Genomic DNA, 114404 nt, shown 5'->3' with positions numbered 1-114404 from the left:
CGTAATCGGTGTCCTCGTCGCGGAAGACCTCGGCGGAGCCGGCGTCGATGTAGGTGGTCGGCAGGCCCGCGAGGTCGTCGGCCAGGGCGGGGGAGACGAATGCGGGTATCTCTTCGTCGGTGAGGTCGCCGAGGAGGCAGCGCCATCCGAATCCGTTCATCTCGCGGGTCCAGACGCCGGGCTCGTTCGCGTACTGGAGGCTGGAGGTGGTGGTGTTGCGGTGGTCGAGCATGGGGCCGATCAGGACTTGGCCGGCGATCGCCGGGGTGCCGAGATCGCGGGCCAGCAGGGTGACGCCGGCGGCGAGGCCGCCGCCCGCGCTGGCGCCCGCGACGATGATCCGGGTCGGGTCGATGCCCAGTTCGGCGGCGTGGTCGGCGATCCAGAGCAGTCCCTGGTAGCAGTCCTCGACCGGGACGGTGCCGGTGGACTCGGGCGCGAGCCGGTAGTCGACGGAGACCACGACGGCGCCGAACTCGTCGAGCCACTCCAGCGGGATGTCGATCTGTGCGAAGCGGTCGCCCATGACCATCCCGCCGCCGTGCATCCAGTAGACGCAGGGTGCGGCGGCGGTGCGATCGCTGTGCGCGGGGCTGAAGACGGACAAGGGGATCGGGGTGCCGTCCGGACCCGCGACGGTGACCTCGCGCCGGGCGATGGCGCGGCCTTCGAGGAGGGGTTCGACGGGCATCGAGGAGAAGGGGCGTACCTGCGCCAGCACTTCCGGGCTGAGCCGGGACATCAGCGGCATGTCGGCCAGGAGGTCCTGCAGTTCGGGGTCGTGGGAGGGGCGTGCTGTGGTCATGGTCGTTGCCTCTCGTGGGCGGTGGCGGGACGGTCGGGCGTCAGAGGGCGGATCTGCCGCGGACCGGGACGAAGTCGGTGTACTCGGAGTCCTTGGCGAGCAGCGGGTCGATCTGCGCCACGATGGCCTGGGCGGCCTTGCCGGCGAAGACGCGGTGGTGGTCCTCCTCGCTGGTCCAGCCTTCGGCGACGTGGATGACGTCGGGGTCGGACGCGGAGCGGGAGACGAGGTAGACGAGGCAGTGTTCGCTCGCGCCGGGGCTGCCCTCGTTCAGCCCGGTCAGCAGCAGGTCGACGAGTTGGTCGCCCCTACCGGGCCTGGCGGTCAGGGTGGCGCCGAAGCCGTAGCCAGCAATCATGGATTCCTACTCCTTCTCTTCGGTGGTGGAGTGCGGTGATTCCATTCAAGCGTGCTGACCTGGGGAAACGTTAGACCGATACTCGTCCGCCCTTGCACGATCCTCGCGGCCTTGGGAACCGATGCGCGGAGTGGTGCTGCAATGGACGCATGTACCTCGGAGAGCTCCGCAGCCTGCTGGCCCGCCATGCGCGGCCCGACTGGACCACGGCCGTCGACGGCGTCCTCATCTCGAAGGTCGACCGCCCTGATCCGCCGGCGCCTTCGATGTCCGGCACGGTCCTGGCGGTCATCGCGCAGGGCGCCAAACGCCTCGCCCTGGGGGAGAGGGTGTTCGCGTACGGCCCCGGGCAGTACCTGGTCGCATCCGTCGATCTGCCGGTCACGGGGCAGTTCACCCAGGCCGACCCCGAGCAGCCGGCGCTGGGGTTCGGCCTCGTCCTGGAACCGTCCGCCGTGGCCGAGCTGCTGTTCGAGGCCGGGCCCGGAGGCGCCCCCCGGAGCGGCGGGGGCGCGCCGTCGGGGATCGCCGTCTGTGACGCTCCGGCCGCGCTGCTGGACGCGGTGGTCCGGCTGTTGCGCCTGCTCGACGAGCCCCGCGACCGGGCCGTACTGGCCCCGCTGGTCAAGCGCGAGATCCTGTGGCGTCTGATCACCGGCGAGCAGGGTGCGACGGTTCGCCAGCTCGGCCTGGCCGACAGCAGCCTCAGCCACATCTCGCGAGCCGTGCGCTGGATCCGCGAGCACTACGCGCAGCCCTTCCGGGTCGAGGACGTGGCGCGGCAGTCCGGCATGGGCGTCTCCGCCTTCTACCGCAACTTCCAAGCGGTGACCGCGATGAGCCCCATCCAGTTCCAGAAGCAGATCAGGCTCCAGGAGGCCCGGCTGCTGCTCGCCACCCACCCCGGAGACGTCACCGGAGTCGGCCGGCGCGTCGGCTACGACAACCCGTCGCAGTTCAGCCGAGAGTACCGCCGCCAGTTCGGCGCGCCCCCCAGCCAGGACGCCGCCCGCCTGCGTCAGACCGTGCGCGCACCGGCAGGCCTCCTGCCCTGAGCGAGGTGGCCTTGCTGGAGGATCGTGCAAGGAGCAGCGAGGATAGTTCTACCATCTCCGCAGGTCAGAGCGATTCAATGGGATTACCGGTTCTTCCGTGGAGCAGGAAAATGCCTGCCCACCCGGATGGATCCCACCACATCGCGAAGGGGCACGACATGAAGACGGTTCTGATCACTGGTACCTCGTCCGGCTACGGGCGGGAGACCGCCCTCCACTTCCACTCCCAGGGGTGGAACGTCATCGCCACGATGCGGGCGCCGCGTCCGGGCGTCCTTCCCGAGTCGGACCGGCTCCGCGTCGTCGAGCTCGACGTGACCAGGCCCGAGAGCATCACCGCCGCGTTCGAGGCCGTGGGCCCCGTCGACGTCCTGGTCAACAACGCGGGCGTGCCCTCGATCAGTGTGTTCGAGGGCACCCCCATGGCCCGAGTGCGGGAGGTCTTCGAGACCAACACGTTCGGCGTGATGGCGATGACGCAGGCGGTACTGCCCCAGTTCCGCGAGCGTGGCTCCGGCGTGGTGGTCAACGTGACCTCCAGCGTCGTGCTGGGGCACATGCCGCTCTCGGCCGTCTACAAGGCGAGCAAGATGGCCGTCGAGGGGTTCACCGCATCCCTCGCGCTCGAGCTCGCGCCGTTCGGTGTGCGGGTGAAGACGGTCCAGCCGGGCGCCTGCCTGACGACGAACTTCGCGGCCAACGCGACCAAGGGCGCCTCGCTGGACGAGCTGGTCCCGGCGCCCTACGCACCCTGGGCGAAGAAGGCCATGGGTGACTTCACGGGCCAGGACCTGTTCACCAGGGAGAGCGACGTCGCCGAGACGGTGTGGCGAGCCGTGCACGACACGACCGGCCAGCTGCGATTCCCCGCCGGCGCCGACGCCGTCTCGCTCTCCCAGGCGAAGTGACACGCCGACTCCGTGCCGGACGGCGCCCCGCCGTACTCGGCAGCCCGCGCGTCCGTCGGCAACCCGACCGGCACCGACGGACCTCCGCGCAGTCGGTCATCAACACGACTGCTGAAAGCTCTGACCTCGAAGAAGTCCAGGTCGCAGCGAGGGCCGGATCCGCGGGTTCAGCGGGTTGCCGCCGTCAGGGACGCGCGGGTCAGGCCCAGCTCGTGGGCCAGGGCCTCGTCGGCCCATTCCTGGGCCCGGGCGCGCGAGACGGTGCCGCCGTAGGCCGTCAGCTGGACGGCCAGGCCGTCCAGGAGAGCGGTGAGGCGCAGGGCCGTCGCCGGGGGGTCCGGGCAGCGGAACTCCTCGGCCGCCACACCCGCTTCGATCACCTCGGTGAGGGCGGCCTTCCACCGGGTGTCCAGTTCGCGGGTGACCTCGCGCAGGGCGGGATCGCGCACGGCGGCGGCCCAGCCCTCGATCCACAGCCGCCAGCCCTTGGCCTGGCCGGTGGGCGCGTACCAGCGGACGGCCGCACGGAGCCGGCGCAGCGCCGTGGTGCGCCGGCCAAGCAGCTTGCGGAGATGGGCGAGGTCGTCCTCGGCGGCGTACCGGAAGGCCTCGGCAACCAGTCTTTCCTTGGTGGAGAAGTGGTACAGCACCAGGGCGTTGCTCACCCCGAGGACGGCGGCCACGTCGGCGATCCGCACCGCCGCGACGCCCCGCTCCTCGATCTGCCCGACGGTGGCCCGGAGCAGCTCCGCACGCCGCTCGGCCACACTCAACCGCACCCTGCCCACACGGCAACCCTACCCAGGCCCGCGGACGGCCGCGGCCCCGCTCAGCGGTGCCGACCGAATCTCTCCGTGATGGCCGGTACCCGGTCGGCGGCGATGGCGTGGGCCGCGGCGCGGGGGGTCGTGCCGTCGGCCCCGGCCCGGGTGAGCATGAGGTCGACCAGGGCGCGCATGGAGCGGCGGACGTGGGCGAACGCCTCGTCCGCGGTGGGTCCGACGTCGCCGAAGAGGGTCCACCACCACCAGGCGTTCGTCCCGGAGTTGACCACGACGTCGGGCAGGACGGTGACCCCCCGGCGGGCGAGCGCATCCTCGGCCGCCGGCAGGACGGGCATGTTGGCCGCCTCGACGATGAGCCGGGCGGTCACCCGGTGCTCGTTGACGGCGTCGATCGCGTAGGAGACGGCCGCGGGGACCAGGACGTCGGCCTCCGCGGCGAGCCAGGCGTCGGCCGGCGCCTCCCGGTCCTCGGGCCGCAGCGCCGAGCGGTCGACCGTGCCGTACGGGTCGCGGGCCGCGAGCAGTGCCTCGACGTCCAGGCCCGCCGGGTTCGTGAGGGTGCCCTTGATGTCGGCCACGGCGACGACCGTGAGCCCGGCGCGGGCGAGGAAGCGGGCGGTGGCCCCGCCCATGGTGCCCAGGCCCTGTACGGCCACGCGCGTCCCGGCGTACGGCGCGGCGGCCCTGTCCAGGGCCGTGAGCACGGACTCGGCGACACCGCACCCGCCGACCAGCTCGTCGAGGCCGATGCCGTCCACCTGGACCGCGAACGCGTCCGCGAGGCGCCGCCGGGCGGCGCTCTCGTCGTCGAGGAGGGGGTACACCGCCTGGATCGTCGACACGAGACCCGCCTCGGCCGCCGCGCGGTCCATGAGGTCCTGGGTGAGCCCGAGATCCTCGCCGGTGGTCCAGAAGTGCTCGATGTACGGGCGCATCGCCCGCAGGTAGCGGACCAGGACGCCGTACGCCCCAGGGTCCCGGGGGTCGAAGTCGATGCCGCCCTTCGCGCCGCCCAGCGGGACGTAGCGGCTCGCGGGGTCGTAGTGCAACGCCTCTTTCATGGTCATGCCGCGGGCGAGCCCGGCGACCTCGTCGAGGGTGCAGCCCGGCCGCATCCGCAGACCTCCGCTGGAGACCCCGCGCACCAGCCGGTCCACCACGAGGAAGCCCTGTCGGCCCGTGACGTGGTCGGTCCAGGTCAGGGACACGAACGGGGGCGTGGTCATGGGACTCCTCGGGTCGGCCCGGCGGGGCGGAGGAACGTGGGCGGAGAATGCGGGCGGCGGGAACAAATCGAGCTACTGAATAGTTGGTCAGTATTGCACCGCGCGGGGTCGGGTCGGACCCGGCGTCGTCACCGAGGCGCCCCATAATGGGATGCCTGAGCGAATTCACCAGGAGGTGCCGTGTCCGGTTCCGGATCCCGTTCTCTCAGCTCGGGGCTGCGCGCAGCGCGGCCCGCCGCCTTCGGCGCGGACCCGAGCGGTGCCCGGATGGAGCGGATCCGCAGATCCCCGCACTTCGCGAACGGGGTCTTCGTGAATCCCGAGGGCGCCCAGATCCGTCCCTCCGGCGGCGCCGCCGCGGAGATGGCGAAAAGCTGGTTCCGCAAGGACGAGCGGGTGCGGCGGGCCCCCGCGGGGCTCATCCCCGTGCACGCCACGACCCTCGCCGACCTGGCCTCGCCCCCGGCGAGCGGGCTGCGGATCACGTGGATGGGCCATTCGAGCGTACTCGCCGAGATCGACGGGCACCGGGTGCTCTTCGACCCCGTCTGGGGCGAGCGCTGCTCCCCGTTCGCCTTCGCCGGCCCCCGGCGGCTGCACCCCGTGCCGGTGCCGCTGGCCGCGCTCGGCCCGGTCGACGTGGTGGTCATCTCGCACGACCACTACGACCACCTGGACATGCCCTCGATCAAGGAGCTGGCGGGCACGGACACCGTCTTCGCCGTACCCCTCGGTGTCGGCGCCCATCTGGAGCACTGGGGCGTCGGCGCGGACCGGATCCGCGAGCTGGACTGGCAGGAGGCGACGAAGGTAGGCGGCCTCACCCTGACGGCCACCCCCGCCCGGCACTTCTGCGGCCGGGGCCTGCGCAACACCCAGCACACGCTGTGGGCCTCCTGGGTCGTCGCCGGTGACGAGCACCGGATCTACCACAGCGGCGACACCGGGTACTTCGGCGGCTTCGCGGACATCGGCGCCGAGCACGGCCCGTTCGACCTCACGATGATCCAGGTCGGGGCCTACTCCGAGTTCTGGCCCGACATCCACATGACTCCCGAAGAGGGGCTGCGGACCCATCTCGACCTGCAGGGCGGTGAGCCCGGCGGCGTGATGATGCCGATCCACTGGGCGACGTTCAACCTGGCGATGCACGCCTGGGCCGAGCCGGGCGAGCGGATGATGTGGGCCACGCACGACGCGGGGGTCACGATGGCCGCCCCGCGCCCGGGGGCGCCGTTCGAGCCGCGGAGCACCCCGCCGGTGGATCCGTGGTGGCGTGCCGTGGCCCGGCAGCCGGCCGGCGGCTGGGCGGCCTGGCCGCCCGTGGGGGACCGGCTGGACCTGGTGGCCGAAAGCTGAGAAATCCGCTCGGGAATTCTCCCGACAGGGTGATTTTTCGATCGACGTCGAGGGCCGGGGAGCAATGCGCTCCCCGGCCCTCGACGTCTTTCGGTGACCTGTTCTGAACGACTCTGATCGGAATTCAAACGCAAAAGGAAAATGAGAGGAACGCCCGTCCGAAAAATAATCGGACTGTCGCACGAGCCCTCATACCAGAGCGGGACGCATTGTGAAGGTCTTTGTCAACTGCGCACCGCACATGACGCATCGGCGACTACTGTGAGTTGCCGTCGGGCAACGCTGGGCTGAATTCTTCGACTCTCGCGACCGACACGCGAGGGCGCATGCCCACGTCGCCCGGACGCGGCAATCCCCCCACGCTCCAGACGGACCAGTACGAGGACGCTGATGTCTCACCTTCGCGCACCGGCCGCCCGCGCAGACCGCCGTGAGGGCGGGCGGCACGGACGATCGGCCCCCCGCGCCGTCCCCTCGCTGCCCGAGATCCACATACGGTCACAGCTGATGCGCCTCGCGGTCCTGCCCCCCACCGCGGTCGCCCTCAGCGCCTGTGCCGCCGTCCTCTTCACCTTCCGTGCCGGCGGCGCCCGCCCCAGCCTCACCCTGTGGGCGGTCCTCGCCGGAACCGCCGCGGTGGCCCTCACCGGTATCGCGATCGGCGCCGTGGCCGCCGGCCGCACCGCTCGCTCCGTCCGCGACCGCCTCGGCGCCCTGCGGCAGGTCAGCGGCCGGAGCGAGGACGACCTGCGCGCCCTCGTCGAAGCGCTCCGGCGCGGCGACCAGCCGCCCGCGCGCGGCCCGCACGCCAAGCCCGCCCCGGACGCCGACGACTTCGACCTGCTCGCCGCCGACCTGACCCGGGCCCACGACAGCGCCGTCACCGCCGTCGTCCAGGCCTCCCAGCTCTCCAGCCACGCGGGCAGCGAACAGAAGCTCGAAGTCTTCGTGAACCTGGCACGCCGGCTGCAGTCCCTCGTCCAGCGCGAGATCACCATCCTGGACGACCTGGAGAACGAGATCGAGGACCCCGACCTCCTCAAGGGCCTCTTCCACGTCGACCACCTCGCCACCCGCATCCGCCGCCACGCCGAGAACCTCGCCGTCCTCGGCGGCGCCGTCTCCCGCCGCCAGTGGAGCAACCCCGTCTCCATGACCGAGGTGCTGCGCTCCGCCATCGCCGAGGTCGAGCAGTACTCCCGGGTCAAGCTGGTGCCCCCGGTCGACGGCACCCTGCGCGGGCACGCGGTGGCCGACGTCATCCACCTCCTCGCCGAACTCGTCGAGAACGCCACCGTGTTCTCCGCCCCGCACACCCAGGTCCTGCTCCGCGCCAACCTCGTCACCTCCGGACTGGCCGTCGAGGTCGAGGACCGGGGGCTCGGCATGCCCGTCGGCGAGCAGGACAGGATGAACGCCCTGCTCGCCGACCCCGACCAGGTCAACGTCGCCAGCCTTCTCCAGGACGGCCGCATCGGCCTGTTCGTGGTCTCCCAGCTGGCCCGCCGCCACGGCATCCAGGTCCGGCTGCAGAGCAACATCTACGGCGGTGTCCAGGCCGCGTTCGTCGTCCCGCAGAGCCTCCTCGGCAACGAGCCCGGCGACCTGCCGCAGACCCGGCCCCAGACCCACGCGCAGCCCCAGCCACCCACCGGGCGGAGCACCCCCGTACGCCACCCCGACACGCCCCGCCACGTGCAGGCCGCCCCTGCCCAGCGGTACTCCGGCTCCGGCCCGGCCGACGGTCCGGCCGCCGACCGCCCGGCGGCCGATCAGCCGGACCGCACCGCCACCGGCCGGCCCTCGCCCGCACAACCCGCCCGTCCGGCCGGCACGCGCCCCGAGCCCGGCCACCGCCCCGCCCCGGGCCCGGCGCGCGCCTCCGTGCCCCGGCAGCAGGGGCCGGGACGGTCCGGCGGCCAGCAGACGCCCGGCCGGGGCGGCGGCGGGCACGTCCCGCTGCCCGTGCGGGGTGCCCGGGGCGAGCGGCCCAACCCCGCCGAGGCGGTCCCCGGCATCCGCCCCGACGACCGGCGGGCCGTCGACGAGAACGCCGGGGCACCCCCCACTCCCCGCGCCGGCGGTGCCGTACGCGGGACCATGGGCAAGCCCCAGCTGCCCCGCCGCCGCGCCCAGCAGCACATCGTGCCGCAGCTCCGCGGCGGCCCCGCGCCCACGCCCTCGCGGGACCCCGATCACTACGTGGGCCACGACCCGGGGCTGATGGCCGCCTTCCAGCGCGGCATCGGGCTCGCCGAGGCACGTCGGACGGAGAGCTCCGACTGGGACACCTCCACGCTGGACACGACCGCCGCGGACCTCGCACCCCCCGCCCCCGACGCCGCCTCCCGCATCGACATGGGACAGCCGACGGCCGGCCGGCCGGCCCCGGGGCACCCGAACACGGGCCCCGCCGCCGGCTCCCCGGCCCCGCCGGCGCACGCCCGGCCCCAGGGAGGACACCCGCTCGGCGGACACCCCGCGGGCGCCGCCCCCATAGCCGTACCGCCGTCGGCCCTCGACGCGGCACACGACCGCACGTCCCGGCAGGACGGGAGCGCACCGGCCGGATGACCAGCCCCCTCACCACCCCCACCACGGTCCGCACCCCCTGCGCTCTCGCAGACCAACGCACCTCAAGGAGTCGATCCACCATGGCGAGCGATGCGCCGACCGGCCAGGCATCCGATCTCGACTGGCTGATGAGCGGTCTCGTCCAGCGCGTGCCGCACACCAGGAGCGCGGTGCTGCTCTCCTGCGACGGGCTCGTGAAGTCGGTCCACGGCCTCGATCCGGACAGCGCCGACCACATGGCGGCCCTGGCCTCCGGCCTGTACTCCCTCGGACGCAGCGCGGGTGTCCGCTTCGGCGACGGCGGTGACGTCCGCCAGGTCGTCGTCGAACTGGACTCGACCCTGCTCTTCGTCTCCACCGCGGGCTCCGGCACCTGCCTCGCCGTGCTCGCCGGACGCGAGACCGACGCCGCCGTCCTCGGCTACGAGATGGCGATGCTCGTCAAGAGCGTCCGCCCGTACCTGGTCACCCATCCGCGTCAGGCCGTCCAGCCCACCGCGATGAGGCCTTGAACGTGTCCGAGTCCGGCGACGGACCCCTGTACGACGACGCCGCCGGGCGTCTGGTACGCCCGTTCACCGTCATCAACGGCCGGACCCGGCCGACCACAGCGCTCGATCTCCTCTCCCAGGTGATGGCCACCGGGGCGACCCCCCTCGGCTATCTGGGTCCCGAGCACGCGACCGCACTCGACCTGTGCCGGGCACCCGTCTCGGTCGCCGAGGTCGCGGCTCACCTCAAGCTGCCGGCGGCGGTCACCAAGGTGCTGCTGTCCGACCTCGTCGACTGCGGGGCCCTCACCACCAAGCCCCCGGTTTTCCACCACAACCCGACAGACCGGTCTCTTCTGGAGGCAGTGCTCGATGGACTACGACGACAGCTCTGACCCCTTTCCCACCGCACTGAAGATCTTGGTGGCGGGAGGGTTCGGGGTCGGCAAGACCACCTTCGTCGGCGCGGTGAGCGAGATCGCGCCGCTGAGTACGGAGGAACTGCTCACCACGGTGAGCGCCGCAACCGACAATCTCGACGGCATCGAGAACAAGGTCGAGACGACCGTCGCGATGGACTTCGGCCGCATCACCCTCGATCCGCGGCATGTGCTGTATCTCTTCGGCACCCCCGGTCAGCAGCGGTTCTGGTTCATGTGGGACGAGCTCTCCGAGGGCGCCCTCGGCGCGGTCATCCTCGCCGACACCCGCCGTCTGGAGGACTGCTTCGCCGCCGTCGACTTCTTCGAGCAGCGCGGTCTCGGTTTCATCGTCGCCATCAACGAGTTCGACGGCTCCTACCGCTACGACGCCGAGGAGGTGCGCGCCGCCCTCGACCTCGACCCGGAGATCCCCGTCGTCTGCTGCGACGCGCGCATCTCCAGCTCGGGCGTCCAGACCCTGCTCACCCTCGTCCGGCACCTCCTCGCCCACACACCGACGCAGCTCCCGAGCCACGGAGCCCACACGTGACGTACGACCCGCCGCGTCCGGTCGGCCGGCTGCTGCTCACCCCCGAGGACCCCGACGCTCCCGAGCGGGTGCGCAGGCTGCGGAACCTGGGGCTCGGCGCGTACGCCGAACCGGCCTTCGACGCCTTCGCGGACCGGCTCGCCGAGGTCGCCGCGGTGCCCTACGCGATGGTCAACTTCATCGACGAGGACCGGCAGTTCTTCGCCGGTCTGCATGTGTCGGCGCGGCCCACGGCGGACACCTCCCTGTTCGGGGTGGACCGGCGTCCGGCCCGCGACCACGGCTTCTGCCCCTACGTGGTGGTCCGCCGCAAGGGGCTCGTCCTCGAGGACGTGACGGAGTACCCGAGGTTCGCCGGGAACCCCGTCGTCGACGACCACGGCGTCCGCTCCTATCTCGGCGCCCCGCTGCTGGACCGCTCGGGCATCGCCCTCGGCACGGTCTGCGTCCTCGACGTCCAGCCGCGGCCGTGGGGCAGGGCCGGTCTGGAGACCATCAAGTCGATGGCCGCGGAACTGGCCGCCCGGATCGAGGGGCGGGAGGCGTACCCGTGACCGGGAAAAGGGGCGGCACTTCATGGCGGATCGCCGAGGAGGCTACTCGTCGGCGATCCAGGTCCGGGGCGCTCCCGGCTCGTAGTGCCTGCCCGAGTGGCCGAGCGGCAGGGTGCAGAAACTGCCACCCTGCAGCAGCAGGGTCCAGCTGTCCGGTCCGGGTTCCCCGCACCGAGGCAGGGCGTCCGGCTCCGGACCCATGTCGATATCTGGCTCATTGGTCATGAGCACACCCTTTCAGTTCGCGGCACCGGGCGAGGTGCGGGTGTGAAGGAAAGCTGCGGCGGTGGTTAAGAAAACCTCGATGGACCCGGGGCACCGCGGTACGGCAGATTGATCGGCGATCCCACCCCTCTCCCCGGTACGGGCCTGTTCGTCATGCCCGGCGCCGGGGCGCACCCCCAGGAGCCGTGACGTGAAGGCGCTGGTCAAGGAGAAGGCGGAGCCCGGTCTGTGGCTCGTCGACGTCCCCGAGCCCGAGATCGGCCCCGGCGACGTACTGATCAAGGTCCTGCGGACCGGTATCTGCGGCACCGACCTGCACATCCGGGCCTGGGACGGCTGGGCCCGGCGGACCATCCGGACACCGCTCGTGGCCGGCCACGAGTTCGTCGGCGAGGTCGTGGACACCGGCCGTGCCGTCACCGAGGTCCAGGTCGGCGACCGGGTCAGCGGCGAGGGCCATCTGGTGTGCGGCAAGTGCCGCAACTGTCTCGCCGGCCGCCGTCATCTGTGCCGCGCCACCGTCGGTCTCGGGGTGGGCCGCGACGGCGCCTTCGCCGAGTACGTCGCGCTGCCCGCGACCAACGTCTGGGTGCACCGCGTCCCCGTCGACCTGGACGTCGCGGCCGTCTTCGACCCCTTCGGCAACGCCGTGCACACCGCCCTGTCCTTCCCGCTGGTCGGCGAGGACGTCCTGATCACCGGCGCCGGGCCGATCGGTCTGATGGCGGCGGCGGTGGCCCGGCACGCGGGAGCCCGCAACGTCGTGATCACCGACGTCAGCGAGGAACGTCTCGAACTGGCCCGCAAGATGGGCGTCAGCCTGGCGCTGGACGTGTCGCGGGCGGAGATCGCCGACGGACAGCGGGAGCTGGGGCTGCGCGAGGGCTTCGACGTCGGCCTGGAGATGTCGGGGCGCCCCGAGGCCATGCGCGACATGATCGCCAACATGACGCACGGCGGAAAGATCGCCGTACTGGGTCTGCCGACCGAGGAGTTCGCGGTCGACTGGGCCCGGATCGTCACCTCGATGATCACGATCAAGGGCATCTACGGCCGCGAGATGTTCGAGACCTGGTACGCGATGTCGGTCCTCCTGGAGGGCGGACTCGACCTCGCTCCCGTGATCACCGGCCGCTACGGCCACCGCGACTTCGAGGCGGCCTTCGCCGACGCGGCGAGCGGCCGGGGCGGCAAGGTCATCCTCGACTGGACTGTTTGAATTCCGGCTCGGTTCGCCTCCGGGGCGCGCCCCTTCGGCTCACTCGCTCTTCATCGCACCCTAGGAGCCTTCTGATGTTCGACTCCGTGCGCGACGACCTGCGCACCACCCTCGACGAGATCCGTGCCGCCGGGCTGCACAAGCCCGAGCGGGTCATCGGCACCCCGCAGTCGGCGACCGTCGCCGTCACCGCCGGCGGCCGGCCCGGCGAGGTGCTCAACTTCTGCGCGAACAACTACCTCGGTCTCGCCGACCACCCCGAGGTGATCGCCGCCGCCCACGAGGCCCTCGACCGCTGGGGCTACGGCATGGCCTCCGTCCGCTTCATCTGCGGCACCCAGGAGGTGCACAAGGAGCTGGAGGCACGGCTGTCGGCGTTCCTCGGCCAGGAGGACACGATCCTCTACTCCTCCTGCTTCGACGCCAACGGCGGCGTCTTCGAGACCCTGCTCGGCCCCGAGGACGCGGTGATCTCCGACGCCCTCAACCACGCCTCGATCATCGACGGCATCCGCCTCTCCAAGGCCCGCCGCTTCCGCTACGCCAACCGTGATCTCGCCGACCTGGAACGGCAGTTGAAGGAGGCCACGGAGGGCGGCGCCCGCCGGAAGCTGATCGTCACCGACGGCGTGTTCTCCATGGACGGCTACGTGGCCCCGCTCCGCGAGATCTGCGACCTCGCCGACCGCCACGACGCCATGGTCATGGTCGACGACTCGCACGCCGTCGGCTTCACCGGCCCCGGCGGCCGCGGCACCCCCGAGCTGCACGGCGTCATGGACCGCGTCGACATCATCACCGGCACCCTCGGCAAGGCCCTCGGCGGCGCCTCCGGCGGTTACGTCGCCGCCCGCGCCGAGATCGTCGCCCTGCTGCGCCAGCGCTCCCGCCCGTACCTCTTCTCGAACACGCTCGCCCCGGTGATCGCGGCGGCCTCCCTGAAGGTCCTCGACCTCCTGGAGTCGGCCGACGACCTGCGCGTCCGCCTCGCCGAGAACACCGCGCTGTTCCGGAGCCGGATGACCGAGGAGGGCTTCGACATCCTGCCCGGCGACCACCCCATCGCCCCCGTCATGATCGGGGACGCCTCCAAGGCGGGCCGCCTGGCCGAGCTGCTCCTGGACCGCGGCGTCTACGTGATCGGCTTCTCCTACCCGGTCGTCCCGCAGGGCCAGGCCCGCATCCGCGTCCAGCTCTCCGCCGCGCACTCGACGGCGGACGTCCACCGCGCGGTCGACGCGTTCGTGGCGGCGCGGGCCGAGCTGGAGGGCTGAGCCGGAGACCGGGACGGCGGGCCTCGCCGGGCCGGGCCGGGCCGGGCCGGGATCGGTGGTCCGGGCGGACCGGTTCAGGGGGAAAGCGCGCATTTGAGAGAATCGGTCTCATGATCGAAGCGCGGCGGCTCCACATCCTTCGTGCGGTGGCGGACCACCGCACGGTGACAGCGGCTGCCGCCGCGCTCTACCTCACCCCGTCCGCCGTCTCCCAGCAGCTGACGGCGCTGGAGCAGGAGACGGGACACCGGCTGGTCGAGCGCGGCGCGAAGGGCGTCCGGCTCACCCCGGCCGGCGAGATCCTGCTCGGCCACACCCACGCGGTCCTCGCCCGGCTGGAACAGGCGGCGGCGGAACTGGCCGCGTACAGCTCGGGCGCGGCCGGCACCGTCACGGTCGCCGCCTTCGCCACCGGGATCGCCCAGGTCGTCGCACCCGCGCTGGCCCGCCTCGCGCTGACCGCCCCCGGCATCCGGCTGCGCGTCCAGGACGCCGAGGGCGACGCGAGCCTGCCGATGGTCCTGGACCGGCAGGTCGACATCGCGGTCGCCGTCGAGTACCGGGGCGCCCCGGCCGCCGACGACCCCCGCCTCACCCACGTCCCGCTGTACGCCGAGCCCTTCGACGCGGTCGTGCCGCTCGGCCACCGTCTCGCCGACACGGCCGAGGTGCCGCTCGCCGAACTGGCCAAGGATCCGTGGATCGGCCCCTACCCGGGCAACCCCTGCCATGACGTCGTCGTCCTGGCCTGCGAGAACGCCGGCTTCCAGCCCCGCCTCGAACACTCCTCCGACGACTTCCGTGCCGTCGTCGCGCTCGCCTCCGCCGACGCGGGCGTCGCCCTCGTGCCGCGCTCGGCGCTGCGCGGCACGGACCTCACGGGCGTGGTCGTCCGCCCGGTCGACGGGGTCGCCCCCACACGCCGTGTCTTCGCCGCCGTACGCCGTGGCGCGGAGGGCCACCCGCTGATCCGGCCGGTGCTGGAGGCGCTCGGGGAGGCGGCAGAGTGAGACGGGCGCGCCTGTCAGTGGGGACCGCTACGGTGCGACTCATGCCGGATGCCGAAGACGTACGACGTGCCGCCCTCTCCCTGCCCGACACCACGGAGAAGGTCGCCTGGAACATGCCCACCTTCCGGGTGGCGGGAAAGATGTTCGCGACACTGCCGGAGGACGAGACGTCCATGGCCGTGCGCTGCCCGAAGGAGGAGCGGGACGAGCTGGTTCTCGCCGAGCCCGGCAAGTTCTGGATCGCCGACCACGAGGCGGGCTTCGCCTGGGTCAGGGTGCGGCTCTCCGCCCTGGAGGACGAGCCGGAGCTGCGCGACATCCTCGCCGACTCCTGGCGTCAGGCGGCCCCGGCCGGACTGCTCGACGCCCACCCCGAGTTGGGCCTCCCGGCAGCCGACTGACACGGCCCGACGCCTCCGCCGAGGGCCGGAGCCGGCGCCGCCCGGGCCAGGCCCGCCCGCCGGTCCGGGGGCGTGGGAGCGTCGCGCCGCGACAAAACGGGTGCGCGACCACCGGGCCGAGTGCGGTATTGTTTGCGTGCGCGTTCGGCCAGGGGAAACCCCAGGTCAGGCGGGCAACGGGACGTGGCGCAGCTTGGTAGCGCACTTGACTGGGGGTCAAGGGGTCGCAGGTTCAAATCCTGTCGTCCCGACTCGAAGGAGTCGCAGATCAGGGTCGTTTCGGAGCAATCCGGAGCGGCCTTTTTCGTGTGCCCGCCGACCAAGACGCCGGGCGCACGGGGGTGATCCGGGGAGTGTCGGGGGTGCCCGGTGGACTGCGGGCAGTGCCGGTCGCTTGGATGGGGGGCGCGGGATGATCCGTGCCGTCACGGGTCGAGGACCGCGAGCCGACGACACCCGACACGCGCCGGAGTTGAACAGCCATGGTGACCGACCGGTACGGCAACCGCCTGCATGAGAGCACCGCCGAGGCGGCGGAACACCTGGACCGGGCCGTGGAGGGGCTGCTGTTCTTCCGGCCCGATTTCCCGGACGCCGTCAAGGCCGCGGTGGTCGCCTGTCCGGCCTCGCCGCTCGCCCAGGCGTTCGCCGCCTACCTCGGGGTGCTGGGCACCGAGCCCGGTGACGCCGCCCGGGCCCGAGGCCGGTTCGCCGCCTTCGGCGCCGGACTGGACCGCACCTCCCTGCCCCCGCGGGAACGCATGCACATGGAGGCGGCGGAGGCCTGGCTCGGGGGCGATCTGTTGTGGGCCTCGCAGATCCTGGAGGACCTGGTCGTGGAGTGCCCCCGGGATCCGCTCGCCCTGGCGGTGGGGCACCAGCTCGACTTCTTCACCGGTGACGCCACCCGTCTGCGGGACCGGATCGGCGGGGCACTGCCCGCGTGGGACGAGCACGACCCCCACCGCGGGCCGCTGCTGGGCATGTACGCGTTCGGCCTGGAGGAGTCGGGGCACTACGGCCGCGCCCAGGAGGCGGGCCTCGCCGCCGTCGAGCAGAACGCCCACGACATCTGGGCCATGCACGCCGTCGCCCATGTGCACGAGATGCAGGGGCGGTTCGCCGAGGGCATCGGTTTCCTGGACGCCCGTCTCGACCACTGGGCGAGCGGCAGTCTGCTGACGGTGCACAGCTGGTGGCACTACGCCCTGTACGCGCTGGAGGCGGGCGACACGGCGACGGCCCTGCGGATCTACGACGCCGTACTGCACCACGAGAACTCGACCGGGTTCGTCATGGAACTCCTCGACGCCGCCTCGCTGTTGTGGCGGCTGTTCCTGGACGGCTCGGACCAGGACGCCCGCTGGCAGGCGCTGGCCGACGCGTGGGCCGCCCGCGAGGACCCGCCGTTCTACGCCTTCAACGACGTGCACGCCGTCATGGCCTTCGTGGGAGCGGGGCGGCTGGAGACGGCGGACGCGTTCGTCGCCGACCGTACGCGCTGGCTGCGGGGGCGGCGCGACGGGGGGAGCGGCCCCACCAACCGCGTGATGACCGGTGGTATCGGCCTGCCCGTGTGCCAGGCGCTGGTGGCCTTCGCCCGCGAGGACTACCCGGCGGTGGTGGAACTGCTCTGGCCCGTCCGTCGCCGGCTGCACGCCTTCGGCGGCAGCCACGCCCAGCGGGACGCGATCCAGCGGACCCTTCTGGAGGCGACGCTGCGCGCCCGCCGGGACGACCTGGCGCGGCTGCTGCTCGGCGAACGCGCGGGCCTGAGCCCCCACAGCCCGTACAACTGGCTCGGCCGGGCCCGGCTCGCCGACGCCCTCGGCGAGGCGGGCCGGGCCGCCGTCGCCCGCGACACGGCCGCCGGGCTGGCGGCCCCCGCCGCGCGGATGCTGAGCGGCAACCCGCACCAGGCGTACCTCGGGGGCAGGCCCTGAGTGCCCGCCGCGCCTAGGACAGGCAGCCCACGTGCGCCAGGGCCTGCTTCAGCAGGACTCCCTGGCCACCGGGCATCTCGTTCTGTACCGAGGGTGACGCGGCCTCCTGGGGGCTGAACCACACCAGGTCGAGGGCGTCCTGCCGGGGCCGGCAGTCGCCGGAGACCGGGACGATGTAGGCGAGGGACACCGCGTGCTGACGCGGGTCGTGGAACGGGGTGATGCCCTGCGTCGGGAAGTACTCGGCGACGGTGAAGGGCTGCAGCGCGGACGGGACACGCGGCAGCGCGACCGGTCCGAGATCCTTCTCCAGGTGTCGCAGGAGCGCGTCGCGCACCCGCTCGTGGTGCATCACGCGGCCGGAGACCAGATTGCGGCTGACCGTCCCGTCCGGGCCGATGCGCAGCAGCAGCCCGATACTGGTGACTTCGCCGCTGTCGTCGACGCGCACGGGCACGGCCTCGACGTACAGGATCGGCATCCGGGCGCGTGCCGATTCGAGCTCGTCGGACGGCAGCCAGCCCGGCGTGGTTTCGGTCATGTCAGACATTGGCCGATCATACTTTCAACGTCAGTCGGTGCGCGCGTCGCTCCGATCACACCTGTCACTGATGCCCGGGTCCCTCCCTTGCCATGCGCGCCGAGGCCGATCAGTCGTGGGCGGCCCACATTCCGCGCACATGTCCGAGGTGGCGGGTCATCACGGCGTGCACGGCGGCCTCGTCACGGTCGAGGAGGGCGTCGAGGAGCTCCAGGTGTTCCTGCGCGGAGGAGAGCAGCCGGCCGGACTCGGCGAGCGCGGTCAGACCGTAGAGGCGGGCGCGTTTGCGCAGGTCACCGACCACCTCGACGAGGTGCGCGTTGCCCGCGAGGGCGAGCAGACCGAGGTGGAAGCGGGTGTCGGCCTCGACGTAGGCGATGAGGTCCCCGGCGGCCGCGGCGGCGACGATCTCCCGGGCGGCGGGCCGCAGCGCCTCCAGGGAGACCGGGTCGGCGGTCCGGGCCAGGCCGACGGTGGTCGGGATCTCGACGAGCGAGCGGACGTGGGTGTACTCGTCGAGCTGTCTCTCGGTGACGGCGGTGACCCGGAACCCCTTGTTGGGCACGGTGTCGACCAGGCCCTCCTTGGCCAGATCCAGCATGGCCTCCCGCACCGGCGTCGCCGAGACACCGAAGCGCGCGGCGAGCGCGGGCGCGGAGTACACCTCGCCCGGCCGCAGCTCACCGGCGATCAGCGCGGCCCGCAGTGCGTCGGCGACCCGCTCGCGGTAGCTGCTCTTCTTGCCGCCGAGCACCGGCAGGGCCGGGCCCGGGGGAGCGGCGGCAGCGGCGGACGGGGCGCCGGTGCGCTGCGAGGCCATGGGGGGCATGCGGTCTCTCCTGGAGTCCTGAAGTCCCGGAATCCTAGAGGACGAATCCGGAGGGGAACGGGTCGGACGGATCGAGCAGGTACTGGGCGGTGCCGGTGACCCAGGCGCGGCCGGTGAAGCTGGGCAGCACGGCCGGGACGCCCGCCACCTCGGTCTCGCCGAGCAGCCGCCCCGTGAACCGGGTGCCGATGAAGGACTCGTTCACGAACTCGGTGTGCAGGGGCAGTTCGCCGCGCGCGTGCAGCTGTGCCATGCGCGCGCTGGTGCCCGTGCCGCAGGGGGAGCGGTCGAACCAGCCGGGGTGGATCGCCATCGCGTGGCGCGAGTGCCGGGCGGTGGCCCCGGGGGCGTACAGGTGGACGTGGTGGAGACCGCGGATCGACGGGTCCTCCGGGTGGACGGGCTCCTCCTCGGCGTTGACGGCGTCCATCAGCGCGAGCCCGGCGCGCAGGATGTCGTCCTTGCGGGCGCGGTCGAAGGGCAGGCCGAACCGCTCCAGCGGCAGGATGGCGTAGAAGTTGCCGCCGTACGCGAGGTCGTAGGTCACCGTCCGACCGTCGGCGAGCCTGATCTCGCGGTCGAGGCCGGCGGCGAACGACGGCACGTTCCGCAGGGTGACCGCCTTCGCCGCGCCGTCCTCCACCGCCACCTCCGCGACGACGAGGCCCGCCGGGGTGTCCAGCCGGATGGTCGTGACCGGCTCGACGACCTCGACCATGCCGGTCTCCACGAGCACGGTCGCCACGCCGATGGTGCCGTGGCCGCACATGGGCAGATAGCCGGAGACCTCGATGTAGACGACGCCGTAGTCGCAGTCGGGCCGGGTCGGCGGCTGCAGGATCGCCCCGCTCATCGCCGCGTGGCCGCGCGGTTCGTTCATCAGCAACTGCTTCACGTCGTCGCGGTGTTCACGGAACCACAGCCGTCGTTCGTTCATGGTGGCGCCGGGAATCGTACCGATCCCGCCGGTGATCACCCGGGTGGGCATCCCCTCGGTGTGCGAGTCGACGGCGTGCAGGACGATCTTGCTACGCATGTCCGGATCCTCCTTTCCGTCGTGGTTACGCGAGGCCGGCGGCGACGGCCTTCTCGGTGGCGGCCCGGATCACGGCCTCCTGCTCCGGCAGCAGTTCCACCCGGGGCGGGCGGCAGCGTCCCCCGGGCCGGCCCACGATGTCCATCGACAACTTGATGGCCTGGACGAACTCGACCTTGGAGTCCCAGCGCAGCAGCGGGTGCAGCTGCTCGTACAGTCCCTTGGCCGTCGCGAGGTCGCCGTCCACCGCCGCGTGGTACAGCTCCACCGTCGCGGCCGGCAGGGCGTTCGGGTATCCCGCGACCCAGCCCTTGGCGCCCGCGAGCGCCAGCTCCAGCAGCACGTCGTCCGCGCCGATCAACAGGTCCAGGTCCGGGGCCAGTTCGGCGAGCTGGTACGCCCGCCGGACATCGCCGGAGAACTCCTTGACGGCCCGGATGTACCCCTCGCCGTGCAGCTTGGCGAGCAGTTCGGGGACGAGGTCGACCTTGGTGTCGATCGGGTTGTTGTACGCCACGACCGGCAGGCCCGCCTTCGCGACCTCCGCGTAGTGCGCGAGCACCGACCGCTCGTCGGCGCGGTACGCGTTCGGCGGCAGCAGCATCACCGACGCGCAGCCCGCGTCCCGTGCCCGCTCGGCCCAGCGCCGGGACTCGGCGGAGCCGTACGCGGCGACCCCCGGCATCACGCGCGCGCCGCCGATCGCGGCCACGGCCGTCTCGACGACCTTGATCCGCTCCTCGGGCGTCAGCACCTGGTACTCGCCGAGCGAACCGTTCGGCACGACGCCGTCACAGCCGTTCTCGACCAGCCACGCGCAGTGTTCCGCGTAGGCGTCGAGGTCGACGGAGAGATCGTCGCGCAGGGGGAGCGCGGTGGCGACGAGGACACCGCGCCAGGGACGGTTCTCGGTGGTGGTCATGGGGATTCCCTCTCCGTGGAGTGTGACATGGTACTGAGGGACGGTCGGTGTGACCGCCGTGGCAGGGTGCCGGTGGACCAGGGGGATCAGGGGGATCCGTCGTGGTCCTCCTCGGGGGTGCGCCCCGCGCGGGCCAGCACGCCCAGCGGGACAGGCCGCGCGAGCGGCAGCCGGGTCGCGGTCTGCGGGCAGCCGGCGATCCCGGCCACCGCGGGCCCGCACATCCGGCCCTGGCACCAGCCCATCCCGGCACGGGTCAGCAGTTTGACCGTCCGTAGATCCCCCGCGCCCAGCTCCCCGACGGCCTCACGGACCGCCCCGGCGGTGACCTCCTCGCAGCGGCAGACGACCGTGGCGTCGGTGACCCGCTCGGCCCAGCGCGCCGGTGGGACGTACACCGTGTCGAGAACCTCGAAGAACTTCCGCAGCCGGTCACGGGACCCGGCGGCCTCCGCCCACTCGCCGGGGTCCGGCACCCGGCCCAGGAGACGGGCGGCGGCGGACCGTCCGGCGATATGGCCCTCGGCCAGGGAGAGGGCCGCGCCACCGATCCCGGTGGTCTCGCCCGCCGCCCAGACCCCCGGCACGTCGGTGCGCTGCTCGTCGTCGGCCCGGACGCGCGTTCCGTCGGGCTCGACGCGGCAGCCCAGCGTCCCGGCGAGGTCGGTGTGCGGCAGCATGCCGTACCCGACGGCCAGGGTGTCGCAGGGGATGCGCCGCTCGGTGCCGGGCCGGACCCGCCCCTCGGCATCGAGCGCGGCGACGGTCACCGCCTCCAGCCGGTCTGCGCCGTGCGCCTCGACGACCGTGTGCCGCACGAGGGTCCGCACCCGGCGGCGCAGCAACTCCACCGCGTACCCGGCCCCTTCGACGAGCTTGTCCGCCCGGCCCGCCAGCGCTCCGCTCCGCCGTGCCAGGGCCCTCGGGTCCGCCGACTCCACCAGCGCGGCCACCGTGACGCCCGCCGCCGCGAGCCCGGTCGCCACCGGCAGCAGCAGCGGCCCGGTCCCCGCGACGACCGCCGTACGGCCGGGCACCACGAGGGAGCCCTTGAGCATGGCCTGCGCGCCCCCGGCGGTGACCACACCGGGCAGCGTCCAGCCGGGGAAGGGCAGCACCTTCTCGTAGCCGCCGGTCGCGAGGAGGACGGCGTCCGCGCGCACCTCGACGGGCCGCTCCTGGGCGGGGCCGAGCAGGGCGTGGACGGTGAAGGGCCGAGAGCCGTCGGGGTGCCGCTCCACGCACCACACATGGTGGTCCGGGAGATGGGTGACCCGCCCGGCGGCGATCTGCCGGTCGAGGCCCTCGCTCAGCCGCCGCCAGGTGCGCCACTGGTGGTGCAGCGCCCGCGGACGCCGGGCGCCGAGCCCGGCCGCGGGCTGCCGGTAGAACTGTCCGCCGGGTGCCTCGGCGGCGTCGAGCACCGTCACCCGTACGCCCGTTCCGGCCGCTGCCAGAGCCGCGGCGAGGCCCGCGGGACCGGCGCCGACGACCGCCAGCCGGGGGGATGCCGGCTCAGTGCTCATGGCCCGTCCCGTCCTGCGTGCCGATCGTGTCGCCCGGCCGGACCGGGACCAGGCAGGCCCGTTGATTGGGGCGGCCGTTGACGGTCACCAGGCAGTCGAAGCACACGCCGATGCCGCAGAAGACGCCCCGGGGGCGGCCCGCGCCCCGGGTGGTCCGCCAGGACGTGACCCCGGCGGCCCAGAGCGCCGCCCCGACCGTCTGCCCCGGCAGGGCCTCCACGGCACGTCCGTCGAGCGTGACGGTGAAGGCGGGGCCGGGCGCGGCCCCCGCCAGTTCCAGCGGGTTCATGCCGCTTCCCCCTCGTACGCCTCGAACCGGTCCGGGCGGAACGGTCCGAGGTCCAGCTCGGGCGGTCCGCCGCCGAGTACCTGGGCGATCAGCCGTCCGGTCCCGGTGGCCAGCCCGATCCCGGCGCCCTCGTGGCCGCACGCGTGGAACAGGCCAGGGGCCCGGGGGTCCGGCCCGATCGCGGGCAGATGGTCCGGCATGTAGGGCCGGAAGCCCGTGTACGTCCGCATCGCGCGCACCTCTTCCAGGAACGGGAACAACCGGGTCGCGCCCGCCGCGAGCGCGCGGACCGCGGGCAGGGAGAACGACCGGTCGAAGCCGACCCGTTCGCGGCTCGCGCCGATCAGCACGGGGCCCGCGGCCGTGCCCTCGACGACCGGGGAGGTCTGCAGTGCCGCCGAGTCGCTGGCCACGTCGGCCACGTAGTCGGCGGCGTACACCTTGTGCCGCACCCTCGGTGGCAGGGGTTCGGTGACGATCACGAAGCCGCGGCGGGGCAGGACGGGGAGGGTGACCCCGGCGAGCGCTGCCAGTTCCCCGCCCCAGGTCCCGGCCGCGTTGACGACCGCCGGGGAGTGGACGTCGCCCCGGTCGGTCCGCACGCCGCGCACGGCACCGTCCGGCGCGCGCAGTACCTCGGTCACGGTCCGGCCGGTGAGCAGCCGGGCGCCGGAGGCCCGCAGGAGACGGGCGGCGGCCAGGGTGGGCATGACCTGGGCGTCCTGCGGATAGTGCACACCGCCCGCGAGACCGGGCGCCAGGTGCGGTTCCAGGTCGGGGAGCCGGTCCGCGGGGACGGACACCGCCTCCACTCCCGAGGCCCGCTGCCCGGCGGCGAACCGCTCCAGCGCGGCGAGTCCCGCCGTGGCGGAGGCGACGACGAGTCCGCCCTTCGCCTCGTACTCGAACGTCTTTCCCAGCTCCGGCTCGGCGGCCAGTTCCGCCCACAGGCGGTGGGACAGCAGGGCGAGTTCGAGTTCCGGGCCGGGCTCCTTGTCGGAGACCAGGATGTTGCCCTCACCGGCGCCGGTCGTGCCGCCGCCCACCGGGCCGCGGTCCACCACGACGACGTCCAGGCCCGCCCGGGCCGCGTACAGGGCGCAGGCCGCGCCCACCATTCCCGCTCCGACAACCACGACGTCGCAGGTCAGTCGCTCGGTCACATCAGTACTATGTCACATGGTGCTGAGTCCTGGAAGGCCGCCGCAGCCCTGGAAGACCGCCGCCGATCGCCCGACGCGAGGCGTGCGCCCCCGGCCGGAAGCAGCGTCAGAGTCCGAGCCCCTGCACCATCTCGTCCACGACGATCCGGCAGCGGGGGAGCGGGCGCGGGCCCGTCCGGGCCGGGGTGATCCCGTCGTCGGGCGCCCGCGCCGGCCGTCCCGCCCGTGCCGTGCGGTCCGTCGGTGCTGCCACCGGGATCTCCTCGAGCCACCGCTCGACGACCCGCACCGGGAGGCCGTGGTGGTGTGCGGCGTCCCGCACCGTGAGCCTTCCGGAGAGGATGTCCGCGAGGGTGCGGATCCGCTCGGCCGGGGGAACCGCCGGGGGAGTCTGCGAGTCGTTCAAGAGCCGGTCCTTTCCGTGAGCCGTTCACCGGGCCGTCGTCCCGCGCGGGACGACGGTGTGCCCGGCAGCTTCCGACCGCGCCGGAGAGCGGTCCCTGCCGTGGTGTGGCCGTCGGCCGTCCGGAAGATGAAGAACCGCGCACCGACGCTCCCGGACACCACCCGCGGTCACCCGTCCGGCCGAGTACCGGATCGACTCCCGGACAGTCCTCCCCCGCGCGAGCGCGTGGCACCGGCCGCCCGGCCACCCCGACGACGAGAGGACACGACGCCACGAGGGCACCTCGAACGCCCCGCCCCGCATGCCCCGCACCCGCGGCCCCCCGACACTGACCCCATGCCAGACCCCGCCCCCGGCCCCCGCGTCGACCCCCGCACCGGGCCCAGCCGTATCGAGGACTACGCCCTCATCGGCGATCTCCTCTCCGCCGCCCTCGTCGGCAAGGACGGCAGCGTCGACTGGCTCTGTCTCCCGCGCTTCGACTCGCCCGCGTGCTTCGCCGCCCTCCTCGGCGACGAGGACAACGGGCGCTGGCGCATCGCGCCGGCGGACGAGAACGGCCCCCGCGCCCACCGCCGCTACCGGGACGACACGCTCGTCCTGGAGACGGAATGGGAGACGGCCGGCGGCCGGGTCCGGGTCGTCGACTTCATGCCGTGCCGCAAGACCGGCGCCCCCAGCGTCGTCCGCATCGTCGAGGGCCTCTCCGGCACCGTCGACATGCGCATGGACCTGCGGCTCCGGTTCGACTATGGCGGGGTCGTGCCCTGGATGCGCCGGCGCGACGGACATCTGACGGGCACCGCGGGGCCCGAGTCGGTGTGGCTGCGCACCCCCGTCCGGCCGGTCGCCCACGGCACGGCCCACACCGCCGTCTTCCCCGTCTCGGCGGGCGAGAAGGTGCCCTTCGTGCTGACCTGGCACCCCTCCCATCTGCCCGCGCCGCCGGAGGTGGACGCGTTCGAGGCGCTGGCCGGCACGGAGGCGTACTGGCGCCGCTGGCTGCGCAGACTGACGTACGACGGGCCCTACCGGGACGCCGTCGCCCGCTCCCTGATCACCCTCAAGGCCCTGACGTACCAGCCGACCGGCGGCATCGTCGCCGCCCCGACCACCTCGCTGCCCGAGGAGATCGGCGGCGTGCGCAACTGGGACTACCGCTTCTGCTGGCTGCGGGACGCGGGGATGACGCTGGAGGCGTTGCTGCGCAGCGGCTTCAAGGCGGAGGCGGACGCGTGGCGGGCCTGGCTGGAGCGGGCGGTGGCCGGGCGGCCCGAGGACGTGCAGATCATGTACGGCATCGCGGGGGAGCGGCGGCTCACCGAGTGGGAGGCCGACTGGCTGCCGGGGTACGAGGGCTCGCGCCCGGTGCGGATCGGCAACGCGGCCGCCGGGCAGCGGCAGCTCGACGTACCCGGCGAGGTGATGGAGGCCATCCATCTGGCCATCGGCTGCGGACTGCGTCCGCGCCAGCACCTGGTCTCCCTCCAGGCGGTCTTCCTGGAACACCTGGAACGGGCCTGGTCCGAGCCCGACCAGGGGCTGTGGGAGATGCGCGGTGCCCCCCGCCACTACACCCACTCCAAGGTGATGTGCTGGGTCGCCTTCGACCGGGCGGTCCGGCTGGCCGAGGCGCACTCCCGGCCCGGTCCGTTGGAGCGGTGGCGGGCGGTGCGGGACCGTATCCACCGCGAGGTCTGCGAGAAGGGCTTCGACCCGGTGCGGGGCACCTTCACCCAGTCGTACGGCTCCCGCGAACTCGACGCCGCGCTGCTGCAGATCCCGCAGACCGGGTTCCTGCCGCCGGACGACCCCCGGGTGATCGGCACCATCGAGGCCGTCCAGCGCGAACTGCTCACGGACGGGCTGGTGGCACGCTACTCGGCGGGCGCCGCCGACTCGCCGGACGGCCTCAGCGGCGGCGAGGGCGCCTTCCTGGCCTGCTCCTTCTGGCTCGCGGACGCCCTGCTGCTGATCGGCCGCGAGGACGAGGCCCGTGCCCTGTACGAGCGGCTCCTGGACCTGCGCAACGACGTCGGCCTGCTCGCCGAGGAGTACGACCCCCGGGCCCGTCGCCAACTGGGCAACTTCCCGCAGGCGTTCACCCACGTCCCGCTGATCCGGGTGGCCTACGAGCTGGACCGTCACGCCCCGCACGCCCGCCGGGAGAACCCGAAGGCGCCGCCCGCCGAGAAGGAGGGGTGAGCGGTGCTGCCCGGGTTCCTCACCAGGGCCGTGGAGCTGCTGCTCGGCCGCGAAGGGGGCCGTCCCCTCCATCTGCGGGCGGCGGGCGGGGCCACCGTCGTGCTCGCGGTGGTGATGCTCCTCGGCTCCTGGGCCGTCACCGTCGCCGAGGACGGCGCGCCCCGCGCCAACCTGACCTCGTACCCGAAGGCCCTGTGGTGGTCCGTCGAGACGGCCACGACCGTCGGGTACGGCGACTTCTACCCGGTGACGTTCTGGGGCCGGATCGTCGGCGCGGTCGTCATGGTCGTCGGCATCACCACGTACGGCATGGTCACCGCCGCCATCGCCGCCTGGTTCGTGGGCCGGGAACAGAAGCGGCATCAACTCGCCCACAGGGCACATGAGGTGGGCGACGAAACCGTGCGCGCCCTGCACGAGCGGTTCGACCGGCTGGAACGGCTGCTCGGTGCCAGGAGGGGCGGCGAGTGACCGGCGCCGTCCAGGGAGTCCACCCCTCGGACGTCGTGACCATATGGCGGGCATCCTCTTGACGTGCGCCGCGGCCGGCTCGACACTCCAGGTGGGGTATTTCCTAGTGGACAGATAGGGAATGATGGGGCGCCTGGAGCCGGTGGTCACTCGTGTACCGCGCGCACGCCGGCAGCGCCTTCTGCTGACCTCCCGCCGGCACATCGACCTGCTGCGCGTCTGCAGCGCGAGAAGCCCCCTCGGCCTCGGCTGACCCGTCCGAGCCCACCCGAGCCCGTCCGGCCCGCTGACGCGGCCCCCGCCCCGCCGCTCGCGTGTCCGTGTACTCGCGTCACCACCGCCACACCACCGCACCGCGAACCGTGCCGCCGCGTCACCGCGCGCTCGTCCGGCCGCGCCCGAGAACCCGGGGAGACACATGTCCGCCATGCCCGTCCACGCCCTGAACGCCGTCCCGTCGCCGCGGCCCCTGCCGGTCTTCCGGGGCCGGATCGGCTGTGACGCCCGGAGCGGTCACTACGCCGTGCCGGGCCGCTACCGGCTCCACCTGTCGCTGTCCTGTCCGGGCGCCCTGCGCATCGCGGTCGTCCACAGCCTCCTCGGACTGGCGGACGTCTGCCCCGTGACCCTGCTGCCCGCCGTCCCCGACGGCCCGGACGGCGAGCACTCCGCGCTGCGCCCGCTGTACGAGGCGAGCGCGCACCGCTACCCCGGGGCGGCCGTGGCGCCGGTGCTCAGCGACGACTGGTCCGGACGCATCGTCAGCACCCACGCCCCCGACATCATGCGCGACCTCGCCCGGCGCTTCGGCGGCGGCCGCGCGGTGCTGTACCCGGAGGGCGCGGAGGCCGAGATCGAGGGCGTCGCACGTCTCTGTGCGCAGGGCATGGACGGCGCCGCCCAGCGCGCCGGCCGTGCCGACGCCGACGAGGCGGAGCGCCGCGACGCACTGGGCTCCCTGCTGCGCACCCTGCGGACGCTGGACGCCCGGCTCGCCCGGCAGGAGTACGTCCTCGGTGGTGAACTCACCGTCGCCGACGTCGAGTTGTGGGTCGCCCTGGTGCGGCTGGACACCGTGCACCGCTGGCACCTGGACGCCGGCGCCGTGCACCGCGTGGCCGACCACCCGCATCTGTGGGCGTACGCGCGGCGCCTGACCGCCCACCCCGCCTTCGGGCCCCACCTCGACCTGACCGGCATCGCCCTGCGCCACCACGCGCACTGTCGGGGTCTGGAGGCGGCCGGCGCCGCCGTACAGATCCTGGACTGGGCCTCCCACGTCCCGGACCAGGGCGTATCGGCAGACGGACAGGCGTCCCATGTGCTGGACTGACGTTGACAGCCGCATACCGGGCCTGAGTTACTTACGGACACCCGACGAGCACGAGGCCCCCCGGGCCGGAAGAACGATGGTGACGGACATGTACGCAACCCCCAGGACGGCCGCATGGCGCCGCCAGGGCCGCGTGCTGCTCTGCGCCGATCGCGCCGTCGATCTGCTCCGGGTCAACAGCGCACTCTGTAGCGCACGCTAGCGCGCGGTCCGGGTCGCCCGGCGCCGCGCTCCCGTCGAGGCTGACGGTTCTTCCGAACCCCTGAGGCACCGCACCAGCGGTCCGCCTCTCACCGCCGGCCCCGGTGTCGTGCGCATCCGTGTGTCTTCCGTGCCCTGTGTACGTCGAGCGGTCCCTCCGCCCGTACGGCCGAAGTCGCCTGCGTCGCCTGGGGTTTCGACACTCTTCCGGAGCCCTTGATGAGTGAACCCCCAGGCACCGCCCTGTCCCTGACCGAGGCGCCGCCGCCCGCCCCCGACACCCCGGCGAAACACCTCGCCGCCCAGCGGGTACTGCCGCTGCGCCGCCCCGGCCGCTGGATCGCCACCGCGGTGGTCCTGGTCCTCGCGGCCCAGTTCGTCCACGGCCTGGTCTCCAACCCCTTCTACCAGTGGGACCGCTTCGCGTACTGGTTCCTGCGGCCGACGATCCTCGACGGTCTGCTCATCACCCTCGAAGTCACCGCCTACAGCGCGGTGTTGGGCCTGATCGGCGGTATCCTCCTCGCCCTCGCCCGGCTCTCGGACAGCCCGGTCCTGCGCTCGGTCAGCTGGGTCTACATCTGGGCCCTGCGGTCGATCCCGCTGATCGTCGTCCTGCTCTTCCTCTACAACTTCAGCGCCCTCTACCAGACCCTCAGTCTGGGCGTCCCCTTCGGCCCCGCCTTCTTCACCTTCGACGAGTCGCGCCTCGCCACCGACATGGCCGTCGCCGTCATCGGCCTCAGCCTCAACGAGGCGGCCTACGCCGCCGAGGTCGTCCGCGGCGGCATCCTCTCCGTCGACCAGGGCCAGCACGAGGCGGCCTCCGCACTCGGCCTGCCGAAGGGCTACCAGTTCCGCAGGATCGTCTTCCCGCAGGCACTGCGCTCGATCACCCCGAACTACGTCAACCAGCTGATCGGCCTGATCAAGAGCACCAGCCTGGTCTTCTACGTGTCGCTGCTCGACCTCTTCGGCACCGCGCAGGCCATGGGTTCCACCTACCCCGGCGACATCGTGCCGCTGCTGCTGGTGTCCACCGTCTGGTACCTCATCCTCACCAGCGTCGTCTCCGTCATCCAGTTCTACGTCGAGCGGTACTACGCGCGGGGCGCCACCCGCACCCTGCCGCCGACCCCGCTGCAGAAACTGCGGACCGGGGTCACCGGCCTCCGCGCCCGCATCCGCAAGGAGGCCGCCGTATGACCGCCGCGACGCTCGACCGGACGGCCGCGACCGTCGAGATCCACGACGTGCACAAGTGGTACGGCACCCACCGGGTCCTCAACGGCGTCGACCTCACCGTCCGGCCCGGCGAGGTCACCGTGATCCTCGGCCCGTCCGGCTCCGGCAAGTCCACGCTGCTCCGGGTCGTCAACCATCTGGAGAAGCCCGAGATCGGGCACGTCAGCGTCAACGGCGAGCTGATCGGCGTACGACGGCAGGGCGACCGGCTGAAGGAGCTGAGCGAGCGGGCGATCCTCGCCCAGCGCTCCCGGATCGGCTTCGTCTTCCAGAACTTCAACCTCTTCCCGCACCTCACCGTGCTGGAGAACGTGGCCGCGGCACCCGTGGCCACGGGAAAGCTCGGCAGGGCGCAGGCGGACGACCTCGCCCGTGAACTCCTGGACCGGGTCGGCCTCGCCGACAAGGCGGACGCCTATCCGCGGCAGTTGTCCGGGGGGCAGCAGCAACGCGTGGCCATCGCCCGCGCCCTCGCCCTGCGCCCCGGCGTCATCCTCTTCGACGAACCGACCTCCGCCCTCGACCCCGAACTCGTCGGTGAGGTCCTCGCCGTCATCAAGGACCTGGCGCGCGGCGGCACCACGCTGGTGATCGTCACCCACGAGATCGGCTTCGCCCGGGAGATCGCCGACCGGGTCGTCTTCATCGACGGCGGCCGGATCGTCGAACAGGGCCCGCCCGCGGAGGTGCTGGACAAGCCGCAGCACGAGCGGACTAGGGACTTCCTCAGCAAGGTCCTCTGACCGCACCCGCCCCCTCAGACCTCCCCCCACATCCCCCACGACAACCGTCACCACCTCTCTTCACGACAAGGACAGTCATGCCCACGCACACCCGGTTCTCCCGGCGCAGCCTGCTGCGCGGCATCACCGCGGCGACCGCCGCCGCCACCCTCGCCACCGGGCTCACCGCCTGCGGGGGCGACACCGAGGCCGCCACCAAGGCGGGATCCGCCCCCGCCGGCACGGTCACCGTCGGACAGCTGTCCAACGGCGCGGCCAAGGAGACCAAGATCAAGGTCTCCGAGGTCAAGTCCATCAGCGCCAAGCTGCCCGCCGCGCTCGAGAAGAGCGGCAAGCTGGTGATCGGATCCGGCACGCTGCCGTCCGGCAGCCCGCCGCTCGGCTTCATCGGCAGCGACCAGAAGACGGTCACGGGCTCCGAGCCCGACCTCGCCAGGCTGGTGGCCGCCGTGTTCGGCCTCGAACCCGAGGTGCGCCAGTCGACCTGGGAGAACCTGTTCATCGGGATCGACAGCGGCAAGGTGGACGTCGGCTTCTCCAACATCACCGACACGGAGGAGCGCAAGCAGAAGTACGAGTTCGCCTCCTACCGCAAGGACGACCTGGCCTTCGAGACGAAGAAGGACAACGACTGGAGCTTCGACGGCGACTACGAGAACCTCGCCGGCCGGACGGTCTCCGTCGGCAACGGCACCAACCAGGAGAAGATCCTCCTGGAGTGGAAGGCCAAGCTGGCGAAGGAGGGCAAGAAGCCCCTCACCGTCAAGTACTTCCAGGAGACCAACAGCCTCTACCTGGCGCTGAGCAGCGGCAAGATCGACGCCTACTTCGGCCCGAGCCCCAACCTCGCCTACCACGCGGCAAAGACCGAGGGCACGCCCCAGGCGACCCGGATCGCGGGCCAGTTCTCCGGTGCCGGTGAGAGCCTCCAGGGCCTGATCGCCGCGACCGCGAAGAAGGACAGCGGTCTCGCCGAACCGCTCGCCGAGGCGATCAACTACCTCATCGACAACGGGCAGTACGCGGACTGGCTGAAGGCATGGAACCTCTCCAACGAATCCGTGGAGAAGTCCGAGGTCAACCCGCCGGGTCTGCCCCTCACCAACTCCTGACGCTTCGTCGGAAAAACCGCCCGACAGACCTGCCGGGCGAGAAAGGGGCTCCGCCTCCGTGACGTACCCGACCCATCTCCACGGAGGCGGAGCCCCGCCCGCACCCACCGCCGTCTCCGTCCTCGCACCCGGCGTCGACCCCGTCCTCGCCGCCACCGCCGTCCCCGGCCCCGTCGTCCCCGGCCCCGCCCTCGACAATCCCGTCCTCGACAACGCCGTCTGGGTCTCCCTCGACGGACCGCACGCCCGGTTCACCGAACGGAACGGTCGCGCCGCCCGCTACCCGGCCGACGTCTACGACTTCGCCGCCCTCGCCGCCCCCGCGGACCCGGCCGCTTGGGCCGATCTGCACACGCTCGTCGGAGCCGGGACCGTCGTACGGATCAAGCCGGTCCAGGAGGTGCCGGACCGCTGGGAGGTGGTCGGCGGTGGACAGGGCGTCCAGCTGGTGGACACCGGGCTCCGGGCCGAACCCGCGCCCGAAGCGGTACGGCTCGGGCCCGCCGACGTCCCCGAGATCCTGGACCTGGTCGCCCGTACCGCGCCGGGCCCCTTCCTCAAGCGGACCGTCGAACTGGGCACCTGTCTCGGCATCCGGGACCGGGGACGGCTGATCGCCATGGCGGGCGAGCGAAGCGAGATGGGGGTCCCCCCCGGCCGGAGGCTGGGGGAGGATCCACCCGCCCGGCTGGACCGAGATCAGCGCGGTCTGCACCGATCCGCATCACCGCGGCCGGGGCCTCGCCACCCGGCTCGTCCGCGCCGTCGCCGCCGGCATCCGCGACCGCGGCGAGACACCTTTCCTGCACGCCGCCGCGGACAACGTCACCGCGATCCGGCTCTACGAGTCCATCGGCTTCACCCTGCGCCGCCGCTCCACGACCGTGGCGGTCCGAAGCCCCGGAGCGCCCCGCGACAGGGCCGTACGAACTTCCTAGGAAGGCACCCACCCGTGTCCCCAGCAGCGTCTTTCCCCTCCGCCGACTCTTCCGCCGCCGCCCCCGGGTCCACACCGTCCGCGCTGCACCTGGCCGTCGCCCTCGACGGCACCGGATGGCATCCCGCCTCCTGGCGCGAGCCCGTGGCCCGCCCCCGCGAGGTGTTCACCGCCGGCTACTGGGCCGACCTCGTGGCCGAGGCCGAACGCGGACTGCTCGACTTCGTCACCATCGAGGACGGCCTCGGCCCGCAGTCCTCGCACGTCCTGGAGCCGGACGAGCGCACCGACCGGCTCCGCGGCCGGCTGGACGCCGTCCTCGTCGCGGCCCGGATCGCCCCCCTCAGCCGGCACATCGGCATCGTGCCGACCGTGGTGGCCACCCACACCGAGCCCTTCCACATCTCCAAGGCGATCGCCACCCTCGACTACGTCAGCTCCGGCCGCGCCGGTCTGCGGGTGCAGATCACGGCCCGGCCGGACGAGGCCGCCCACTTCGGCCGCCGGACGATCCCGCGCATCGAGGCCCACGACAGCCCGGAGGCCCGGAAGCTGGTGGCCGAGCTGTTCGACGAGGCCGCCGACCACGTCGAGGTCGTGCGCCGGCTGTGGGACAGCTGGGAGGACGACGCGGAGATCCGGGACGTCGCCACCGGCCGCTTCATCGACCGCGCCAAACTGCACTACATCGACTTCGAGGGCCGCCACTTCAGTGTCAAGGGCCCCTCCATCACCCCCCGCCCCCCACAGGGCCAGCCCCTCGTCACCGCCCTCGCCCACGACACCGTCCCGTACCGGCTGGTGGCCCGCCAGGCCGACGTCGGATACGTCACGCCGCACGACACCGGCCAGGCACGAGCGATCGTCGCCGGGATCCGCGCGGAGCAGCGAGCCGCCGGACGCGCCGACGAGCCCCTGCACGTCTTCGGTGACCTCGTGGTGTTCCTCGACGACGACCCGGCGGCGGCCGCCGCCCGACGGGACCGCCTCGACGCGCTCGCCGGGGAGCCGTACACGAGCGACGCCCGCGTCTTCACCGGTACACCGGTTCAACTGGCGGACCTCCTCCAGGACCTGGCGTCCGCCGGTCTGACGGGGTTCCGGCTGCGGCCCGCCGTCCTCGGCCACGACCTGCCCGCGATCACCCGCGGCCTGGTGCCCGAACTGCAGCGGCGCGGCGTCTTCCGCCGGGCCTACGAGGCCGGGACCCTGCGCGGCCTGCTGGGGCTGCCCCGCCCCGCGAACCGCTACGCCGCCGCACCGACCGCGACCGTCTGAGCCGGAGGAGACCGACCGCCATGAGCAAGCCCCTGAAGCAGATCCATCTGGCCGCCCACTTCCCCGGCGTCAACAACACCACCGTGTGGAGCGATCCCGAGGCCGGCAGCCACATCGAGTTCAGCTCCTTCGCCCACTTCGCGCGGACCGCCGAGCGCGCCAAGTTCGACTTCCTCTTCCTCGCGGAAGGTCTGCGCCTGCGTGAACAGGGAGGACGGATCTACGACCTGGACGTGGTCGGCCGACCCGACACCTTCACCGTCCTCGCCGCGCTCGCCGCCGTCACCGACCGTCTCGGACTGACCGGCACCATCAACTCCACCTTCAACGAGCCCTACGAGGTGGCCCGCCAGTTCGCCAGTCTCGACCACCTCTCCGCCGGGCGCGCCGCGTGGAACGTCGTCACCTCCTGGGACGCCTTCACCGGCGAGAACTTCCGCCGGGGAGGCTTCCTGCCGCAGGAGGAGCGCTACTCCCGCGCCAAGGAGTTCCTGGCCACGGCGAACGAACTCTTCGACTCCTGGGACGGGGGCGAGATCGTCGCCGACCGGGAGACGGGGGTCTTCCTGCGGGACGCCAAGGCGGGGGCCTTCGTCCATTCGGGGCGGCACTTCGACATCGAGGGCCGGTTCAACGTCCCGCGCTCGCCGCAGGGCCGTCCGGTGATCTTCCAGGCGGGCGACTCCGACGAGGGCCGCGAGTTCGCCGCCGCCGGTGCCGACGCCATCTTCAGCCGCTACGCGAGCCTGGACGCGGGCCGGGCCTTCTACACCGACGTCAAGAGCCGTCTCGCCCGGTACGGCAGGCGCCACGACCAGTTGCTGATCCTGCCCGCCGCGAGCTTCGTCCTCGGTGACACCGACGCCGAGGCCGAGGAACTCGCCAGGGAGGTACGCCGGCTCCAGGTCAGCGGCGCCACCGCCCTCAAGCACCTGGAGTTCGTCTGGAACCGTGACCTGTCCTCCTACGACCCGGACGGCCCGCTCCCCGACATCGACCCGGACGTCGGCGACACGCACATCTCCAAGGGCCGGGCCCAGGTGCGCATGTACCGCGACCCGCTCGCCACCGCCCGCGAATGGCGGGAGCTGGCCGCCGCCCGCAACTGGTCCATCCGGGACCTCGTCATCGAGACCGGAAACCGCCAGAACTTCGTCGGCTCGCCGGAGACGGTCGCGCGCACCATCGACGAGTACGTGCAGTCCGACGCCGCCGACGGCTTCATCCTCGTCCCGCACATCACTCCCACCGGCCTGGACCCCTTCGCCGACAAGGTCGTCCCCCTGCTCCAGGAACGGGGCGTCTTCCGCACGGACTACGAGGGCCCGACCCTCCGCGACCACCTCGGCCTGGACACCCCCGCCTGACCCCGGCGCCCGGGTCCCTGCCCGGCGGAGCCGCATCGAGCACCGCCGGGCCGGGGGAGCGGCCGATCGTCGTCGGCCGGGTCACGCGAACCCTCCGCGAACCCGCCGCATACTGACGTACCGTCAGTTTGCATGCGGACCCACCTCTGGGAGGAACGGCGATGACCGAACGGATGCTCCTGCGCGCGGGCCATGTCGTCTCGATGGATCCGGACATCGGCGACCTGCCCCGGGGTGACGTCCTCATCGAGGATGGCACGATCACGGCGGTCCGGCGCGAGATCGACGCGGACGTGGACGCCGAGGTGCTCGACATGACCGGCCGGATCGTGATCCCCGGCTTCGTCGACACCCACCGCCACACCTGGGAGGCGCCGATCCGCGGCTGCGCCCCCGACGCCACCCTCGACGACTACTTCGTCGAGGTGCTCGACACCTTCGCGCCCGTCTACACCCCCGAGGACGTGTACGCCGGCAACCTGGCCGGCACCCTGGAGTGCCTGAACGCGGGCATCACCACCCTCGTCGACTGGTCGCACATCAACAACACGCCCGAGCATCCGGACGCCGCGATCCAGGCGCTGACGGAGACCGGGATCCGGGCCCAGTACGCGTACGGCAGCGCGAACACCTCACTCGCCGACTACTGGTTCGACAGCGCGATCGCGGTACCCGGCGACGACGTACGCCGGGTCCGCGACCGCTACTTCGCCTCCGGCGACGGCCTGTTGACCATGGCCCTGGCCACCCGGGGCCCGGGCTTCTGCAAGGACGAGGTCGTCACCCGGGAATGGGGTCTCGCCCGCGAACTGGACCTCCCGATCACCGTGCACGTGGCCATGGGCCGCCTCGCCGGCCGCTTCGGCATGGTCAAGCAGCTGAGCGGGCTGGGACTGCTCGGCCCCGACACCACCTACGTCCACTGCTGTCACCTCAGCGAGGAGGAGTGGCGGATGGTGGCCGACAGCGGGGGCACGGTCTCCGTCGCCGCCCAGGTGGAGACCCAGATGGGCCACGGCTGGCCGCCCGTGATGCAGGCCATGGAGCACGGGCTGCGGCCGTCCCTGAGCGTCGACGTCGTCACCACCGTGCCCGGCGACATGTTCACCCAGATCCGGGCCGCCTTCGGCGCCGAACGGGGCCGGGTCAACGCGGACTGCTGGCACTCCAACCTGCCGGTGCCGAAGACCATGCTGACGGCACGTCAGATGCTGGAGATGGCCACCCTCAACGGCGCCCACGTGGCCGGAGTGGAGGACCGCACCGGCTCCCTGACCCCCGGCAAGCGGGCCGACGTCGTCGCCCTCGACGCCACCGCCCTCAACATGGCGCCGGTGCACGACGCGGTGGCGGCCGTGACCCTCTGCGCGGACGTCTCCAACGTGGAGACGGTCATCGTCGACGGAGTGGTCCACAAGCGCGACGGCAAGCTGCTCGCCGACGTCGGCCGGGCCCGCCGTCTGGTCGAGGAGTCACGCGACCGACTGCTGGCCGCCGTGGCGGCGCGGAAACCGGACGCGTGAGGGACCACCGACACGCCGGGCCGCCGGGGTTCCCGCACCCTACGGTGCGGGAACCCCGGCGGCCCGGCCGTTGCGCGGGAGACCCGCCCGCCGGGCGGTCGGCCTCCGCCGGCCGTCAGTCCTCGCGGGGCCAGTTCTCGGCCTCGAACATCCAGCGCTGCTTCTCCAGCTCGTAGGTGACGGCGATCAACAGGTCCTGCGTGACCTTGTCGGCCTCCTCCACGGCCTCGATCCGCTCGCGCAGGCGCCCGATCGCCGTCTCCAGCGCCTCCACCAGCAGCCTCACGACCTCGGTGTCCCGCAGCCAGCCGTCCTTCGGCCCCGGCAGGGCGAACCGGGCGGCCACCGTCTCGGGCCGCCCGTCCGGGGCCACCCCGAGCGCCGCCGCGCGCTCGGCGACCTGGTCGGCGAACGCCCGTGCCGCGGACACCACCTCGTCGAGCTGCAGGTGGACCGAACGGAACCGCGGCCCCACCACGTTCCAGTGGGCCTGCTTCCCGATCAGGGAGAGCCCCAGCAGATCCACCAGGCTCTCCTGCAGCGCGTCACCGGCGATCCGCCGGGCGGGCTCGGGAAGGGTGCTCCTCACCATCGTCATTGCGCAGTGCTCCTCATCGCTTCGTACCCGCGAACGCTTCGTGCCGGGCGGCGTCGGCGCTCCCGGCTCTGCGGAGCAGTTCGGTGCGTTCCTCCTCGCCCATGCCGCCCCACACGCCGGCCGTCTGCCCGTTGCCGAGCGCCCAGTTCAGGCACTCGCGGCGCACCGGGCAGCGGGCGCAGACACGCTTGGCGGCGGCGACCTCGTCGAGCGCCGGCCCTGTGGTGCCCACGGGGAAGAACAGTTCGGGGTCCTCTCCCACGCAGGCCGCTCTCCGCAACCACTCCATGCGGGCCCGGGTGCCCGGGTCGCACGAGGGGAAACGCGGTGCGAGGCAGCGACTCAGCGCCCCAGCGCGGCGTCCACGAAAGCCTTCACGTCCGCGAGCACCTCACCCTTGTTCGTCTCGTTCAGCACCTCGTGCCGGGCACCCGGATAGATCCGCTCGGTCCACTCGGCGCCGCGGAACTCCTCGATCCCCGTACGGCTGCCGGACAGCGGCACGATCCGGTCGTCGTCGCCGTGCAGCCACAGCAGCGGCAGGGCGCCGACCGGCCCGCCCTTCGAGATCGTCTCCAGGCCCCGGTGGATCGCCTCCAGCGTCGGCCGCTTGAACGGGCCGTGCCACACCAGCGGATCGTTCGCGTACGCGGCGCCGACCGCCATGTCCCGGGAGAGCAGCTTCGGGTCGAGCGGGACCTTCGGCACCTCCGGCGCCGCGAGCAGCGCCCGCAGCGGCTCCCAGATCCCGATCAGCGGCCCGGACAGCACGACCGCGGCGAGCCCGGCCCCGTACCGCTGGGCGTACCGCGCGGCGATCAGCCCGCCCATGGAGTGGCCGATCAGCACCACCGGCAGACCCGGATACGCGTCCCTGGCCAGCACCTCGACCGCGCGGACATCGGTGACGACGTCCTCGAAGTCCTCGATCAGCACCCGCTCGCCCGCCGACCTGCCGTGCCCCATGTGGTCGGGGCCGAACACCGCCGCGCCGTGCCGCACCAGGGCGTCGGCCACATGCTCGTACCGGCCGATGTGCTCCCCGTAGCCGTGCACCAGGAGCACGACACAGCGCGCCCCCTCGCACGGCCATTCCCGTGCGGTGACACCGCCCCGCGTACCGGCGAAGCTGTGCTCGCGCGAGTCGGCCATGACTCCTCCAACTGCGTCGGTGAAGGTACCCGGGGGATCTTGCCAGCCCGTCGGACGATGGTCCATGGGCCGACCGGGGCGAAACCAGGACCCTGAGCGGCGCGGCGACCGCCGGATCCCGGACGCGGGCGGGGGAGGGGCCGACTGGCGAGACGGTCCTGTCGCCCGCCGATAGGTGCGCATAGCATCGGACCCCGCATGAACACGATGACTCTCTGGCACCTGTCCACGGCCGAGTTCGCGGCCCTCGCCTTCGCGGCCCTGCTCGTCGGCTTCTCCAAGACCGCCGTCAGCGGTGCCAACACGGTCAGTCTGGCGATCTTCGCGGCCGTCCTGCCCGCCCGTGCCTCGACCGGCGTGCTGCTCCCGATCCTCATCGTCGGTGACGTCCTCGCCGTCCTGACCTACCGGCGGCACGCCCACTGGCCCACCCTGTGGAAGCTCTTCCCGGCGGTCGGCGCGGGTGTCGTCCTCGGCACGCTCTTCCTGATCCGGGCCGACGACCGGATCGTCCGCACCTCGATCGGCGCGATCCTGCTGCTGATGGCGGCCGTCACCGTATGGCGCCGGCGTACGGTCGACCACGACGACGAGCCCGACGCCGTCACCACCCGCGCCGGCCGCGTCAAGGCCCGCTCCTACGGTGTCCTCGGCGGCTTCACCACCATGGTCGCCAACGCCGGCGGCCCCGTGATGTCGATGTACCTGCTCTCGGCGGGCTTCCGGAAGCTCGGCTTCCTCGGCACATCGGCCTTCTTCTTCCTCATCGTCAACGTCTCCAAGGTCCCGTTCAGCGTGGGCCTCGGCCTCATCGACGCGCACTCCCTGCTGCTCGACGCCGCCCTCGCCCTCTTCGTCGTCCCGGGCGCCCTCCTCGGCAAGTGGGCGGTGCACCGCATCAACCAGAAGCTGTTCGAACAACTGGTCATCGCGGCCACGGTCGTGGGCGGCCTGCAGCTACTGCTCCGCTGAAGGGCTCGCCGCGGACGACTCCGGCGCCGTGTCCGTACGGCGCAACCGGGGAGCCGAGGCCCCCGCGTCCACCGCACGGCCGTCCCGCTCCACGACACCGGCCAGCCGCCGGGCCCAGGCCGCCACCCCGGCCAGGTCCACCCCGTGGGGCCGCGGCCGTCCGCTCGCGGCACCCCACTCCTCGACGGCCCCGGCCCCGCGCCGCAGCAGCAGGGCCCCGCCCTTGGCGTTCCCGCGCGCCGCGTGCGTGAGACCCACCGCGAGCTGGGCGAGACCCCGCCAGAGCGCGCGCTCCTCGTCGGGCCCGGACTTCCAGGCGTCCTCGAAGACCTCGTGCGCGTGGAACGGCTTCCCCGCGTCCAGCAGCGCCTGCGCCTCGACGACAGTCTCCTCCGGAGCCCGCACCACTCCCTCCGGCTGCCGCTCGACCCCCGGTGCCCCGTACGGCAACGGGCGCCCCAGCCCGTCCCGGGGCCGCGCGCTGCGCGCCCGCCCCTCCTCGTCCCGGTCCCGCCCTGCTGCCGTCCCGTCCCGCGCCGTACCGCTCATCCCCCGATTGTCCCCCCGCCTCACCGGCGGCGGGGCAGTGGCCGACGTACGGTAAAGTTCTCAGTGCGCGATCACGCGGGTCACCGCGGGCAGCGCACCGGGACGTGGCGCAGCTTGGTAGCGCACTTGACTGGGGGTCAAGGGGTCGCAGGTTCAAATCCTGTCGTCCCGACTTTGCGAAGTCCTCGTGAAGTCGCAGATCAGGGGCCGTGGTGGAGCATTCCGCCACGGCCCCTGACGCATGTCCGGCCGCGGGGCCGGAAAGGCCGGCCGGGCCGCACCGCGCGGCTACGCGGCCTGGGGAACCAGCGGGGCGAAGGAGTGCAGGACGTCCTCGCCGGGCCGGACGACGCCATAGCTGCTCTCGGGGACCTCGTTCCAGGCGCCGGGCATGTCGCCCAGGGGCTCGGAGACGATGAGACGGGTCTCGTCGGAGACCTCCCGCAGGAACGACAGGTCGGGGTGGAGCGCGCGCAGGGTGTCCACCCGGGTGCTGTAGAACAGCGAGCGCGACTGCTTCTGGCTGGAGTAACGGAAGGCCCACAGCCCTTCTCCGTCGGTCACGGCGACCGTCATCTGCAGCGGGAACTCCACCCCGTGCTCGTGGCCGACCCGCTCCACCAGCCCGGCCATCCGCGCGACCGCGCCCGGCGGGTCCTGCTCCAGACCGAACGTGAGCGCCAGGTAGAACATCAGCTCGGAGTCCGTCTGTCCCTCGATGTCGGCGAAGAGCTCCGGGGCGACGGCCAGGGAGAGGTCCCGCCGGAGCCGGTGGAAGTCGGCGATCGCGCCGTTGTGCATCCACATCCAGCGGCCGTGGCGGAAGGGGTGGCTGTTGGTCTGCTGCACCGCGGTACCGGTCGACGCCCGGATGTGGGCGAAGAACAGCGGGGAGCGGACATGGTCGGAGATCTCCCGCAGATTGCGGTTGCTCCACGCCGGACCGATGTCGCGGATGACCGCGGGCGTCTCCAGGTCGGGCGAGTACCAGCCGATGCCGAACCCGTCACCGTTGGTGGTCTCGACCCCCAGCTTGGAGTGCAGACTCTGATCGATCAGGGAGTGCTCCGGGCGGTAGAGGATCGTGTCGAGCAGGACGGGCGTTCCCGAATAGGCGAGCCACCTGCACATCGGCTCCCACCTTCCTGGAGAACGGGGTGACAAGGGGCGAGCGGGCGGGCTGTAAGAGGGGTATGGGTGATACCCGCATCCCCATGGTCGGGCGGCCACCCGTTGATCGCCACACGACGTCCCGCCGGACCGCACCACGGCCCCGTCGCGGACATGGCCTAGCCCCGGTACTCCCGCAGTTTCCGGTACAGCGTGGCGCGGGCGATGCCCAGGGACGCCGCCGTACGGGCCTTGTTGCCGCCGTTGCGGCGCAGGGCCTCCAGTATCGCGGAGCGTTCGGCGTGTTCCATGGGGCTCAGGCGCCGCGCCGCGGGCCCCTCGCGGACGGGATCGGGCAGTTCGGCGCGGCGGACGGGCCCGGACACGCGCCGCTGTTCGGCCAAGGCCCTTACCAGATGGACGAGTTCGGTGACGTTGCCCGGCCACGGATGCCGCTCCAGGGCGTGCAGGGCGTCCAGTGTCCAGGTGAGCGGCGGCTGACCGGGCCCGGGCTTCGGGGCCACGGCCGTCAGGAGATCCCGGACGTCCTCCGGCCGTTCCCGCAGCGCGGGCAGGGTGACCGAGCGGGCGGCCAGCCGGTCCAGGAAGCGCTGGAGGCAGGGACCGAGCGGGGTTCCGGGGGTGTAGGTGGCCAGCAGCGGTGTCCCCGGCTGCGCCGCGAGGAGCGAGTTGAGGGTCGCGAGGTCGGGCTGGGCGAGGCGCTCCACATGGCGGATCAGGAGCGCGTGGCCTTCCCTCAACGCGTGCAGCACGGAACCGAGTTCGCCCTCCGCCGCGTCGACGACCAGCAGTTCGGGGGTCAGTTCGCGGGCCAGCGCAGTCTTCCCGGTGCCGCGTTCGCCGACGAGCAGCAACGGCTCGGGGGACCGGGCCAGCTCCGTCGCCCGGCCGACCGCGTGCCGCCAGGGCACCGAATGCCCGGCCAGCGCCACGGCACCCCGCCGCGGCGGCACGGTGGTGGCGGCTCCCAGCGGCTCCAGCACGGCCACCGCCCCGATGACCGACCCCCGGTGCGTCACCGGGGAGACCTTCGCCGAGCACCGCACGCCGTCCGGCAGCCGCACGCGGTACGAGCCCGGGGTACCGGCGGTCACGGACACCGGAGCGGGCGCACCGGCCCCTGCGACGGCCGCCGACCACGCCGTGGAGGCCGCTTCGGGCCCCCCGGCGAACTCCGCTCCGGGCCCCCCGGCGGACACCGCCGCGGACGCCCACCCCGCACCGGACCGTGCCGTGCCCGCCGCCCGGCCGGCCTCGGCCGCCACCGGGCCTCCCGGCCTCGCCGAATCCGGGAGGTCCGCCGCCGGGAACCTCCCCTCGCCGGCCCCGTCCCGCAGCAGCGCGACCACGCTCCGCTCCAGCGCGTCCAGCCCCTCCGGTGACAACAGTCGCCCCGCGGCCTCGCTGACCAGACGGTTGCGGCCGTCCAGCGCGACCACCGCCCGCCGCGGCTCCCGCGAGGCCCGCAGATAGGCGTCCAGCAGCACCCGCTCGGCCGGCCGCGACCGGGCCAGCAGTTCCGCCTCGACGGCGCCGGCGGCGGCCTCCGCGAGGGACGCCCACGGATGCGGGCCCCGGTCGGCGCAGAGTGCGGTGGTGACCGTCACCGTGCCCACGGCCCGCCCGGTCTCCGGCGCGAGCACGGGCACGCTGACCGCCGACACGTCCTGCCACAGATCGAGGAAGTGCTCGGGACCGTGCACCTCGGCGCGACGCCGGGTGCGCAGCGCGAGCGCGGCGCTGTTGTTACCGGCCACCTGCTCGGAGAGGTCCTCGCGGCACGGAGCGCCCGTCGCGCGTCCGGTCGCCCACAGCACCCGCAGCCGTTCGTCGGTCAGCAGCAGCGCCGCCCGCCCGGCGCCCACGACGGGGGCCAGCCGTTCGAGCACCGGCCGCGCGGCGGACAACAGGTGGCACCCCTCACGCCGTACGGCCTCACGCGGTGCGGCGGCGGACCCGCGGGCCGCGTCGCCGGCCGGACCCGGCCCGTCGTGGCGCAGGCCGAGGAACCGGGCGCGCCGCCAGGAGGCGGCGATCTCCTCCGGTACACCGTCGGGCAGTTGGCGGCCCATCAGAAACAACTCGCGGGCCCTGCCCAGCGATTCCAGGGCAGGGTGGACGGGTAGGCGCTCCGCGGTAGTCACGACAGCACTGACGCTACCCCGGCGAGATCGATAAGGTGGCGTCCGTCCGCGCGACTCCGTCAGGTCGCCCGCACCGCCCGCCCGGAGGGGCGCGGACCGTCGCCGTACCCCGGACAGCGGCCGTCCGGCAAGCCGCGCGCACTGTCTCGTATTGAGACACCCACGCTCCCGCGCGGCCCGCCATGGTCATGACCGCCGGTGCTCGTCCTCACCCCCCTGGAGCGACTCTCGTGAACACCGTGGAACCGGATGTCGTGACCGACGTACTGATCGTGGGCAGTGGCCCTGCGGGTGCCTCCGCCGCGCTCGCCCTGAGTACGTACGGCGTACCGAACATCGTGGTCACCCGCTACTCGCGTCTCGCCGAGACGCCCCGGGCCCACATCACCAACCAGCGCACCATGGAGGTGCTGCGCGACCTCGGCGTCGAGGAGGAGGTCGTCGCGAAGGCCACGCCGCAGCAGCTGATGGGCGACACGACCTTCTGCACCAGCCTCGCAGGGGAGGAGCTGGGCAGGCTCCGCTCCTGGGGCAACGACCCGCTCGTCCAGGCCGCGCACGAGCTGGCCAGCCCCACCCGCATGTGCGACATGCCGCAGCACCTCATGGAGCCCGTGCTCGTCGACGCGGCGGTGGCGCGCGGCACCGACCTGCGCTTCAGGACGGTCTACAAGTCCTTCGTCCAGGACGACGAGGGCGTCACGGTCACCGTCGAGGACCGGCTGCGCGGCGACGAGTACACCATCCGTGCCAAGTACCTCATCGGCGCCGACGGCGGCCGTTCCCAGGTGGCCGAGGACGCCGGCCTGCCGATGGGCGGGCAGATGGGCGTGGCCGGCAGCATCAACATCGTCTTCAACGCCGACCTGACGAAGTACACCGCGCACCGCCCGTCCACCCTCTACTGGGTGCTGGCGCCCGGCGCCACCGTCGGCGGGATCGGCGCCGGCCTGGTCCGGTGCGTCCGGCCCTGGGACGAGTGGCTGATCGTCTGGGGCTACGACGTCACCGCGGGCGCCCCCGACCTGACCACCGAGTACGCCGAGTCGATCGTCCGCAGGCTGGTCGGCGACGACGAGATCCCGGTGACCATCAAGTCGTCCTCGGCCTGGACCGTCAACGAGATGTACGCGGAGACCTACTCCCACGGGCGGGTCTTCTGCGCCGGTGACGCCACGCACCGCCACCCGCCGTCCAACGGCCTCGGCTCCAACACCTCCATCCAGGACGCCTACAACCTGGCCTGGAAGCTCAAGCTGGTCCTCGACGGCACCGCGGCCCCCGCGCTCCTCGACAGCTACACCGCCGAACGCGCCCCGATCGGCAAGCAGATCGTCACCCGCGCCAACAAGTCCATCGGCGAGACCGCCCCCGTCTTCGAGGCGCTCGACGGGCTCTCCCCGCAGACCCCCGAACAGCTGTGGGCCAACATCGCGGCCCGCAAGGAGGACACCGGGGCGGCCGAGAAGCAGCGGGCGAGGCTCCGCGAGGCCATCGGGTTCAAGGTGTACGAGTTCAACGCCCACGGCGTGGAGCTGAACCAGCGGTACTCCGCCGAGACCTCCGTGGCCGTCGTCCCGGACGGCACCCCCGACCCCGGCTTCGACCGCGACCCCGAGCTGTACCACCAGCCCACCTCGCGCCCCGGAGCCAAGCTGCCGCACGCCTGGATCACCGCGGGCACCCGCACCCTGTCCACCCTCGACACCGTCGGCAAGGGCCGCTTCACGCTGCTCACCGGCATCGGCGGCGGCGACTGGGTCCGGGCCGCCGGCGCCCAGGACCTGCTGGAGATCGCCACCGCCGTCATCGGCCCCGGCCAGGAGTACGAGGACCCGTACGGCGACTGGGCACGGCTGAGCGAGATCGCCGACGGCGGAGCCCTCCTCGTCAGGCCGGACGGGTACGTAGCCTTCCGATATGCGCGGGCGGCCGTGTCCCCGCTGGACGCCGAACGGTTGCTGACGGAGGCGGTGCGGCGGATCCTCGGGCGTGCCTGAGCCGGAGGTGCACCGGGCGTGCGTCGCATGCGTGGCGTGCGCGTTCCGTGTCGGGGAGACAGCTGTCGGCGCCGCCGTGGCGGAGCCGCGTGAACAGTCGTAGGAGTAGGGCATGAGCACCGAATTCACCACCCGGATCACCGAGGCGGTCGTCGACAGCTTCGAGGGCACTGCGGACCCGCGTCTGCGGGAACTGCTCGCCGCCCTCACCCGTCACCTCCATGCCTTCGTCCGCGAGGTCGAGCCCACGATGGCCGAGTGGGAACAGGCGATCGCGTATCTGACGGCGACCGGGCGGGCCTGCACGGACACCCGGCAGGAGTTCGTCCTGCTGTCGGACGTCCTCGGCGTCTCGATGCTGGTCGAGACGATCAACAGCGAGGGGCGCGACGGACGGGACGAGCTCCTGGAGAAGGAGGAAGAGCAGGAGAAGGAGGCGGAGGGGGGCGGCGGCGTGACCGAGTCGACGGTCCTCGGCCCGTTCCACATGACCGAGTCCCCGGTCCGGGAACTGGGCGCGGACATCGACCTGGTCGGCGGCGGGGAGCCGTGCGTGATCAGCGGGCGGGTGCTGTCGAGGGACGGTGCCCCGCTGCCCGGCGCCGTCCTCGACGTCTGGCAGGCGGACGCCGAGGGCTACTACGACGTGCAGCAGCCCGACGTCCAGCCGCCGGGCAACGGCCGCGGACTGTTCACGGCGGACGCCGAGGGCCGCTTCTGGTTCCGCACCTGCGTACCCAGTCCGTACCCCATCCCCACGGACGGTCCGGTCGGCGACCTCCTGCGGGCCACCTCCCGGCACCCCTACCGCCCGGCCCACATCCACTTCATCGCCTCGGCGGAGGGACACACCCCGGTCACCACCCACATCTTCGTGGCCGGCAGCGACCACCTCGACTCGGACGCGGTCTTCGCCGTCAAGGAGAGCCTCGTCCAGGACTTCACGGAGACCGACGACCCGGCGCTGGCCCGGCGGTTCGGCATTCCGAACCCGTTCCGCCACGCCCGGTTCGACCTCGTCCTCGGCACGCGGGAGACTCCTCGCTCCGACAACTCGGGTCGTGCGTGATGGAGTTCGCGTACGAGGCACAGCCCATGCGGGTCGTCATGCGCCCCGGCGCCGCGGTGACAGCGGTGGCCGGGGAGGCCGAACGGCTCGGGCTGCGGCGGCTGTTGGTGGTGTGCGGCCCGAGGGGCTCGGAGACGGCCCGCGCGGTCGCCGACTCGCTGCGCGGCGCCCGCGCCGGACTGTTCACCGAGGCCCGCCAGCACGTGCCGGTGGAGGTGGCCGACCTGGCGGTGCGGGCGGCGCGGGACGTGGACGCGGACGGCTGTGTGGCCGTCGGCGGCGGTTCGGCGATCGGACTGGGCAAGGCGATCGCGCTCCGCACCGAACTGCCGCTGATCGCCGTGCCGTCGACGTACTCGGGCTCGGAGATGACCCCGGTCTGGGGCCTGACCGAGAGCGGCGCCAAACGCACCGGCCGGGCCGCGTCGGTCCTGCCGCGCAGTGTCGTCTACGACGCCGAACTCACCCTCTCCCTGCCCGTGCCCCTCTCCGTGACCAGCGGCGTCAACGCGCTCGCCCACGCCGTGGAGGCCCTGTACGCGCCGGACGCCTCGCCCCTGGTGTCGCTGACGGCACAGGAGGGCGCCCGTGCCATGGCCGAGGCACTTCCCGCGGTGGCGGCCGCCCCCGGGGACCTGGCGGCGCGCGGCCGGGCCCTCTACGGCGCCTGGCTCTGCGGCACCGCGCTCGGCGCGACCACCATGGGGCTGCACCACAAGCTCTGCCACGTCCTCGGCGGCACCTTCGGCCTCCCGCACGCAGAGACCCACACCGTCGTCCTGCCGTACGTCGTCGCCTACAACGCCCCGGCCGCGCCCGACGCCATGACCGCGCTGGGCCGCGCCCTGGACGCCGACGACCCCGGCCGGGCCCTGTGGGACCTGACGGGCAGCCTCGGGGCTCCCCGTTCCCTGGCCGAACTCGGCCTGGCCGAGGCCGACCTGGAGCGAGCGGCGGCCGAGGTGACGGCACAGGCGTACCCCAACCCCCGCGAGGTCGGCGCGGCGGACGCCCTGGCGATCCTGCGCGCGGCGCACGAGGGCACCCGGCCGCCGGTCTGGTCCTGACCCGCCTTTCCGACGCGACATGTACCGCACCAGCCCTTGGGGGCTGCCGGGGCGACGGTGACGGAGCTGCGAGCGATGCGTTCGCAATGGCTGCACTCCGTTTTCCGGATAGGTGCGGCATTCCTCGGAATACCCTGCCGAAGCGCTGCCCTCCTGTAGGGAAATTCGGCCACGGTGGCGAAGAAGGAGGGGAGAGGAGTCCTCTACCGCCACGGCCCGTGTATGCGTCAACGGGTGCCAACTGTTCTGTGGACGTGCGAAGAGCACTGACAGAGCATGGACAGGGAATACATCCGGGCGGGGCGGCTCTTCCGCGCCCATCGGCTCTCAGGGAGGCAGCAAGGCATGGACGCGCCTCGGAACAGCCAGAACCGCACGCCGCTGGTGGACATCTCCGAAGTGTCACCCGGGCGATTGGAAGCGGTGGCCGGCAAGGACACGGTGCTGGGGCATGCCGTGCGACGCCACCTACACGAGCGAGGCAACTCGTCGAGGACGACGGATGTCGTCTTCGAGAGCGCACTGTGACGACCAGGGAAGCCGGGGCCAGGGGTCTATCCGCCACTCCCTTTCGGCAATTCCTGCTGAAAATACACAGTTTGTGCAATCTGTCCTGCGACTACTGCTATGTATATTTCGCTGCCGACCAGAGCTGGCGCAGACGTCCAGCGGTCATGGATCTCGAAACCGTGCGGCAGGCGGCGGTCCGGATCGTCGAACACGCTCGGGAGCACCGGCTTTCCACGGTGCGCATCATCCTCCATGGCGGCGAGCCATTGCTCGTGGGCAAGGCCCACCTCGGTCGTATGCTCACGGTCGTCGCCGAGCATCTCGCCGGTACGGTCGAGGCTTTGGTCTCGATGCAGTCGAACGGCATCCTCCTCGACGAGGAGTGGCTGGCCCTGTTGGGTGCGCACGGTGTCGGTGTGTCGGTCAGCCTCGACGGCTCGCGTGCGGCGCACGACCGGCATCGCCGCCATGCGAACGGCCGCCCCAGCCACGCCCGGGTCGCCGAGGCGCTGCGTCTGCTGAACAGCCCTCGGCACAGAGAGCGGTACGTGGGGATCCTGTGCACTCTGGACCTCGCCAATGATCCCGTCGAAACGTACGAGTCGCTGCTGGAGTTCTCGCCACCGCGCGTCGACTTTCTTCTGCCGCACGGAACCTGGCTGCATCCGCCACCCGGACTGGAGCACCGCGAGGTGCCACCGGAGCGGCCCCCGACCGCCGTGCCGCCGAACGAGCCGACACCGTACGCCCTTTGGCTCACCGCCGCGTTCGACCGCTGGTTCGACGCACCGCAGAAGGAGACGGGGGTCCGGATGTTCGAGGAGATCGTCTCCGGGGTGCTCGGCGACGTGGTGAACGCCGAGGGGCTCGGCACCGAGCCTGTGGATCTCGTGGTGGTGGAGACCGATGGGACGATGGAGCACTCCGATTCCCTGAAGGTCGTCGCGGAGGGCGCGCCCGAGACCGGCCTCGATGTCTTCCGGCACTCCTTCTCGGACGCGTTGGGGACCGAGGTGCTGCGGCGCAGACAGGCAGGACTCGACGGGCTCAGCCGGACATGCCGCGACTGTGGCCTGGTGCAGGTCTGCGGTGGCGGCCTGTTCACCCATCGCAGCCACCCCTCGACGGGATTCGTCACCCCTTCCGTCTACTGCTACGACCTGTGGGCCTTGATCGACCATGTCCGTTCCAGAGTGCACACCGCGATGGCGCGGGCGGCCGGGAAGCCGGTGCGACGCGTGCGGGGCTCGTGAGCCGGAGTGTGACTCGGGGCGCACGGTCAACGCCCGTGCCCCGCTGCGCCACGGCATGAGGGAAGCAGGGGGAGTGGACCGGGAGAACGGGGGAAGCATGCATTCGGGCCCTACCGAGAGGGGCCCGCCGGGCCGGGCGGCGGTATCGTCGTCTGTCTCGGCACGACTCAACCAAGGCTATGGCTGAGGGGTACCGGTTGGGGGGTGAGGAGGTGTGGGAGGCGTCCGAACCGCGTGCACTTCCGCCGGTGTCGGCCACCTTCCGAGACGTGAGAATCCATCCGCCCCGTAACAGGAACCTCGCGAGCGTGGCACGGCGGGGGCTCCTTGGAACCGTACTTCTTTCTGAGTTACACGCGCAAGCGCGGACCCCTTGTCCTCGTCAAGCGCTTTTACGACGACCTGTGCGCAGAATTGCGCCAGGAACTCCTACGATTACACAAGGGCAATGCCGTGCCGTTCGGCCGCCCGTTTCTCGACGTACAGTCCATTCAGGTGGGGCAGGACTGGAATGCGGCGCTCTGCAACGCGCTCGGTCACTGCCGTACCATGCTGGCCCTCTACAGTCCAGAGTATTTCAGAAGCGACTACTGCGGTCGCGAATGGAAGGCATTCGAGGACCGTCAGCGCCGTCACAGAGAGGTGACGGGAGCGGATGCGAAGGCTCTCATCCCGGTCCTGTGGGAGCCGGTGCGGCAAGTTCCGGCAGGCGCGGCCCACATTCAGTACGACAACCTCGACTTCGGCGAGAACTACGCCCGATGGGGCCTGCGCCGCATCCTGATCGCGGACCCGGGCGGCGACGAGTACCGCCGCATCGTGAACCTCATCGCGCATCAGATCCTCGTCGCCGCCGAGCATTTCCGCATATTGCCGGCCAACGGGCTGGACATCACCGGACCGGAGTCCGCCGGTCCTTTTCCGTCCGCCGCCGAACGTGCGGAGCCGGGCAGTCACGCACTCCTGCTCGTAGCCGCCCGCACCTCGGCGAGCGCTCACCCCGAGTCGACGGACCCGGGGTGCCACGGGGACAGTCCCGTCGACTGGAACCCCTACCACGCCGACTCACCGGAACCGCTGGCCACGAGAGCGAGCCTGCTCCTGGAGGAACGTGGATTCACGGTACGGACCGAGATCGTGTCGGATCTCCTGGGCGTCACCCTGGACCAGGCTCGCGGACAGGGCCAGGTCGCGGTCCTCCTGGTGGAGGCCTCGGCGGCCTCGGACGAGTCGTTCGTAAGCGCGCTGCGCGCCTACGACCGGAGCAACCATCCGGGCAGCGCGGCCATAGTGCCCTGCGATCCGGAACAGGCGGGTGACGGAGCCAAGGGAAAGGCCTACTGGGCGACGGTCCGGGACGTGCTCCCCTACAACTGGGCGAAGGGAGCCGGGGATCCCCTGCCGTTGCTCCAACCGGGGATCGCGGCGGATCAGTTCGACGGCACTCTCCACGCGGTGGTCGCCAAGGCGCAGAACCATTTGATCTCATTCCTGGAGACCCTCAGGACCAACTCCCTGGAGACGCCCCGGATCACAACCGCCCCTCTGCCTGTGCTGAGCACCGCCGCCGCGCCGCACGGCCTACCCGGACTCGCGCCACCGATCGCCACCCGCCTCTCCTCCCCCCTGATGCCCTATGCGAAGGAGCAGGAAGATGACCCATGACGAGCGTGGCCGGGGCACCATCATCACCTTTTACTCCTTCAAAGGCGGTACGGGCCGCACCATGGCGCTGGTGAACACCGCCTGGATCCTCGCCAGCAACGGCCTGCGTGTCCTCGTCGTGGACTGGGACCTGGAAGCCCCAGGACTGCACACCTATCTCCAGCCTCTGCTCGCCGACCCCGAACTCACCGAGAGCGCCGGTGTCATCGAGATGGTCAGCGACTTCGCCCAGCATGCCGTGGCACCGCTGGTGGGCTCCGGTGCGGCCGGGCCACCCCCACAGGGCGAACGTGGTCTGCCGGAGGGACCGGACCACCGGGAGCGCGCCCGTGTCGACCGGTACGCCGTCGGCACGGAACTGAGGCTGCCACCGGGCGGAAAGCTGGACCTGCTGCCGGCCGGGGTGCAGGATCCCGACACCTATGCGGTCAAGGTCAGCACTTTCGACTGGGGCACGTTCTACCGTATGGGCGGGGCCGACTTCCTCACCGCACTCCGTGACGACATGGCCGCGCGCTACGACTACGTACTGATCGACAGCCGGACGGGCCTCAGCGACACGGCCAGCATCTGCACGGTCGTGATGCCGGACATCGTGGTCGACTGCTTCACTCTCAGCCGGCAGGGCGTCGACGGCGCCGCCCATGTGGCTCGTTCGATCCGACGCATCGCCCACACCCAGCGCGACATCCGTATCGTCCCCGTCCCCATGCGCGTCGAGGACGCCGGCCGTGACCGGCTGGAGGCCGGTCGCTACCAGGCGCGCAACCGATTCGCCCCGTTCCTGGACTGGCTGCCGCCCGAGGAACTGGACCAGTACTGGAGCAGTGTCGAAATCCCGTACAAACCCAGCTACGCGTACGAGGAGATCCCCGCCACCGTCGGCGAGCGCCGACAGGACGGCACGCTGCTGTCTGCTTTCGAACGACTGACCGCCCGTCTGACGGACAATCGGGTGACCCGGCTGAACAACATGCCGGAGCCGTACCGTCGGACGCTGCGCGCGGAGTACGAGCGGACCTCCCCGATCATGCGCAAGGACTTCTACGTCAGCTACGCCGCGACCGACCGGCTGTGGGCCGACTGGACCGTCGCGGTGCTGCGGGCGGCCGGCTACGAGGCGACGCTCGCCCCGGTCGAGGCGGATGACGACATGGCCGCCCCGGCCGTCCCGACGGGCCTCGACCGCACGCTGGCCGGCGAGGGTCGCATGGTCGTACTGCTCTCCCCGCAGTACACGGCTCTGCCCCAGGCACGCGAGATCTGGCAGCGAACCAGCCGCCGGGACCCCTCCGGGCAGATCGGTATGGTCGTCGCCCTCCGCGTCGACGACTCAGCACCCTCGGCCGAGTTCGCATCCCTTTCGGCGGTCAGCCTTACGGGTGTCACCGCCGAGGAGGCCGTGGCCCGGCTGCTCACCACCGTCGACCGCGCCGGATCGGTCGAACCGGGGACCCGCCCCGCCGCCGTCGGCCTGGCCGTGGCGGCCCGGCTCCCCGGCACTCCACCGCAGGTCATCGGCGGGCGACCGCAGCGCAACGTCGTCTTCACCGGCCGTCGAACACTGATCGAACGGCTCCGTGACAGTCTGCTCTCCGGCACCACCGCCGTGCTGCCGCAGGCGCTCTACGGGCTGGGCGGCGTGGGCAAGACGCAGCTCGCGCTCGAGTACGCGTACCGCTTCGAGTCGGACTACGATCTCGTCTGGTGGATCAACGCCGCGGAGCCGACGCAGATCCGCCAGGACCTGAACACGCTGGCCGGGCATCTCGGTGTGCCCCTTGGTGGCAAGGACTTGACGGCCGTATGCAACGAGGTTCTGGACAAGCTGCGTCGCGGCACCCCCCACGCGCGTTGGCTGCTCGTGTACGACAACGCCGAGAAGCCGGCCGACCTGGACGGTCTGGTTCCGGTCAGTGGCCCCGGTCACCACATCCTCATCACCTCGCGGAACCCCGCCTGGGCCGAACGTGCCGCGCGCATCGAGGTGGACCTCTTCACCCGTGAGGAGAGCGTCGCGCTGCTGCGCCGCTACAACCAATCACTCGAATCGGCGGAAGCCGCTCGGGTGGCCGAGGAACTCGGGGACTTCCCGCTGGCCGTGAGCCTCGCCGCCGCTTCGCTCCAGGAGTCGGCGATGCCCGTGGACACCTATGTGGAGATGCTCCGTACTCAGATGACCGACATCCTGCGCAGCCAGTCTGCCCCCGATTATCCGACGTCGGCAGCCGCCAGCTGGTCACTCGATCGACTGAAGACCCGTACACCCGCCGCGGCCGTGCTGCTCCAGCTGTGTGCGTTCTTCGGACCGGATCCGATCCCGCGGGACATGCTCAACAGCCGCCCCGCACTCGAACTGCTCGAAGGGCACGACCCCAGCCTCTCCGACCCCCTGCTGATGAGCAGGCTCTACGGAGAGGTCGTCCGCAACGGGCTCGCCCAGGTCGACCAGCGGACCGACACGCTGACCCTGCATCGCCTGATCCAGCGTGTGCTCCGGGACCAGCTCTCTCCCGAGGAGCAGGTCGCCATGCGGGACCGGGCCCAGGCCGTCCTGGGGCAGGCCAACCCCAAGGACCCCGACGAGTCCGACAACTGGCGGCGGTACGCCACCTTGCTTCCGCACCTGTGGCCGACGAGGGCGCAGGAGAGCGACAACCTTCCGGTCCGGCAGTGGATCTGCGACACCGTGCGCTACCTGTGGCGCAGCGGCGACGCCGACACCGCCAACAGCACCGCCGAACGTGTCCTGGACAGTTGGCTGCCGCGCTTCGGCGAGGACGACGCGCACGTACTACGACTGCGCACCGAGCTGGGCAACGCACTGCGCGACCAAGGGCGTCTGCCCGAGGCGTACGACGTGACCCGCGACGTCCATGAGCGGGCCGCCCGGGTTCTCGGACCGGATCACCCCTACACCCTCGGCGCTGCCATGAGCCTCGGCTCGGACCTTCGCAGCGTCGGCCGGTACGCCGACGCCATGGCCAGTGACAGGGAGACCCTGCGGCGGACACGGCGGCTCCTGGGCGACGGACACGCGCGCACCCTCGCCGCTGCGGGCAACCTCGCAGTGTCCGAGTTCCTGTTCGGCGACCGGCAGGCAGCCCGTGAGACCAACCGGGAGATCCTCAAGCAGCGCAGGGAGATCTTCGGCCCCGATCAGCGAGCCACGCTCAACTCCGCCACGAACTACGCACGTGACCTGCGGGCCGCCGGGGCACTGCACGAGGCACTGAAGCTGCTGCAGGACACGCTGAAGCGCAGTCGGCGCGCGCTGGGACCCGACCATCTGATCACCTTCCGCGCCTCCCTCGGCGTCGCCGTCCTGCACCGTCGGCTCGGAGAGTACGAGGAGGCGTACAGGCTGACCAGCGACACCTTGCAGCAGGCGACCAAACAGCTGGGGGCCGACCATCACGACACCCTCGCCATCGCGACGAATCTCAGCGCCGACCTCTACGACCGAGGAGAGTCGGTCCGAGGCCGTGAACTGGCGAAGGACACCCTCGACCACTATGAGCGTCGGTTCGGCCCGGACCATGTCTTCACCCTGACCTGCGCCAACAACCTGGCTGTGCTCCATCGTCTGACCGGAGAGCCCGAGACCGCGCTCGACATGTCCACCCGCACCACCGACCGATTCCGCCGACTGCTCGGGCCCCAGCACCCCTACACCCTCACCTCCATGCTCAACCACGCGACCGATCTGGCGGAGAACGGCGACCACCGCCGGGCAGTGACGGTGGCCCGTGCGGCGTACGAGGGCCTCAAGGACGTGCTCGGCCCCGATCACTATCTCTCCATCGCGGCAGCCTCGAACCTGGCGGTCGAACTCCGCCAGGACACCTCGGGCGAGTCCGCGTCGGCGCACGCGGAAGCCGACCGGCTCCACGACGATGCGGAGCGGCGCGCCAGGGAGAGCAAGGAACTCGGCGGTGACCATCCGCTGACGCGAGCCGTCACCCGTTGGCAGGCCATCGACGCGGACATCGAGCCGCCGGTCACTTGAGGGCGGGCGACGAGGCCCCGTGATCGGATGGTCCGGGGCCTCGTCCGGCCTCAGGGCCTCGTCGCGCCCGCGATGCCCGCCGTGCCATGACGATCTCGGCGTCCACCGGCGGATGGCGGCGCTCGTGGGTCCCGTCCGCCGAACCGTACTGCCCGCCGGGGCCGACGATCTCAACTCCCCTGGTCCGTTGGCCCGGACCCGAGGGGGAGGTCGCACCATTCCCGGATGCCCCCACCCTGTGGGGCGACGCAGAGGTACCGCGTACACGGGAGCCGCTCGTGCCACTGGCGACAGCCCTGCGAGCCTTGACCGACACCGCAGGGCACGGTGCGCAGGCGGCCCGGCCGAACTGACCGGCTCCTCCGCCCCCTTGGGCGACACAGTTGAGGGAAAATCGCTCCTCGGCCCTGAACACAAGTCAGTGGCAGACGCGTCGGAGACCAGGACAACGAGCACCGTGGCCGTCTTCGCCTCGCGTTCCGGCATGTCCGTCGGTGCGCCGTTCTCGCACGCCGGCGAGACGGACGAGCCCTACAGTGGGGCTCTGCAACCTGCCGCACAGAACCCGGACATGCGCCACCCGACCCACGAGGCGGTGGACAGCGGGGTGCGGTTGAATGCGGACGTCGAACACCCTTCACCCTCTGATCCAGCGGCGGTCAAGCACGCGTGACCTCAGCCCACTTCGGTGCGGCACCTGCGTCTAGCGATTTGTATGTGTTCCTGTCGTTACGTCCGGATCCGCTGCTACTCTCCGCACACCGTTGCGGGTACGTCCCGCTCAACGAAAGCTACTTGTTGCCGAGTTCGCCCCAAGGAGCGTCATGTCGTCGTACCTGTCCTCTCCGGACATGTCCGTGGGCCATGCCCATTCCTGCGTCGGCACTGTGAGACATGCCGAGGCCCGTTCCCGCGGCGTCGCCGAGAACAGCGTCCTGGGACATGTGCTGCGCCGCATCAGGCAGGAGGAGACGCATCCGGACGCCACCTACCCGGCCGAGTTCGAATCCTCCCTGCCGAGCGAAGCGCGGATGTGATGACCCCCGCGCCGGGCCACCAGCCCCAGGCGTATTTGCGGCAGTTCGTCCTCAAGGTGCACAGCCGCTGCAACCTGGACTGCGACTACTGCTACGTGTACCACTCCGCCGACACCAGCTGGCGCGACAAGCCGCGTCTGATGGACGCGGCGGTGGCCGAGCGGGTGGCCGGGCGCATCGCCGAGCATGCCACGGCCCATGACCTGCCGGACGTCGGGATCGTGCTGCACGGCGGGGAGCCGTTGCTCCTGGGGGCGCGGCGGCTGGAGGAACTGCTCGGGATCCTCGGGCGGTGCCTGGCGAAGGCGGGGGTGCCCGTCCGCTTCTCGGCGCAGACCAACGGGGTGCTGCTCACCCCGGACATCCTGGACGTGCTCCTGCGGCACCGGGTGGATGTCAGCGTCAGCCTCGACGGCACCCGGGCGGGCCATGACCGGCACCGGGTCTTCCCCGGGGGCGAGGGCAGCCACCGGCGGGTGGCGCAAGGGCTCGACCGGTTGCGCGCGGACCCGTACCGCCCCCTGTACGCGGGCCTGTTGTGCACGATCGACCTGGCCGACGACCCCGTGGACACCTACGAGGCCCTGCTGGCCGCACACCCCCCGCGTGTCGACCTCCTGCTGCCGCACGGCACGTGGGACGCCCCGCCTCCCGGACTCGCGGACCGGCGCGGGCGGATTCCCGTCGCTCCGCCGGTGTCCGGCCATGGCGTGACGACCCCGCGGGACGGCACCCCGTACGCCGACTGGCTGCGACGCCTCTTCGACCGCTGGTACGACGCCCCCGTACGGGAGACGGGCGTCCGGCTCTTCGAGGAGCTGATGGCGGGAGTCCTCGCAGGGTCGATGCGCACCGAGTCGGTGGGGCTGGCCCCGGCGACGCTGGCGGTGATCGAGACCGACGGCAGCATCGAGCAGTCCGACTCCCTCAAGGTCGCCTACGAGGGCGCGCCGGTGACGGGGCTCGACGTCTTCCGCAACAGCCTCGACGACGTCCTCGACCAGCCGCAGATCCGTCAACGCCAGTCCGGAGCCTCCGGGTTGGGGCCGGTGTGCGGACGCTGCCCGGTGCTCGCGGTGTGCGGGGGCGGGCTGTTCGCCCACCGGTACGCCTCCGGGAGAGGCTTTCGCAACCCCTCCGTCTACTGCGCCGACCTGGCCGCGCTGACCCTGCACATCCGCGACCGCCTCCGGGCCGACCTGGGCGGGACCTCGCTCGTCCTGCCCGAACTGGACGCCAGGGGTACGTAGGGTAGGGTTTGCCTGCGCGTTCACAGTCGGCACCGTGGACCGCGCGACGGGACGTGGCGCAGCTTGGTAGCGCACTTGACTGGGGGTCAAGGGGTCGCAGGTTCAAATCCTGTCGTCCCGACATCGCAACAGGGCTTCGAGCCCGGTTCAGGGCCTGCCCCACTTCGGTGGGGCAGGCCCTTCGGCGTCCGCCGACGCCCCCGACGACCTACGGTGCCGCGCGCAACCGGAGCAGGACCGCGGTGTCGGGGCGGGGCAGCAGGACGGTGAGAGCCGCTTCGGCCGCGTCCCACCGGGCGCTCACCTCGGACGGGCCGGAGTGGAGTACCTCCGGTTCGACGTGAACGCCACGCAGGTGGGGCACGACGAGTGTGCGGTCGCCGCTCGCGGAGCCTCTGCGCCACACCGCCACGAACGTGGACCCGCGGCCGCGGAGCCCGTGCGCGATCCAGGTGTCGTCCCAGGCGGGCAGGCCCAGCGGCCAGAAGGGGTGCGCCCGCGCGACCTCCGGCCGGATGTCCTTGTACACGCGGATCGCCGAGCGTACGAGGGCGGCCTGCTCGTCGGTCATGAGGTTGAGGAAGCCCGAGAGGTGCACCCGGCCGAGCAGCGCCCCGGTGAGGGTGAAGGCGATCTCGTCGAGGGTCTGACCCGGCTGGGGGTAGGCCCAGACGGCGGCCTGTTCGGGTGCCGCCGCCGTGGCGGCAGCGGCGGCGATGGGCGGGTACCGCAGAAAGTCCTGCTGGTCGCTGGTGGACTGCACCTGCGCCACCGCCAGCTGGGCGTAGTCCATGCGCAGACCGCCCGACCCGCAGTTCTCCAGGACCAGGCCGGGGTGGCGGTCCAGGAGCGAGGCCATCCAGGCGAGGTGGGCGCGATGGTGTCCGAGCAGGCCGGCTCCCGGGCTCTCCTGTCCGTTCTCCGTGCCCGGGCCGATGTTGATGTTGTAGTCGAGCTTCAGATACCCCACCCCCCACTCGCCGACCAGCCGGTCCACGACCGTGTCGAGATGCCCCCGGGCGGCCGGGTGGCGCAGGTCCAGGTGGTGCCGTCCGTGTTCGGTGACGCGCAGGCCGCCGCGACGGAAGAACGCCTCGGGCGGCAGACTGCGGGCCAGGGGACTGCGTACGCCGACGACTTCGGGTTCGAGCCAGAGTCCCGGGGTCATGCCGTGCGCCCTGATGGCGTCCAGGACCTCCGGCAGCCCGCCCGGGAAACGGCGGGTTGCCGGCTCCCACGCGCCGACAGCGTCCCACCAGCCCTGCGCGTCGTCGTACCAGCCCGCGTCGATCACGAACACCTCGGCACCGGCCTCGGCCGCCGCCTCGATCAACGGCATGAGCCGTTCGGTGGTGGGGTCTCCCATCAGGGTGTTCATGTAGTCGTTGTAGATCACCGGCAGCGTGCGGAGGTCGGGATGGTCACGGCGCATGCCCCGGCGGTAGTCCGTGAGTTCACCGAAGGCCGCGTCCAGTCCGCCGGTCTCCGCGTGGACCAGGACGGCGGGGACGGTGCGGAACTCCTGGCCGGGCGCCAGGGTGTGGTGCCACTGGTGGTGCGCGTCGTCGGGGCCGAACAGGGCCACGTACGCCGCGCCCTCGCGCTCCCCGGTCTCGAAGCGCCAGCCCGCGCTGGACTCGATCTGCCACAGCCAGGCACGGCCGGTCCCGTCGGTGAGGCCGGCCACGGGCAGATGGCGGCCGGTGGACCAACTCCCCTGTGAGTACCGCTCGAAGCAGCCCCGGCCCTCGTGGCCGTGCGCGGCCCGGGAGAGCGGGACCACCCGGGCGCGGAAGGCGTCCTGCCGCCACCGGCATTCGGCGAGCCAGTCGTTGTCCGCCCAGTGCAGGGTGAGCCCGTCGAGACCGCCGTCCGAGTCCACCACACCGCCGAGGGTCACCGTGGAGACGCTCTCCAGCCTCAGTGCCGTGCGGCCCTCGTTGGCCAGACGGACCTGGGAGCGCAGGTGACCGCTGCCCGGCCGTGTCTCCAGGGTGACGTCGGCGGCGAGGCCGGTCGCGGCGTCCGCCAGCCGGATCGTCGTACGCTCCCGTCCCTCGTCCCGCACCGTCTCGTGCCCGCGGTAGGTGAGGCGTTCACCGATGGCCGTCTCGATGAAGCGCTCTCCCGACCACACGCGTCCGTGACCGGTGGCGGTGACCTCGACCAGGGGCACCAGGCAGGCCCAGTCCTGGCCCGGCCTGCCCAGCCGAACCGCCCCGGTGGCGTCCATGACGGCGTACAGGCCGGACTCCGGATGCGACCAGACCCGAGACCTCTCGGCTGCTTCGACGACAGTGGCCAACGCCGTTCCCCTTCCGGGATGTTCGGGTCGTGCGGTGGTCCCGGTGAGGCTGATCCGTGTGGTGACCGCTCGTGATCCTCGCACTGTTGTGACCGGTCACACAAGGTCCGGCCGTCCCGGACCCGCCTTCGACGCCGAAGGGCTGACGTCCTCCCGCGCACGCGGCGCGCGAAGGGGCGGCACCTCCGGAGGTGCCGCCCCTCACGTGCGTGGCTCGGAGTCCGGCCGTCAGGCGGCTACCGAACTCGCCCAGTCGTTGTAGGCGCCGAGGTTGGAGCTGTAGGTGTTGGGGCTGATGGAGATCTGCCCACCGCGGCCCCCCTCGTCACGGGCCAGCCAGCCCCACTGGCTGGAACCCTGGTTGTTGCGCCACGAGGACGTCTGGTCGTTGAAGCCGTACTCGTTGAGGTTGTGCCAGTAGTAGTCGCTGAAGATCAGCCGGCGTCCGCCCCCGTTGGCGTGCTCGTACAGGCACAGCCAGCCGCTCGCGCAGGCCGGTGTGGCCTGGATCTGAGCCGCGTTCTTGCCCTTCATCAGAGGGTCTTCGGCGCGGGAGTAGCCCAGCACCCGGTCGGCTTCCTCGTGGGTCTTGAAGCAGCGCACGGACGTCTTGGAGTACACCACGCAACTCTCCGCGGAGCCCCAGCCGTCCTGCTTCAGGTTGATCTTCTGCTGTCCGAGGGCGGCCACGGCGCCGCCCACCGACGACTCGGAGCCGGCCGCCGACGACGCCGGTGCCGTGAACAGCACGCCGGTCGCCGCGATCGCGGTGGCGAATAAGATCGAGCTGACTTTCTTCACTTGTTCCCCCTTGCACGGTTCTGCAGGCCGGTCCTGCCGTCGTCCCCCTTGGTGCGTCGACTCCGGCGAGGCCCGTCCTTGGTCATGGCCATGTCTATGGGGTCGCTTTCGGAGGGTCAAGACGTTGCGCACCCGATCATGACTTTTGGCTCAAAAGCCGCAGACGCCCGTTATGGCCCCGTACGGCTCGCGCCGCCCCGGCTCAGCCGCCCCCGTCGAGGTCGGCGCGGCGGCGCAGCACGCTCAGTTCGTCGCCGTCCAGCCGCATCTCGTAGAGCTTGCCGCGGGCGTTCTCGAAGGGGCGGTGGAGGATCATCATCAGGCGGCCCTCGAAGGTGTGGAACAGCATGCCGTGGCCGCTGTCCTCGCGGACCAGGGGCCGTCGCTGGGTCCACGGTCCCTCTATCTCCCCGGACCGGGAGACCGCGTAGGTCTGCACATAGCCGCCGCTGACGGTGCCGTCGTCGCCGGCCGTGTTCTTCTCGTACGTGGACCACAGCATGAGCAGGGCCCCGTCGGGAGTCCGGTGCAGCTGAGGGCCGTCGGTGATGTAGGGAGCGAGCTGGTGCGGTACTCCGCCGGGGATCTGCTCCGTGAGCCAGAACGCGTCCGAGGCCTTGAACAGGAAGACCGGATCCCCGATCGTGCGGGTCAGGTCCGGAGCCAGCCGGACGGCCTCCATGGTGCCGTCGACGGTCTGCAGCCACTCGTGCGCGTACACCATCCAGGGCTGCCCGGACCGGTCGGTGCAGAGGGTGCCGTCGAGGGTCATGAGGTGCTCGGGCGGGGTCGGGCGGCTGGGATCCACGACGGCGAACGGGCCCAGCAGGGAGTCGGACACCGCGGTGATCGTGCCGCGCATGTGGTTCGGGAGCGGGAAAGGTGTGCCCCACCGGTTCGCCGGAGGCACCACGAGTGGCTTGTTCTCGTCGTGCAGCGTGGTGAACAGGTAGTACCTCCCGTCCCACGCGTGAACCTCCGGCGCCCACGCCCCTTCCGTCGCCCAGATCCCCTGCTGATCGGCGGTCCGGAAGACCACGACGGGGCGCGTCCACTCCCGCAGGTCGGTACTGCGGTAGACCATCGTGCCGACGCCGTCCACGCCGGAGACCGCCGGTTCGTTGGACGTGTAGAGGTGGTACGTGCGGGTCGCCCCGTCGGCGACCACGAACGGATCGTGCAGGGGCATCCCGGGAAGCCGCATGCCGGTCACGTCCGGCCGACGTTGGCCGTGAGCAGCCGCAGCACCTGCTTGGCCGCGGTGCGCTGTTCGGGAGTGAGCCCCATGGCCTCGCCCATGTCCACCGGCACGGTCCGGGCCCGCTCCTGGAGCCGGCCGCCGGCCTCCGAGAGGCGGATGGCCACGGAGCGCTCGTCGTCCGTACGGCGCTCGCGGCGCAGCAGCCCACCGGCCTCCAGTCGCTTCAGGAGCGGGGAGAGGGTGCTCGACTCCAGCTGGAGGGCGGCGCCCAGGTCACGTACGGAGATCGAGTCCTGTTCCCAGAGCACGAGCATGACCAGGTACTGCGGATAGGTCAGCCCCAGTTCCTCCAGCAGCGGCCGGTACCGGGCCGTGACCGCGCGCGAGGCCGCGTACAGGGCGAAACAGAGCTGGTCGTCCAGGAGCAGACCGCTCCCGGGTGCCGGGGCCGGATCCTGGGCCGTTCCGGCCGTGCCCACGATGTCGCCGACTGCGCTCACGGTGTCGCTCCTCCGCCGTGCTCTCTGTATGACGATCGCCCACCCTACCTTCAAGATCTCGCAACCATGTCGTGCACGACTCGGTCGTGCACGAAGGATCGGGCGATGCCGCCCCGCGGCCCGAACGCCTGGCACAGCAGAGCCGCCCCCGGCCGGGAAGGGTCCCGGCCGGGGGCGGCGGTGTGCGGGCGCGCGGGCCCGCACAGGTGCGAGGTCGGCTCAGGCGAAGTTCGCCAGCGCCTCGTTCCAGGTGGCCGACGGACGCATGACCGCGGCGGCCTTGGCCGGGTCGGGCTGGTAGTAGCCGCCGATGTCGGCCGGCTTGCCCTGGACGGCGATCAGCTCGTCCACGATCTTCTGCTCGTTCGCCGTGAGGATCTCGGCGAGCGGGGCGAAGACCTTGGCCAGGTCGGTGTCGTCGGTCTGGGCGGCCAGCTCCTGGGCCCAGTACAGGGACAGGAAGAAGTGGCTGCCGCGGTTGTCGATGCCGCCGACGCGACGCGAGGGGGACTTGTCCTCGTTGAGGAAGGTCGCCGTCGCGCGGTCCAGGGTGTCGGCGAGCACCTTGGCCCTGGTGTTGCCGGTGGCCGTCGCGTACTGCTCCAGGGACGGGACCAGCGCGAAGAACTCACCGAGGGAGTCCCAGCGCAGGTAGTCCTCCTTGACCAGCTGCTGGACGTGCTTCGGGGCGGAGCCGCCGGCGCCCGTCTCGAAGAGGCCGCCGCCCGCCATCAGCGGGACGACCGACAGCATCTTGGCGCTGGTGCCCAGCTCCAGGATCGGGAACAGGTCGGTGAGGTAGTCACGCAGCACGTTGCCGGTCACCGAGATGGTGTTCTCGCCGCGGCGGATGCGCTCCACCGACAGCTTGGTGGCCTCGACCGGGGCGAGGACGCGGATGTCCAGGCCGTCGGTGTCGTGCTCCGCCAGGTACGCCTCGACCTTGGCGATCAGGTTGGCGTCGTGCGCGCGGGTCTCGTCCAGCCAGAACACCGCCGGGTCGCCGGTGGCGCGGGCGCGGGCGACGGCCAGCTTCACCCAGTCGCGGATCGGGTCGTCCTTGGTCTGGCAGGCGCGGAAGATGTCACCGGCGGAGACCGTCTGCTCGATCACCACGTTGCCGGCCCGGTCGACGAGGCGGACCGTGCCGGTGGTGGGGATCTCGAAGGTCTTGTCGTGGGAGCCGTACTCCTCGGCCTTCTGCGCCATGAGGCCGACGTTCGGGACGGAGCCCATGGTCGACGGGTCGTAGGCGCCGTTGGCGCGGCAGTCGTCGACGACGACCTGGTAGACACCGGAGTACGAGGAGTCCGGGAGCACCGCGAGGGTGTCGGCCTCGGCGCCGTCCGGGCCCCACATGTGGCCGGAGGTGCGGATCATGGCCGGCATCGAGGCGTCGACGATGACGTCGGACGGCACGTGCAGGTTGGTGATGCCCTTGTCGGAGTCGACCATCGCCAGCGCCGGGCCCTCGGCCAGTTCGGCGTCGAAGGCGGCCTTGATCTCGGCACCCTCCGGCAGGGCCTCCAGGCCCTTGAAGATGCCGCCCAGACCGTCGTTCGGGGAGAGGCCGGCCGCGGCCAGTGTCTCGCCGTACCGCGCGAAGGTGTTCGGGAAGAAGGCGCGCACGACGTGACCGAAGACGATCGGGTCGGAGACCTTCATCATCGTGGCCTTGAGGTGCACGGAGAACAGCACGCCCTCGGCCTTGGCGCGGGCGACCTGCGCGGTCAGGAACTCGCGCAGCGCGGCGACCCGCATCACGGAGGCGTCGACGACCTCGCCCGCGAGGACGGGTACGGACTCGCGCAGCACGGTGGTGGAGCCGTCGTCGCCGACCAGCTCGATCCTGAGCGAACCGGCCTCGGAGATCACCGCGGACTTCTCGGTGGAGCGGAAGTCGTTCTCGCCCATGGTCGCGACGTTCGTCTTCGAGTCGGCGGACCAGGCGCCCATGCGGTGCGGGTGGGTCTTGGCGTAGTTCTTGACCGAGGCGGGGGCGCGGCGGTCGGAGTTGCCCTCACGCAGGACCGGGTTCACGGCGGAACCCTTGATCTTGTCGTAGCGGGCGCGGATCTCGCGCTCCTCGTCGGACTTCGGGTCGTCCGGGTAGTCCGGCAGCGCGTAGCCCTGGCTCTGCAGCTCCGCGACGGCGGCCTTGAGCTGGGGGATCGACGCCGAGATGTTCGGCAGCTTGATGATGTTCGCCGCGGGCGTCTTCGCCAGTTCGCCCAGCTCGGAGAGGGCGTCCGGGATGCGCTGCCCCTCCTGGAGGTACTCCGGGAAGACGGCGATGATGCGTCCGGCCAGCGAGATGTCACGGGTCTCGACGGAGACACCGGCCTGCGAGGCGTACGCCTTGATCACGGGCAGGAACGAGTGGGTCGCCAGGGCGGGCGCCTCGTCAGTGTGCGTGTAGATGATGGTCGAGTCAGTCACCGGGTGCTCCGCTCCACGTCTGCAACATTGCTCGACATCAAGATATCTCGTGCGGGGGGCCTGCTCGACAGGGGCCGGGGTGTGGGGACCGCCACGGGGGTGTGCTGTCGGCGTGCGTCGTCGGGTGCGGGCCCGGTGGGGCTTCTCGCGCAGTTCCCCGCGCCCCTGAGAAGCAGGGGCCGCGCCCCGTGCTTTTCCACCCCCACCCACCCGCACCCGAGATCCAACCCCTACGGCACCACGTCGACGGCAGGCCCCCGCTGATGCGGGATCTCCACGCCCCCGGCCCCCGTCTGGAGCGTGATCGCCCGCCGTGGCACCGGCACGCTGATCCCCTCCGCCCGGTACCGCTTGTGCAGCCGCTTGATGAACTCGTGCTTGATCCGGAACTGGTCGCTGAACTCCCCGACCCCGAGGATCACCGTCATCCCGATCCGCGAGTCGCCGAAGGTGTGGAAGCGCACGGCGGGCTCGTGGTCGGGGACCGCGCCCTCGACCTCCTTCATGGTCTCGGCGATGACCTCGTTGGTGACCCGCTCGACGTGCTCCAGGTCGCTGTCGTAGCCGACGCCCACCTGCACCAGCAGGGTCATGTCCTGCTCGGGCTGGTTGAAGTTGGTCATGTTGGTGCCGGCGAGCTGGCCGTTGGGGATGATCACCAGGTTGTTGGAGAGCGACTTGATCGTCGTCTGGCGCCAGTTGATGTCGACGACATAGCCCTCCTCACCGCTGCTCAGCTTGATGTAGTCACCCGGCTGGACCGTCTTCGAGGCGAGGATGTGGATGCCCGCGAAGAGGTTGGCGAGGGTGTCCTGGAGGGCCAGTGCCACCGCGAGACCGCCGACACCGAGAGCGGTGACCAGCGGGGCGATCGGGATGCCCAGCGTCTGGAGGATCACCAGACAGCCGATGGCGAGCACCGTGACCCGGGTGATGTTCACGAAGATCGTGACCGAGCCGGCGACCCCGGCCCGGGACTGGGCGAGGGTGCGCACCAGACCGGCGATCACCCGTGCCGACGTGATCGTCGCGACGAGGATGAACAGCACCGTCAGGGACTGGTTCACGTTGTGCTGCACGGTCCGCGTCAGCGGCAGCACCGCCGCCGCGGCCGCCGCGCCGCCGACGAACGTGCCCCACGGCACCAGCGACCGCAGCGTGTCGACGATGACGTCGTCACCGCCCCAGCGGGTCTTCGTCGCGTGGCCGCCGAGCCAGCGCAGCAGCAGCCGCAGCAGGAACGCGGCCAGCAAGGCCGCGATCAGGGTGATCCCGGCCACGAGGTAGTCGTCGAGGGTGAGGGCCCGGGTCATCGGTCGCCTCCCGGGGGACGCGAGGAGCGGCTGCGGGGCCGTATGCCGGTTCCCGTGGGCCGTATGTGATGTGTCGTCACCTTGCCACCTGCTCGAATTCGAGATGCACGATCAGCGCCTGCCCGGACGTGCGTACGACGCCGGGCGCGATCGCTCATCCTGCCGTATCCGCACGGCTGATCGGCACCGGACCTGCGCGGATCGGCCGACGGCGGGCCCCGCGTCCGCTGGATTGTCCGGATGTGCACCGCGGTACGGCGGCCTCCCCCTGCCGCCCCTCCTGCCGGATCTGTGCGGGGGTGTCCCATCCGGCGTCAGATCACCTTCAGCCGGACCAGCGCGCCGAGCGTCAACGCGCCCGGCAGCAGCGGCAGCCAGACCGTGATGATCCGGAACGCCAGCACCACCGCGGCCGCCATCGCCACCGGACCACCCGCCGCCACCAGGGCGACCACGAGCGCGGCCTCCACCGAGCCGAGACCGCCCGGGGTCGGTACGAGGGCCACCGCGACCGTGGCGGCGAGATAGGCGAGCGCCATGTGCGCCACCGGGACGTCCAGCCCCAACGCCAGCCCCACGGCGACCAGTACGCCCGCCTGGAGAGCCGGGAACGCCAGCGACCCGCTCCACAGCGCCAGCACCCGGACCGGCCGTGCGTGGATCGAGCGTGCCTCGCCGAGCGCCGTGCGCACGAAACGGAACACGGCCGTACGCAGCCGTCGGACGAGCAGGACCAGCGCCACGGCGGCACTCGCGGTGACGACGGCGCCGACCAGCAGGGGAGTCGACGTGCCGTCAGGGAGCAGCGGCCCCAGCCGCAGGGCCCGCGGGAACGCGAGCAGCAGGGCCAGCAGCAGACCGACACGGGCGACGGACTCGGCGAGCAGATACAGGGCGAGCGCCGCCGACGAGCGGGGCAGCGACACCCCGCACACCGTCATGAACCGCAGGTTCACCGCGCTCGCGCCCAGCCCGGTCGGCAGCAGATGGTTCGCCGCGCCCGCCGCGAACTGGGTGGCCGGCAGGCGTCCCGCGGGCAGCCGTTCGACGAGCGCGCCCTGCCGGGTCACCGCCGCCGCGACCCAGGTCAGACAGGTCGCACCGAGCGCCACGGTCAGCCAGGGCCACCGTGCGGTCGCGAGCCGGTCGAACCCCTCGGCGAGGACGGAGCGATGGCGCAGGGCCACCACGAGCACCAGGACCAGGGGAACCGGCCAGAGGATCCGCCGCACCGGAACCCGCCCGGCGAGCCGTCGCGAGAGGGGGAGTCGTATCGCTGTCACACTCGCAGAGGTTCTCCGCGCAGGACCAACACCGGGTTGCGCACGCACGGACGGCGGCCGACCGGTGGGGGACCAGTGACCCGAGGTCACCCGCGCCCACACCTTGACCTCAAGTCCGGTCGAGGTCCTAGCGTCCTCCCCATGAGTATGGAGACCACCGCCTGGACCCAGCTGCAGGGCATGATGACCGCCCAGCGGCACACCCGCCCCTTCGCCCGCGCGACACTACGGCGTATCGGCGCCTTCGCCCGCCCACATCGTCGCCGTATCGCGTGGTTCGTCCTCCTCGGTGTCGTGACCGCGCTGCTCGCCGTGGCGACGCCGGTGCTCGCGGGGAACGTCGTGGACGTGATCGTGTCGGGCGGGGACGAGGCACATGTCGTCCGCCTTGCCGTGCTCATCGCCCTCATCGCGGTCGCCGAGGCGGCGCTCGGCCTGCTCGGCCGACGCCTGTCCGCGACGCTCGGCGAGGGACTCATCCTCGATCTGCGGACCGCCGTCTTCGATCATGTGCAGCGCATGCCGGTCGCGTTCTTCACACGTACTCGTACGGGAGCGCTCGTCAGTCGTCTCAACAACGACGTCATCGGCGCCCAACGGGCCTTCAGCAACACGCTGTCCGGAGTGGTGAGCAACGTCGTCACCCTGCTGCTCACCCTCGCCGTCATGCTCACGCTCTCCTGGCAGATCACCCTGCTCTCGCTCGTCCTGCTGCCGGTCTTCGTGGTCCCCGCCCGGCGCATGGGCCGCCGGATGGCCCGGCTCCAGCGGGAGGCCGCCGACCTCAACGCGGCGATGGGCACCCGGATGACCGAGCGCTTCTCGGCACCCGGCGCCACCCTCGTCAAGCTGTTCGGACGGCCCGACGACGAGTCCGCCGAGTTCGCCGAACGCGCCGCCCGGGTGCGGGACATCGGCATCCGTACGGCGATGGCGCAGTCGGCGTTCATCACCGCCCTCACCCTCGTCTCGGCCCTCGCGCTCGCCCTGGTGTACGGCCTCGGCGGCTGGTTCGCGCTGCGCGGCACCCTGGACGCGGGCGCGATCGTGTCCCTGGCGCTGCTGCTGACCCGGCTGTACGCGCCCCTGACCGCGCTGGCCGGGGCACGCGTCGAGGTCATGAGCGCCCTGGTGAGCTTCGAGCGCGTCTTCGAGGTACTGGACCTCAAGCCGCTCATCGAGGAGAAGCCCGACGCCCGCGAGGTCCCCGACGGCCCGGTGGCCGTGGAGTTCGACGACGTCCGCTTCGGCTACCCGTCCGCCGACAAGGTCTCCCTCGCCTCCCTGGAGGAGGTGGCGTCCCTCGACAGCCGAGGCGGCGCCGAGGTCCTGCACGGCATCTCCTTCCGCGCCGAACCCGGTCAGACCGTCGCGCTCGTCGGCTCCTCCGGCGCCGGCAAGTCGACCGTCGCCCAGCTGCTGCCCCGGCTGTACGACACGGACGCGGGGGCCGTGCGCGTCGGCGGCGTCGACGTGCGCGACCTCAGCGCGGCAGCACTGCGCGCCACCCTCGGCATGGTCACCCAGGACGGCCACCTCTTCCACGACACCGTCCGCGCCAACCTGCTCCTCGCCCGCCCCGACGCCACCGACGACGACCTGTGGGAGGTGCTGCGCCGGGCCCGTCTCGACGACCTCGTCCGCTCCCTGCCCGACGCCCTCGACACCGTCGTCGGTGAACGCGGCTACAGGCTCTCCGGCGGCGAACGCCAGCGCATGACGATCGCCCGGCTGCTCCTGGCCCGCCAGCGCGTGGTCATCCTCGACGAGGCCACCGCCCACCTCGACAACACCTCGGAGGCCGCCGTCCAGGAGGCACTGGCCGAGGCGCTGGAGGGCAGGACGGCCCTGGTCATCGCGCACCGCCTGTCCACGGTGCGCACCGCCGACCAGATCCTCGTCGTCGAGGCGGGCCGGATCGTGGAACGCGGGCGCCACGAGGAGCTGCTGGCGGCGGGGGGACGGTACGCGGAGCTGTACCGGACGCAGTTCGAGAAGACGGCGGACTCCGACGAGCAGGCGCCGGTCGGCGTCGCGTAGCCGCGCCGCGTCCCCGGGGTTCAGCCCTCGACGCCGGTCGCCGTATGGGCGGCGCCGACCGGCTCGGACTCCGGGGAACCGCGCCGGCGCAGAACTATCGAGGGGATCGCCATGGAGGCGATGGCGAGGAACTCCGATCGACAGTTCTCCATCACGTCGACGGCGAAGTCCGAGGACGTCACTCCGGCCGTCAGCGGCACGGCCGCCGCCGCCGTCCCCCTCCTTCGCCGCCTCAAGGATGGCCTGGGTCCGGTCGGGGGGAAGCCCGTCGTCGTCCGGGCCGGCGAGATCGCCCATGCCCTCCACGATAGTGCGGCCCGTGCCGATGGCCAGATGTGCGGGCCCGGGCCGGGAGGGCCCGGACAGCCGAGAGGCCCGCCGTCGCGGCCGGTACGAACCGCGGTGACGGGCCTCTCCCGAGGGGGGTCAGTCCTCCAGCGTCACATCGAACAGATCCAGCTGGAGCAGCGGAGTGACGGTGACGTTCCTGGTCCGGGTGGACCAGCCCGACTCCACCTTCTGGTACCACAGCGGGATCGCCGGCATGTCCTGGAGGATCAGCTTCTCCGCCCGCTGGTAGAGCGCCCAGCCCTCCTGCTCGGTCGGAGCCGCGTCCGCCTCGGCCAGCAGCGCGTCCACCTCCGGGCTGGAGTAGCCGGAGCCGTTGACCGCCGCGCCCGTGCGGAAGATCGGGTTGAGGAAGTTCTCGATGGACGGGTAGTCCGCCACCCAGCCGGAGCGGAAGACCGTGCTGATCTTCCGCTCGTTGATCAGCTTGCGGAACTCGCCGAAGGTCGGCACCGGCGCGTAGCGTGCCTCGACGCCCAGGGCCGCGGTGATCGTCTCGCAGGCCGCGTCGATCCACACCTGGTTGGCCGAGTCGTCGTTCGAGGTCAGCTCGATGGGGCCCTGGAAGCCGGACGCCTCGAACAGCGCCCGCGCCTTCTCCGGCTGGTAGGTGCACAGCTCGCCGCCCGCCCCGCCGCCGTACCCGGGCACGATCGGCGGCACCAGCCCGTCCGGCAGCATCTTGTCGCCGTCGAACGCCTTGTCGATCACGTACTGCCGGTCGATGGCCATGGAGAGCGCCTGGCGCAGTCGCGGGTCGGCGAAGCGTTCGTCGTGCATGGGGAACGAGATCGACTGCACCCCCATGTACGGCTTGGAGACACAGCGTCCCGCCAGCTCCTGCTTGTACCTGCCGCCGTCGAGCGCGTCCGCCGGGACGAAGTCGAGGTAGTCGAGCTTGTTCGCCACCACGTCCGCGTAGGCGTCCTCCAGCATGCGGTAGAACCGGAACTCCACACCGTCCACGCGCGGGGTGCGGACTCCGGCGTAGGCGTCGTAGCGCCTCAGCAGGATGTGCTCGCCGGGGACGCGCGAGTCGTAGCGGAACGGTCCGTTGCCGACCGGGTGGGCCTCGAACGCCGCACGGTCGGCGAAGAACGCCTCCGGCAGCGGGAAGAACGCGGTGTAGCCCAGCTGGGTGACGAACGCGGAGAACGGAGCCGACAGGGTCACCTCGAAGGTGTGGTCGTCGATCACCTTCAGGCCCGACAGCTCGTCCGTCGATCCGCTCTGGGTCGCCTCGTAGCCCTGGATGTGGGACAGGTACTCGGCGCCCTGCAGTCCGTTGGGGCCGTACGCCGTGTAGTTCCAGGCGTCGACGAAGCTCGCGGCGGTCACCGGGGAGCCGTCGTGGAACGTCCATCCCCGGTGCAGGGTGATGCGGTAGACCCGGGAGTCGGCCGACTCCATCGACTTCGCCACCGCCGGACGGGGTTCGGCCGTCCGAGGGTCGTACTCGACGAGGCCGGTGAAGAGGGCGTTCACGATCTTCACGCTGTCGCGCTCGGTCGCGTCGCCCGGCACCAGCGGGTTCTCCGGTTCGGTGCCGTTCCAGCTGATGATGTTCATACGGGTGTGTCTCCTCAGGTCCTCGGGTGGGTGTCGGGGCGGTGATCAGCCGGCCACGTACGCCGGGCGCACGCCGCGGGCGTCGGCGCGGGCGCCGTGCAGCCACGCGACCCGGTCGCGCAGGTCACGGGCGGACAGCGCGGCCAGCGTGGCGTCACGCCGCCGGGCCGCCTCACCGGTCGCGTGGAAGAGCCGGCTGCCCATCTCGCGGGCGGCCAGCTGGGCGGCGGCGGTGCGGTCGAGCCGTTCGTCGGCGTACTCCTCGAACCGCCGCTCGAAGTCCGCCTCCTCGGTGCCGATCAGGTCACCGAGGACCACGGCGTCCTCCAGGGTCTGGCAGGCGCCCTGGGCCGCGTACTGCAGCATGGGGTGGGCCGCGTCGCCGACGAGGACCACACGGCCGTCGGTCCACCGCCGGACCGGGTCGCGGTCGCAGAGCACCCACGAGCGCCAGCCCTCGCCGAGGCCGAGCAGCCTGCGGGGGGTCTCGCCGAGCCCGGGGAAGGCGGCGAGCACCCGTTCCCGCGGCACCGGGGTGCCCGTGACCTCCTGTGCGGCCCCGTCGTCACGGGTGGCGGCCAGGTTCAGGAACCTGCCGTTGCCGATGGGGTAGTGGACGAAGTGCCGGTCGGGTCCGGCCCACAGGGTGACCGTGTTCCAGCGCAGTTCCTCGGGTACCGCCTCCATCGGGATGACGGAGCGGTAGATGGTGTGCCCGGAGACCCGGGGGCCGCCGTCGCCGACCAGCTGACCGCGCACGGCGGAGTGGATGCCGTCGGCGCCGATCAGCGCGGCGCCGCGGATCCGTTCGCCGGAGGCCAGCTCCACGGTCACGCCCGAGTCGTCCTGTGCGTAGCGCAGCACCCGGGCGCGGGTGCGCAGCCGGACGGCGGAGGAGGCCCGGCACGCCTGCAGCAGCGGCGCGTACAGGTCGACGCGCCGGACCACCGCGTAGGGGTTGCCGAAGCGCCGGCGATAGGCGTCGTCGAGCGGCAGGCCGGCGATCCGCCGTCCCGTGGTCCCGTCCATCAGGCTGAGTTCGTCGATGTGGACGGCCCGGGCCCGGACGGAGTCCCCGACACCGAGCCGGTCGAGGGCGTGGAACGCGTTGGGGGCCAGCTGGATGCCGGCGCCGAGTTCGGCGAAGTCACTGCGGCCCTCCAGCACCAGCACCCGGTGCCCCTGCCGGGCGACGCTCATCGCGGTCGCCAGCCCGCCTATGCCGCCTCCTGCGACGAGTATCTGCGCCATCTCGTTTCCCGCTCCCTGGTAGTGGCGGATCGTTCGGTCGTGCCGCGGCCGCCGACGGCGGATGCGAGAGCGGGGAAATTCCGCGCCGCGGGATCCCGGAACGCCTGCCGTGATTCCGCTTCCATCCGGAAAAGCCGGCGTCGGCCGGAACGAGCGCGCGTATTCGCTGAATTCACCGGAACCGGCCTGAACTCACCCGAATTTCCGCGCCCGTGACGGCGTCGGGGTCGGGTCAGAGGGCTTTGAGGCCGATGTTGAGTGCCGTGGCGATCTCGACCGCGCGGCGGGCCTGGAAATCGATCGCATCCAGCTTCTCCTCGCCGGGAGGGGTGGTGTCGTGCGAGACGTGGCTGGTGCCGTACGGATTGCCGTTGGCGGCGGAGAACTGGATCGGGTCCGCGTAACCGGGGGCCACGATGATCGCGCCCCAGTGGTAGAAGGTGTTGTTCAGTGCCAGCAGGGTGCTCTCCTGGCCGCCGTGGCTGGTGGAGGTCGACGTGAACGAGGAGACCACCTTGTTCACCAGCCGGCCCTGGTTCCAGAGTTCGCCGGTGCTGTCGATGAACTGCTTCAGCTGGGCGGCCGGCAGGCCGAAACGGGTGGGGGTGCCGAACAGCAGGACGTCCGCCCACTCCAGGTCCTCCAGCGTCGCCGTGGCGATGCCGCCGGTGGCGGCGACGTGCTCGGACCATTCCGGGCTCGCGGCGACCACGGACTCCGAGGCGGTCTCGGCGACCCTGCGCAGGCGCACCTCGGCGCCGGCCTTCTCGGCCGACACGGCGGCAGCCTCGGCCATCTTGTGCACATGACCGGTGGACGAGTAGTAGATGACGGCGACGTTGGTCACGATCGGAACTCCAATTCGCAGGGACTGCCGGACGGGGCGAGCCGATGAGCGGGCCGCGCAGAAACGACTCTTCCTCGGCCGTGGGTGTCACGGCGAACGGTCCGCCACGATTTCGTCACCTTGCGGGCGGCGGACGGAAGAACACGTGCCGGGCGAGAGGGAGGGGCCGGGACGGGAAAGGGCCGGGAAAGGGAGGGGAAAGGATCCACAAGAGCGTGGGGTGAACGAGAAAGCGACGAGAGGGGGATCGGGACGCGATCGGGAGGAGGTTCGGGACGGCGTCCGGGATGAGGTTCGGGACGGCATCCGGGAGGACAGGGCGGGCCATCCGATTCACCGCCGGTCTATGTCAAGTCGGCGCGCCGTCCGGGCGATCCGGCTCCTAAACTGTCCCGATATCCGAAGTCCACTCTCCGACGCGGAAGGAGCGTCCACGATCCATGTACACGGACCGGACACTTATGGACCGGACACCTTCCGGAGACGGCGAGGGCAACCGCGTGGCGGTCCTCGGGTCGCCGGCGGGCCACTCCCTGTCGCCCACGCTGCACCGGGCCGCCTACGCGGCCATGGGGCTCGGCTGGGACTGCGAGGCCGTCGAGTGCGACGCATCCGCGCTGCCCGCGCTGTTCGACGCGCTCGGCGACGGCTGGGCCGGGCTCTGCCTGACCACGCCGCTGAAGCGGGCGGTGCTGCCGCTGGTCGACGAGGTGTCGGATCTGGCCCTGGACGTGGGGGGCGCGGACACGGTGGTCCTGCGGCACGGCCGGAGTTTCGGTGACCACTGCGGTGTGCACGGCATCGTCGCCGCGCTGCGGCAGGCCGGGCTCGACGCGCCCGGTTCCGCCGTGGTGCTGGGCGGTGGAGCCGCGACCTGCGCCGCGCTGGCCGCCCTGCGGGAGGTCGGTGTCCGGGAGCCGGTGGTCGTGGTCAGGGAGCGCGGTGGCGCCAGGGAGGCCGAGGCGGCGGCCGGCCGGCTGGGAGTCTCGGTCGACCTGCGTCGCTTCGACGAACTGGACCGGCTGCTCCGTGGCGTCGGCGTCGTGGTCTCCACGCTGCCCGCCGGTGCGGCGGACGCCCTCGCCCCGAGGGTCGCCCGCTCCGGCGCGGCCGTCCTCGACGCCGCGTGTTCGGCCTGGCCCACCCGGCTGGCAAAGGCGGCGGGCTTCGTCGGCGGCATCGTGATCGACGGTGTGTCCCCGCTGTTGTACCGGGCCCAGCGGCAGATCGAGTTGCTGACCGGCCGGACCGGCGTGCCGATCACCGCGATGCGCGCCGCGGCCCAGGCCGAACTGGTCCGGCGGGCGGGCCTGGAGGCCGTGCCCGCCGTCTCAGGCGGACAGTCCATGTGAGACGCCGGTGTGCTGCCGGCGGGCCGAGGAGAGCACCAGTATCGCGTGCGCCACGGAGCAGAGCGTCACATGGCGGTGCCAGCCGGCGTACGAGCGTCCTTCGAAGTCCCGCATGCCCACCCGGGTGCTGACCTCCGTGAAGTCCTTGCTCGCCCGCCGGGTGAGCCGCCCCAGGCGCAGAAGTGCGGCCGGCGGCACGTCCACCAGGTTCGACAGCCAGAGCTCCGGTGAGCCGCCCTTCTGCATCGGCCAGCCGCCGACGAGCGTCAGCGCCTGATCGGGCAGTGCGGGCCGGGCCGGCCCGCCTCCTATCGGTACGGTCACCCTGGTTCCGCTCACCAGGACCGACCGCGTGATCGAGTACTCCGGGTCGACCCAGCAGACCGGCTTTGACAGTTTCTTCCCCCGCTCGACCAACTGCCGTGCCTGGAAGAGCTGTTTGCCCGTATGCGGCTGACCGGGGTCGAAGCCGAGCACCCGGGTCGCCCCGTCGACGCGCATGACGAAGGGGATTCCCCGGCGGGTGATCTCGTCCAGAAGCGCGGGGGCGTCCAGGGTACGGGCGTCCAGGACCACCGGACGGCGCCTCAATCCCCAGGCCGACTCAGCCAGTTCGGCGGCCGTGTGCACCGCGCCCGCCTCCACGCTCATGGTCGCGGCGTCGTCCGGGATCCGGGCCCGGCGGCGTCGCTCCGCGTTCTCCAGCCACTCGGCCGGCAGGTTGAGGCCCCAGTTGACGGGCACGCTCAACTGCTCGTTGGCCAGCGAGACGCCGTACGCCTGCTGGCTGTTGACGACGCGGCCGAGGTCGAAGCGGAAGGACTCCTCGACACCGACGGAGTGGGCACCCGCCTTGGGGATGGCCATGGAGCCGATCACCCAGGCCTGCGGCAGCAGGACCCGGTCCAGATGGCGGGCGAGTGCCTGCCGTACGGGAGCCCATGCCCAGGAGGAGTCGCTGATGAAGTGGTGCAGGCTCTGCTCTGCCGCGCCGTGGTCGGTCACGGCGGCCAGGGCGCGCATGGACTTGCGTCCCGGCACGGACAGCAGTCCGGAGACATACCACTCGCCCCGGGTGCGCTGGTCCCGTCGCTTCAGCGAGGCCAGCATCCGCCGGCAGAACTCGGTGACGAAGTCGTCCGCGACGTCTCCCCAGGTCTGCGCCCGGTCATCGCTCTCCACGCCTTCCATGGCCCCCTCCTTCTGCTGGACGTCGAGATCGACCATACAATACCGGACGGTTGGTTTTCTATACTTCGTCAGGTCGTTCTGCTCCGCAAACGATGTCGACCTGAGGCAATAATATACCGCACGGTTGGTTTATTGTGGGGGTGTTCACCGGCTGCACTCTGGCGCGGGCCCGAGGGAGATCGCCGTGACGAGGGGAGAAGCCATGCCACGCCAGGAGCGAGCCGAACGCACTCGCGAGCAGATCGTCCGGGCCGCGGCCGTCTGCTTCGACACGAAGGGGTTCGGGGCGACGAGTCTGAGCGACATCGTGGAGGCGGCAAGGGTCTCCAAGGGGGCCCTGTACTTCCACTTCACCTCGAAGGAGAAGCTGGCCCAGGCCGTCGCCGCGCAGGCGAGCGCGGACTGGCGGATCATCCTCCGGGCGGCCAGGGCGCCTGGAGGGCCCGTGCTGCAGGTGCTGATCGACACGACGCACGGGCTGGCCCACCGGATCAGGCACGACGTGGTGTTCCGGGCGGGTCTGCGGCTCTCCGACGAGCGCCGGCCGGGCGGCAGCGGCCACCCCGGCGCCTATCCCAGCTGGCGGCGGGCCGTGGCGCTCATGCTGGCCCGGGCCGGACGCCGGGGGGAGCTGCTGCCCGGCCTGGATCCGGGGCACGCCGCCCGGTTGCTGACCGCGGCCACCGCCGGCGTCGAGATGCTCTCCCGCCAGGACCGGAGCTGGCTGGCCACGGCGACCATCACCCATGTGTGGGAGTCCCTGCTGCCCGCCCTCGTGCCTCCGGACCGGATCGGCCACCTGCGCCCCGCGGGGCGGGCCACGCTCCCGGCCTCGCGCGGCGCGTCAGCGCGCGGCGCCGGCACGCGGGAACGCGGACGCCCGGGGGAGCGGGCGAACTGGCAGGGTCGGGCCGGTGTGGGGTGAGGCGGGGAGGTGCGTGGCGGGGCCCGGGTGGGGCGTTCTGCCGCTGGTGGGAGCGGGGAGGGGGCGCATGTCCGTGGGCTCCTCGCGGCTTAGCGGCTTAGCGGCTTCGCGGCCTCGGGCGGCGGGCAGTGGGTGGGTGCTCGGGCCCGCCGGTCGGGGAGCGCCGGGGGAGGCCCTGCGCGTCCGGGCGGGGCGGCTGGGCGCGGCCTCGCGCGCGGCTCCTTCGGGGTGAGACCGCTAGTGGTCGACTGCTCGTTCGGGGCGAGACCGCTAGTGGTCGCCGCTCGTTGGGGGCGCACCGTTCGTGGTCACTGCCCCATTGTGCCGAGGCTGCTCGTGGTCGCTGCTCGATCAGGACAAGCCGGCCTGGTCGCTGACCGGCATCGGCCGAGGTGGCCGATGCCTCCGTGCCGTTCGTGGGCGGTCGCCGCGCGGACGGTGAATCGGCGTAAGGGGTGGGCCGACGCGGGTGGATTTCCCCGGTGCCGATTCCCGCGTGCGCCGTTCCTCTCGCTGCTCGCTGCTCGCTGCTCGCTGCTCGCTGCTCGCTGCTCGCGCGTCGACTGTCGACTGTCGGCCTGGGTGGGGTGCGTCCTGCTGTTTCAGGGAAGGCCGAGGGCCCGCGCTGCTGATCGGCGCGGGTCGGAATGCCCTTGCGTCAGGATGGCCGTCGACCGAAGCGGGCTGAGTGTGCGCGCGCCTGTTGTCGCAGCTGCTGACGGGGGCCGGGGGCGGGGTGCGCCCCCGGATCTCGGCCGGCCGGGCGCCTGCTCATGCTCAGCGGCGCCGGGCCTGCCCGTGTGCGTCCGTGGTCCGTGTCGGCTGCAGGCCCCGTGTCGTGTCGTGCCGGGGTGCGTCGAGCGGCCGCGGGCACCGCCGGCTCGGAGCCCGCCCGCCGCTCGGAGCGGCCGAGGGTCCCCTGGTCACTGCCGGGCGAGCGCCGCCTCCTGCAGACGGGCGCCGCGGTCCGGAGCCGTGTCGAGGCGGGCGAGTGCGGCCGGGATGGCGACGGACGGCAGGATGTGCTTCCACATCGCCGACACCCGCTTCTCCAGATCCAGCAGAGCCGAGCTGATCTGGGAGAACGCCTGGATCCCGGTGAAGGATCCGACGATCAGCTCCGCCGTCTCGTGGCAGTCGACGTGCGGCAGCACCTCGCCGTCGCGCTTCGCCTGTTCCAGCAGGTCCTCGCACACCTTGGCCCAGGCCAGGAAGGGGCTGTGCGCCGCGAAGTCGATGGACCCTCGTTCCAGCGCCAGACGGCTGCCGGCGCGCAGCATCGCGTCGTTCGGCAGCGCGTGCGCGACCGCCATGGTCAGGTCGATCACCTCCTGCAGCTTGGACGTCTGGGGTGACACGTGCAGGTGGAGCGTCTGCTCCTCCAGCACGCCGCGCGCCAGGTCCTCCTTGGACGGGAAGTGGAAGTACAGGGCGCCCTTGGTCACCGACACCCGGGAGAGGATCTCCTTGATCGACGCCGCGTCGTAGCCCATCTCGTCGAAGACCAACGCCGCGCCCTGCAGGATCAGCCGCCTCGTCTCCACTGCCCGCGCCTGCTGTGCCATGCGGTTTCTCCTGTGCTCGAGGTTTTGCCACCGCCGACCGGAGTGGTCCTCGGAACGGCCGGTACGACAACTTACCAAGTCGATGCCCTCAGACGCTGGAAAAAAACCGGCTGACCTGTATTGTGATGGAGCCGACAGGGGTTCGAATCTCCTTTTGGGGGGGACATGTCCGTAACAATGCTCGAGAACGACGTGGAACTGGAAGCCCCGCTTCCGCTGCTCGACCGGCTCTACGGCTCCGATTCCAGCTCCCAGGTCTTCATCCCGGCCCAGAGACGACAGTCACGCTTCACCACCACGGTGCCCAAGGAGTACGTGCACCGCGCCGCCGTGGCCGAGGTGCTCCTGACCGGGTGGCAGCGCCTGGACGATTCCCGCTTCGTGGCCTCCGCACAGTGGCCGCGCGCACACAGCTACTTCACGTCCTCGTGCGGGGAGCGCTACGACCCGACGCTGGTCGCGGAGACCATCCGTCAGGTCGGCACCCTGCTCTCGCACGCCGAGTTCGGTGTTCCGCTCGACAGCCACTTCATTCTCAACGGCCTCGAGTACACCTGTGATCCCGCGCAGTTGCAGATATTCGGGACGCCGGCCGAGCTGTCGCTGTCCATCACCACGGAGAACGTGCGGCGCCGGGGCGGGCAGTTGGCCGGGGTGGACTTCCACGTCGACGTCATGCGCGACGGCCGGCCGGTGGGCTCGGGCGTGGCGAAGGCCAGCATGCTCCGGCCGCAGGTCTACCGCCGGATCCGCGGTGAGCGGCTGACGCAGGGCCCCCGGGTGCAAGCACCGCTGGCCGCACCGGTCGAACCGGCGCTGGTCGACCGTCGGTACGCCCCGGACGTGGTGCTCACCCCGGGGGACTCCGCGGGCCGGTGGCTGCTGCGGGCCGACCAGCGGCACCCCATCCTCTTCGAGCACCCCAACGACCACATACCCGGCATGGTGCTGCTGGAGGCCGCCCGGCAGGTCACGCGGGTGCTCGCGCCCGGCAGCACGGTGATCTCCACCGAGAACACGTTCGAGCGGTACGTGGAGTTCGACGCGCCCTGCCTGATCGAGGCGAAGGAGTGCGAGTCGGCCGATCCGGCGGTCAGGGTCGTCTCCGTGCGGGCCGAACAGGACGGCCGTACGGCGTTCACCAGCACGATCGTCCTGGCGGTGCCCACCGTCGCATAGGCGAGCCTCGGGGGAGGGGGCTCGCCGGCCGCCACGGCGGAGGCGACGGACACCGGTCGCGGTGCACGCGGCGCACGCAGCGCACGCGACGCGCACGATGAGCGTCACAGATACGGCGAACGGGGTTCCGCGTGACGCGGAACCCCGTTCGCCGTCCGGTCAGAGGATCGTGAAGCCGCCGTCCACCGGCAGGACCACACCGGTGGCGAACGAGGCGCGTTCGCTGCACAGCCAGGCCGCCGCCTCGGCGATCTCCTCGGGTTCCGCCGTCCGCGACTGCGGGGTCAGCTGATGGAGTATCGGCTCCACGGCGGGGTTCTCCCGGAACCAGTCGGTCACCATCTCGCTGCGTGTCGTCCCCGGAGCCACCGCGTTGACCCGGATCCCCTGGTCGGCGTACTCGGCCGCCGCCGCGCGGGTCAGACCGACCACCGCGTGCTTGGAGGTGACATAGGGCGCCGCGACCGGCGTCGCCACCAGGCCGCCTACGCTGCTGGTGTTGACGATGGAGCCACCGCCCGTCTCCAGCATGGCGGCGATCTCGTGGCGCAGGCAGTTCCAGACTCCGCGGACGTTCGTGTCCATGATCCGGTCGTACGTCTCGTCGTCGATCAGATGGAGCGGGGTCTGCCCCACTCCGTACCCGGCGTTGTTGAAGGCCACGTCCAGTCGCCCGAAGTGCTCGACGGCCGTGCGGACCGCCTCGGCCACCTCGCTGCCGTGCGCCACGTCGGCGACCGCGTACCGTGCCTTGTACCCGTCGGCCTGCAACGCGTCGACCAGATCGGCCAGTTGTCTCTCCCGTCGCGCCACGAGCAGCACGCTGGCACCTTCGCGTGCGAAGACCCTTGCGGCGGCCGCGCCGATCCCGCTGCTCGCGCCCGTGATGAGGGCGACCTTGTCGGCGAGAAGTCCACTCCCTGAGGATGTCATGCCCACTTCATAGCGCAACCGGGTCGTCACAGAACGGAATAGCGTCTCTCAATTGGGCGATGACGCAAGATACTTCGCTTTTTCCGCCCCACTCGGCCGCCCCACTCGGCCGCCCCACTCGGCCGCCCCACTCGGCCGCCCCACTCGGCCGCTCTGCTCGGCCGTTTTGCTCAGCGCTCCTGCCAGCAGGTGCCGGCCGCCGCCTCGGCGTCCAGGGTGTGCAGCAGTTCCTCCCCGATCTCGGCCGGTGACCGGACCAGATGGCGTACGCCCGCCTCGCGCATCGCCGCCCGCTGGAAGCCGTGCTCGAAGTCGCTGGGGCTGCCGATGAACGGCACCCCGAGCCCGCGAGCCGTCTCGGCCACCCGTGCCACGTCGTCGATGACGAGCACCTGGTCGGGCCGCAGCGCGAACGTCTCCGTGACGAGTTCGCGGATCCCGGGGCGGTAGGCGTCGGTGCACACGTACCCGGGGTCGTCGAACAGGTCGGCGTGCGCGCCCAGGGCGCTGTCGAAGTGGGAGCGGTCGAGGCCGCCGTAGCAGACCGTCCGCAGACCCGACGCGCGGAGCAGCCCGACCAGGGCGAGCGCCCCGTCGAGGATCCGCACGCCGTGGCGTTCCACGTACTCGGCCCTCTCGCGGAAGTACACCTCCAGGACCTTCTCCGGGGACCAGGCGACGCCGGCCGCCTCGGCGATCACCCGCGCGGCCTCGGCCTGCCGCTGGGAGAAGATGCGCCGCTCCAGGTCCGCCGTGTAGACACCGCCCCGGCTGACGATGAAGTGGTGGATGACCGGGCTGAACGTGTCGTTCAGCATCACCCCGTCGATGTTCACCGCAGCCGCGCGCAGATGTCGGAGCCGTCCGCCCGTCATGCCCTTCCCCCTCCTGTCGGCGGGGTCATCCTAGTGAGCGGGGACGCAAAGATCCCGTCGTTCCGTGGCCCGGCGGGTGCGGAACCGGTCCGCGGGCGGGCGCCGTTCCTCCAGGAGGGAGACGAGCAGATCGGCGATGAGAGCCGGGCCGTTCTGGCTGAGCACCGACTCCGGGTGGAACTGCACCGAACGGAAACCCGGTCCGCGCAGGGCGTGGACCTGGCCGTTCTCCCGGTCGCGGCACACCTCCACCACGTCCCCCGCCCCAGGCGCGACGATCAGATCCGTGTCCGTGCGGGCGGCGAAGGTGTTGTAGAAACCGACCAGTTCGGGCCGGCCGAACAGATCGATCTTTCTCTGCACACCCTGGTCGGGGTGCTCCTTGCGGACGAGGTCGAGGCCGAGCAGGCCGCTCAGCACCTGGTGGCTCAGACACACCGACAGGAACGGCCGCCCCTCGTCCAGCAGTCGCCGGGTGAGCGTGCGCAGCCGGGCGATCTTCGGGTGCCGCAGACGTCTCGGGTCCCCGGGCCCCGGCCCGAGCACGACGAGGTCGTAGGCGTCGAGGTCGTACGCGTCGGGGGCGTGCGCGTCGAGGCGGTACGCGTCCGGGGCGTGCGCCTCGTCGAAGCGGCGCACGGTCACGACCGGCCCCAGCGACCGCAGTTGGTGGTCCCACAGCGCGGTGAAGGTGTCCTCCGCGTCCACCACCAGCACCCTGCGGCCCACCAGCCCCGGCACCGGACGGGCGTCGGACGCGGTGTCACCCAGCCAGAAGGAGGAGAGGGCACTGTTGCGCTGCCGCAGGGCGGCGAGGACATCGGGATGCCGGGCGTACGACGCCGGCCCCGGCCCTGACCCCAGCCGTCGCCCCGGCCCCGGTTTCGCGGACGGCACGGTGCGCTCGGGCTCGGGCTCGGGCTCGGGGACGGACTCGGACTCGGGTTCGGGCTCGTGGCCGAGGGCGGAGAGCAGTCCGGCCGCCTTGGCCCTGGTCTCGGCCGCCTCCGCCCACGGATCGGAGTCACGGACCACGGTGGCGCCCACCCCGAGGGTCATCCGGCCCGCGGCGTCGATGACGGCGGTCCGGATCAGTATCGAGGAGTCCAGGGTGCGGCCGCCCTCGGCGTCGCGGCCGATGAGCGCCAGCACCCCGCTGTAGTAGCCGCGGCCGTGCGGCTCGAACCTGCGGACGACCTTGGCCGCGCTCTCCAGCGGGCTCCCGGTCACCGTGGGCGCGAACAGGGTCTCCCGCAGGACGTCGCGGACGTCGGCGCTCGTCCGGCCCTCGACGACGTACTCCGTGTGCGCCAGGCCCGCCATCTCGACCAGCCGCGGACCGTGCGCCCGGACCCCGGAGTCGCTGATCCTGGCCATCATCTTCAGTTCCTCGTCGACGACCATGGAGAGCTCGTCGGCCTCCTTGGCGTCGGCGAGGAAGGACAGCACCCCGGTCAGCGTGGGGCCCTGCGCCGGGTACCGGTAGGTGCCGCTGATCGGGTTCATGACCGCGACGCCGTCCGCCAGGCTCAGGTGCCGCTCCGGCGTCGCGCCGACGAACGTCCGGCCGCCCGCGTGGACGACGAAGGTCCAGTACGCCCCCCGCTCCCGCTCCAGCAGACGGCGGAAGACCGCCAGGGCGACGAGCGGGGAGTACGCGGAGATGTCCGCGACGAACGTCCTGCGGACCACGAAGTTGGCGCCCTCGCCGCTGCCGATCTCCTCCTCGACCATACGGCGGACCAGGTCCGCGTACGCCGCGTCGTCGAGGTCGAAGCCACCGTCGGCCAGGTCGGCCCGGATGTCCGGCAAGCGCGTCAGCGCCTCGGCGACGGGCATCGACGTCTGCGTACGGACCCGCAACGTGATGACCGGGGCACCGTCGTCCACCGCCTCGAACCCGCGCTCGGCGAGCTGTCGGTAGGGGACCACGACCAGGACCTCGTGCTCGGCGCTCCCGGTGCCCGCGTCCCGGCCGGCGGTGCCCTCCCGCAGCGGGATGTCGGCGAGGCGTGCCACCTCCGCCGAGTCGCCGACCAGTACCTCGATCCGGTCGGCCGGTCCGGTCCTCGGGCGGTGCAGCAGCGCGAACTCCGGGTACGGCGCTGCCAGGATCCGCCCGAGCGGCGACGGGTCCTGCGGGTCGTACGCGTCACGCGGTTCGCTCGGTCGACTCAGGGGCCTCGGTCGACTCGGTCCGCTGGGTTCGGTCCGCTCGGTGTGTGTCATGGCGCTCCCTCCTTGCGGAGTCGTCCGGCGGCCTCCGCCGGGGCGAGCCGGTCGAGGACGGCCGCGGTCGTCGGCGTCATCGCGCACCGCTCGGCCGCGTAGCGCAGGGCGAACCGGTGGTGCTCGGGGGTGAAGTCGGCTACGGCGTCGGCGACGAGGAATGCCTGGATGTCGGAGGCGAAGGCGTCCGCGCCGGTCATGAGGATTCCGACGTGGGCGTACACACCGCACACGATGAGCTGGTCGCGCCCCCACGCCCGCATCGAGGCGAGGAGCCGGGTGCGGTGGAAGGCGCTGTAGCGCCACTTGGTCAGCACCAGGTCGCCCGCGGCGGGCCGGATCGCGTCGACCACCTCACGATGCTCCTGGGCGACCGTCATACCGGGGCCCCAGAAGTCCCGCAGCAGACCGCGCTGTTCCTCCGTCATCCCGCCGGGCTGGGTGGTGTAGGCGACCGGGACGCCGAGCGCCGCGCACCGCTCCCGCAGAGCGGTGACGTTGCGGACGAGTTCCGTCACCGGGGACCGGTCCGCGGGAAAGGGCTCGACGAAGTACTTCTGCATGTCGTGGATCAGCAGGACCGCCCGCCGTGGGTCCACCGTCCACCGGGCGGTGTTCTGCGGCAGTTCGTCCTCGGTCGGCATCGGGTAGGCCGCGATGGCCGGGATTCCCATACGGAATGTCTCCTCTCCGGGGGGCCGGGGGGCCGGGGGGCCGGTGCGGCCCCGGTGGCGCGGGGTGCGGTGCGGGCGTCGCACCGCACCCCGCGCCACCAGGGCCGGCGGCAAGATGAAGGCACTAGTGACCCAGCGCCGCGCCGCCGTCGACGGTCAGGTCCTGCATCGTGATGTGCGCGGCCCGGTCGGAGAGCAGGAACACCACCGCGTCGGCGACGTGCTGCGGACGCGCGATGCGCCCCAGCGGGATGCCGACACGGAAGGCCGACGAGACGCCCTCGACCGACGCCCGCTCGGCGTCCGCGTCCCAGAGCGCGGTCAGCATCGGGGTGTCGGTGGAACCGGGCGCCACCACGTTGCAGCGGATCCCGAAGCGCGACACCTCCAGCCCCAGACACTTGGTGAACATGGTGGAGGCGGCCTTGGACGCCACGTACGCGGCCATGTCCATGCGGGGCGTGCCGGCCGCGTTGGACGCCACCGTCACGATGGCACCCCGCCGCCGCTCGATCATGCGCCGGACCACCGCGCGGGAGACGTGGAAGACGCCCGCGGTGTTCACCGCGAAGGTCGACGCCCAGTCCTCGTCGGTGAGGGCCCACGCCCGGCCCGGTCGCAACACCCCGGCTCCGTTGACGAGATGGGCCAGCGGGCCGAGGCGCCGCTCCACCAGCTCGACGGCGGTCTCGACGGCGGCGCCGTCGGTGACGTCGGCGGGGAACGCCTCCGCCCGCCCGCCCGACTTCCTGATCCGCGCGGCCAGTTCCTCCAGCCGGTCCGCCCTCCGGTCCAGCATCGCGACCACGGCGCCGCGCTCGGCGAGCGTACGCACCACGGCCTCGCCCATGCCCCCGGCCGCTCCGGTGACCAGGGCGACGCTGTCCGCTATTCCATCGACGTTGTCTGTTCCACCGACATCCATGACGAATCCAAAGATCGACGACGATCGGCCGGGGCCGACCAGGGGTTTCACCGGGGGACCGGAACGCGGCCCGCGTCAGTGCAGCAGCGACCGGCCCTGCCAGGCGGCGGCAACCTCCAGCGCCTGCGCCGGATTCAGCCGCGGATCGCACAGGCTCGTGTACCGGTCCCCGAGGGAGTCCATGGAACGCGCGTCGTCGACGCATTCGACGACGTCGTCGGGGGTGGACTCCAGGTGCAGACCGCCCGCGACCGCCCCGGCCTCGTCGATCGCCTTCTGGAACTCCCGCACCTCACGGACGACGCTCGCCACGAGCCTGGTCTTCAGACCGCCCGCCGCGCTGACCGTGTTGCCGTGCATCGGGTCCGACAGCCAGACCACCGGGTGCCCGGCGTCGCGGACGGCCGCGGCCAAGGCGGGCAGCCGCTCGGCGACCGCGTCCGCGCCCATCCGGGCGATCAGCGTGAGGCGGCCCGGCTCACGGTCGGGGTCCAGCCGCTCGCACAGGGCCAGCAGCTCGTCGACCCGCATGTCCGGGCCGACCTTGGAGGCCACCGGGTTGGCCACGGACGCCAGCAACGCCACATGGGCGCCGTCCAGTTGATTGGTGCGGTACCCGATCCACGGCCAGTGGGTCGAGGCGAGATAGCGCCGGCCCGTCTCGTCGGTGCGGATCAGCGGCGCCTCGTAGTCGAGCAGCAGGGCCTCGTGGCTGGTCCACACCGGGGTGACGAAGGCCGGGGGCTGCAGGGCGATCCGGGACCGCAGCGCCTCCATGGCCCGGCTCGCCGCGTCGTAGCCCGAGCGCAGCCGGCGCGGGTCCGGGCGCCGGGAACGCGCGTCCGGCTCGGCGCTGTTGACCATGTGGCCCCGGTAGACCGGCAGTTCGACGCCGTCCACCAGCTCGGTCGGGCGGGAGCGCGGCTTGGCGAACTGGCCGGCCATCCGGCCGACCCTGAGGGTGGGCAGCAGGGTGTTCATGGACATCACCCCGGCGAGGGCCTCCAGCAGCGCCACCTTGCGGGTGACGTGGCCGGGCTCGCACTCGGCCGGGTCCTCGGCGCAGTCCCCCGCCTGGACCACCTGGAACCGTCCGGCCACCACCTGGGCCAGCAGGCCCCGCAGTTCGGCCACCTCCCCGGCCGTGACCAGCCCCGGCCGGTCGGCCAGGTCGAACGTGACCGTGGCCAGAAGGTCGAGGTTCTCCCACTCCGGCTGCTGCCGCGCGGGCAGGGCCCGCCACAGCTCGCCCGGGTCGTCCAACAGGGCCGGCCCGGCTGATACCGGTCGGGTCGCGATCGCGTCGCTGGTCACCAAGAACCTCCGTGGTCGAGAATCGTTCACCGAAACTGAGAGGGCATGTCCGAAACGCCGCACCGCTCCCCGCGCCGCGCGGACGGACGACCCTCGTCCCGCGTGCCGTCGTGGCACGGGCGGTCGATCGCGCGGCGGCCGACTTCGCCGGGCTCCGCGGGACTTCGCCGTTCGGCGGGACGCGAAGCCGTTCGAACCGGCTCCTTGAATACTCCGCGACCGCGCACCGGCACCCTCCCCTTCTCCGAAAGTGCCGGGCCGACTCCGTCAAGTCCGTACCTTTGGCGCGCGGCGGCCTCGGGGGTGTGTTCTGCCGGGGTGCCGGCCCCTCTCTGGGCCCGGGTGCGGCGCGCGCCACGGGATGCGTGGGTGCGTGCCACGGGCCGCGCCGGTGTGTCCCACGGGCCGCCTCGGTGCGTGCGTGCGTGCCCCTGGAAGGCCCTGACGGCCGACGACAACGACGCCACCCCACCCCGTACTTGATTGCTTTCGCCGTTCAAAGCTCCCGGTCAATCCGGGGCCCTGTTGGACTCGTCGGTACGCGGACGCCGATCACCCCAGCCGGGACCGGACCGAACACACCGACGATCCGGTCCGACGCGGCCGCGCGAGACGTACGGGGCCCGGCCGACCGGGCGGCTCCTACAGACCACCAGAAAGGGCACCGTGAACAGCGAACTGCTTGTCTCCGACGTGAGCCACTTCCGGGTCGACTATGCGATCAACCCCTATATGGACACAGCCGTCCAGCCCGACATCGAGGCGGCCCACGCCGAGCACCAGGCCATCGTGGACGCGCACCTCGCGGCCGGCCGCAAGGTGGAGTACGTGCCGTCCGCACCGAACTGCCCGGACATGGTGTTCACCGCCAACGCCGCCGTCGTCCGCGGCGACCGGGCCCTTCTCGGCAACCCGCCGGCCGAACGCAAGGCCGAACTGCCATACTTCGAGGAATGGCTGGCCGACCGCGGGTTCGAGGTCGTCGAGGCGCCGTACGCGTTCAGCGGCCAGGGCGACGCGCTGGCGTACGGGGAGCTGCTGCTCACGGCGTACGGCCAGCGCACCGACGAGCGGATGCTCCGGGTGCTGGCCCGCGAACTGGACTACGAGGTGGTTCCGCTGCGCACGGTGAGCAGCCGCTGGTACGACCTCGACCTGGCCGTCGGTGTCCTCGCCCCGGGCCTGCTGGCGTACTGCCCCGAGGCCCTGGACGCGCCCAGCCTGCGGACCCTGCGGGGGCTCGGGGCCGAGCTGGTCGAGGTGTCCGCCGAGGAGGCCGCGCGGTTCGCGCTGAACCTCGTCAGCGACGGCACCACCGTGACCATGACGCGGGGCGCGCCGCTGCTCGCCGCCGCGCTGCGGGACCGGGGCCTGGAGGTGGTCGAACTCGACACGACCGAACTGTCCAAGGGCGGCGGCGGGGTCCGCTGCACCGCCCTCACGCTCGACAACCCGCCGGCGCGGCGGAGTTCATGACGCCGGGGCCGTGCGCACCCGGGGCCGGGTCCGCGCGGCCGTCCACGACCACGAGTCCGTCATCCCGTCCCGCTCGCGCGCGGGGCGGGCCGATCACCCACCGACGGGGGAGCAGGCAGGTATGAACAGGGGATCCGTGCGGGTGCGCCGGGCACTCGGCGCGCTGACGGCGGTGCTCGCGGCCGTGCTGATCGTGCTGGGCGGGGCCGGAACCGCGGCCGCCCACGCGGAACTCGACTCCACCGACCCGGCGGCGGACTCGGTCGTACCGAGGCAGCCGTCCGCCGTCACGCTCACCTTCAGCGAGGGGGTGACGCTGCCGGCCGACGCGCTCCGGATCCTCGACCCGGCGGGCGAACGGGTCGACACGGGCACCCCCCGACACGCCGGCGACCGCGCGGAGACGGTGCGGGTGGCCCTGCGCGACGGCCTCGCCGACGGCACCTACACGGTGGCCTGGCAGGTCATCTTCGCCGACTCGCACCCGGGCGGCGGCGCGTTCACGTTCTCCGTCGGCAAGCCGTCCGCCAGCTCCGTCTCCGTCGAGGAACTGCGGGGCGCCCGCACCGACGGTCTGATCTCCTTCCTGTACGGCACCGGGCGCGCGGTCGCGTACGCCGCGTTCGCGCTGCTCGCGGGTGCGGTGGCCTTCGTCCTGATCTGCTGGCCGGCGGGCGCGGCGGTCCGGCGCGTGCAGAAGCTGCTGGCGGCCGGCTGGATCGGTCTGCTGGGCTCCACCATCGTGCTGATGATGCTGCGCGGCCCCTACGAACAGGGCAGCGGTGTCACGCCGTCGGCGGATCCCGCGACGGCGCAGGCCCATGTCCCCATGGACGAGCGGATCTACGTCGCCCTGGCGATCCGCCTGCTGCTGCTCGCCGCCAGCGGTGTGTATCTGGTGCTGCTGGTGGGCCAGTTGGGGCAGTCCACGCCGTCGGGGAACGCCGACGACGCGGTGAAGGGCCGGCCCTGGTCCCGGCGGAGGCTCGGCGCGGCCGGACTGGCGCTGGCGGTCGGGCTGTCGGCGACCTGGGTCATGACGAACCACGCCTCCGAGGGCATCCAGGTCTGGCTGGCCCTGCCGGTGACCGCGCTGCATCTGCTGGCGATGGCGGCCTGGCTGGGCGGCCTGGTGACGCTGGCGGTCGGGCTCCGGCAAGGGCTCACGCCCGCCGCGGTGGACCGCTTCTCCCTGGTGGCGGCCGGTTCGGTGACGGTCCTCGTCCTGACGGGGCTGTACCAGTCCTGGCGCGGGCTGGGCTCCTGGGCGGCGCTGTTCGACACCGAGTACGGCCGGCTGCTGCTGATCAAGGCCGGGTGCGTGACCCTGATGCTCGCGGCGGCCTGGTTCTCCCGCTCCCGCCTCGCCCGCCTGCGACGCTCCGGGACACGGGCGGCAGACTCCGCCGACCCGGCGGCGGACCCGGCGCCGTCGGAGGCCGGGGACGCGTCCGCGCGAGTGGGTCCGCACGGGTCCGCGCGGGTGGCCCTGCGCCGTTCCGTCCTCGCGGAGTCGGTCATGGCCGTCGCCGTCCTCGTGGTCACCACCATGCTCACCGCCACACCCCCGGCCCGGACGGCGGGCACGGACGGCTCCGCCCCGCGCGACCCGGCAGCGAGCGCCGCGTCCGCCCGGCCCCTGACGCTGACGATCCCGTACGACACGGGCGGCCGGACCGCGAACGCCCGGGGCACGGCGACGGTACGGCTCGCCCCGGCCGCGTCCGGCGGCCGTACCGTGACACTGCGGCTGGCCGGGGCCGACGGGCGGCCTGCCGAGGTGCCCGAGACCGGGCTGGCCTTCACGCTGCCGGCCGAGAACCTCGGCCCGCTGCGGGTGACGCTCCGTGCGGACGGCACCGGCAGCTGGAAGGGCGTGGTCCGGCTTCCGCTGGCGGGCGCGTGGACGGTGACGCTGACCGTCCGCTCGTCCGAGATCGACCAGACGACCGAGAAGCGGCGGCTCACCATCGGAGGCTGAACGCCCCGCCGGCCGACGGCGATCGCGCTGCCGGCCCATGGTAAGCGCGGACCTGACAAGGTGTTCGCGCTCGGCTTTCCGGGCCGTCGGGCATCCACCACGCTGGACGAATGATTCGTCACAAGTTCATGTGGCCGTGGATGATCGCGGCCATCGGATTCGTCGCGCTGGTCGCGGCGGCTGGGTTCCGGGCGACCCCCGGTGCCCTGGTGGAGCCGCTGCATCGCGAGTTCGGATGGTCCAACGGGACCATCGGTTTCGCCATGTCCGTCAACCTCGCCCTCTACGGCGTCACCGCGCCGTTCGCCGCCGCGCTGATGGAACGCTTCGGCGTGCGCAAGGTGACCGCGGGCGCCATGTCGCTGATCGCCCTGGGCAGCGGCCTGACCATCTTCATGACCGCGTCCTGGCAGCTGGTGATGCTCTGGGGCGTCATGGTCGGCCTGGGCGCCGGCGCCATCTCCCTGGGCTTCGTCGCCACGATCGGCACGCGCTGGTTCGTCAAGCAGCAGGGCCTGGTCACCGGCCTGCTCTCGGCGGGCGGCGCCACCGGCTCCCTGGTGTTCCTGCCGCTGGTGGCGAAGCTCTCCGAGGCGCCCGGCGGCTGGCGGACCGCGGCGATCGTGGTGGCCGTGGTGGCCTTCGCCACGGTGCCGCTCGTGCTGATCTTCTTCCGTGAGCACCCCGCCGACGTCGGGATCCCGCCGTACGGCGCGGACGAGATCGTCCCCACGCCGCCGCCCGTCAACAACGCGGCACGGCTCGCCCTCGACGGTCTCAAGAGCGCCGCCCGCACCAAGCCGTTCTGGTTCCTCGCCCTGGCGTTCGCCATCTGCGGCGCCACCAGCAACGGGCTGGTCAACACCCACTTCATCCCCGCCGCCCACGACCACGGCATGCCGACGGTCACCGCCGCGGGGCTGCTCGCCCTGATCGGCATCTTCGACCTCATCGGCACGGTCCTGTCCGGCTGGCTCAGCGACCGCTACGACTCGCGGATCCTGCTGCTCGCCTACTACGCGCTGCGCGGGGTGTCGCTGCTGATCCTGCCGCAGCTGTTCAGCGCAGAGGTCACCGGCTTCATGCTGGTGTTCGTCATCTTCTACGGACTCGACTTCATCGCCACCGTGCCGCCGACCGTCGCCCTGTGCCGTGAGTACTTCGGCATGTCCGCGCCGATCGTGTTCGGCTGGATCTTCGCCGCCCACCAGCTCGGTGCCGCCTTCGCCGCCACCGCGGCCGGCCTCACCCGCGACGGCTTCGGCAGCTACGCGCCCGCGTGGTACGTCGCCGGTGCCCTCAGCATCGGCGCGGCGATCATGTCCGTGACGATGAAGCGTCCGGTGACCGACAAGACGCTGCTGCGGGAGCCCGCGGCCGTGTGACGTCCGCGATCCGAACCGCCGCACACGTCCGTCCCCCTCCCGTCCGGCCGGCCACTTCCGTTCAGTCCCCTCCGAAACGGCCTTGCCGGCCCCGTCCCCCGCACCCGGTTCTCCTCTCCACCCGGTCCTCGTCGTCCGGTCCGCGTCATCCGTCCTTCCGACCCGTCCTTCCGACCCGTCCGTCCGCCCGTCCTTGCGACCCGTCCCTTCCGATCCGGAGGTGGCGCCCCCGCCGTGCTCCATGGAGGCGCCACCTCGGTTCGTGGGCCGGTCGCGGACCTGGTCGCATCGACCGGCCGAGGGATCCCTCCCCGCAAGTCCCCGGGCGCGCGGCTCTCAGGTCCAGACCTGACGGAGTCCCCCGGAATCCGTCGACCGTAATTCCCTTTCAGGGAAGCATGTTCATTAGATCCTCTTTTGTGAAAGGTGCCGTCATGGCGAACAACCAGCAGGTCAAGGCCGTCCTCTTCCGCGAACTGCACGACAAGGGCGTCCTGGTGCTGCCCAACGCCTGGGACGCCGGCAGCGCGGCGCTCATCGCCCAGGGCGGCGCCAAGGCCGTCGCCACCACCAGCGGTGGTGTGTCCTGGTCGGCGGGCAAGCCCGACCAGCAGGCCCTCACCCGGGACGAGATGACGGCCCTGGTGCGCCGCATCGTCGACGCCGTGGACGTCCCGGTGACCGCCGACATCGAGGGCGGGTACGGGCCCGCGCCCGAGGACGTCGCGGAGACCGTCACCGTCATGATCGGGGCGGGCGTCGTCGGCGTGAACCTCGAAGACTCCAAGCCCAACGGCGAGCTGTTCACGGCCGAGGAGCAGGCGGCCAGGATCCGCGCCGCGCGACAGGCCGCGGAGCGCGCCGGGCTGCCCGAGCTGGTGATCAACCTGCGCACCGACGTCTTCCTCTTCGGGATCGGCGCGCCCGAGGGCCGGCCGGCCGACGTCCTGGCCCGTGCCACGGCCTGCGCCGAGGCGGGGGCGGACGTCCTGTTCGTGCCGGGACTGCTCGACCTCGCGGTGATCGCCGAGCTGGTGAAGGGCCAGCCGCTGCCGGTCAACGTGATGGCCGGTCCGGGTGCGCCGACGGTGTCCGAGTTCGAGGCGGTCGGCGTCCGCCGGGTCAGCGTCGGCACCGCCATCGCCCAGGCCGCCTACACGGTGGCCCACCGGGCCGCCGCCGAGATGGTCGGCAAGGGCACGTACGACGTGCAGGCCGACGCGCTCGACTTCGGCGCGGTGAACAGCAGCTTCAGTCGCTGAGCGGCGCGGGAGACACCTCGCGGCCCGTCAGACGTACCCGCGCACGGGGGCGCGGGTCGGTCGGTGACACCGGACTGGTCCGCCCCTCGCGCTTTCCAGAGGTATACGAGCCCATCCAGTACGTATACGAGAGATCAGGGGATGGAAATGGGGAGACCGGAGAAACCGGTGGACGCCTCGGGGGGAGCGGTCGCGGACTTCGCCGGCCGCCTGCGCAAACTGCGGATCGAGGCCGGCAGCCCGACGTACCGGGACATGGCCAAGGCCGCCATGTACTCGGCCTCGGTCCTGTCCAGCGCGGCGAACGGGCACCGGCTGCCCACGCTGCAGGTCGCCCTGGCCTACGTGGCCGCCTGCGGGGGTGACCGGGAGGAGTGGCGCCGGCGCTGGCTGGCGGCGGCCGGCAGCGGGGTACCGGTGACACCGCCGCGCCCGGCCGCGCAGCCGCGGGAAGCGGAGCCGGAGGCGACACCCCCGCAGCCGCAGGGTGCCACGCCGTCGCTGCCGAAGCCGTTCCAACTGCCGCCCCGCCCGCAGGGGTTGGTGGGCCGGGCCGAGGAACTGGCCCGGCTCGCCGCCGCCCCCGCCGGCCCCGTCGTCATCAGCGGCCCGATCGGCGTGGGCAAGAGCGAACTGGCCCTGCACCACGCGCACCACCTGGCCCCCGGCATGGTGGACGGCCAGCTCCACGCCGTCGTCGGACCGGTGCCCGAGGGAGGGTACGACGTGTCCTCGCTGATCGGCGCGTTCCTCACGGCCCTCGGGGTGCCCGCCGAGCGCATACCGGCGACGGTGGACCAGCGGGCCGGGCTCTACCGCTCGCTGCTCGTCCAGCGCCGGGTGCTCGTGCTGCTGGAGGACGTGTACTGCGAGCGGCAGGTCCGCCCGCTGCTGGTCGACTCGCCCACCAGTACCACCCTCGTGGTGAGCCGCTCCTCGCTGCTCGGCCTGCGCGACGTCCGGCGGGTCCGGCTGGAGCCGCTGCCGCGGGCCGACTCCGTCGCCCTGATCGCCCGGGGCCTGCCGGAGCGCGCCCAGGCCGACCCGGCGAGCGCCGACCGGCTGGCCGACCTCTGCGGCGATCTGCCGCTGGCGCTGGACATCGCCACCCGCAAGCTGCTCGCCCGCCCCGAGCTGTCGCTGCGCCAGGCCGTGGGCCGGCTCGACCGCCCGGAGGCGCTGCTGGACTGGCTGAGCGTCGGTGACCTCTCCATGCGCGAGATCCTCAACTCGGCGCACGTCCAGCTCGGCGACCCGGCCTCCGATCTGCTCGACCGGCTCGTGCACCTGGACCGGCCGGAGCTTCACGGCGACGAATCAATCCTCGCCGGAGCCGATCAATTGATCGACGAGTTGGTCGAGGCAGGCATGCTCCGGACCACCGAACGGTTCGGCGCGTACCGGCTCGACCCCCTGGCGCGGGCCTTCGTCGCCGACCGCGATCCGGCCCACAACCTGCTGCCTCGCCGTTCGGTGCCGTTCCCCCGCATGCGGCCGAGGGCGGGAGTCCGGCAGCTGACCTGACCCTCCGATCAACTCCGGTCCCACGCTCGTTGATTGTCCGCTCCGGACAAGCCTGTCGATCAACAGCCCGCCTCGCTGTACTCGTCCTATCGAACGGACCCGAACACCACTTCGGACCGTTCACCTGCTCGCTCGAACGAGCGGTAGGACGAGTCACGAGAGGCTGAGCATGACTAACCATGAGGTCGAGGTCCTGGCGATCGGCGCCGGCCCCTCCAACCTGGCCCTGGCGGTGGCGATCGAGGAGTCCGGCGCCACCGGACTGGCCTCCGACACGCTGATACTGGAGCAGCACCACGACGTGGTGTGGCAGCGCAACCTGCTGCTCCCGTTCGCCCGCAGCCAGGTCTCCTTCGTCAAGGACCTGGTGACCCTGCGCAACCCGCAGAGCCGGTTCTCCTTCCTCTCCTTCCTGCACGCCAAGGGACGGCTCGACGAGTTCGTCAACCTCGGCACCTTCAACCCCTTCCGCCGGGAGATCTCCGAGTACCTGCAGTGGGTGGCCAACTCCCTGGACCACGTGGGAGTCCGCTACAACTCCCGGGCGCAGAGCGTCGCCCCGCGCAAGGCCGACGACGGCACCGTGGTCGGCTGGCGCGTCACCCTGACCGACGGCGACACCGTGGACGCCCGCGACCTGGTGGTCGGCACCGGCCGCGACGCCAACATCCCCGCGGAGTTCGCCGGCCTGCCGCACGACCGGCTGATCCACAGCACCCAGTACTCCACCCGTATCGCCCAGTACCCGATCGACCGCCCGGTACGGGTGGTGGTGATCGGTGCCGCGCAGAGCGCCGCCGAGATGTTCGTCGCCGTCCACCAGGACCTGCCGCTCAGTCAGCCGACCCTGGTGCACCGCTCGATCGGCCTGATGAACTACCAGACCAGCAAGTTCGTCAACGAGCTGTTCTTCCCGTCCTTCATCGACGAGTTCCACGGCAGCTCCCCGGACGCCCGCAAGCAGATCCTGGACGAGGTCCACCTCACCAACTACGCGGGTCTCGCGGCGCCGTTCCTCGACGAGATGTACATGAAGCTCTACGAGCAGAAGCTGACGGGCTCGCAGCGCTCCGCCGTCCGGTCCATGACCGAGGTGATCGCGGCCCGCGAGGAGGACGGCGAGGTCGTCCTCGAACTGCGCGACCGCAGGACCGGCCTCGTCGAGATCCTCCGCTGCGACCTGGTCCTGCTCGGCACCGGCTACGACCAGCGCATGCCCGCGATGGTGCGCAGCCTGGCCGGCCAGGTGGGCGTCGACCACGTCGAGGTGAACCGCCGCTACCGCGTCGACCTCGGCGAGGCCCGAGCCGGTCTCTATCTGCAGGGCTTCAACGAGCGCACCCACGGCATCTCCGACTCGCTGCTGAGCGTGCTCGCCCAGCGCTCCCACGAGATCACCACGGATCTGCTCGACCGCCGCAGCGTCGGCGCGACGACCGGGGCCCGCTGATGGAGATCCGACGACTGGACCGCGCCAACCTGACCCCCGCCTACGGCATCGAGGGCGAACGCCTGCAGCCCTGGGACGCGCTCAACGCCCCCTTCGAGGGTGCCTGGTGCGTGGTCCGGGCCGGGGGCGAGTCCACTCCGCACAGCCATCACGAGTACGAGATCTTCATCGCGCTGAGCGGCCGTGCCGCCCTGGTGGTGGACGGCGCCGAGCGCGAGTTCGCCGCCGGGGACATCGTCCACCTGCCGCCGGGCTGCGACCACAGGGTGGTCAACGACTCGGCCGAGGACTTCGAGTACTACGGGATCTGGTGGGACACCGACATGTCGGAAACCTTCCTGACCCGCCATCAGAAGGAGAGCACAGCATGAGCAAGCGCGTGGCGGTGATCTCACCCGCCCCGACCGCCAACGGCGACCTCCACCTCGGCCATCTGGCCGGTCCGTTCCTGGCCGCCGACGTCTTCACCCGTTACCAGCGGGCCGTGGGCCGGGACACCGTCTTCGGCACCGGCGCCCAGGACACCTCCACCTTCGTGGTCACCACGGCCCGCCGGCTGGGCACCACCCCCGAGGCCCTGGTCGCCGACTCCACCGCCAGGATCGAGTCCACGCTCGCCGCGATGGGCATCGCGGTCGACGGTTTCACCCGGGACGAGGAACGCTTCACCAAGCAGGTGCTGCGGTTCGTCAGCCGGCTGCACGACGAGGGAAAGCTGGTCCTGCGGCCCACTCTGTTCCCCTACGCGCCGAGCACCGGCCAGTACCTGGTCGACGGCTTCGTCAAGGGCGGCTGCCCCAACTGCCTGGCCGAGGGCTGCGCCGGGCTCTGCGAGAGCTGCGGCCACCCGCTGGCCGCCGCCGACCTGATCGACGCCCGCTCCGCCGAGAACCCCGAGGAGGTCCTGGAATGGCATGAGATCCCGGTCCTGGTGCTGCCGCTGGAGGAGTACCGGGGCCGGCTCAGGGAGTACTTCGCCACCACCGGCGCCGCGCTGCGGCCGCACATGGCCCAGGCCGTCGAGGAGATGCTGTCCCGTCCGCTGCCGGACTTCCCCCTCACCTACCCGATCTCCTGGGGCATCCCGGCGCCCTTCCCGGAGGTCGCCGGACAGAGCGTCAACCCCAACGCCGAGACGATGGCCTGGTCCATCTACACCACCGGGCTCTCCGCCGAGGCACGCGGCGAGGTGCTCGTCGAGGACGACCAGCTGTGGTGGCCGGAGTCCGACACCGAGGTCGTCTACTTCCTCGGCTTCGACAACACCTTCCCGTTCGCCATCGCCGGCGCGGCCATGCTGCTCGCCCTGCACGACCGGTACGCCCTGCCCGCCGGCTTCGTCACCAACGAGTTCTACGAACTGGAGCACCAGAAGTTCTCCACCAGCCGGGGCCACCTCGTCTGGGGGCAGGAGCTCGCGGACAGACTGCCGCGGGACATCGGCCGCTACCACCTGGCCGCCACCAGCCCCGAGAACCAGCGCACCAACTTCGGCTGGTCGGCCCTGGCCGCCGTCACCGGGGCCCGGCTGGTCGAGCCGTGGAACCGGGTGGCCGCCAAGGCCGAACGCTGGGCCGGACGGACCCTGCCGGTCTCCGCCGCCTCCCGCGAGGCCGCCGCCCGGATCACCGCACGGTTCGCCGCCGCCTACGAACTCGACACCTTCAGCCTCGGCAGGGCGGCGGAGACGCTGGCCGAACAGCTGGGCCGACTGGACCGCTGGGAGGTCGACGACGCCCAGGCCGGCGACTTCTACCACCAGGTGCAAACCGTGCTGCGGGGCGCCGCCCCCATCCTGATCGACCTCGCCGAACGCGCCGGCGTCGGCACTCGCCTGACGTACGACGACCCGACGACCGAGATCACCGTGGGGCAGCTGCCGCGGCTGGACGGCGAGGCGATGTGAGATGGCCACCGACAGACGACGTGTAGTGGTGGTGGGCGCCGGGGTGACCGGACTGCTCTCGGCGGTGCGCTGCGCGCTGGCCGGACACCATGTCACGGTCCTCGACCGGGACGCCATCCCGAACCCCGGCTCCACCTCCTTCGACCAGCACCGAGCCGTCCGCGCCCTCGACCTGACCGACCGCGCCGCCTCCCGGCGGGTCGCGGTGGCACACCGCCGCTGGATGGCGCTGGAGGCCCTGACCGGATCCAAGTTCTACCGCCGGGTGGGCATGATCACCGCCTGGGCCGCCGACGAGGTGGACGAGGTGATGGCCGCCGCGGCCGCCGCCGACCTGCCCGTCAGCGTGGTCGACCCGGAGTCCGTGCCCCACGTCCGCTTCCCCGAGAACACCGTCGGGGTGCTGGAACGCCACGGCGGCGTCCTGCTCGCCGACCACGCGCTGCAGGTGCTCGTCCGCTGGCTGAACGAGCAGCCGAACGTGACCCTCCGCCCCTGGCAGCAGGTCAAGGCGGTGGATCCGGAGACCGGCCGGGTGTACCTGCCCGACGCCGAGTTCCTGGACTCCGACCTCACCCTGATCGCCACCGGCCCCTGGTCCAAGGACCTGGTCGACCTGCCGATGGTGCTGCACCGCCAGACCCTGGTCTACCTCAAGCCGCCGGAGCAGCTGGCGTCGGCCTGGGAGAACACCCCCGGGATCGGCCGGATCGGCACCTCGGGCCTGGCCTGGCTGCTGCCGCCCGGCGACGGGACGCTGCTCAAGGTCAGCTCCGCCTCGGTCTGCCGGGAGGCGGACGCGGTCACCACCGGCTCCTCGGTGGAGGAGCGCCGGTGGGCCGAACAGGTCCTGGCCGAACGGTTCCTGACCGACCCCGACCGCTACAGCGTGATCGCGGTCAAGCGCTGCCACTACCTGGTGGACGCCGAGACCGGAGCCGCCCACCTGGTCAAGATCGGCCCGAACACCTGGGCGAGGACGGCCAGCGGCGGAGACGGCTTCCGTACCGCCCCGCTGGTCGCCGAACGGATTCTCGAAGCACTCACCACTGACTTCCGGGAGGAGACGATATGAGCGCCGAAGACCGTGTGCTGCTGGTGATCGGCAGCGGGCTCAAGGTCTACCGCGAGTACCTGATCGAGTCCGCCGCCCGCCGGGCGGCCGAACTGGACCTCAAACTGGTCCTGGTCAACAACCTCAAGCCCACTTGGCAGACGGCCTACTTCGACGAGATCACCGTGGCCAACGTGTTCGACCACGACGAACTCCGCGCCGCCGCCAGGGAGATCGCGAGCCGCCGTACGGTGGTCGGACTGTTCTGCTACGACGAGCCGCTGGTGATGCCGGCCGCCGAACTCGCCGCCGAGTTCGGGCTCCCGGGCCTCGGACTGGCCGGTGTGCAGGGCTGCCGCGACAAGCACCGGACCCGGTCGATGCTGACCGCGGCCGGACTGCCCCAGCCCGGCTTCGAGCTGACCGACACCCTGGAGCAGGCCCGCGAGGTGGCCGCCCGGATCGGCTACCCGGTGGTCGTCAAACCACGGGCGCTGGGCGCCTCGATGGGCGTCGTCCTCGCCGAGGACGAGACCCAGCTGGACCGCGCCTACCTGGTCGCCTCCAACGCCAGCCTGGTCGGCGACGAGCCCTTCCGGGGCGGCGCGATCGTCGAGGGCTATGCCCGGGGCCCCGAGATCAGCATCGACGGAGTTGTCCACCAGGGCGAGTACCGGGCGATGTTCGTGGCCCGCAAGGAGACCGGGCACTACCCGTACTTCGAGGAGGTGGGCCATGTCGTGGACGCGGCCGACCCGCTGCTGCGGGACCCGGAACTGCTCGACGTCCTGACCAAGGCGCACGAGGTGCTCGGCGTCGAGAACGGGATCACCCACACCGAGGTCAAGCTCACCTCGTACGGCCCGGTGATCATCGAGATCAACGGCCGGCTCGGCGGCGACCTGATCCCCTTCCTCGGCCGGATCGCCACCGGGATCGACACCGGGGAGGTGCTGGTGGACGCGGCGGCGGGACTCCGTCCGGACACCGCCTTCACCCGCCACGAGGTCGCCGGCATCCGCTTCGGCTACCCGGCCGAGGACTCCACCATCCACGCGGTGCGGGTGCCGTCCGGACTGCCGGGCCTGATCACCGCCTCCCCGATGGTCGAACCGGGCACCGAACTGCGGCTCCCGCCCGGCGGATACCTCTCCCGGCACTCCTTCGTGGTCTGCTCCGGCGAGGACACCGGGATCTGCCGTGAGCGCCTCGGCGCGGCCGTCGCGGCCGTCGAGCTGGACGCGGACCCGCTGGAGCGCAAGGACGTCGCCGCACGGCTGGAGATGCCGGCCGGGCTGCTGGACGCGGACGTATGAGCATCGACTACAACGGGCGCCAGTTCCGCAAACTGGCCGCGGCGGACGGGGTGACGGCCCAGTACCACCAGAAGGACGACCTGGTGTGGGCGGACTTCGCCGGAGGCCTGGTGCGCCGGGGGAGCGTCAACGGGATCTGCGAGCCGGACGGCACCCTCCGCCTCGCCTACACGATGGTGCTGGACGGCGGCGAGGTCATCGCCGGAAGCACCGTCAACACCCCCGAACAGGACATCGAGTTCGGTCTGCTGCTCCGCGAGGAGTGGAAGCGGTACACACCGCGCTCCGAGGCCGGCGTCTCGTACCTGACGGAAGTCACGGAACCGGAGGAAGCGGGATGACCGACTGGCAGGGCCTGCGCGAGCGGGTCGACGGAACGGTGCGGCTGCCGGGGGAGCCGGGCTTCGACGAGAACAGCAGCGCCTTCAACAAGCGCTACGCGGACATCCGTCCGGCCGGGGTCCTCTCGGTGGCCAGTGTCGCCGACGTCACCCGGGGCATCACCTGGGCCCGGGAGCAGGGGCTGCCCGTGGTGGCCCGCGGCGGCGGCCACAGCTATGCCGGCCAGGCCGCCACCCCGGGACTCGTGCTCGACCTGCACGGGCTCAACACCATCACGGTGGACCGCGAGCGGGAACTGGTCACGGTCGGCGGCGGCGCCCGCTCCGGCGAGCTGTACGCCGAACTCCAGCGCCACGACCTGGCGGTGCCGCTCGGCAACTCCGACGAGGTCGGCATCGGCGGCCTCACCCTCGGCGGCGGCGTGGCCGCGGTCTCCCGGGCCTTCGGCCTGACCTGCGACTCCCTGGTGGAGACCGAGATCGTCCTCGCCGACGGCACGCTCGTCGTCTGCGACGAGACCCGCCACCCCGACCTGTTCTGGGCCTGCAAGGGCGGTGGCGGCGGCAACTTCGGGATCAACGTCTCCTTCACCTTCCAGGCCCGTCCGACGGTCGACAGCTCCACCTGTCTCGTGCTCTGGCCGATGGACGACGCCGAGGCGGTCCTGCCGGTGATGCAGCGCATCATGCGGGACGCGCCCGACCGGTTCGCCGCCCGGATCGGGGTCAACCGGGCCGGGGACGACGACGGGGTCGTCTCGGTGATCGGCCAGCACCTCGGCCCGGCCTCGGAACTGCGCGCGCTGCTGGCGCCCGCGCTGGAGACCGGCTCGCCGTCCACCGTGGAGATCGAGGACCGCGGCTACTGGGAGGCCAAGGACTACCTGCGCCACGAGACCTCGGGCGACCCCTTCGCGGTCCGCACCCGCACGGTCGGCGAGCCGCTCACCGAGGCCGGCGTGGACACCATGCTCACCGCCCTGCGCAAGTGGCCCGGCAGCGGCAACCCGGACGGGGCCGGTATCGCCCTGTTCACCTGGGGCGGCGCCATCAACCGGGTCCCCGTCACCGAGACCGCCTTCCCCCACCGGGACGTGCTCTTCCTGGTCTCCATGGACACCTCCTGGTCCACCGACGACCCCGGCGAGGTGCGCCGGGCCAACCTCGACTGGCTGACCGAGCTGCACGCCGCGATGGGCGCCCACGCCCGGGACGCCTCCTACGTCAACTTCGCCGACCCCGACCTGTCCGGGGCCCAGGCCGCCTACTTCGGCCCCAACCTGCCCCGGCTCCGCGAGATCAAGCGCCGCTACGACCCCGAGCGGGTCTTCACCTTCGCCCAGGCCGTCTAGTTTTCGAGGAGAAGCCGTCATGTCACCCGATCTGCGCGGCACGATGCGCAACTTCGCCACCGGAGTCTGCGTCGCCACGACCTACACGGACCGCGGGGGCGTTCGCCGCCACGACGCCGTGACCCTCAACTCCCTGACCTCCGTCTCGCTCGACCCGCCCCTGGTCTCCATGTCGCTGCACCGCGACTCCCAGTTCCTGTGCGATCTGCTGGAGACCAAGAAGTGGGCCGTCTCCATCCTGGACAGCGACGCCGAGCCGCTGGCCCGGCGCCTGGCCAAGGGCCGCGACGCCCGCGCCGAGGCCGTCGCCGAACTGGAGGCCAACCCCGGCCCCGCCACCGGCGCCCTGATGCTGGACGCGCAGACCAGCCTGGAGTGCGTGCTCTGGGACACCTTCGACCTCGGCGACCACACGATGCTGATCGGCGAGGTGGTCTCCACCGGCGTCCGCGACCAGCAGCCTCCCCTGCTCTTCCTGCACGGCAACTTCCACCAGCTCGCGACCGCCACCGGCAAGGAGTCCTGACATGACGCACACCCGGGCGATCCCCAACACCGCCGCCGAGATCCTCGCCGCCTCCCGGGCCCTGGCCCCGAAGCTGCGCGAGCGGGCGGTCGAGATCGAGCAGAACCGCCGTCTCCCCGCCGACGTGGTCGAACTGATCCGCTCCACCGGCGCGTTCCGGATGGGCTTCAGCAAGGCATGGGGCGGCCCGGAGCTGACCTCCGTCGAGCAGACCGAGGTGGTCGAGGCCCTGGCCTACGGCGACTCCTCGGCCGGCTGGGCCGTGATGATCGGGATGGACTCCGGCCTCTACGCCTCCTTCCTCGACGAGACGGTCGCCAAGGAGATGTTCCCCCGCCTGGACATGACCACCGCCGGCCTGCTCTTCCCCACCGGCCGGGCCGAACGCGTCGACGGCGGCTACCGGCTGACCGGCAAGTGGCAGTTCGGCAGCGGCATCACCCACGCCGACTGGGTGATCTCCGGCGCCTTCATCTACGAGGACGGCGAACCGTACCTGGTCGACGGGGCGCACGACTCCATCCTGCTGATGGTGCCGCAGTCCGACGTCGAGATCATCGACACCTGGAACACCACCGGCCTCGCGGGCAGCGGCAGTTGCGACTACGCGATCCACGACGTCTTCGTCCCCGAGGGCCGCACGCTCACCTTCGGCACGGTCCGCAACGGCGAGGGTCCGCTGGCCCAGCCCGAGGTGCACATGCGGAACATGCCCGGCGTCCCGCTCGGCGTCGCCCGGGCCGCGCTGGACTGGGTCCGCGAGCAGGTGGTGGCCAAGTCCCCGCCCGGCGGCGGTGGCTGGGCCGACAACTGGCGCATCCAGGTCGGACTGGCCGAGTGCGAGGCCGACTTCAACGCCACCCGCGCCGCGGTCTACGGCGCGATGGAACGCCAGTGGGAGGTGCTGGCCGCCGGCGGCACCCTCGACGACCTCACCCCCGACGAGCGCGCCGCACTGCCCCTGTCCCGGGTGCACGCCTTCCGCTCCGCCCGCTCCATCGTGATGCGCCTGTACGACCTGATGCAGACCGCCTCCATCTACAAGCCCAGCCCGCTCGACCGCTGGCTGCGCGACACCATGACGATGTGCCAGCACGTGGTGGCCCAGGACAAGATCCTGCAGTCCGCCGGCGCGCACCTCCTGGGCGCCAGGCCCGCCTTCCCCCTCAGCCTCGGCATCACCGGCTGACCGCGCACCGGCGCCCGTACACACCACATCCCCACTTCGAAGGGACACCCCTGCCATGACCGAACTCCTCGCACCCGCACTGGAACTGACCGAGCGTCGGGCCCGCACCCGGGACTACGTGATGTGCCGCCCCGAGCACTTCGAGGTCACCTACAGCATCAACCCGTGGATGAACCCCGAGAAGCCCACCGACAAGGCGCTGGCCCTCGCCCAGTGGGAGGACCTGCGCGCCCTGTACGTCGAACTCGGCCACCGGGTCCGCACGATCGACGCCGCCCCCGGCCTGCCCGACATGGTGTTCGCCGCCAACGGCGCCCTCGTTGTCGACGGCAAGGCGCTGATCTCCAGGTTCCGCCACCCCGAGCGCCAGGCGGAGGCCGGGTTCTGGGCCGACTGGTTCCGGGGCCGGGGCTATACGGAAGTGGTCCAGGCCGCCTTCACCAGCGAGGGCGAGGGCGACTACGTGACGACGGCACGGGCCGTCCTGGCCGGCAACGGCTTCCGCTCCGACCCCCGCTCCCAGGACGAGGCCCGGCAGCTGTTCGGCCGCCCGGTGATCAGCCTGAAACTCGTCGATCCGCGCTTCTACCACCTGGACACCGCCCTGGCCGCCCTCGGCGACGACGAGATCGTGTACTACCCCGGTGCCTTCGACGCCGAGAGCGTGCGGGTGCTGGAGAGCCTGTTCCCGAAGGCCGTGATCGCCGACGAGGAGGACGCCCTGCTCTTCGGACTCAACCTCGTCTCCGACGGCCTCAACGCCATCCTCCCCGAGCCGGCCACCGGCCTCGCCGCCAAGCTCCGCGCCCACGGCTTCCGCACCCACCACGTGGACCTGTCCGAGCTGCTCAAGGCGGGCGGCAGCGTCAAGTGCTGCACGCTCGAACTGCGCCACTGACCCCCGACCCGCGCCCCCGACCCCGGCCCCCGCCACGGCACTGGAGAAGCATCATGACCGAGCAGCAGCCCTGGATCATCGTCGGATTCGTCAACATCCTCCCCTACATCAAGGAGTTCGCCCCCCACTCCGTGATCGTCATCGACGAACCGGACGTGATCCGCAAGCAGGACGTCAAGCAGGCCCTCGAGGGCGCCGAGATACTCCGCGAGCTGATCGAGTGGGAGTACCAGCTCCCCGCCGCCGCGGACGAGTTCTACAACACCTACCCCGACCTCGCCCCGGCCGTCGTGGCCCCGTTGGTCGAGTACGCCACGCCGTTCGCGGCCCGGCTGGCCGAACGCTACGGCCTGCCCGGTGCGGGCGCCGGAGCGGCCGCCATCATGCGGGACAAGTCGCTGCTGCGCCGGGTCACCCGGGCCGCGGGCGTCCCCAACCCGGCCTCCCGGGAGGTCTCCTCCCCGGACGAGGTACGGGAGTTCGCCGCCACCCACCCCGGATCGATGGTCCTCAAGCCCGCCAACCGGCAGGCGTCCGTCGGCACCAAGGTGCTGCACTCGCTGGACGACCTGGACGCGGCCTGGGAGGAGTGCACCAGCCAGGACGAGGGCGACCGGGTGCCGGACCGGGAGCGCGAACTGCGGATGATCATCGAGCAGTACGTCCGCGGCGCGGAGTACAGCGTCGAACTGCTGGTCCGCGAGGGCGAGACGCTGTTCTCCAACGTCACCGGCAAGCTGCTGTTCCCCGGCCCGCGCCCCGTCGAGCTGGGCCACACGGTGCCGGCCGCCGGCCTCCCCGACGATCTGAACGACCTGATGGTGTCCCAGACCGAGGACGTGCTGCGCGCGGTCGGGTTCGGCAGCGGCATGGTGCACTGCGAGTGGATCGTCAGCGACGGCCGCCCGTACCTGGTGGAGTGCGCCGGCCGGTTCCCCGGCGACGGCATCCCGATGCTGATCGAGGAGGCGTACCGGATCGACCTGGCGGGTGCCTTCTACACCGTCATGCGGGGCCTGCGTCCGGAGCCGCTGCCGCGCGAGGCGGCGGGCGGCGCCGCGGTCCGCTTCATGGAGGCGGCACCCGGCGAGGTGGTGTCGGTCGACGGCGCCGAGGACGCGGGCCGGCGCCCGGACGTCCTCTCGCTCTCCCTTCACCTGAAGCCCGGGGACACCGTGCGGGAACTGCAGAGCTCCTGGGACCGCGTGGGCTCGGTGATGACCAGGGGAGCCACGTCGGCGGACGCCCTGCGCACGGCCCAGGAGACGGTCGACGCGATCCGGATCACCACCGTCTGATCCCACCCGCACCACGCATGCCGATGCGACCGGGGGCCCGACCGGGCCCCCGCTTCGCGCGTTCCCCCCTCGTGGAAAGCTGCTCAGGCGGTCGCCGGCAGGACGTGGTCGCCCACCTTGTCGGTGCTCAGGCAGAGCGAGCAGACGACGGCGTCATGGGTCCGGCAGGCGGTCAGGTCGGGGCGCTCGTACGGCTGACGGCACACATGGCAGTCGAGGATCACCCCGCTCGGGTTGCCGTCGGCGTCGAGCATCGGCTCGGCGATGCCGTCGTCGGTGCGGCGCAGGTAGTACTTGCCCCGGGTGGCGATCGCCATCAGCGGGGTGAGCACGAAGGCGATCAGGGCGGCGGCGACGGGGGAGTACGGCTGGAGGGTGTCGCCCAGGGCGTGGAAGTACAGGGCGATGGACAGCCCGGACGCGACGACGAACGCGACGACACCGACCGGGTTGACGGCGTAGAGCATGCCGCGGCGGAACTCGGGGGCGTGCGGGGAGAGTTTCAGCAGGTACTTGTTGACGCCGATGTCGGTGGCGACCGTGACGACCCAGGCGATGGCGCAGTTGGAGTAGAAGCCCAGGATGCTGTTGAGGAAGCTGAACATGTCGGCCTCCATCAGGGCGAGCGCGAAGCCGAGGTTGACCAGGACGAAGACCATGCGGCCCGGGTACCGCCCGGTGACGCGGGTGAAGGAGTTCGTCCAGGCCAGCGAACCGGAGTACGCGTTCGTCACGTTGATCTTGATCTGGCTGATCACGACGAGGGCGACGGCCAGCGGCAGGACCGTCCAGGACGGCAGCATCGCGTCGAACGCGCCCTTGAACTGCTGGATCGGCTCGGTGGCGACGGCCGGCCCGACCTCGGCGAGGACGTACACGGCGAGAAAGACGCCGATGGCCTGCTTCAGTGCCCCGAGCACCACCCAGCCGGGCCCGGCCATGACCACGGCCGTCCACCAACTGCGCTTGTTCGCCTCGGTCTTGGGCGGCATGAAGCGCAGATAGTCGATCTGCTCGCCGATCTGCGCGATGAGGGAGAGGCAGACGCCCGCGCCGAGGAGTACGGAAGCGGTGCTGACGGCGCCGTCGCCGTCGGTCCCGGCGTAGGCGAGGAACCGGTCGACGGTGCCCGGGTCGTTCGACACCAGGTACACCAGCGGGGCGACCATCAGCAGCAGCCAGATCGGGGTGGTCCACACCTGCAGCTTGCTCAGCGCCTTCATGCCGTAGACGACGAGCGGGATCACCATCAGCGTGGACACCAGGTAGCCCAGCCATAGCGGCATTCCGAGGCCCAGCTTCAGGCCCTGGGCCATGATCGAGCCTTCGAGGGCGAAGAAGATGAACGTGAAGCTGGCGAAGATGACACTCGTGAGGACCGAGCCGTAGTAACCGAAGCCGGAACCGCGGGTGATCAGGTCCAGGTCGATGTTGTAGCGGGCGCCGTAGTACGCCAGCGGGAACCCGGTCACGAAGATGACGACGGCGGCGACGGCGATCGCCACGAGCGCGTTGCCGGTGCCGTGCGCGAAGGCGATGCCGGCCCCGATCGAGAAGTCGGCCATGTACGCGATGCCGCCGAGTGCCGTGGTCGCCACGACCATCGGGGTCCAGCGGCGGTAACTGCGGGGCGCGAAACGGAGGGTGTAGTCCTCCAGGGTCTCCTTGACCGCCTGATCGGTGTCCGGCGCCGGTCCGGGTTCGGTGGCCTCTGCAAGTCGCGGCTCGGTGCTCATGCCATGCCTCCTTGTCGCGGGGTGGGGGACTGCGGTGGGGGCCTCATCCGGAGGAACCGTAGGAAGCGGTCGTTAACCTCGAATACTTCCTGGATGAAGGAACTGTTTCGGAAGCCTCTCGGGGCGGGGCCGAAGTGCGCCTCGGCCCCCGGCAGGGCGCCGATGTACAGTGAACGACGCCCTTGACCTGCACGAAGCAGGCAGGGAGCCGTCCCTTAGGAGTCCGAAGTGCTGCGAACCTTGATGAAATCCAAGATCCACCGAGCCACCGTCACCCAGGCCGACCTGCACTACGTCGGGTCCGTGACCGTCGACGCCGACCTGCTCGACGCCGCCGACCTGCTGCCCGGCGAGCTGGTGCACATCGTCGACGTCACCAACGGTGCCCGGCTGGAGACGTACGTCATCGAGGGTGAGCGCGGGTCGGGGGTGGTCGGGATCAACGGGGCCGCGGCCCATCTCGTCCATCCCGGGGACCTGGTGATCATCATCAGTTACGCTCAGGTCTCCGACGCCGAGGCCCGCGCACTGGAGCCCAGGGTCGTGCACGTCGACCGCGGCAACCGGATCGTGGCCCTGGGCTCGGACGCCGCCGAGCCGGTGCCGGGTTCGGACCAGCGGCGCAATCCGAAGGCCGTCACCGTCTGAGCCGTGCGGCGGCCGCCCGGCGTCCCCGATCATCCGTACGCGAGGAGTGCCATGAGCGACGCAGAGATCCGTGACGACCGGGCGGCCGGCCGCCTCGAAGCCTTCGCCGGTGACGAACTGGCCGGTCACATCCAGTACTTCGTCCTCGAAGCCCCGCGCCGCGCGCTCGTCCCGGTCCACACCATCGTCGAGCCCGCGCACGAGGGGAAGGGCGTCGCGGGCTCGCTGGCCCGGGAGCTGTACGGCATCGCGGCCCGCGAGGGCGTCGTCGTCGCACCGCTGTGCCCGTACGTCGTGAAGTGGGCCGAACGCCACCCCGAGGAGGCCCCCGCCGCCGATCCGGAGCTGCTGCGGGCGGCGAAGGACTGGCTGATCGCCCACCCCGAGGGCTTCTGAGGGCGGGCGGCGGGAGAGGTCACGGCGGCTCGGCCGGCCGGGTGACTGCCCGTGCGGGTGCCGGGTACCCGTGGCAGTGGTCCTAGGACCGACGTACCCCATGGCTGGAGGACGCGATGACGTACCCCGACCGGGACCCCGTGCACCCGGACCCCGTCCCGGGCCCCGACCGCCCGGAACCCCTTCCGCAGCCCCCGTTCCCCGACCCCGTCCCCACCCCGGACCCCCGCCCCGTCCCCACGCCGGACCCGATCCCGCAGCCCCCGGGCCCGGAGCCGGTGCCGGGGGAGCCCGGGCCGGGACCGCTGTCCTGAGAGCGGACGAGAACGCGGTGCGGCCCGCCGTGGAGGAGCTCCACGGCGGGCCGCACCGGCATGATCAGGGGCGCGACCGGCGGGCCGTGGCCCGCGGCCGCCCCCTCGGACGTTCTAGGCCTCGACCTCGGACCGGCCCTGCCCCCACAGCGTGTGGAACGACCCCTCCCGGTCCACCCGCCGGTAGGTGTGCGCGCCGAAGAAGTCCCGCTGGCCCTGGGTGAGCGCGGCGGGCAGCCGCTCGGCACGCAGCGCGTCGTAGTACGCCAGCGCCGCCGCGAACCCGGGCGTCGGCACACCCTGACGCGTGGCCGCCACCAGCACTTCGCGCCAGTCGTCCTGCGCCGCCGCGATCTCCTGGGCGAACGCGTCGTCGGAGAGCAGGCTCGGCAGGTCGGGACGGGCGTCGTACGCGGCCCGGATGCGGTCGAGGAAGGCCGCGCGGATGATGCAGCCGCCCCGCCAGATCGACGCCACCCTGCCGAGGTCGATGTTCCAGTCGTACTCGTCGCGGGCCGCGTCGATCTCGTGGAAGCCCTGGGTGTACGACACGATCTTGGAGGCGTACAGCGCCTGCTCGACGCGGTCGGCGAAGGCGCCCGCCTCGGCCGCGCTGAGCGGCGTGGCCTTGGGGCCGGCCAGCGAGCGGGAGGCGTCGCGCAGCGCGGCGTGACCCGACAGGGAGCGGGCGAAGACGGCCTCGGCGATGCCGGAGACCGGGACCCCGAGGTCCAGCGCGATCTGGACGGTCCAGCGGCCGGTGCCCTTCTGCTCCGCCTGGTCGACGACCACGTCCACGAACGGCTTGCCGGTGTCCGCGTCCACGTGCGCGAGCACCTCGGCCGTGATCTCGATCAGGTACGAGTCGAGCCGGCCGGTGTTCCAGGTGCGGAAGATCTCCGCGATCTGCGCGGGGCTGTATCCGGCCACATCGCGCAGCAGCTGGTACGCCTCGCCGATCAGCTGCATGTCGGCGTACTCGATGCCGTTGTGGACCATCTTCACGAAGTGCCCGGCGCCGTCCGGCCCCACGTGCGTGACGCACGGCGCGCCGTCGGCGGCCTTCGCGGAGATCTTCTCCAGCATCGGGCCGAGGGAGTCGTAGGACTCCACCGGGCCGCCCGGCATGATGCTCGGGCCGTTGAGCGCGCCCTCCTCGCCGCCGGAGATGCCCGCGCCGACGAAGTGGATGCCCTGCTCGCGCAGCGCGGCCTCACGGCGGCGGGTGTCGGCGAAGTGCGCGTTGCCACCGTCGATGATCATGTCGCCGGGCTCCAGGAGCGGCGCGAACTCCTCGATCACCGCGTCCGTCGGCCCGCCCGCCTTCACCATGACGACCAGACGCCGCGGGCGCTCCAGCGCCTGGACGAAGTCCTTGGCGGTCTCGGCCGCGATGAAGTCGCCCTCGTGCCCGTGCTCCTCGATCAGCGCGTGGGTCTTCGCCGCGGAGCGGTTGTGGACGGCGACCGTGTAGCCGTTGCGGGCGAAGTTGCGGGCGAGGTTGCTCCCCATGACCGCGAGGCCGGTGACGCCGATCTGGGCTGAAGTGCTCATACGGTTGGCTCCTATGGATCCTGATATCGGTGGTGCCGTTCCTGCCCGCCAGTATTGTCCGTCCGGCCATCCTGACGTGCACCGGCCCCGTCCGCGCTGCGCGGTCTGCCGGGATTGAGTACGCAGGAAGGGCCCTGCCTGCCTCAATGGGGAGCGCAACCGGGTCGTTTGTGCGCCGCCCGTGTTCACTCGCGCGCCGGACGCGGGCACTTACGCGCCGGAGCAGGGCGCATACCCGCCACGCGCGGGACCAGAGCGGCTGAATTTTCGTCTTGTCCTGGCCGGTTCGGGGCCCTTACTTTTGCGGCTCATGGCATATGCGAGGGGGGCTTCTCCATGGCCGCAAGCGGCCGGCACCGCCGGTACCAGCCGAACAGGATCAACCGCGCCTCACTCACCGTCACGGCGGGCGGCGCCGGGATGGCGCTCCCGCTGATCGGCACCGGGGCCGCGGAGGCGGCCGATGTCGAGACCTGGGACAAGGTCGCGGCCTGCGAGTCCACCAACGACTGGAACATCAACAGCGGGAACGGGTACTACGGCGGACTCCAGTTCAGCCAGTCCACCTGGGAGGCATTCGGGGGCACGGCCTACGCCGCCCGCGCGGACCTCGCCACCAAGGAACAGCAGATCGCGATCGCCGAGAAGGTCCTCGACGGGCAGGGCCCGGACGCCTGGCCGGTGTGCTCGGGCCGCGCGGGCCTCACGATCGGCGACGTGAAACCCCAGACCACGCCCCAGTCGCAGGCGGGCAAGGTCGAGATGTACACGGTCGTGCGGGGTGACACCCTCTCCGGGATCGCCGACGCCGAGGACGTGCGCGGCGGCTGGCGCAGGCTCTACGAGAACAACCGCAGGACCATCGGCTCCGACCCGGACGTGATCATCCCCGGCCAGCGGCTGAGTCTGCACGCGGCCGGCCGGAAGGAGGAGTCGAAGAAGGAACGGAAGCCGGAGAAGAGGCAGGAGAGCAGGCAGGAGAAGAAGCCGGTCCACAAGGAGCACAAGGGCGGCAAGCAGCAGACGTCCGAGAAGCGGCAGCAGTCCGCCTCCCTCGTCGCGCCGGTCGGCGCCTCCCTCGGCACGCCCTACCGCGCCTCGGGTTCCTCCTGGTCGAAGGGGTACCACACGGGTGTCGACTTCCCCGTGTCGACGGGCAGCTCCGTGAAGTCCGTGGCCGCGGGGCAGGTCGTCTCCGCGGGCTGGGGCGGGTCCTTCGGCTACGAGGTGGTCATCCGGCACGCCGACGGCCGCTACACGCAGTACGCCCATCTCTCGGCCATCTCCGTCAAGGCCGGACAGGGCGTGAGCACGGGCCAGCGCATCGGGCGCTCCGGCTCCACCGGCAACAGCTCGGGCCCGCATCTGCACTTCGAGGTGCGGACGGGGCCCGGCTTCGGCAGCGACATCGACCCGATCGCCTATCTGCGGGCCGGCGGAGTCCGGATCTGACGCACCGCACGGCGTGACGATGTGGCGCGGGAGGCCCGGTCCGGGCCTCCCGCTCAGGATTTCACGCGGTCACGATGCCGGTCACGATGCCGGTCGAGGAGCGCCCGGGGCACGTACAGCTCGCCGTGGAACGGCTGGAGCAGCAGACCGGCCGGGGCGTCCTCCTCGTCGGCCGCGCCCTTCCCGAGGAACGGGGCCGGGACGACCACCCGCTTGTCCAGGCCGATCGCGTAGCCCGCGTCCGGGACCTCCGCGGTCCGCTCCGGAAGGCCGGCGAGCAGCTCCTTCAGGACCAGGGAGTCCTGGTCGGCCCCCGGGCCCGCGGCCGTGACCGCGACCTCCTCGGCCGTGTGCTCCGCCCCGGTCTCGGCGGCGAGGCGCTCGGTGGTCAGCAGGATCAGACCGCCCGCCGCCACCACACCGCAGCCCAGTGCGAGCAGGGTGCCGGTCGTGCCGTAGCGGAACGTCTCGCCGAACATCGTGATGCCGACCGCGGCCGCGACCACCGGGTTCACCACGGTGAGCGTGGCCAGCGGGGCCGCGAGACCGCCGCCCCGGTAGGCGGCCTGGGAGAGCAGCAGACCGGCCGTCGCGAAGACGCCTATGACCGCGAGGGTCGGCAGGTCCGAGAGCGCCACGCCGTCCGTCCAGTCGACGGCGACCGTCTTGGTGAAGACCGAGGACATGCCGAACGCGACACCGGAGGCGACCGCCAGCAGGATGCTGCGCACCGCCGGGTGCCGGTGCGCGGCACGGCCCGCCACCGTCAGCGCCGCCACCGCGCCACCGCTGGCCACGGCCACCAGCACCCGCTGGACCGTGTCGAGCGACCGCGCGTCCGCCGAGCCCACCAGGGAGAGCAGGCCCGCGAGACCCACCGTCGCCATGATCGCGCCCCGCCAGGCCGTGGCCCCTGCCCTGCGGCCCACGAACAGGGCCGCCATGGGCAGGGCGAAGACGATGGTCAGCGCGCCCAGCGGCTGCACCAGGCTCAGCGGGCCGTAGGCCAGCGCCACCACGTGCAGCAGCCCGCCGAGGCCGTTCAGCCCCACGGCGGCCCACCAGACCGGCCGGCGCAGCGGGGCGTAGGACCGGGCGGGGGAGGAGACCGCGACCCGCTCCTGGACGATCGCCCCTCCCGCGTACGCCACGGCGGAGACGAACGACAGCAGCACGGACAACGCGAGGGCATTCATGAGGTGCTCCTCGACGCGGCGCGGGGGCTCCGGGCCCGGCGCGGTGAACGCTCGGCTTTCATGGTGACCACGATGCCTCGCGAAACCGTCCGCGTCGTCGTACCTGAGCACTCAATGCGTCCTACTGCCGATGGAGTACGACCGGCCCTGTGTCATCCCCAGGAGGGGCGACACGGAGTGCAAGCCCGCAGGTGGACGGGGAGGCGGGGGCTGGTACTACTCGTCCTCGTGGATCACGACCCCTCGCTCACCGCGCTCTCGGCCCTCGGCGGCTTCTTCGTACTACGCACGGGCGAACCGCCGCGCGGGTCCCTGCCGACGCTCGCCCGGGCCTACGAGGCACGCGATGCCGATGTGAAAAGGGAGGTTTACGAGAATCCGGTAATTTTCCGTGTCCGAAAAGTCGCGCGAAGTGTGCGGGCCCCCGAACCGCGCGTGGCCGCCTCGATCGCCCACCTCGGCTTCGCCGCACGGCTGTGGTCGGTGGCCCTCGGCGCGGCCGCCGTGTACGGCCGCGTCCCCGATCTGGACCCGCGCCTGCTGCGCTGGGACGCGGACGCGAGCGCCCCGGACGAGCTGTGGCTGACCGAGGTGCGCGGCCTGCCCGCCGAGCGGATCGGCGCGGTCGTACGGGACGGCCACCTGCTGCCGTTGGCAGCCGCTCTGCGGGCTCAACTCCCCATCTCCGAGCGCCTGTTGTGGGGAAACGCGGCCTCCGCGCTCATGGGAGCCGTGCGCCGGATCGACCGCTGGGCGGCCGCCAACGGTCGTACGGAGGCGGCGGACCGGGCTCGCGCGCTCGCCGCCGGACTGTTCGCGCACCCCACCCTGGCGGGCACCCTCGACCCGGTGACGTCCCGCCGCCGCAGCTGCTGTCTTTACTACCGGCTGCCCGGTGGTGGCCTGTGCGGCGACTGCTGCTTCGACCGGCCGCCCGGCCCGCGGTCCCCGGGCGGCCCCCGCCCCGCCTGACCGCGCGAGCACGGCCGCGCGAGAATCGTGGTCTTCCCCAACAGACCCATCTGGGTGACCATGTGGGAACCAGCCGCTGAGACAGGGGGTTCCGGGTGCGAGTCGGCCTGCTGACCCGGGAGTATCCGCCCGACGTCTACGGTGGCGCGGGCGTCCATGTCGAGTTCCTCGCCCACGAGTTGAGGTCCCTCGTCGACCTGGACGTGCACTGCTGGGGCGAGGGCGCGGGCGGCGGTGTCGTACGCCACCGGCCCTGGTCCGCGCTCGACGGAGCCAACGACGCGCTGCGCACCTTCTCCGTGGACCTCTCCATCGCCGCCGGACTTCAGGACCGTGAACTGGTCCACTCGCACACCTGGTACGCGAACCTCGCCGGTCACTTCGGCAAGCTGCTGCACGGTATCCCGCACGTGATGACCGCCCACTCGCTGGAGCCGCTGCGCCCCTGGAAGGCCGAGCAGCTGGGCGGCGGCTACGCCCTGTCCAGCTGGGCCGAGCGCACCGCCGTGGAGTCCGCCGACGCCGTGATAGCCGTCTCCGGCGCCATGCGCGACGACATCCTCGGCTGCTACCCCGCCCTGGACCCCGCGAGGCTGCACGTGGTGCACAACGGCATCGACACCTCCCTCTACACGCCGGACCACGGCACGGACGTCCTGGAACGGATCTGTGTCGACCCCGGCCGTCCGTACGTCCTGTTCGTCGGCCGGATCACCCGCCAGAAGGGCGTGCCCCACCTGCTGCGCGCCGTGCGGGACATCGATCCGGCCGCGCAGGTCGTGCTCTGCGCGGGCGCCCCCGACACCCCCGAGATAGACCAGGAGTTCCGCGAACTCTTCGCGGAGCTCGGCCGCGTCCGCGAGGGGCTGTTCTGGATCCCGCAGATGCTGCCGCGCCCGGATGTGATCCAGCTCCTGACGCACGCCGCCGTCTTCGTCTGCCCGTCGGTCTACGAGCCGCTCGGCATCGTCAACCTGGAGGCCATGGCCTGCGGCACCGCCGTGGTGGCCTCCCGGGTCGGCGGTATCCCGGAGGTCGTGGAGGACGGGGTCACGGGCCTGCTCGTGGAGACCGAGGAGGGCTTCGCGGGCCGGCTGGCCCGCGCGCTGGACTCGCTGCTCGCCGACCCCGCGACGGCCGCCCGGATGGGCGAGGCGGGGCGGGAACGCGCGGTGCGGGAGTTCGGCTGGCAGGCGGTGGCGCGGCGGACTGCCCGGCTGTACGAGGAAGTCCTCAAACTGGGGTAGTCAGGGAACAGGGTTCGGCACAAACGGTGGGTGTAGAGGGGCGGCGGGATGCGGCGCGGTGGACCTTCGGTGCTGGGGATCGTACTGGCGGGCGGGGAGGGCAAGAGGCTGATGCCCCTGACCGCCGACCGTGCGAAACCGGCGGTGACTTTCGGCGGGACGTACCGCCTGGTGGATTTC

General features: G+C 71.9%; 101 protein-coding genes, 3 tRNA genes and 1 pseudogene (2 of these 105 only partly in view). 64 read left to right on the top strand and 41 right to left on the bottom strand.

What is annotated here, in order from left to right; translation table 11 throughout:
* Together SCAB_RS06090 and SCAB_RS06085 are read right to left on the bottom strand one after the other, a co-directional pair.
* A protein-coding gene (locus SCAB_RS06090; protein ID WP_012999170.1) for an alpha/beta hydrolase crosses the window boundary here: on the bottom strand, positions 1-805 show its 5' portion. Its footprint begins 164 nt before the window's first position; 805 of the gene's 969 nt are visible here — the first part of the coding sequence; it begins with the start codon at positions 803-805; its stop codon lies beyond the left edge, outside the window.
* 40 nt (positions 806-845) lie between these two features.
* Positions 846-1163 (bottom strand): putative quinol monooxygenase, encoded by a 318-nt coding sequence (locus SCAB_RS06085; RefSeq protein WP_012999169.1) that lies wholly within the window; start codon positions 1161-1163, stop codon positions 846-848.
* A gap of 149 nt (positions 1164-1312) precedes the next feature.
* On the opposite strand from SCAB_RS06085, the gene SCAB_RS06080 reads away from it, so the two are divergent.
* Positions 1313-2218: an AraC family transcriptional regulator gene (locus SCAB_RS06080; RefSeq protein ID WP_012999168.1), complete on the top strand. Its 906-nt coding sequence runs from the start codon at positions 1313-1315 to the stop codon at positions 2216-2218.
* A 158-nt stretch (positions 2219-2376) separates the two neighbouring features.
* Complete coding sequence (locus SCAB_RS06075) at positions 2377-3126, top strand: SDR family oxidoreductase (protein ID WP_012999167.1); 750 nt, start codon at positions 2377-2379, stop codon at positions 3124-3126.
* Between the two features lie 167 nt (positions 3127-3293).
* On the opposite strand, the gene SCAB_RS06070 is transcribed toward SCAB_RS06075, so the two are convergent.
* Together SCAB_RS06070 and SCAB_RS06065 are read right to left on the bottom strand one after the other, a co-directional pair.
* On the bottom strand, positions 3294-3914 hold the full coding sequence (locus tag SCAB_RS06070) for a TetR/AcrR family transcriptional regulator (protein WP_012999166.1): 621 nt from the start codon (positions 3912-3914) through the stop codon (positions 3294-3296).
* Positions 3915-3955: 41 nt separating this feature from the next.
* Positions 3956-5137, bottom strand: a complete 1182-nt coding sequence (locus tag SCAB_RS06065; RefSeq protein WP_012999165.1) for a Glu/Leu/Phe/Val dehydrogenase dimerization domain-containing protein — start codon at positions 5135-5137, stop codon at positions 3956-3958.
* Positions 5138-5317: 180 nt separating this feature from the next.
* Between SCAB_RS06065 and SCAB_RS06060 the strand changes: the two genes are divergently transcribed.
* The 6 genes from SCAB_RS06060 to SCAB_RS06035 all read left to right on the top strand — a co-directional run bounded on the left by SCAB_RS06060 (position 5318) and on the right by SCAB_RS06035 (position 11087).
* The gene (locus tag SCAB_RS06060; protein ID WP_012999164.1) at positions 5318-6496 is read left to right on the top strand and encodes an MBL fold metallo-hydrolase; all 1179 of its coding nucleotides are present in this window, start codon (positions 5318-5320) and stop codon (positions 6494-6496) included.
* A 390-nt stretch (positions 6497-6886) separates the two neighbouring features.
* Positions 6887-9070, top strand: coding sequence for an ATP-binding protein (locus SCAB_RS06055; protein WP_173402842.1), 2184 nt, complete (start codon positions 6887-6889; stop codon positions 9068-9070).
* Positions 9071-9150: 80 nt separating this feature from the next.
* Entirely contained in the window at positions 9151-9582 is a 432-nt protein-coding gene (locus SCAB_RS06050; protein ID WP_012999162.1) for a roadblock/LC7 domain-containing protein, read from the top strand.
* A gap of 2 nt (positions 9583-9584) precedes the next feature.
* Positions 9585-9956: a DUF742 domain-containing protein gene (locus tag SCAB_RS06045; RefSeq protein WP_012999161.1), complete on the top strand. Its 372-nt coding sequence runs from the start codon at positions 9585-9587 to the stop codon at positions 9954-9956.
* Positions 9934-10533 (top strand): GTP-binding protein, encoded by a 600-nt coding sequence (locus SCAB_RS06040; protein ID WP_037725418.1) that lies wholly within the window; start codon positions 9934-9936, stop codon positions 10531-10533. The genes SCAB_RS06045 and SCAB_RS06040 overlap by 23 nt, the downstream gene beginning before the upstream one ends.
* Positions 10530-11087, top strand: a complete 558-nt coding sequence (locus SCAB_RS06035) for a GAF domain-containing protein (protein ID WP_012999159.1) — start codon at positions 10530-10532, stop codon at positions 11085-11087. The genes SCAB_RS06040 and SCAB_RS06035 overlap by 4 nt, the downstream gene beginning before the upstream one ends.
* 42 nt (positions 11088-11129) lie before the next feature.
* On the opposite strand, the gene SCAB_RS46860 is transcribed toward SCAB_RS06035, so the two are convergent.
* Positions 11130-11312, bottom strand: a complete 183-nt coding sequence (locus SCAB_RS46860) for a hypothetical protein (RefSeq protein WP_148274180.1) — start codon at positions 11310-11312, stop codon at positions 11130-11132.
* 190 nt (positions 11313-11502) lie between these two features.
* Between SCAB_RS46860 and tdh the strand changes: the two genes are divergently transcribed.
* The 6 genes from tdh (at position 11503) to SCAB_RS06005 (ending at position 17159) form a co-directional block, all read left to right on the top strand.
* A complete protein-coding gene (gene tdh / locus SCAB_RS06030) occupies positions 11503-12531 on the top strand; it encodes an L-threonine 3-dehydrogenase (protein ID WP_012999158.1) in 1029 nt (342 codons plus the stop codon).
* 74 nt (positions 12532-12605) lie between these two features.
* On the top strand, positions 12606-13805 hold the full coding sequence (locus tag SCAB_RS06025) for a glycine C-acetyltransferase (RefSeq protein ID WP_012999157.1): 1200 nt from the start codon (positions 12606-12608) through the stop codon (positions 13803-13805).
* Positions 13806-13915: 110 nt separating this feature from the next.
* Positions 13916-14815: a LysR family transcriptional regulator gene (locus tag SCAB_RS06020; RefSeq protein WP_012999156.1), complete on the top strand. Its 900-nt coding sequence runs from the start codon at positions 13916-13918 to the stop codon at positions 14813-14815.
* Between the two features lie 41 nt (positions 14816-14856).
* Entirely contained in the window at positions 14857-15216 is a 360-nt protein-coding gene (locus tag SCAB_RS06015; RefSeq protein WP_012999155.1) for an MmcQ/YjbR family DNA-binding protein, read from the top strand.
* Between the two features lie 177 nt (positions 15217-15393).
* Positions 15394-15467 (top strand) — tRNA-Pro (locus SCAB_RS06010).
* 231 nt (positions 15468-15698) lie between these two features.
* A complete protein-coding gene (locus SCAB_RS06005; RefSeq protein WP_012999154.1) occupies positions 15699-17159 on the top strand; it encodes a tetratricopeptide repeat protein in 1461 nt (486 codons plus the stop codon).
* 13 nt (positions 17160-17172) lie between these two features.
* On the opposite strand, the gene SCAB_RS06000 is transcribed toward SCAB_RS06005, so the two are convergent.
* The 8 genes from SCAB_RS06000 to SCAB_RS05965 form a co-directional block, all read right to left on the bottom strand.
* Entirely contained in the window at positions 17173-17700 is a 528-nt protein-coding gene (locus SCAB_RS06000) for an NUDIX hydrolase family protein (RefSeq protein WP_041668920.1), read from the bottom strand.
* Between the two features lie 109 nt (positions 17701-17809).
* Positions 17810-18520, bottom strand: a complete 711-nt coding sequence (locus SCAB_RS05995; protein WP_012999152.1) for a GntR family transcriptional regulator — start codon at positions 18518-18520, stop codon at positions 17810-17812.
* A gap of 43 nt (positions 18521-18563) precedes the next feature.
* The gene (locus tag SCAB_RS05990; RefSeq protein WP_012999151.1) at positions 18564-19565 is read right to left on the bottom strand and encodes a proline racemase family protein; all 1002 of its coding nucleotides are present in this window, start codon (positions 19563-19565) and stop codon (positions 18564-18566) included.
* A 25-nt stretch (positions 19566-19590) separates the two neighbouring features.
* Entirely contained in the window at positions 19591-20487 is an 897-nt protein-coding gene (locus SCAB_RS05985) for a dihydrodipicolinate synthase family protein (RefSeq protein ID WP_012999150.1), read from the bottom strand.
* Positions 20488-20573: 86 nt separating this feature from the next.
* Positions 20574-22013, bottom strand: a complete 1440-nt coding sequence (locus tag SCAB_RS05980; RefSeq protein ID WP_012999149.1) for an FAD/NAD(P)-dependent oxidoreductase — start codon at positions 22011-22013, stop codon at positions 20574-20576.
* Positions 22003-22302 carry a (2Fe-2S)-binding protein gene (locus SCAB_RS05975; protein ID WP_012999148.1) on the bottom strand — a complete coding sequence of 100 codons (300 nt, stop codon included), beginning with the start codon at positions 22300-22302 and terminating at the stop codon, positions 22003-22005. Before SCAB_RS05975 ends, SCAB_RS05980 begins: the two co-directional genes overlap by 11 nt.
* On the bottom strand, positions 22299-23465 hold the full coding sequence (locus SCAB_RS05970) for an NAD(P)/FAD-dependent oxidoreductase (RefSeq protein WP_012999147.1): 1167 nt from the start codon (positions 23463-23465) through the stop codon (positions 22299-22301). Before SCAB_RS05970 ends, SCAB_RS05975 begins: the two co-directional genes overlap by 4 nt.
* A gap of 106 nt (positions 23466-23571) precedes the next feature.
* The gene (locus SCAB_RS05965) at positions 23572-23871 is read right to left on the bottom strand and encodes a hypothetical protein (RefSeq protein ID WP_012999146.1); all 300 of its coding nucleotides are present in this window, start codon (positions 23869-23871) and stop codon (positions 23572-23574) included.
* Positions 23872-24207: 336 nt separating this feature from the next.
* Here SCAB_RS05965 and SCAB_RS05960 point away from each other — a divergent pair, with 336 nt between their 5' ends.
* The 10 genes and pseudogenes from SCAB_RS05960 to SCAB_RS05920 all read left to right on the top strand — a co-directional run bounded on the left by SCAB_RS05960 (position 24208) and on the right by SCAB_RS05920 (position 36286).
* Positions 24208-26076 carry a glycoside hydrolase family 15 protein gene (locus SCAB_RS05960; protein WP_012999145.1) on the top strand — a complete coding sequence of 623 codons (1869 nt, stop codon included), beginning with the start codon at positions 24208-24210 and terminating at the stop codon, positions 26074-26076.
* Between the two features lie 3 nt (positions 26077-26079).
* On the top strand, positions 26080-26547 hold the full coding sequence (locus tag SCAB_RS05955) for a potassium channel family protein (RefSeq protein WP_012999144.1): 468 nt from the start codon (positions 26080-26082) through the stop codon (positions 26545-26547).
* Positions 26548-26965: 418 nt separating this feature from the next.
* Complete coding sequence (locus SCAB_RS05950) at positions 26966-27880, top strand: glutathione S-transferase C-terminal domain-containing protein (protein ID WP_041668919.1); 915 nt, start codon at positions 26966-26968, stop codon at positions 27878-27880.
* 420 nt (positions 27881-28300) lie between these two features.
* Positions 28301-29287 (top strand): amino acid ABC transporter permease, encoded by a 987-nt coding sequence (locus SCAB_RS05945; protein WP_012999142.1) that lies wholly within the window; start codon positions 28301-28303, stop codon positions 29285-29287.
* Entirely contained in the window at positions 29284-30069 is a 786-nt protein-coding gene (locus SCAB_RS05940) for an amino acid ABC transporter ATP-binding protein (RefSeq protein WP_012999141.1), read from the top strand. Before SCAB_RS05945 ends, SCAB_RS05940 begins: the two co-directional genes overlap by 4 nt.
* Before the next feature lie 77 nt (positions 30070-30146).
* Complete coding sequence (locus tag SCAB_RS05935) at positions 30147-31181, top strand: ABC transporter substrate-binding protein (RefSeq protein WP_012999140.1); 1035 nt, start codon at positions 30147-30149, stop codon at positions 31179-31181.
* Between the two features lie 58 nt (positions 31182-31239).
* A pseudogene (locus SCAB_RS44475) lies at positions 31240-32119 on the top strand (GNAT family N-acetyltransferase).
* Between the two features lie 14 nt (positions 32120-32133).
* Positions 32134-33396, top strand: a complete 1263-nt coding sequence (locus SCAB_RS05930) for an LLM class flavin-dependent oxidoreductase (protein ID WP_041670405.1) — start codon at positions 32134-32136, stop codon at positions 33394-33396.
* Positions 33397-33416: 20 nt separating this feature from the next.
* On the top strand, positions 33417-34763 hold the full coding sequence (locus SCAB_RS05925; RefSeq protein WP_012999138.1) for an NtaA/DmoA family FMN-dependent monooxygenase: 1347 nt from the start codon (positions 33417-33419) through the stop codon (positions 34761-34763).
* A gap of 161 nt (positions 34764-34924) precedes the next feature.
* Positions 34925-36286, top strand: coding sequence for an amidohydrolase family protein (locus SCAB_RS05920; protein ID WP_012999137.1), 1362 nt, complete (start codon positions 34925-34927; stop codon positions 36284-36286).
* Positions 36287-36401: 115 nt separating this feature from the next.
* Here the strand turns inward: SCAB_RS05920 and SCAB_RS05915 are convergent, their stop codons facing one another.
* Genes SCAB_RS05915 through SCAB_RS05905 form a run of 3 tightly spaced genes read right to left on the bottom strand, consistent with a single transcriptional unit; the run spans position 36402 to position 38036 of the window.
* Positions 36402-36884: a Dps family protein gene (locus SCAB_RS05915; protein ID WP_012999136.1), complete on the bottom strand. Its 483-nt coding sequence runs from the start codon at positions 36882-36884 to the stop codon at positions 36402-36404.
* 13 nt (positions 36885-36897) lie between these two features.
* Positions 36898-37173: a WhiB family transcriptional regulator gene (locus tag SCAB_RS05910; protein WP_037725402.1), complete on the bottom strand. Its 276-nt coding sequence runs from the start codon at positions 37171-37173 to the stop codon at positions 36898-36900.
* Between the two features lie 53 nt (positions 37174-37226).
* Positions 37227-38036, bottom strand: coding sequence for an alpha/beta hydrolase (locus SCAB_RS05905; protein WP_041668918.1), 810 nt, complete (start codon positions 38034-38036; stop codon positions 37227-37229).
* A 198-nt stretch (positions 38037-38234) separates the two neighbouring features.
* On the opposite strand from SCAB_RS05905, the gene SCAB_RS05900 reads away from it, so the two are divergent.
* Positions 38235-39008, top strand: coding sequence for a sulfite exporter TauE/SafE family protein (locus tag SCAB_RS05900; RefSeq protein WP_012999133.1), 774 nt, complete (start codon positions 38235-38237; stop codon positions 39006-39008).
* Here the strand turns inward: SCAB_RS05900 and SCAB_RS05895 are convergent.
* The gene (locus tag SCAB_RS05895; protein WP_041668917.1) at positions 38994-39557 is read right to left on the bottom strand and encodes a DUF309 domain-containing protein; all 564 of its coding nucleotides are present in this window, start codon (positions 39555-39557) and stop codon (positions 38994-38996) included. The genes SCAB_RS05900 and SCAB_RS05895 overlap by 15 nt on opposite strands.
* A 98-nt stretch (positions 39558-39655) precedes the next feature.
* Between SCAB_RS05895 and SCAB_RS05890 the strand changes: the two genes are divergently transcribed.
* Positions 39656-39729 (top strand) — tRNA-Pro (locus SCAB_RS05890).
* A 116-nt stretch (positions 39730-39845) separates the two neighbouring features.
* On the opposite strand, the gene SCAB_RS05885 is transcribed toward SCAB_RS05890, so the two are convergent.
* Together SCAB_RS05885 and SCAB_RS05880 are read right to left on the bottom strand one after the other, a co-directional pair.
* Positions 39846-40688: a class II glutamine amidotransferase gene (locus tag SCAB_RS05885; protein ID WP_012999131.1), complete on the bottom strand. Its 843-nt coding sequence runs from the start codon at positions 40686-40688 to the stop codon at positions 39846-39848.
* 158 nt (positions 40689-40846) lie between these two features.
* The gene (locus SCAB_RS05880) at positions 40847-42832 is read right to left on the bottom strand and encodes a helix-turn-helix domain-containing protein (RefSeq protein ID WP_041668916.1); all 1986 of its coding nucleotides are present in this window, start codon (positions 42830-42832) and stop codon (positions 40847-40849) included.
* A gap of 230 nt (positions 42833-43062) precedes the next feature.
* Here SCAB_RS05880 and SCAB_RS05875 point away from each other — a divergent pair, with 230 nt between their 5' ends.
* The 11 genes from SCAB_RS05875 (at position 43063) to SCAB_RS05825 (ending at position 56813) form a co-directional block, all read left to right on the top strand.
* Entirely contained in the window at positions 43063-44832 is a 1770-nt protein-coding gene (locus SCAB_RS05875; RefSeq protein ID WP_012999129.1) for an FAD-dependent oxidoreductase, read from the top strand.
* A gap of 112 nt (positions 44833-44944) precedes the next feature.
* Entirely contained in the window at positions 44945-45901 is a 957-nt protein-coding gene (locus SCAB_RS05870; protein ID WP_012999128.1) for a dioxygenase family protein, read from the top strand.
* Positions 45901-46968: a maleylacetate reductase gene (locus SCAB_RS05865; protein WP_041668914.1), complete on the top strand. Its 1068-nt coding sequence runs from the start codon at positions 45901-45903 to the stop codon at positions 46966-46968. Before SCAB_RS05870 ends, SCAB_RS05865 begins: the two co-directional genes overlap by 1 nt.
* Positions 46969-47244: 276 nt before the next feature.
* Positions 47245-47496 (top strand): FxSxx-COOH cyclophane-containing RiPP peptide, encoded by a 252-nt coding sequence (gene fxsA / locus SCAB_RS05860; protein WP_012999126.1) that lies wholly within the window; start codon positions 47245-47247, stop codon positions 47494-47496.
* Positions 47493-48731 (top strand): FxsB family cyclophane-forming radical SAM/SPASM peptide maturase, encoded by a 1239-nt coding sequence (locus tag SCAB_RS05855; protein WP_046773643.1) that lies wholly within the window; start codon positions 47493-47495, stop codon positions 48729-48731. Before fxsA ends, SCAB_RS05855 begins: the two co-directional genes overlap by 4 nt.
* Positions 48732-49058: 327 nt before the next feature.
* Positions 49059-50396, top strand: coding sequence for a TIR-like protein FxsC (locus tag SCAB_RS05850; protein ID WP_012999124.1), 1338 nt, complete (start codon positions 49059-49061; stop codon positions 50394-50396).
* Positions 50386-54405, top strand: a complete 4020-nt coding sequence (fxsT, locus tag SCAB_RS05845; RefSeq protein WP_012999123.1) for an FxSxx-COOH system tetratricopeptide repeat protein — start codon at positions 50386-50388, stop codon at positions 54403-54405. Before SCAB_RS05850 ends, fxsT begins: the two co-directional genes overlap by 11 nt.
* Positions 54406-54862: 457 nt before the next feature.
* Positions 54863-55078 (top strand): hypothetical protein, encoded by a 216-nt coding sequence (locus tag SCAB_RS05840; protein WP_060905933.1) that lies wholly within the window; start codon positions 54863-54865, stop codon positions 55076-55078.
* Between the two features lie 151 nt (positions 55079-55229).
* Positions 55230-55442 carry a hypothetical protein gene (locus SCAB_RS05835; protein WP_037725394.1) on the top strand — a complete coding sequence of 71 codons (213 nt, stop codon included), beginning with the start codon at positions 55230-55232 and terminating at the stop codon, positions 55440-55442.
* Entirely contained in the window at positions 55442-56692 is a 1251-nt protein-coding gene (locus tag SCAB_RS05830) for an FxsB family cyclophane-forming radical SAM/SPASM peptide maturase (RefSeq protein ID WP_049875654.1), read from the top strand. Before SCAB_RS05835 ends, SCAB_RS05830 begins: the two co-directional genes overlap by 1 nt.
* Before the next feature lie 47 nt (positions 56693-56739).
* Positions 56740-56813 (top strand) — tRNA-Pro (locus SCAB_RS05825).
* 87 nt (positions 56814-56900) lie between these two features.
* On the opposite strand, the gene SCAB_RS05820 is transcribed toward SCAB_RS05825, so the two are convergent.
* The 7 genes from SCAB_RS05820 to SCAB_RS05790 form a co-directional block, all read right to left on the bottom strand.
* A complete protein-coding gene (locus tag SCAB_RS05820; protein ID WP_049875839.1) occupies positions 56901-58925 on the bottom strand; it encodes an alpha-galactosidase in 2025 nt (674 codons plus the stop codon).
* A gap of 300 nt (positions 58926-59225) precedes the next feature.
* Complete coding sequence (locus SCAB_RS05815) at positions 59226-59798, bottom strand: peptidase inhibitor family I36 protein (RefSeq protein ID WP_012999120.1); 573 nt, start codon at positions 59796-59798, stop codon at positions 59226-59228.
* A 202-nt stretch (positions 59799-60000) separates the two neighbouring features.
* Positions 60001-61002, bottom strand: a complete 1002-nt coding sequence (locus SCAB_RS05810) for a glycoside hydrolase family 43 protein (RefSeq protein ID WP_041670402.1) — start codon at positions 61000-61002, stop codon at positions 60001-60003.
* Positions 61003-61007: 5 nt separating this feature from the next.
* Complete coding sequence (locus tag SCAB_RS05805) at positions 61008-61427, bottom strand: MarR family winged helix-turn-helix transcriptional regulator (protein WP_041670399.1); 420 nt, start codon at positions 61425-61427, stop codon at positions 61008-61010.
* Positions 61428-61718: 291 nt separating this feature from the next.
* Positions 61719-63938 carry an NADP-dependent isocitrate dehydrogenase gene (locus SCAB_RS05800; protein ID WP_012999117.1) on the bottom strand — a complete coding sequence of 740 codons (2220 nt, stop codon included), beginning with the start codon at positions 63936-63938 and terminating at the stop codon, positions 61719-61721.
* A gap of 230 nt (positions 63939-64168) precedes the next feature.
* Positions 64169-65251: a mechanosensitive ion channel family protein gene (locus tag SCAB_RS05795; protein WP_012999116.1), complete on the bottom strand. Its 1083-nt coding sequence runs from the start codon at positions 65249-65251 to the stop codon at positions 64169-64171.
* Positions 65252-65565: 314 nt separating this feature from the next.
* Positions 65566-66534, bottom strand: a complete 969-nt coding sequence (locus SCAB_RS05790) for a lysylphosphatidylglycerol synthase transmembrane domain-containing protein (protein WP_041668912.1) — start codon at positions 66532-66534, stop codon at positions 65566-65568.
* 147 nt (positions 66535-66681) lie between these two features.
* Between SCAB_RS05790 and SCAB_RS05785 the strand changes: the two genes are divergently transcribed.
* On the top strand, positions 66682-68574 hold the full coding sequence (locus SCAB_RS05785; protein WP_012999114.1) for an ABC transporter ATP-binding protein: 1893 nt from the start codon (positions 66682-66684) through the stop codon (positions 68572-68574).
* 20 nt (positions 68575-68594) lie between these two features.
* Here SCAB_RS05785 and SCAB_RS05780 read toward each other — a convergent pair whose 3' ends face one another.
* The 4 genes from SCAB_RS05780 to wrbA form a co-directional block, all read right to left on the bottom strand.
* Complete coding sequence (locus SCAB_RS05780; RefSeq protein WP_148274179.1) at positions 68595-68810, bottom strand: DUF6766 family protein; 216 nt, start codon at positions 68808-68810, stop codon at positions 68595-68597.
* Between the two features lie 190 nt (positions 68811-69000).
* Positions 69001-70491 carry a peptide ABC transporter substrate-binding protein gene (locus tag SCAB_RS05775; protein ID WP_012999113.1) on the bottom strand — a complete coding sequence of 497 codons (1491 nt, stop codon included), beginning with the start codon at positions 70489-70491 and terminating at the stop codon, positions 69001-69003.
* Positions 70492-70536: 45 nt separating this feature from the next.
* Positions 70537-71742: a 3-hydroxybenzoate 6-monooxygenase gene (locus SCAB_RS05770; RefSeq protein WP_012999112.1), complete on the bottom strand. Its 1206-nt coding sequence runs from the start codon at positions 71740-71742 to the stop codon at positions 70537-70539.
* A 232-nt stretch (positions 71743-71974) separates the two neighbouring features.
* Positions 71975-72589: an NAD(P)H:quinone oxidoreductase gene (gene wrbA, locus SCAB_RS05765; protein ID WP_012999111.1), complete on the bottom strand. Its 615-nt coding sequence runs from the start codon at positions 72587-72589 to the stop codon at positions 71975-71977.
* Between the two features lie 440 nt (positions 72590-73029).
* On the opposite strand from wrbA, the gene SCAB_RS05760 reads away from it, so the two are divergent.
* Positions 73030-73941, top strand: a complete 912-nt coding sequence (locus SCAB_RS05760; RefSeq protein WP_012999110.1) for a shikimate dehydrogenase family protein — start codon at positions 73030-73032, stop codon at positions 73939-73941.
* On the opposite strand, the gene SCAB_RS05755 is transcribed toward SCAB_RS05760, so the two are convergent.
* Positions 73921-75132 carry an IS701 family transposase gene (locus SCAB_RS05755; protein WP_041670397.1) on the bottom strand — a complete coding sequence of 404 codons (1212 nt, stop codon included), beginning with the start codon at positions 75130-75132 and terminating at the stop codon, positions 73921-73923. The genes SCAB_RS05760 and SCAB_RS05755 overlap by 21 nt on opposite strands.
* Positions 75133-75334: 202 nt before the next feature.
* Here SCAB_RS05755 and SCAB_RS05750 point away from each other — a divergent pair, with 202 nt between their 5' ends.
* Positions 75335-76057 carry a ScbR family autoregulator-binding transcription factor gene (locus tag SCAB_RS05750; RefSeq protein WP_012999108.1) on the top strand — a complete coding sequence of 241 codons (723 nt, stop codon included), beginning with the start codon at positions 75335-75337 and terminating at the stop codon, positions 76055-76057.
* Positions 76058-76980: 923 nt separating this feature from the next.
* Here SCAB_RS05750 and SCAB_RS05745 read toward each other — a convergent pair.
* A complete protein-coding gene (locus SCAB_RS05745) occupies positions 76981-77622 on the bottom strand; it encodes a ScbR family autoregulator-binding transcription factor (protein ID WP_012999107.1) in 642 nt (213 codons plus the stop codon).
* Between the two features lie 177 nt (positions 77623-77799).
* Between SCAB_RS05745 and SCAB_RS05740 the strand changes: the two genes are divergently transcribed.
* A complete protein-coding gene (locus SCAB_RS05740) occupies positions 77800-78801 on the top strand; it encodes a ScbA/BarX family gamma-butyrolactone biosynthesis protein (RefSeq protein WP_012999106.1) in 1002 nt (333 codons plus the stop codon).
* A gap of 159 nt (positions 78802-78960) precedes the next feature.
* Here the strand turns inward: SCAB_RS05740 and SCAB_RS05735 are convergent, their stop codons facing one another.
* The 6 genes from SCAB_RS05735 to SCAB_RS05710 form a co-directional block, all read right to left on the bottom strand.
* Positions 78961-79734 (bottom strand): SDR family NAD(P)-dependent oxidoreductase, encoded by a 774-nt coding sequence (locus tag SCAB_RS05735; protein ID WP_012999105.1) that lies wholly within the window; start codon positions 79732-79734, stop codon positions 78961-78963.
* Positions 79735-79904: 170 nt separating this feature from the next.
* Positions 79905-80609 (bottom strand): HAD family hydrolase, encoded by a 705-nt coding sequence (locus SCAB_RS05730; protein ID WP_012999104.1) that lies wholly within the window; start codon positions 80607-80609, stop codon positions 79905-79907.
* Between the two features lie 30 nt (positions 80610-80639).
* Positions 80640-82838 carry a phenazine-specific anthranilate synthase component I gene (locus SCAB_RS05725; protein WP_012999103.1) on the bottom strand — a complete coding sequence of 733 codons (2199 nt, stop codon included), beginning with the start codon at positions 82836-82838 and terminating at the stop codon, positions 80640-80642.
* A complete protein-coding gene (locus SCAB_RS05720; RefSeq protein ID WP_012999102.1) occupies positions 82835-83512 on the bottom strand; it encodes an isochorismatase family protein in 678 nt (225 codons plus the stop codon). The genes SCAB_RS05725 and SCAB_RS05720 overlap by 4 nt, the downstream gene beginning before the upstream one ends.
* Before the next feature lie 124 nt (positions 83513-83636).
* The gene (locus tag SCAB_RS05715; RefSeq protein WP_012999101.1) at positions 83637-84437 is read right to left on the bottom strand and encodes a 2,3-dihydro-2,3-dihydroxybenzoate dehydrogenase; all 801 of its coding nucleotides are present in this window, start codon (positions 84435-84437) and stop codon (positions 83637-83639) included.
* 75 nt (positions 84438-84512) lie between these two features.
* Positions 84513-85751 carry a 3-deoxy-7-phosphoheptulonate synthase gene (locus tag SCAB_RS05710; protein ID WP_012999100.1) on the bottom strand — a complete coding sequence of 413 codons (1239 nt, stop codon included), beginning with the start codon at positions 85749-85751 and terminating at the stop codon, positions 84513-84515.
* A gap of 666 nt (positions 85752-86417) precedes the next feature.
* Between SCAB_RS05710 and SCAB_RS05705 the strand changes: the two genes are divergently transcribed.
* The 16 genes from SCAB_RS05705 to SCAB_RS05630 all read left to right on the top strand — a co-directional run bounded on the left by SCAB_RS05705 (position 86418) and on the right by SCAB_RS05630 (position 104709).
* Entirely contained in the window at positions 86418-87227 is an 810-nt protein-coding gene (locus tag SCAB_RS05705) for a dimethylarginine dimethylaminohydrolase family protein (RefSeq protein ID WP_012999099.1), read from the top strand.
* Positions 87228-87348: 121 nt separating this feature from the next.
* Positions 87349-89208 (top strand): copper resistance CopC/CopD family protein, encoded by a 1860-nt coding sequence (locus SCAB_RS05700; RefSeq protein ID WP_041668910.1) that lies wholly within the window; start codon positions 87349-87351, stop codon positions 89206-89208.
* 110 nt (positions 89209-89318) lie between these two features.
* Entirely contained in the window at positions 89319-90593 is a 1275-nt protein-coding gene (locus SCAB_RS05695; RefSeq protein WP_012999097.1) for an MFS transporter, read from the top strand.
* A gap of 434 nt (positions 90594-91027) precedes the next feature.
* Positions 91028-91855, top strand: coding sequence for an isocitrate lyase/PEP mutase family protein (locus SCAB_RS05690; protein WP_012999096.1), 828 nt, complete (start codon positions 91028-91030; stop codon positions 91853-91855).
* A gap of 147 nt (positions 91856-92002) precedes the next feature.
* Positions 92003-93379, top strand: coding sequence for a helix-turn-helix domain-containing protein (locus tag SCAB_RS05685; protein WP_037726973.1), 1377 nt, complete (start codon positions 92003-92005; stop codon positions 93377-93379).
* A 169-nt stretch (positions 93380-93548) separates the two neighbouring features.
* Positions 93549-94829: a SidA/IucD/PvdA family monooxygenase gene (locus SCAB_RS05680; RefSeq protein WP_012999094.1), complete on the top strand. Its 1281-nt coding sequence runs from the start codon at positions 93549-93551 to the stop codon at positions 94827-94829.
* Positions 94829-95200, top strand: coding sequence for a cupin domain-containing protein (locus SCAB_RS05675; RefSeq protein ID WP_012999093.1), 372 nt, complete (start codon positions 94829-94831; stop codon positions 95198-95200). The genes SCAB_RS05680 and SCAB_RS05675 overlap by 1 nt, the downstream gene beginning before the upstream one ends.
* Positions 95197-96735 carry a class I tRNA ligase family protein gene (locus SCAB_RS05670; protein WP_012999092.1) on the top strand — a complete coding sequence of 513 codons (1539 nt, stop codon included), beginning with the start codon at positions 95197-95199 and terminating at the stop codon, positions 96733-96735. Before SCAB_RS05675 ends, SCAB_RS05670 begins: the two co-directional genes overlap by 4 nt.
* Before the next feature lies 1 nt (position 96736).
* Positions 96737-97810 (top strand): FAD-dependent oxidoreductase, encoded by a 1074-nt coding sequence (locus SCAB_RS05665; RefSeq protein ID WP_012999091.1) that lies wholly within the window; start codon positions 96737-96739, stop codon positions 97808-97810.
* Positions 97807-99105, top strand: coding sequence for an ATP-grasp domain-containing protein (locus SCAB_RS05660; RefSeq protein ID WP_037726970.1), 1299 nt, complete (start codon positions 97807-97809; stop codon positions 99103-99105). The genes SCAB_RS05665 and SCAB_RS05660 overlap by 4 nt, the downstream gene beginning before the upstream one ends.
* Positions 99102-99446 (top strand): hypothetical protein, encoded by a 345-nt coding sequence (locus SCAB_RS05655; protein ID WP_012999089.1) that lies wholly within the window; start codon positions 99102-99104, stop codon positions 99444-99446. The genes SCAB_RS05660 and SCAB_RS05655 overlap by 4 nt, the downstream gene beginning before the upstream one ends.
* Positions 99443-100798, top strand: a complete 1356-nt coding sequence (locus tag SCAB_RS05650) for an FAD-binding oxidoreductase (protein WP_012999088.1) — start codon at positions 99443-99445, stop codon at positions 100796-100798. Before SCAB_RS05655 ends, SCAB_RS05650 begins: the two co-directional genes overlap by 4 nt.
* 19 nt (positions 100799-100817) lie before the next feature.
* Complete coding sequence (locus tag SCAB_RS05645; RefSeq protein ID WP_012999087.1) at positions 100818-101324, top strand: flavin reductase family protein; 507 nt, start codon at positions 100818-100820, stop codon at positions 101322-101324.
* A gap of 1 nt (position 101325) precedes the next feature.
* A complete protein-coding gene (locus tag SCAB_RS05640; RefSeq protein WP_012999086.1) occupies positions 101326-102513 on the top strand; it encodes an acyl-CoA dehydrogenase family protein in 1188 nt (395 codons plus the stop codon).
* A 55-nt stretch (positions 102514-102568) separates the two neighbouring features.
* On the top strand, positions 102569-103411 hold the full coding sequence (gene ddaH, locus SCAB_RS05635) for a dimethylargininase (RefSeq protein ID WP_012999085.1): 843 nt from the start codon (positions 102569-102571) through the stop codon (positions 103409-103411).
* Positions 103412-103464: 53 nt separating this feature from the next.
* Positions 103465-104709 carry an ATP-grasp domain-containing protein gene (locus tag SCAB_RS05630; RefSeq protein WP_012999084.1) on the top strand — a complete coding sequence of 415 codons (1245 nt, stop codon included), beginning with the start codon at positions 103465-103467 and terminating at the stop codon, positions 104707-104709.
* A gap of 83 nt (positions 104710-104792) precedes the next feature.
* On the opposite strand, the gene SCAB_RS05625 is transcribed toward SCAB_RS05630, so the two are convergent.
* Complete coding sequence (locus SCAB_RS05625) at positions 104793-106445, bottom strand: purine-cytosine permease family protein (protein ID WP_012999083.1); 1653 nt, start codon at positions 106443-106445, stop codon at positions 104793-104795.
* 228 nt (positions 106446-106673) lie between these two features.
* Between SCAB_RS05625 and panD the strand changes: the two genes are divergently transcribed.
* From panD to SCAB_RS05610, 3 genes are all read left to right on the top strand, one after another.
* The gene (gene panD, locus SCAB_RS05620) at positions 106674-107093 is read left to right on the top strand and encodes an aspartate 1-decarboxylase (RefSeq protein WP_012999082.1); all 420 of its coding nucleotides are present in this window, start codon (positions 106674-106676) and stop codon (positions 107091-107093) included.
* Positions 107094-107144: 51 nt separating this feature from the next.
* The gene (locus tag SCAB_RS05615) at positions 107145-107489 is read left to right on the top strand and encodes a GNAT family N-acetyltransferase (protein ID WP_037726967.1); all 345 of its coding nucleotides are present in this window, start codon (positions 107145-107147) and stop codon (positions 107487-107489) included.
* 116 nt (positions 107490-107605) lie between these two features.
* Complete coding sequence (locus tag SCAB_RS05610; protein ID WP_012999080.1) at positions 107606-107803, top strand: hypothetical protein; 198 nt, start codon at positions 107606-107608, stop codon at positions 107801-107803.
* Positions 107804-107917: 114 nt separating this feature from the next.
* On the opposite strand, the gene gndA is transcribed toward SCAB_RS05610, so the two are convergent.
* Positions 107918-109357: an NADP-dependent phosphogluconate dehydrogenase gene (gene gndA / locus SCAB_RS05605; RefSeq protein ID WP_012999079.1), complete on the bottom strand. Its 1440-nt coding sequence runs from the start codon at positions 109355-109357 to the stop codon at positions 107918-107920.
* Positions 109358-109693: 336 nt separating this feature from the next.
* On the opposite strand from gndA, the gene SCAB_RS05600 reads away from it, so the two are divergent.
* Positions 109694-110809 (top strand): transglycosylase family protein, encoded by a 1116-nt coding sequence (locus SCAB_RS05600; protein WP_012999078.1) that lies wholly within the window; start codon positions 109694-109696, stop codon positions 110807-110809.
* 53 nt (positions 110810-110862) lie between these two features.
* On the opposite strand, the gene SCAB_RS05595 is transcribed toward SCAB_RS05600, so the two are convergent.
* Complete coding sequence (locus SCAB_RS05595; protein WP_173402841.1) at positions 110863-112005, bottom strand: DMT family transporter; 1143 nt, start codon at positions 112003-112005, stop codon at positions 110863-110865.
* Positions 112006-112233: 228 nt separating this feature from the next.
* On the opposite strand from SCAB_RS05595, the gene SCAB_RS05590 reads away from it, so the two are divergent.
* From SCAB_RS05590 to glgC, 3 genes are all read left to right on the top strand, one after another.
* Positions 112234-112977 (top strand): (2Fe-2S)-binding protein, encoded by a 744-nt coding sequence (locus SCAB_RS05590; RefSeq protein ID WP_012999076.1) that lies wholly within the window; start codon positions 112234-112236, stop codon positions 112975-112977.
* Positions 112978-113072: 95 nt separating this feature from the next.
* Positions 113073-114224 carry a glycogen synthase gene (glgA, locus tag SCAB_RS05585; RefSeq protein ID WP_012999075.1) on the top strand — a complete coding sequence of 384 codons (1152 nt, stop codon included), beginning with the start codon at positions 113073-113075 and terminating at the stop codon, positions 114222-114224.
* 48 nt (positions 114225-114272) lie between these two features.
* A protein-coding gene (gene glgC / locus SCAB_RS05580; protein WP_037726963.1) for a glucose-1-phosphate adenylyltransferase crosses the window boundary here: on the top strand, positions 114273-114404 show its 5' end (the start). The gene runs 1089 nt beyond the window's last position; 132 of the gene's 1221 nt are visible here — the first part of the coding sequence; it begins with the start codon at positions 114273-114275; the stop codon falls past the right edge of the window.

The organism is Streptomyces scabiei 87.22 (assembly GCF_000091305.1).
Taxonomy (GTDB): Bacteria; Actinomycetota; Actinomycetes; order Streptomycetales; family Streptomycetaceae; genus Streptomyces; species Streptomyces scabiei.
Note: the sequence above shows the minus strand (reverse complement) of the source record. Positions and strands in the feature narration are given on the sequence as shown.

Excerpts from the sequence above, each read along its gene's own strand:
- SCAB_RS06085 (WP_012999169.1), bottom strand. The coding sequence starts at position 1,163 with ATGATTGCTGGCTACGGCTTCGGCGCCACCCTGACCGCCAGGCCCGGT.
- SCAB_RS06080 (WP_012999168.1), top strand. The coding sequence starts at position 1,313 with ATGTACCTCGGAGAGCTCCGCAGCCTGCTGGCCCGCCATGCGCGGCCC.
- SCAB_RS06075 (WP_012999167.1), top strand. The coding sequence starts at position 2,377 with ATGAAGACGGTTCTGATCACTGGTACCTCGTCCGGCTACGGGCGGGAG.
- SCAB_RS06065 (WP_012999165.1), bottom strand. The coding sequence starts at position 5,137 with ATGACCACGCCCCCGTTCGTGTCCCTGACCTGGACCGACCACGTCACG.
- SCAB_RS06055 (WP_173402842.1), top strand. The coding sequence starts at position 6,887 with ATGTCTCACCTTCGCGCACCGGCCGCCCGCGCAGACCGCCGTGAGGGC.
- SCAB_RS06050 (WP_012999162.1), top strand. The coding sequence starts at position 9,151 with ATGGCGAGCGATGCGCCGACCGGCCAGGCATCCGATCTCGACTGGCTG.
- SCAB_RS06040 (WP_037725418.1), top strand. The coding sequence starts at position 9,934 with ATGGACTACGACGACAGCTCTGACCCCTTTCCCACCGCACTGAAGATC.
- SCAB_RS46860 (WP_148274180.1), bottom strand. The coding sequence starts at position 11,312 with ATGACCAATGAGCCAGATATCGACATGGGTCCGGAGCCGGACGCCCTG.
- SCAB_RS06025 (WP_012999157.1), top strand. The coding sequence starts at position 12,606 with ATGTTCGACTCCGTGCGCGACGACCTGCGCACCACCCTCGACGAGATC.
- SCAB_RS06020 (WP_012999156.1), top strand. The coding sequence starts at position 13,916 with ATGATCGAAGCGCGGCGGCTCCACATCCTTCGTGCGGTGGCGGACCAC.
- SCAB_RS06015 (WP_012999155.1), top strand. The coding sequence starts at position 14,857 with ATGCCGGATGCCGAAGACGTACGACGTGCCGCCCTCTCCCTGCCCGAC.
- SCAB_RS06005 (WP_012999154.1), top strand. The coding sequence starts at position 15,699 with ATGGTGACCGACCGGTACGGCAACCGCCTGCATGAGAGCACCGCCGAG.
- SCAB_RS06000 (WP_041668920.1), bottom strand. The coding sequence starts at position 17,700 with ATGACCGAAACCACGCCGGGCTGGCTGCCGTCCGACGAGCTCGAATCG.
- SCAB_RS05995 (WP_012999152.1), bottom strand. The coding sequence starts at position 18,520 with ATGGCCTCGCAGCGCACCGGCGCCCCGTCCGCCGCTGCCGCCGCTCCC.
- SCAB_RS05990 (WP_012999151.1), bottom strand. The coding sequence starts at position 19,565 with ATGCGTAGCAAGATCGTCCTGCACGCCGTCGACTCGCACACCGAGGGG.
- SCAB_RS05985 (WP_012999150.1), bottom strand. The coding sequence starts at position 20,487 with ATGACCACCACCGAGAACCGTCCCTGGCGCGGTGTCCTCGTCGCCACC.
- SCAB_RS05980 (WP_012999149.1), bottom strand. The coding sequence starts at position 22,013 with ATGAGCACTGAGCCGGCATCCCCCCGGCTGGCGGTCGTCGGCGCCGGT.
- SCAB_RS05975 (WP_012999148.1), bottom strand. The coding sequence starts at position 22,302 with ATGAACCCGCTGGAACTGGCGGGGGCCGCGCCCGGCCCCGCCTTCACC.
- SCAB_RS05960 (WP_012999145.1), top strand. The coding sequence starts at position 24,208 with ATGCCAGACCCCGCCCCCGGCCCCCGCGTCGACCCCCGCACCGGGCCC.
- SCAB_RS05950 (WP_041668919.1), top strand. The coding sequence starts at position 26,966 with ATGTCCGCCATGCCCGTCCACGCCCTGAACGCCGTCCCGTCGCCGCGG.
- SCAB_RS05945 (WP_012999142.1), top strand. The coding sequence starts at position 28,301 with ATGAGTGAACCCCCAGGCACCGCCCTGTCCCTGACCGAGGCGCCGCCG.
- SCAB_RS05940 (WP_012999141.1), top strand. The coding sequence starts at position 29,284 with ATGACCGCCGCGACGCTCGACCGGACGGCCGCGACCGTCGAGATCCAC.
- SCAB_RS05935 (WP_012999140.1), top strand. The coding sequence starts at position 30,147 with ATGCCCACGCACACCCGGTTCTCCCGGCGCAGCCTGCTGCGCGGCATC.
- SCAB_RS05925 (WP_012999138.1), top strand. The coding sequence starts at position 33,417 with ATGAGCAAGCCCCTGAAGCAGATCCATCTGGCCGCCCACTTCCCCGGC.
- SCAB_RS05920 (WP_012999137.1), top strand. The coding sequence starts at position 34,925 with ATGACCGAACGGATGCTCCTGCGCGCGGGCCATGTCGTCTCGATGGAT.
- SCAB_RS05915 (WP_012999136.1), bottom strand. The coding sequence starts at position 36,884 with ATGACGATGGTGAGGAGCACCCTTCCCGAGCCCGCCCGGCGGATCGCC.
- SCAB_RS05910 (WP_037725402.1), bottom strand. The coding sequence starts at position 37,173 with ATGGAGTGGTTGCGGAGAGCGGCCTGCGTGGGAGAGGACCCCGAACTG.
- SCAB_RS05905 (WP_041668918.1), bottom strand. The coding sequence starts at position 38,036 with ATGGCCGACTCGCGCGAGCACAGCTTCGCCGGTACGCGGGGCGGTGTC.
- SCAB_RS05900 (WP_012999133.1), top strand. The coding sequence starts at position 38,235 with ATGAACACGATGACTCTCTGGCACCTGTCCACGGCCGAGTTCGCGGCC.
- SCAB_RS05895 (WP_041668917.1), bottom strand. The coding sequence starts at position 39,557 with ATGAGCGGTACGGCGCGGGACGGGACGGCAGCAGGGCGGGACCGGGAC.
- SCAB_RS05885 (WP_012999131.1), bottom strand. The coding sequence starts at position 40,688 with ATGTGCAGGTGGCTCGCCTATTCGGGAACGCCCGTCCTGCTCGACACG.
- SCAB_RS05870 (WP_012999128.1), top strand. The coding sequence starts at position 44,945 with ATGAGCACCGAATTCACCACCCGGATCACCGAGGCGGTCGTCGACAGC.
- SCAB_RS05865 (WP_041668914.1), top strand. The coding sequence starts at position 45,901 with ATGGAGTTCGCGTACGAGGCACAGCCCATGCGGGTCGTCATGCGCCCC.
- fxsA (WP_012999126.1), top strand. The coding sequence starts at position 47,245 with ATGGACAGGGAATACATCCGGGCGGGGCGGCTCTTCCGCGCCCATCGG.
- fxsT (WP_012999123.1), top strand. The coding sequence starts at position 50,386 with ATGACCCATGACGAGCGTGGCCGGGGCACCATCATCACCTTTTACTCC.
- SCAB_RS05835 (WP_037725394.1), top strand. The coding sequence starts at position 55,230 with ATGTCGTCGTACCTGTCCTCTCCGGACATGTCCGTGGGCCATGCCCAT.
- SCAB_RS05830 (WP_049875654.1), top strand. The coding sequence starts at position 55,442 with ATGACCCCCGCGCCGGGCCACCAGCCCCAGGCGTATTTGCGGCAGTTC.
- SCAB_RS05820 (WP_049875839.1), bottom strand. The coding sequence starts at position 58,925 with ATGGACGCCACCGGGGCGGTTCGGCTGGGCAGGCCGGGCCAGGACTGG.
- SCAB_RS05810 (WP_041670402.1), bottom strand. The coding sequence starts at position 61,002 with ATGCGGCTTCCCGGGATGCCCCTGCACGATCCGTTCGTGGTCGCCGAC.
- SCAB_RS05795 (WP_012999116.1), bottom strand. The coding sequence starts at position 65,251 with ATGACCCGGGCCCTCACCCTCGACGACTACCTCGTGGCCGGGATCACC.
- SCAB_RS05785 (WP_012999114.1), top strand. The coding sequence starts at position 66,682 with ATGGAGACCACCGCCTGGACCCAGCTGCAGGGCATGATGACCGCCCAG.
- SCAB_RS05775 (WP_012999113.1), bottom strand. The coding sequence starts at position 70,491 with ATGAACATCATCAGCTGGAACGGCACCGAACCGGAGAACCCGCTGGTG.
- SCAB_RS05770 (WP_012999112.1), bottom strand. The coding sequence starts at position 71,742 with ATGGCGCAGATACTCGTCGCAGGAGGCGGCATAGGCGGGCTGGCGACC.
- SCAB_RS05760 (WP_012999110.1), top strand. The coding sequence starts at position 73,030 with ATGTACACGGACCGGACACTTATGGACCGGACACCTTCCGGAGACGGC.
- SCAB_RS05755 (WP_041670397.1), bottom strand. The coding sequence starts at position 75,132 with ATGGAAGGCGTGGAGAGCGATGACCGGGCGCAGACCTGGGGAGACGTC.
- SCAB_RS05750 (WP_012999108.1), top strand. The coding sequence starts at position 75,335 with ATGCCACGCCAGGAGCGAGCCGAACGCACTCGCGAGCAGATCGTCCGG.
- SCAB_RS05745 (WP_012999107.1), bottom strand. The coding sequence starts at position 77,622 with ATGGCACAGCAGGCGCGGGCAGTGGAGACGAGGCGGCTGATCCTGCAG.
- SCAB_RS05740 (WP_012999106.1), top strand. The coding sequence starts at position 77,800 with ATGCTCGAGAACGACGTGGAACTGGAAGCCCCGCTTCCGCTGCTCGAC.
- SCAB_RS05735 (WP_012999105.1), bottom strand. The coding sequence starts at position 79,734 with ATGACATCCTCAGGGAGTGGACTTCTCGCCGACAAGGTCGCCCTCATC.
- SCAB_RS05730 (WP_012999104.1), bottom strand. The coding sequence starts at position 80,609 with ATGACGGGCGGACGGCTCCGACATCTGCGCGCGGCTGCGGTGAACATC.
- SCAB_RS05725 (WP_012999103.1), bottom strand. The coding sequence starts at position 82,838 with ATGACACACACCGAGCGGACCGAACCCAGCGGACCGAGTCGACCGAGG.
- SCAB_RS05720 (WP_012999102.1), bottom strand. The coding sequence starts at position 83,512 with ATGGGAATCCCGGCCATCGCGGCCTACCCGATGCCGACCGAGGACGAA.
- SCAB_RS05715 (WP_012999101.1), bottom strand. The coding sequence starts at position 84,437 with ATGGATGTCGGTGGAACAGACAACGTCGATGGAATAGCGGACAGCGTC.
- SCAB_RS05700 (WP_041668910.1), top strand. The coding sequence starts at position 87,349 with ATGAACAGGGGATCCGTGCGGGTGCGCCGGGCACTCGGCGCGCTGACG.
- SCAB_RS05695 (WP_012999097.1), top strand. The coding sequence starts at position 89,319 with ATGATTCGTCACAAGTTCATGTGGCCGTGGATGATCGCGGCCATCGGA.
- SCAB_RS05690 (WP_012999096.1), top strand. The coding sequence starts at position 91,028 with ATGGCGAACAACCAGCAGGTCAAGGCCGTCCTCTTCCGCGAACTGCAC.
- SCAB_RS05685 (WP_037726973.1), top strand. The coding sequence starts at position 92,003 with ATGGGGAGACCGGAGAAACCGGTGGACGCCTCGGGGGGAGCGGTCGCG.
- SCAB_RS05680 (WP_012999094.1), top strand. The coding sequence starts at position 93,549 with ATGACTAACCATGAGGTCGAGGTCCTGGCGATCGGCGCCGGCCCCTCC.
- SCAB_RS05675 (WP_012999093.1), top strand. The coding sequence starts at position 94,829 with ATGGAGATCCGACGACTGGACCGCGCCAACCTGACCCCCGCCTACGGC.
- SCAB_RS05670 (WP_012999092.1), top strand. The coding sequence starts at position 95,197 with ATGAGCAAGCGCGTGGCGGTGATCTCACCCGCCCCGACCGCCAACGGC.
- SCAB_RS05665 (WP_012999091.1), top strand. The coding sequence starts at position 96,737 with ATGGCCACCGACAGACGACGTGTAGTGGTGGTGGGCGCCGGGGTGACC.
- SCAB_RS05660 (WP_037726970.1), top strand. The coding sequence starts at position 97,807 with ATGAGCGCCGAAGACCGTGTGCTGCTGGTGATCGGCAGCGGGCTCAAG.
- SCAB_RS05655 (WP_012999089.1), top strand. The coding sequence starts at position 99,102 with ATGAGCATCGACTACAACGGGCGCCAGTTCCGCAAACTGGCCGCGGCG.
- SCAB_RS05650 (WP_012999088.1), top strand. The coding sequence starts at position 99,443 with ATGACCGACTGGCAGGGCCTGCGCGAGCGGGTCGACGGAACGGTGCGG.
- SCAB_RS05645 (WP_012999087.1), top strand. The coding sequence starts at position 100,818 with ATGTCACCCGATCTGCGCGGCACGATGCGCAACTTCGCCACCGGAGTC.
- SCAB_RS05640 (WP_012999086.1), top strand. The coding sequence starts at position 101,326 with ATGACGCACACCCGGGCGATCCCCAACACCGCCGCCGAGATCCTCGCC.
- ddaH (WP_012999085.1), top strand. The coding sequence starts at position 102,569 with ATGACCGAACTCCTCGCACCCGCACTGGAACTGACCGAGCGTCGGGCC.
- SCAB_RS05630 (WP_012999084.1), top strand. The coding sequence starts at position 103,465 with ATGACCGAGCAGCAGCCCTGGATCATCGTCGGATTCGTCAACATCCTC.
- SCAB_RS05625 (WP_012999083.1), bottom strand. The coding sequence starts at position 106,445 with ATGAGCACCGAGCCGCGACTTGCAGAGGCCACCGAACCCGGACCGGCG.
- SCAB_RS05615 (WP_037726967.1), top strand. The coding sequence starts at position 107,145 with ATGAGCGACGCAGAGATCCGTGACGACCGGGCGGCCGGCCGCCTCGAA.
- SCAB_RS05610 (WP_012999080.1), top strand. The coding sequence starts at position 107,606 with ATGACGTACCCCGACCGGGACCCCGTGCACCCGGACCCCGTCCCGGGC.
- gndA (WP_012999079.1), bottom strand. The coding sequence starts at position 109,357 with ATGAGCACTTCAGCCCAGATCGGCGTCACCGGCCTCGCGGTCATGGGG.
- SCAB_RS05600 (WP_012999078.1), top strand. The coding sequence starts at position 109,694 with ATGGCCGCAAGCGGCCGGCACCGCCGGTACCAGCCGAACAGGATCAAC.
- SCAB_RS05595 (WP_173402841.1), bottom strand. The coding sequence starts at position 112,005 with ATGAATGCCCTCGCGTTGTCCGTGCTGCTGTCGTTCGTCTCCGCCGTG.